The organism is Pantoea sp. SM3640 (assembly GCF_015654165.1).
Taxonomy (GTDB): domain Bacteria; phylum Pseudomonadota; class Gammaproteobacteria; order Enterobacterales; family Enterobacteriaceae; genus Pantoea; species Pantoea vagans.
Genome location: NZ_CP064872.1, coordinates 861,938 through 976,332, shown reverse-complemented (window position 1 = coordinate 976,332; position 114,395 = coordinate 861,938). Strand labels below are relative to the sequence as shown.

The window sequence follows — 114,395 nt, the reverse complement described above, 5'->3', positions numbered from 1 at the left end:
GCAAATCCCAGGTTGATTCCGTGCCTGCGGGCATCAGACAGAAGCGATCCGGTGCGCCACCGTTACGCCAGCCGTGCGCTGTTTTATGCCAGGTATCGTAGCCGCCCGCCACATAAAGACTCAGCGTGTGATGATCGCTCAGGTTGGTAACGCGATCGCCACTATTAAACCAGGCGGCCAGCTGAATGCCATTATTGAGTTGTACCTGATCGCGCAGTTGTGCTTTGTGGCGTTGCAGCATTTCAAAGGTCTGATAGGTACGCATCGGATATATCAGTTCAGATAAACAGAGGGCCAGTTTACGGATTGTGGGGGACAGAAAACAGGTCACATCGGGACGGAGGATAAAAATGCGCAAGATTTTGCAAACCCGGCGCAATCCGCAGCAAGACCCATGCGCGTTACCAGTGCAGACTCGGCGTTTTGTGGTGGAGAACCTGGCAATGAACCTGTTTTTGTATCTCTCTGTCGTGCTCATCTGGGGCACAACCTGGATTGCGATCTATGCACAACAGACTGCTGGCATGGGGGCCGTGACTGTTGCCGTGTTCTGGCGATTTTTACTGGCTTCACTGGTCATGTTATTGCTGCTTAAGCTGATAAAACGACTGCACAGGCTGACGCTGCGCGATCATCTTTTCTGCATGCTGCAAGGCTGCTGCGTCTTTGGCTTCAATTTTGTCTGTTTCTATTACGCTTCAGGCTATATCAGCAGCGGACTGGAGTCGGTCATTTTCTCTATGGCGGTGATGTACAATGCGATAAACAGCTGGATCTTTTTCCATCAGCGCCCTTCCCCGCGTCTGATTCCGGCGATCGTGCTGGGCATGGCAGGCATCGTTGCGCTGTTCTGGCACGATCTGCGCAGCACGCAGGCCTCTGCCGGGCTGATGTGGGGCATTGGTTTAAGTGCGCTGGGCACGCTGGGATTTTCATTTGGCAATATGATCAGTCAGCGGCATCAGCGTCTGCAACGTGACGTACTGACAACTAACAGCTACGGCATGTTGTATGGCGCGCTGATGATGGCACTGGTCTCACTGCTACAGGGTGTTTCACTACAGCCAATATGGAATGTCCAGTGGATTGGCGCATTAACCTATCTGGCTATCGTTGGATCGGTAATGGGTTTCGGTGCCTACTTTACGCTAGTGGGACGTATCGGCGCCAGTCGGGCTGCCTATACAACGGTCCTGTTTCCACTGGTTGCGCTGGCACTCTCGACCCGCTTTGAGGGGTATGAGTGGCATGTCAGCGCCATCCCTGGCCTTGTCATGATTCTGCTGGGCAATATCGTGATGTTTGCCCGCTGGCCGGCAAGCCGTTGCCGTGTAGTCATCTGACGCGGAGGCGGGCTCCGGCCCGCGTCCGAACAGGCATTATGCCCACTGCTGCTGAAGAAGTTTTTGTGGTTGATTGATCGCTTTACGCGCAATCCAGTAGAGCAGAACACGCTCATCGTCACTATCACGATCGGCCATCGACAGCAGTTTTAATGCCAGCGTCGATTTGGTCACAGGCTGCTGTTCTGTACTGAGTTCAATCACCGCCTGACCGATGATGCAGCAAACTTCGTCCTCACTGGTGGTGGATTCATATGTCCGGTCTTTCATATTTCCTCCTGATAAGTGAACTATCAGCCTGGCAAAAGATCCGGAAGGCTGCTCACATAACCGGCTCGCTGAAACATTCTATTACGGGTGGTTACGCTTATTTATTAAGCTGCCGCTTTGGTTACTTTTAACGCAACGCTGCGTTATCGCTGCAGACCTGCGTTGTGTCATTCATACCGCCTGAATGGCATTTCATTCCCTGAGACGTTCCGTTCATACCTTTGTTGCTCACGCGCGCGAACCACTGCTTTATTCTGACCGCAGTTTCCAGATTCCCGAACGGGAGAGATAAATTATGAACCAGACTCAACAGGCGTCTTACCAGCGTTCCCGCTGGCTTACATTGTTCGGAACGGTAATCACTCAGTTTGCGCTAGGGTCAGTTTATACATGGAGTTTGTTCAACGGCCAGTTGTCACAGAAGCTTGATGCACCGATCAGTCAGGTCGCATTTTCCTTTGGCCTGCTGAGTTTAGGTCTGGCTATCGCCTCTTCACTGGCCGGAAAATTACAGGAACGTTTTGGCGTACGCCGCGTCACAATTGGTGCGGGTGTACTGATGGCTTTGGGCTTCTGGCTCACCGCGCACGCAAATAACCTGATGATGCTCTACTTCAGTGCCGGGCTGCTGGTCGGTCTGGCCGATGGTGCCGGTTACCTGATGACGCTGTCAAACTGCGTGAAATGGTTCCCTGAACGTAAGGGGATGATCTCGGCCTGTGCAATTGGCGCTTACGGCCTTGGCAGTCTGGGATTCAAGTTTATCTGCGGAGCACTGCTGGCAACGGTCGGTCTGGAGCAGACCTTTATGATCTGGGGCGTGCTGGCCATGTCGATGATTATTCTCGGTGCGCTGCTGATGCGTGAAGCGCCACTGCAGCAGACCGGGACCACCGCCCAAGGTCAGCAACATGCGCGGGATTACACGCTGGCACAGTCAGTGCGTCTGCCGCAGTACTGGATGCTGGCGCTGATGTTCCTGACCGCCTGTATGAGCGGCCTCTATGTGATAGGGGTTGCCAAAGATATCGGCGAAGGTCTGGTGCATCTCTCCACGCAGACTGCTGCCAGCGCGGTAACGGTAATTGCGATTGCCAATCTGAGTGGTCGTCTGGTGCTGGGTGTGCTCTCAGACAAAATGCTGCGTATCCGGGTCATTTCGCTGGCGCAAATTGTGTCGCTGATCGGGATGAGTGTGCTGCTGTTTACCCGGATGAATGAGGTCACCTTCTTCCTGTCACTCGCCTGTGTGGCCTTTAGCTTTGGCGGGACCATCACGGTGTTCCCATCACTGGTCAGTGACTTTTTCGGCCTCAACAACCTGACAAAAAACTATGGCCTGCTCTACCTGGGCTTTGGTATCGGCAGCGTGCTGGGTTCGCTGGTCGCCTCACTGTTTGGTGGTTTCACTGTCACCTTCAGCCTGATTATGACATTGCTGGTCATCTCCCTGTTCCTGTCGCTCACCATCCGACTGCCACAGAGTTCCGTCACAGCAGAGCCGGTGTTGCAGCGCCACTAACTTCATGGACAACGACCACGGGCCGCCATTGCGCGGCCCGTTAACATTCAGCCGCGGAATAGCGGCTCTGCTATTCCCGCCACCGCGACGTCCACGGCAAAGATATCGCCTGACTGCGGATAGCGTGCCAGTTCCTCTTCCGTGCGATCTTCCCGTGAACTGGTGATAAACAACGTTTTAAGATCGGCACCGCCAAAGGACACCATGGTTGGCCACTTCACCGGCAGCAGGATCTCATCAACGATTTCGCTGCTCTGCGGATCGATACGTACCACGCGTCCGCCATCAAACTGTGCTGACCAGTAAAAACCTTCGCTATCCACCGCGGCACCATCCGGTAAACCCCCTTTCGCGTCAAAACGACGGAACAGCGTGCGCTCACCCGGTTCGCCCTGCTCGCTTAACGGATAACGATAGAGCGCCTCATTCGGCGTATCGCTGTGATACATCCATTGCCGGTCCGGAGAGAATGCCAGTCCGTTGGAAATTTTAATGTCCTGCGCCTTCACTTCCAGCTTCAGGTCAGGCGTCACGCGGCATAACAGACCGCCATTTTTATCCTGCGGTTCCCACAGACTGCCGCACCAGAAGTTACCCCACGGATCCACACGGCCATCATTAAAGCGACTTTGCGCGGCCACACCGGGATTCTCTGCGATCTTTTTCTCTGGTTTACCCTGCGCATCCAGCAGCCAGACACCATTGCGCAATGCGGCTATCAGCCCGCCCTGCTCACGCAGACCGATGCACCCTACCTCTTCCGCCTGCGGGAAGGTCTGCAATTCACCGCTGACCGGATCAAAACGGTGAATGGCCGGTGCCAGAATATCGACGCAATAGAGCACCTGTTCTTCTGATGACCAGAGCGGGCATTCCCCCAGTTCAGCCTGTAACGCCAGAATATTTTTTACGTTATGCGCCATGTTTCTCTCCCATTGAAATGACATGCTAATAATGTAGTGGTAAAAACTTTCAAATGAGAATTATTTTCGCTTGATTTTAAGACTATTCTCTTTGATAGTATTTGTTATTCAGCTCATTCCGATTCCCTTATTTCCTGCCGCGGCGAAATACAGCGCTCTGAAATATTCCGTCATATCTTATTAAATAACTCTACAAAGCCTGCATCTTCACTCCACTTTTCCAGCGTAGTGTCGTAGTCATTGAAAAAGAGGAGAGGCTTCCGATGAAGAGATTAATTAAAGTCACTTCGGTGGTTGCGCTGATGACATTACTAAGCGGTTGTATCATCAGCCCCAGACACGACAATGGCTGGCACCGCGGGGGTGGCGGCGGATATCATGGAGGCTACTATGGAGGTTATCACGGTGGGTATCATGGCGGTCACCATCGCCACTAACGGGCAAAGATGTCACACAGCATAAAATAAAAGCAGTAAACTTTAAGGGCGGGATAATTATCCCGCCCGTTTCATTTAGCTTTTCAGCGCATAATTACACTGGAACCAGACTTTCTTCAGCCCCGGAATATGACTTTCCTGGGCAGGCAGCGCCTCAACTTTATCAAATCCTTTATTACTGCAGTAATTCGCCAGATCGATATCCATTGCATCCCGATTGACCTTTGCCGGGTCAAAACGGTACTGCACGGTATTCGAGCTGGGATCTTCATCAACGCGTTCAAATGCCCCGGGTTTGCTGGCAGTACATCCACTCAGCAGAATCAGCGCCAGTGCGCCGGTAATTAATTTTTTCATTTAGTTATCCTCACGTTGCCGCGCAGTGTATGACGCAGCATGCCACGCATCCATAGGATTAATGCGCGAAAAAACAAAACTTGAGAAGCTTTTACCAATTAATGTAATACGATTAAACGGCTATCACTATCATGTCGGAAGTGACAGGATGTAATCAGACCAAACGAAGACTGCACCACACCAGGAAATGCCAAAAATAAAAATCTGTTCCTCTCTCTTCCCTGCCCGCGCTTAGCGGGCTTTTTTTCGCCCGCTAAACAGGAGTTTACTGACCGGTCAGTGCCACCATTCTACGTAACAGGTTAGCAGCGCGCTTGTCAGGTAATGCCAGAATGGCACTGTAGAGATCTATCGACATGGCACACAGCGAAGAGCGATCCACCGCCGTGTCGGCAGGCATATTCAGCTGCTGCAGTTTGTCGCCCCACTTCAGATAAAGCCGGCCAACAATCTTTTGCAGATCATCCTGCGCCTGCGTCTTATCAAGGGGCTGTTCGGGTGGCGGGCTATTGAGCAGCAGCAGCTCCATGGCATCGGCCTCTTTCTGATTCAGAGACGCTGGGAGTGTGGTCTGCAAATTGATGCCACCACTCACCTGCGGATAGAGATAACGGAAGCAGAGGCCCGGATCGATGTGGTTCAGCGCCCGCATCTCTTCCACCGAGATGCTGATATAGTTAACGACCGCCGCATCGGTTCCGCGCATCAGTCGCTGATTGATCACCTCAATCAGCCAGCCACGCAGTTCACCTGTCGCCCTGTCAGGCTGCTCGCCCGCACGGATCCGCCGGGTCAGCTCCTGAGTCAGCAACAGCCATAACGCCGGTTCCTGCGTCTGCAATACCCGATAGCCAGGCATCTTTGCCAGCTGATTCACCGCCTGCTCATGCTGAGCAGTCTGCTGCTGCTGCGGCGCGACCCAGCTGAACCAGAGCAGATTTGCCAGTATCAGTGGCAGCAGAAAGAGGATCAGCCCCTGCCACAAACGCAGCCGCGTGGTTTTGATCAGCACAATGACGATCAGCGCCAGCAGCGCAAACGCGGCCAGCGTAATAAAAAGCAGAGAATTCATGCTGCGGGATCAATCCTTACGCACATCGATCAGCACAGGGCAGTGAGCACGCTCAATAACTGATGCGCTAACCGAGCCTTTTAATAGCCGATTAAAAGAGGAGAGATGGCGACGTCCCATGATAATCATACTGGCCTTAAGCTGTTGCGACTGGGCAACGATGGTGTCTGCTGCGTCCCCCGCCAGGATCATGCCACGCGCATTAATGCCCGCACGCAATAACGGTGCCAGCGCATGGCGCACCACCATTTCCGCCGTATTCTGCTCATCCTGCGCCGCCACAAAATCGGCCGGATCTTCACCCGCATCGATTTCCATCGGCTGATTACACGAGGAGTAGGCAGGATCCACGCAGCACAGCACCACTACATCAGCGCGATGCGCCAGCGCTTCTTCAATAGTTAAGGCAACCACTTTCTCCGCCACCGGAGAGTGATCAATGGCCATCAGCAGGGTTTTCATCAGATGCTTATCCTTCTATCGCGGCGACTTTGCCGATTTCACGCACCAGCGCCTCTTTGCACTTCAGCATCTCGTCACGAAAACGGGCTTCGTGACGCAGAAAACGTGCAGAGGGCACCAGCAAAGAGACAGAAAAGCGACCAAACAGCGTATCCAGCGCAAACGCCATGGTAGAAATACCTTCCAGCGTTTCACCGCGATCCACGGCGATACCGGTTTCGCGCACTTCCCTGATAAGTTGCAGCAGCTGCGGCAGGGTTTTCACCGTCATATCGGTTAACTCCTGCCAGGCGTCACCGACGATCGTCCGCACATCTTTTTCACACTCCAGCGCCAGCAGTGCCCGTCCACCGGAGGTGCTGTAGAGCGGCAGATTGAGTCCCATATGTGGAACGACCCGCAGCTCCCGCGACGCCACCACGTGATGAATAATCGCCAGCTGGCTGCCGCTGGCACGCGCCAGTGAAACCGTCTCATTGGTGTCGGAAGAGAGTTTTTCCAGCAACGGACTGACCAGATCGACCACATCGGTATGCACGCTGGAAATCAGTTTTAACAGTGCCGGCCCCAGGCGCAGTCCGCCTGCCCCGCTGCTGCGCACCAGCTCGGCGCTGTCGAGCGCGGCAACGATGCGCTGCACCGTTGAACGGGGCAGTTCTACTGCCTGAGCTATCTCGCCGAGGCTCATGCCGCCCGGCTGTTCGCCCAGCGCATTAAGAATTTTTGCCGCACGGGCGATAACCTGAATGCCGCCCGTTTTTTCATCCTCACGGCTGGAGGGTTGATGTGCCATAGCGTCGTCCTGTTTGAGCTGCCTTACTGTAGCGCGAAAGCCGCACTTTTTACAGTCTGTACCACATTGCAATACAGCATACCGGGATGTAATATTACGCCCTGTATCACATCGCAGTACACTGCATCATAATAACGAGATCGCCTGCAATGAACGCTAAGCCTGCCGCCGCGCCGGCCCCTCATCCTTTTACACTGCGACTGGCGCTTGGCCTGGTCGGCGTGCTCATTGCTGCCCTGACCTCCGGGCTGAACGATCGCGTCAGTGATATCGCGCTGGCAGATATCCGGGCTGCTATAGGCATCGGTTACGATCAGGGTAGCTGGATTATTTCCGGTTATCAGGCGGCAGAAGTCGCTGCCATGATGATCGCGCCCTGGTTTGCCGTCACTCTGTCGCTGCGGCGTTTCACACTGGGCGTATCGGCAGGATTTATGCTGACCGGCATTCTGCTGCCGCTGGTGCCGGATCCGACGCTTTTTATCAGCCTGCGCGTACTGCAGGGTCTGTTCGGTGGTGCACTGCCGCCAATGCTGATGACCGTCGCCCTGCGCTTCCTGCCGCCGCCTTTTAAGCTGTTTGGCCTGGCGGGCTATGCCCTGACCGCGACGTTTGGCCCCAATATGGCGGCCTCACTGGCGTCGTTATGGACCGATCATGTCAGCTGGATGATGGTGTTCTGGCAGGTCGTGCCATTCATGCTCATTGCCATGGTGCTGATTAGCTGGGGGATACCGCAGGACCCGCTGCGTCCGGAACGCTTTCAGCAGATCGATCTGTTTGGCATGGTGACCGGCTGCAGCGCGGTTGCGCTGCTGGTTCTGGTGCTGACTCAGGGTGAGCGTCTCGACTGGCTGAACTCGCCATTGATCGCCGGTATGCTGCTGACCGCGCTGCCGCTGCTGCTGGTTTTCCTGATTAATGAGTGGTTTCACCCGCTGCCCCTGTTTAAATTGCAGATGCTGCGGCGGCCCAATCTGGCGCACGGCTTGCTGGGACTGGCCTGCGTGCTCATCCTTGGTCTGTCAGGCTCCGCCCTGCCGTCGGCCTATTTTGCGCAGGTCAGCGGCTTTCGTACCCTGGAGTTTGCCCCGCTGGCGCTGACGGTCGGCCTGCCGCAACTGCTGATCGCACCGCTGATTGCGGCCCTGCTGAATATTCGCTGGATTGACTGCCGCTGGATGCTGACGGCGGGCGTCGGCCTGCTGGTAACGTCCTGTCTGCTGGGCTCGCAAATCACCAGTGAGTGGGCGCGCCAGAACTTCTGGCTGCTGCAGATTCTTCAGGCGTTCGGGCAACCGATGATTATTCTGCCGATACTGATGAGCGCCACCAGCGTGGTAGCCCCGCCAGAAGGCCCGTTTGCCTCGGCGATGTTCAATACGGTACGCGGCTTCTCCAGCATTACCGCCTCCACGCTGGTTGAGGTTTTCCTCTCCCATCGTGAGCAGTTTCACTCCAGTGTTCTGATTGATCAGGCCGCCAGCCGCAGCTGGCTGATGACCGCGCCAGCGGCCGATCAGGCCAGTCGCAGCCTGCCGCTGTTGCCGGATGGCAGCATCAGCGCCAGCGATAATCTCAGCGGATTTGCCACGCTGGTTCGTCATCAGGCCACAGTACTGAGTCTGAGCGACAGCTGGCTGATGCTGACCGGTTTTGCCGCCTGCCTGTTACTGCTTACCGCCATCCTGCCAAAACGGGTCTGGCCGCCTCAAACTTTGCTTCAAAACCCCTCCCGGAATAACTGAATATGCGTGCTTTCGAAATGAAAAGAACTCTGGTGCTCACACTGCTGCTGCTGGTGTTACTGGCCATCGCTTTTGCAGTCTGGTCACTGATGAGCGGCAACGATCACCGCACCAACGACGCTTACGTCAATGCGGATTACACTCTGGTCGCGCCAAAAGTCTCCGGCTACATCAGCAATGTGCAGGTGCAGGATAATCAGCAGGTCAAAGCCGGTCAGCTGCTGGCAACGCTGGACGACCGTGACTATCGTGTGGCACTGGAGAGTGCCGAGGCTGACCTGCAGGTGAGTCAGGCGAAACTGCTGAGCAGCCAGGCCCAGCTGGAACAGCAGCAGTCGGTGATTGATCAGCAGAAAGCCAGCGTCGCGGCCAGCCAGGCGTCCGCGCAGTATGCCGGTCAGAGCGCGGATCGCTACAACCGACTTTATAAAAGCGGTACCGTAGCCGCCGACGATCAGCAGAAATCCAGCGCTAACCAGCGCTCGGCGCTGGCAGCGGTGCATCAGAGTCAGGCTGCGCTGGCGTCGGCAGTGAAACAGGTCGGCGTATTACAGGCTGCGGTACGTTCAGCGGAAGCGGATGTCGCAGCGGCTAAAGCCAGCGTCGATCAGGCCAGGCTGAACCTTTCCTACACGCGAATCACGGCGCCCGTTGACGGCATGGTCGGTCAGCGCTCAGTGCGGATCGGCGCTTATGTGTCAGCCGGAACCCGTCTGCTGGCGGTAGTGCCCCTGCAGCAGACCTACATTACGGCTAACTACCTTGAGACGCAGTTAAGCGATGTGCGTCCGGGTCAGCGGGTGCAAATCCGCATCGATGCCCTGCCAGGCAAGACCTTTACCGGCCATGTGGACAGTATTGCACCGGCCACCGGCGCAACTTTTTCCGCAATTGCTCCCGATAACGCCACCGGCAACTACACTAAAGTCGTTCAACGTCTGCCGGTTAAAATTGTGCTGGATAGTGACCAACAGCATCTGGCTCAGTTACGTGTCGGCATGTCGGCGATCCCGGAAATCCAGGTGCCGTAAAATTGTGAGCAATATCTCAGAACGGACCTATTTCATTTAGGCAGGATTACGCGTAAATTAGCGCCTGATCCTGTTCTGAGTTATTCAGATCGACCCGGAAATGAGCAGACCATTACTGAAATGGCGATCTCTTTTCCACAGCTGTTCGCGTTGCACTGGTTTGGGATCGCCATCATCGTAACCGCTCAGAGGAGTTGCTTTGTGAAATATGCCTTGATGGGAATATCTTTTTTCGCGTTACTTTGGTTCGGAACCTTTGTTCTGCTGCTGAAGTAATGGCGTGACAGTGCCGCCACGGGGCGACCATTGCGTCGCCCCTGCTGGCTGTCAGTGCTCTTCTTCTGTTTTCATGCTGCCTGGCAATACGCCATCGGCGCGAAACATCGCTTTAATTCCCCGTACCGCCTGACGAATGCGATCGCTGTTTTCAATCAGTGCAAAACGCACGTGCGTATCACCATAGTCGCCAAACCCGATACCGGGCGAAACACAGACTTTCGCCTCCTGCAGCATATGTTTGGCAAACTCCAGCGACCCCAGATGTGCATAGTGGTCCGGAATTTTTGCCCAGACGTACATCGAGGCTTTCGGGTTATCCACCATCCAGCCCGCTTCATGCAATCCCTTGACCAGCACATCACGACGGCGTTTGTACTGCTCTGCAATGTCGCGGACACACTGCTGATCCCCTTCCAGGGCTGCAATTGCCGCCACCTGCAGCGGCGTAAAGGTACCATAGTCATGGTAACTTTTGATCCGTGCCAGCGCGGCGACCAGCTCTTTGTTGCCCACCATAAAACCGATGCGCCAGCCCGCCATGTTGTAGCTTTTTGACAGGGTGAAGAACTCGACGGCGACATCACGCGCACCTGGCACCTGCATAATCGACGGCGCTTTCCAGCCATCGTAGACGATGTCGGCATAGGCCAGATCGTGGATCACCAGCACGTTGTATTGTTTTGCCAGCGCAATCACCCGCTCGAAGAAGTCGAGTTCCACACACTGTGCGGTGGGATTGGATGGGAAGCCAAGGATCATCATTTTTGGCTTGGGGTAGCTCTCACGAATGGCGCGTTCCAGCTCATTGAAGAAGTCGACACCCGCCACCAGCGGCACTGAGCGCACCTGCGCTCCAGCGATTACCGCACCGTAGATATGAATCGGATAGCTGGGGTTCGGTACCAGCACGGTATCACCATGATCCAGCGTCGCCAGCATCAGGTGCGCCAGTCCCTCTTTGGAGCCGATAGTGACAATCGCCTCAGATTCAGGATCGATCTCCACCTGGTAACGATCGGCGTACCAGCGCGAGATCGCCCGGCGCAGACGCGGAATGCCGCGTGAGGTGGAATAACCGTGGGTGTCGTCGCGCTGCGCTACCTGGCATAACTTTTCGACGATGTGCGGCGGGGTCGGGCCATCAGGATTCCCCATTGAAAAGTCGATGATATCTTCACCGCGCCGGCGCGCAGCCATCTTCAGTTCAGCAGTAATGTTGAAAACGTAAGGGGGTAAACGTTCAATACGTGAGAAACGACGGGGTGTGCTGTTATCAGCCATGATGTCCTCTGGATTACGTAAGCGCCCGGACCGTCCGAGCGACGCGGGTCACTGCGGTGACCCGTTACGAACATAACGCGGTGAGGATCATTTTGTCGAGGGGGCAGAAAATATTTTTATTTTTGCGGATTCAGTCGTCCCAGCAGCCAATCGTTCACCCAGCAGCCGTTCAGCAGATAATTATCCCGTAGCGTGCCCTCCAGCTGGAAGCCGTTTTTCTCCAGAATCCGGCGTGACGCCCAGTTACCTTCAACCACCATCGCCTTGAGTTTATGGAAGTCGGCTTCGAGCAGAAACTGACACAGCGCCGCCAGCGCCTCGCTGCCATAGCCCTGTCCGCAGTGGCGATGCAGCAGCATATAACCCACCTCGGCCTGACGGTGTGGCTCCCATTCCGGGCTGCAGCCAAACAGGCCAATCGGCTCACCGCTGTCGCGTCGTCGTGCCACCAGGCAGAGCATATGAAAACTGCCTGGCTGCCACGGAGCCAGACGCTCGGTGAAGCGCTGGCGAATATCCGCTTCATCAGGGATCTCGCTCACCCAGGTCATGGTGTCACGATCTTCATGGACGGCACGAAACAGTTGCCAGTCTTCTGGCTGTAATTTATTCAGGGTTAATCTGGCGGTGACAAGTTGCATCTGCTGCTCCCGATGGGCGCGGTTTTCCAGCGGTCGCTGGCGCGCGTCATCGCGCAACATAGCAAAACGGCATCACAGCGACCAGCACTGGCAGGATGAAAAACTGTTCCCCTTTATTGTGCTCAACCTTTCCTCTTTTTATGCCCAGGCCATAAAAATTGATCTGAAACACGAAGTCCCGGCGTGATTGTGCGGGGCGCTAGCGGTTCGCGATCACATTTTTTATCATAGAGACACTTTCCATTGCCGACGAGCCGCCTGTGTCCTCCCACTTCACGATGTTACTGGCAGTATTTGACCGCGCCGCCCTGATGTTGATCTGCCTGTTCTTCCTGACGCGCACCCGCCCGTTTCGTCAGCTGCTGCAAAAAGATGAACACACCCGCGCGGAGAAAGTGGCGGTAACGGCCATCTTTTCCCTGTTTGCGCTGTTCAGTACCTGGTCGGGCGTTAATGTCGACGGTTCGCTGCTGAATGTGCGGGTGATTGCCGTGATGGCGGGCGGCATTCTGTTTGGTCCCTGGGTTGGCATCGCCACCGGTGTGATTGCGGGGCTGCACCGTTTTCTGATCGATATTCACGGCGTGACCTCGGTGCCCTGTCTGATTACCAGCATCATCGCCGGTATCGTCGCGGGCGGCATTAATCGCCGGGTGCTGAAAGAGCATCGCTGGCGTGCCGGTATCGTCGGCGGCATGCTGTGTGAAGCCCTGACGATGGTGCTGATCGTCCTGTGGGCGCGCCCAACTTCACTCGGGCTGGCGATTGTGTCGGAGATTGCGCTGCCGATGATCCTCGGTGCCTCCAGCATCGGTATCATTGTGTTGCTGGTGCAGAGCGTCGAGGGAGAGAAAGAGGCAATTGCCGCCCGTCAGGCCAAGCTGGCGCTGGAGATCGCCAACAAAACCCTGCCGCTGTTTCGTCAGGTAAACAGCGACTCGCTGCGCAACATCTGTGACATTATCCGGCGGGAGATCAAAGCCGATGCGGTGGCGATGACCGACAAAAAACAGATTCTGGCCTACGTCGGCTATGGCGAACATAACTATCAACATGGGGATGATGGCATCAGCCCCACCACGGCGCAGTCGATCGCCAGCGGTAAAATTATCATTAAAAACAACGACGAAGCGCACCGCACCAAAGATATCCATTCGATGATCGTCATCCCGCTGTGGGAAAAAGGCAAAGTCACCGGCACGCTGAAAATCTACTATCGCCGCGCGCACCGTATCACCGGCTCGCTGAAGGAGATGGCCATCGGCCTGTCGCAAATCATCTCTACCCAGCTTGAAGTGTCGCGCGCCGAGCAGCTACGTGAGATGGCCAATAAAGCGGAACTGCGCGCGCTGCAAAGTAAAATAAATCCCCATTTTCTGTTCAACGCCCTGAATGCCATTTCCTCTTCTATCCGGCTTAATCCCGATACCGCCCGCCAGCTGGTGATTAACCTGTCACGCTACCTGCGCTACAACCTGGAGCTAAACGATGATGAGCTAATCGATATCCGTAAGGAGCTATGGCAGGTCAAAGATTACATCGCCATTGAGCAGGCGCGGTTTGGCGATAAGCTGACGATGATCTATGACGTCGACGAAGATCTGCATTTTCTGCTGCCAAGTCTGCTGATCCAGCCGCTGGTGGAGAATGCGATTGTGCATGGCATCCAGCCCTGTAAAGGTAAAGGCGTGGTGACGCTGAGCGTGCGGGATCTGGGCGATCGGGTGCGGGTTTCAGTTCGGGATACCGGCCAGGGCATCAGTGACCAGGTGATGGAGCGAGTAGCACGCAATGAGATGCCCGGTAACAAAATTGGCCTGCTCAATGTGCATCATCGGGTAAAACTTCTGTCGGGTCAGGGACTGAACATCGTGCGGCACCAGCCGGGCACCGAGATTTCCTTTACGCTGAGTAAGAATGGCCAGCGCCTGGCGGAGAATCTGTTATGAAAGCCATTATTGTGGAAGATGAATTCCTGGCGCAGCAGGAGCTGAGCTGGATGATTCAGCATCACAGCAAAATCGAGATTGAAGCCTGCTTTGACGATGGCCTCGACGTGCTGAAGTATCTGCAACAGCATCGGGTCGATGTAATTTTTCTCGACATCAACATTCCTTCGCTGGATGGCATGCTGCTGGCACAGAATATCCATCAGTTTGCGCACAAGCCGCTGATTGTCTTTATCACCGCGTGGAAAGAGCATGCGGTAGAGGCGTTTGAGCTGGAGGCATTTGACTACATTCTCAAGCCTTATCAGGAGTCGCGGATTGTCACCATGCTGAACAAGCTGGAAGCCACGGCGCAGGCGCAGCAGGCGGTCAGCCATCTCAGCGCCACGCCAGCCCCGCAGACGGTCAACCTGATTAAAGATGAGCGCATTATCGTCACGGACGTGAATGACATTTACTACGTAGAAGCCCATGAAAAGCTGACGTTTGTGTACACGCGGCGCGAGTCTTACGTGATGTCGATGAATATTACCGAATTCTGTTCACGTCTGCCGGAGCAGCAGTTCTTCCGCTGCCACCGCTCTTACTGCGTCAGCCTCAGCAAGATCCGCGAAATTGAGCCGTGGTTTAACAACACCTATCTGCTGAAGCTGCGCGATCTGGAGTTTCAGGTGCCGGTGAGCCGCAGCAAGGTGAAGCAGTTTCGGCAACTGATGCGCCTGTAGCGCTGGAGTGGTGAATGTTTCAGGAGAACGTGTGGTGAAGCCGAGGATGATTTCCCGAACCCGCCCAGCTGAAGCAGGCAGGCCAGGAAAATCAAACGCGCGCAAAGTGGACGTGCGTGCGAGGTGTAACTGAATCAGATAATGCGACCCAGCGTCTGACGCAGATGCGCGCCCGCGCCCAGCAGGCCAGGCTGATCGTGCGTGATCATATAGACCGGTATGCTGGCAACATAGTCACGAAAGCGGCCTTTGTCTTCGAAAGCGGCACGGAAACCTGACGCCTTAAAGAACTCCAGGAAACGTGGCACGATGCCACCCGCAATGTAGACGCCACCAAAAGTGCCGAGGTTCAATGCCAGATTGCCACCGAAACGGCCCATGATGACGCAGAACATCGACAGCGCACGACGGCAGTCGATGCAGCTATCATCCAGCGCACGCTGGCTGACATCTTTTGGCTTCAGGTTTTCCGGCACACGATTATCGACTTTAACAATCGCACGATAGAGGTTAACCAGACCGGCACCGGACAGGATACGTTCTGCTGAAACATGGCCCAGCTCCTCACGCAGCACTTCCAGAATCTGATCTTCTTCTTCGCTGTTAGCGGCGAAATCGACATGACCGCCCTCACCTGGCAGGCTGACCCAGCGTTTGTCCACGTGCACCAGATGGCTGACGCCTAATCCGGTACCGGCACCATAAATCGCGATAGGCTTGTCTTTAACCGGGGCTGTGCCGCCAAACTGAATCACGTTGTCGGCGGTCAGCATCGGAATCGCCATGGATACCGCAGTGAAGTCGTTAATGATTTCCAGGTGTTCAAAACCGATGTTCTCTTTGAGCTTGCGCGTAGAAAACGCCCAGTCATGGTTGGTCATTTCAACCCAGTCATCGGTAATCGGGCAGGCGATAGCGATACAGCCATCTTTAACATCCTGCTGTTGTTCATCAAGATAGTGGCGGATGACGGCTTCGAGGCTGTCGTATTCTGATGTTGAGAATGTTTTGGCCTGGGTGATGCTGCCGCTTTCCACCTCACACAGGGCGAGGCGTGCGTTAGTACCGCCGACATCGCCGACCAAGGCATAGGTTGTCATTCTTCTGTTGCTCCGCTTGGGGTCTTAAGAGTTGGAGGACACTATAAATTTCTGCCCATAAAACAACAACGCTCACCGGTGCGATTGGTGAGCGTCTTACTCAGGTGTGCTACAGCCTAACCGCGATAGTCCACCCTGCACAGCGGCAACTATCTGAATCTTAGCCGCCGTTGCGTTGATTCAGGCAGGCGGTGACTTTTCGTAACAGTGGCGGCAAATCCTCTTTCTGCATGACCACCTCAACCAGCGACAGCCATTGAGGTGCGGAAAGTCGCGCCATCACCTCGTCTAACTGCACCGTTTCACTGATGCGCCAGCTCTGCGCCTGGCCCTGCAGACTCAGTGCGTGCGGTAAGGCCGTCCAGTTCCACTGAGCAATATCATTATAACGCTGTGTTGCGCCATGAATGGCCCGTTCGACGGTATAGCCTTCATTATTCAGCAAAAAGAGTGTCAGTCGCTGCTCATCCCGCAGCATTGAACCCAGTTCCTGAATCGTCAGCTGTGCCGAACCGTCGCCGATAATCAGGATAACCCGGCGATCGGGGTCAGCGGTCTGTGCGCCAAACGCTGCCGGAAGAGTATAGCCGATTGATCCCCATAATGGCTGAACCACCAGTTGCGCCTGCGAGGGCAGTCGCAACGCAGCGGCACCAAAAGCGGCTGTCCCCTGCTCCGCCAGAATCAGGTCACCGGGTTGCAGAAAAGCCTGCATCGCCTGCCAGAAAGCCTGCTGACTGATCACGGCGGCCGGTGCAGCCGGTTGCACGGCAGACGGTGCTATGGCGGGCTGCCACTGCTGGCCGTAGTGTTCAAACAGCGGTTGCAGCTCGCTCAGCGCATCCGCCATCGACAGCGGAGCAAAATGCTCACCGCCCACGCTAGCGCTGAAGGGTTGCAGATCGATCAGTCGCTCAGGCGCAAACTGCTGCGTAAATCCTGCTGTAATCGTGTCAGTGAAACGCACCCCGACGCAGATCGCCACATCCACCAGCTCAATCTGTCCGCACACCTGACTCGCACTGGCTTCACCAGCATAAGTCCCCACATAACCCGGCTGCTGCTCGTCCAGTACGCCTTTGCCCATCAGCAGGCTGGCGCAGGGAATCGCACTCTTTTCACGCAGCGCGGCCAGGGCAGATTGCTGCTGCCAGCGCAGCGCCAGAAAATCGGCCAGCAGTGAAACGCGCTCTGCCGGTGCCAGCAATTGCTCCGCCGCGTCGCGGAAAGCCCGGCGCGCAGCGGGCGAAGAGGATTGATGACGGTTCAAGGGCTGAACAGGTGGCTGCACCTCAATGGCTGCCACGTCAACGGCCAGCGACAGATAGCCGGGACGACGGGCCTGTAACGCGTGCTCTATTACCCTGTCAATTTCAGCAGTGGCATTGTCGGCAGTAAGTTGCGCCGTTGCGGCACTGACTTCGGCAGCCATGCGTATGAAATGCCGGAAATCGCCATCGCCCAGCGAATGGTGGACACAGTCACCCTGTAATTGCGCTGAAGTCGCTGGCGCGCCAACGATATGGATCACCGGCAGATACTCGGCAAAACTGCCTGCAATGCCATTAATCGCACTGAGTTCGCCAACACCAAAAGTCGTTAACAGCGCGCCAGCACCGTTGCAGCGTGCGTAACCGTCCGTCGCATAAGCGGCATTAAGCTCATTGGCACAGCCCACCCAGCTGATTTCCGGATGGTCGATAACGCAGTCAAGAAACTGCAGGTTATAGTCGCCCGGCACGCCAAACAGATGCTTTATACCCATCTCCTGCAGACGGGTCAGCAGGTAGTCTCCAACAGTGAATGTGGACATTGCGCAATCCTTTCAGGGAAGAGTTGGGTTAAGTATCTGACAGCCGATGAAATTAGCGAGGAGTGCCACGCTTTCCGCCAGCCACAATGGCTGGAAAGCCGGCGTTACGCTGGCGGAATATTCTGTAAAAACGCGAACTGCTACGCGCTGTCACTGAGTGTAACCGTATACACTGATAGACTTTTGGCACATATCCCCGTTTTTACTCAGGAGCGCTGAATGTCCTCTTTCCCCCATCCCGATCGCTATCAACAGATGGAATACCGCCGCAGCGGCCGCAGCGGCATTAAACTGCCCGCCATTTCGCTGGGACTGTGGCACAACTTTGGTGACAGTACCCGGGTCGATAACAGTCGCGAGCTGCTGCGTCATGCGTTTGACCTCGGCATCACCCACTTCGACTTAGCGAATAACTACGGCCCGCCTCCTGGCTCAGCGGAGGAGAATTTCGGGCGTATTCTGCGGGAAGATTTACGTGCCCATCGTGATGAGCTGATTATCTCCACTAAAGCGGGCTATACCATGTGGCAGGGGCCGTATGGCGACTGGGGTTCGCGTAAGTATCTGGTCGCCAGCCTGGATCAGAGCCTGAAGCGCATGGGGCTGGAGTATGTGGATATTTTCTATCATCACCGCCCCGATCCGGAAACACCGCTGGAAGAAACCATGCGCGCGCTGGATCATGTGGTGCGCCAGGGCAAAGCGCTTTACGCTGCCCTTTCTAACTATCCGGCCGATCTTGCTGCCAGGGCGATTGCTATCCTGCGCGATCTCGGCACGCCTTGTCTGATCCACCAGCCGCGCTATTCGATGTTTGAACGAACGCCTGAGCAGGGATTGATTCAGACGCTGGGTAATGAGGGCGTCGGCTGTATTGCCTTCTCGCCGCTGGCGGGCGGCGTGCTCACCGATCGCTATCTGCAGGGCATCCCGGAAGATTCGCGTGCGGCCAGCGGCAGCAAATTCCTGACGGAGAATCAGTTGACGGATGAGAAGATGGAGAAGGTCCGTAAGCTGAACGTGATTGCCCAGCAGCGCGAGCAGAAGCTGGCGCAGATGGCGCTGGCGTGGGTGCTGCGCGATGATCGCGTCACCTCCGTGCTGATAGGGGCCAGTAAAACGGCCCAGATCGATGACGCGGTGGCCATGCTCGCCCGACGTCAGTTCAGCGACACGGAGTTAGCGGCGATTGACGCGGCCCTGCTGTAATTTTTCCCCGCCCGGCGCAGGTCGGGTGTTTTCTCGCCAGAATAGTCTCAATCCCCTCTCTCTCCCCAATTTCCTCACAATCTTCCGACACAATGATGCGGTAACGACAGCATTACGCAGGCATAATCACTGCGCCGCAACAGCATCAGACTGTTGATGAGGAGAATATAATGAAAAGAGCTCTTATTTTTGCTGCCCTGCTGGCGGTGTTGTCGCCGCTGGCAAACCACACAGCTGAGGCCTCCAGTGCCTCTATTACTCTGGCCCCCGGCGTTACGCTGAATCTGGGTGATCGCGACAATCGTGGTTATTACTGGGATGGCAGTCGCTGGCGTGAACCGCGCTGGTGGAATGATCGTTATTCCTATAACGAACGCCGCTGGTGGCGACACGAAGAGTGGCGTCGTCAGCAGCAGTGGGAGCGTGAACGTCGCTGGCATGAGCGCGACCGTGAGCGCCGCTGGGAACATCAGCATCGCCGCGATCGTGACTGGGATCGTCATGACCGTCGCGGGCCAGGCCCGCGTGGTTTTGGGCCTGGTGGTCCCGATCATCACGGACACGATCGCCACTAACAAAAAACGCCCGGCAAATGCCGGGCGTTTTTTTGTTTCCAGGACCCTTACAGCCCCAGCGCTTCGCCCACCAGCAGATAAAGATTCAGCGCAATCACCAGCAACACGATCAGTCGTCCGGTGTTCTGCATCAGGCGCGAGTTCACCATATCATCGCCCATCAGCTCGCGGTTGCCGGTAAAGGAGAGCAGCGGAATCAGCGCCAGCGCAATACCGAAGCTCAGCAGCACCTGACTCATCACCAGCACCTTTGTTGGATCCCATCCTGCCCAGATAACAATAAAGGAAGGCAGCATGGTGACAGTTCGCCGCACCCAGAGCGGAATATGGAAACGGATAAAGCCCTGCATCACCACCTGTCCCGCCAGCGTGCCGACCACCGTTGAGGAGAGTCCGGCAGCCACCAGGCTCAGACCAAATACCGTCGCCGCCGCCTGACCTAACAACGGCTGCAGCGTCAGATAGGCCTGGTCAAGCTCAGCGATTTTGCTGTGGCCGCTGAAGTGGAAGGCCGCCGCCGCGGTAGCCATCATCGCCAGGTTAACGAATCCGGCGATGGTCATGGCAATCGCCACATCCAGTTTGGTTGAAGAGTAACGCTGGCCTTTGCTGTCCTCACTTTTGCCCTGCGTCAGTGCGGAGTGCAGATAGATTACGTGCGGCATAATGGTCGCGCCCAGCACACCGGCTGCCAGGAAAACGGCATCCGACGTCGGTAGCGCGGGCAGCGCCATGCCGACCACCAGCTCTTTGACATTGGGCTGAGAAAAGAAGAGTTCGACGATATAGGCCGCCGCCACAAACAGTAGCAGTCCGCCAATTACCAGCTCCAGCGGTTTCTGACCGCGGCTCTGTAACATCAATATCAGGAACGTGGCGATGCCGGTCAGCACCGCGCCCTGCATCAGTGAGATACCGAGCAACAGCTTGAAGCCCAGCGCCGCGCCGATAAACTCCGCAAGGTCGGTGGCCATCGCAATAATTTCTGCCTGCACCCAGTAAAACCAGACGGCGGGACGAGGAAAGCGATCGCGGATATGCTCGGCGAGATTTTTGCCGGTGGCGATACCCAGCTTAGCGGACATCAGCTGGATCAGCATGGCCATGATGTTGGCCCACACCACCACCCACAGCAATTTGTAGCCGTAAGCAGCGCCCGCCTGAATGTTGGTCGCAAAGTTGCCCGGATCGATATAGCCGATAGCGGCAATAAAGGCGGGGCCCAGCAGTGCGAGTTTGACTTTTCTGACTCCGCGAGCGGCGCGCTCGGCGGTACGACTTTCAAACATATCCGGTACCCTGTCTGAACATTTGCCTGCCCCGCCAGCTTAGGGGTTAGCATGTGCAAGTGAAATTCGTTTATTGTTATCGGTGTAATAGATGCTGCTATAAAGTATAGCCATTGCTATATCTTACAGTAAAGGAGGTGATTGCTAAAAATGTGAGCAATAGTGTCACTCTACGCCCCGTGTAAAATATAGACAATAATTATGTGGTTATCTGGCGTGAATAATTTGTAAACAGGACGTGATCTCTGGAACTTTTCTGGAAAATATAGCGATAGCGAATACTTATATTGTGGTTCAGATCTCGTTTTTAAGTAACGCGTTACATAGAATACGCAACAAAATACAACCCTCCTCAAATTTGGAGCAACCATGTCCCATATTTTGCAATTTCTTTTAGCACTGGTGGTGGTCGGGATACTCTCCTTGCTGGTCAGTCACGATCGTAAAAGCATTCGCATTCGCTACATTATACAGCTACTGGTGATTGAAATTGTGCTCGCCTGGTTCTTCCTGAACTCAGAAGCGGGACTGGGTTTCGTCAAAGGCTTCGCGGGCTTCTTCGATCATCTGTTGAAGTATGCGGCTCAGGGAACCAACTTTGTCTTCGGCAACATGAGCGACAAAGGTCTGGCCTTCTTCTTCCTCAACGTACTGTGCCCAATCGTCTTTATCTCTGCCCTGATCGGTATTCTGCAGCACTTCCGTATCCTGCCGTGGGTGATCCGCGGTATCGGTACCGTGCTGTCGAAAGTGAATGGCATGGGAAAACTGGAATCTTTCAACGCCGTGAGTTCTCTGATACTGGGGCAGTCAGAAAACTTCATCGCCTATAAAGATATCCTGGGCAAGATGTCACAGCGCCGCATGTACACCATGGCCGCTACCGCAATGTCCACCGTTTCGATGTCTATCGTCGGCGCCTACATGACGATGCTGCAGCCAAAATATGTGGTCGCTGCACTGGTGCTCAACATGTTCAGTACCTTTATCGTGCTGTCGCTGATCAACCCGTACCGCGTTGAGAACGAAGAAGATCTGCAGCTGCAGGATCTGCATAAAGGTCAGAGCTTCTTCGAGATGCTGGGCGAATATATCCTGGCCGGTTTCCGCGTCGCGATTATTGTCGCCGCCATGCTGATTGGCTTTATCGCGCTGATTTCAGGCCTGAATGCGCTGTTTGATCTGATCTTCGGCATCAGCTTCCAGGGCGTTCTCGGCTTTGTCTTCTATCCGTTTGCCTGGATGATGGGTGTGCCTTCTGGCGAAGCGCTGCAGGTCGGCAGCATTATGGCGACCAAGCTGGTGTCGAATGAGTTTGTAGCCATGATGGATCTGCAGAAAATCGCGGGTCAGTTGTCGCCAAATTCAGAAGGTATTCTGTCCGTGTTCCTGGTGTCATTCGCCAACTTCTCTTCAATCGGCATCGTGGCCGGTGCGATTAAAGGTCTGAACGAAGAACAGGGTAACGTGGTTTCCCGCTTTGGCCTGAAGCTGCTGTACGGCTCTACGCTGGTCAGCGTGCTCTCCGCCGCTATCGCCGGTCTGGTTCTGGCGTTCTGATACGATTGTGAACATCAAAGGGCGAGCCTGGCTCGCCCTTTTCATTTTGCGCCATCCCTGCTCAGCTTCCGCTGATTCACCCTTTCCGCGTTGCCTCTTCTTTTACATACCTGCTTCCACTGCACACCCTAGTCACGTCTGGAGTTAACCCATGCGCGACAGACAGCACAATGTCCCGCCAGGGGTGCTGGAGGCGTCGCAGAAAGTATTGCCAGTAAATAGCGTACGCAGCAGCATAATGTAAATCGCAATGAATATAGATTCGCAGGAAAAGGCGAGTGAAAGAGAAATTGGAAAGGATTTTGACAACAACGTGTCAGAAAGTGGTGGAGATAAGCGGGATCGAACCGCTGACCTCTTGCATGCCATGCAAGCGCTCTCCCAGCTGAGCTATACCCCCACATCTGGAATCGTTTTTCAGTGCCAAACTTTTGGGAAGAAGTTTGGTGGAGCTAAGCGGGATCGAACCGCTGACCTCCTGCATGCCATGCAGGCGCTCTCCCAGCTGAGCTATAGCCCCGAACCGAAAAACTGTCGCGTTAAGCGACGGACGGCATAATATGAAACCGCCTCCAGGGTGTCAACGGCAAAATGACATTCTCTGTTTGATCGCTGAAAAAGGCGGCAACCTGCGAAGTTTCAGCAGCATGCCACAGCTGAAAATCATGTCTGTTCCGGCAGGGCCGTTTTTTAACTGTTATTCAGTCTGCCGACAGGTTAATTCCCGGTTAAATATGTTATAGGAATTTTCTTGTCTTCGTCTTTTTCGCGTGCAAAACTTAGCCCGCTAATTTAGTGGTCACCGGGACCCTCTCCCGCACACCACGCGTCCACCAGGCGTTATCGTCCCATTAATCATAAAAAAACTATTGAGATACTATGTCGCTGCATACACCTAAAGAAATCGCACAACTGGCGATCCAGTCAGGCGTGGCAAAAAGCCGTGCGCCTGTCAGCATCCTTCTGATTCTCGGCTTCATGGCGGGCGCATTTATTGCGACCGGCTTCCTGCTGGATCTTCACGTGATAAACACCCTGCCCGCTGAGTGGGGCTCGTTTGGTGGCCTGTTAGGTGCCGCTGTCTTCCCGGTAGGTATCATCATGACCGTGCTGGCAGGGGGTGAGCTGCTGACCGGTAATATGATGACCCTGCCGGTAGCCTGGTTCGCCCGCCGCATCAGCTTTATGAGCGTGGCGCGGAACTGGTTCTGGGTGACTCTGGCGAACTTCCTCGGCAGCGTGGCTGTCGCCTGGTTCTTTGGCCATATGCTGGGCATGACCGAAGGCGATTACCTGAAAAAGACCGTTGCGATTGCCTCTGCAAAAGTCCATGCCGATTTCCTGCACGCCTTTATTTCAGGCATTGGCTGTAACTGGCTGGTGTGCCTGGCAGTGTGGCTGGCGTTTGCCAGTAAAGATGTGGTTGGCAAGATCTTCGGCATGTGGTTCCCGGTGATGGCGTTTGTTGCCATTGGCTTCCAGCACGTTGTCGCCAACATGTTTATCATCCCGGCCGCCATTTTTGCCGGTCAGATGAGCTGGGCAGAGTATCTGCCTAACTTTGTTGCCGTCTTCCTGGGCAATGCCGTAGGCGGTGCCGTCTTCGTTGGCCTGGCCTACTTCCTTGCCTTCCGCCCTGCCGCAGAACCTGCCAGCAACCCGCAGTAATCCTGTTTTGCCTTTTGTCAAAAGACAAAAGGCAATTTCAGCTTCAGTTACTTTCCCCCGTTACGTTTTGCTGTAATATGTACCGCTAATGTATTTAACAGGGATAGCATCGTGAAAAAGGAATGGCTTACTCCCGAAGAGCTGGCTGCAGAAACGGGTTACAGTCGGCAAACGGTGAATAAATGGATCAAGCGAGAGAACTGGACAACCACGCCAAAGCCCGGTGTACAAGGCGGTAAGGCGCGTCTGATTCATATTGATGAACGCGTAAAAAGTTTTATTCAGTCGACACGCAATCTCAACGAGCCCGCAGCGACCTATGGTGCAGTGGCGAATTCTTTACCTGCGTTATTGATAAGTTCCATCCAGCAAATGAGTCAGGATGAACAGGATCAGTTCACCGCGTTAATCTTACGTGAAGGGATTAAGGGCGTAATGCAGCGTCTGGGAATTGGTGAAGAGTAAAGAAACCGGAAGCGTGACGCTTCCGGCTAAGTTTATTAAGCCTGTGCTTCCCGCTCACTGATAAAGGCCAGAGCCTGCTCAATACGTGCCACACTGCGGCTGCGGCCAATCGCTTCAACAGTGACGTCCAGACCCGGTGACTGACCGGCGCCGGTCACCGCTACACGCAGCGGCATGCCGACTTTACCCATCCCCACTTCCAGCTCATCGGCGGTGCTCTGAATCGCCTGATGAACGTTTTCAGCGTTCCACTCAGTGATTGCGGCCAGCTTATCGCGCACCACTTCCAGCGGCTGACGCGCCACCGGACGAAGATGTTTCTTCGCGGCATCGGCATCAAACTCTGCAAAGTCTTCATAGAAGTAGCGACAGGACGCCGCCATCTCTTTCAGCGTTTTGCAGCGCTCGCCCAGCAGGCTAACCAGTTTCGCCAGTTCCGGCCCGGTGCGGGTGTCAATTTTCTGCTCTTCAATATGCCACTGCAGATGCGTCGCCACATATTCTGGCGGCAGCGTATTAATGTAGTGATGGTTCAGCCACTGCAGCTTCTCGGTGTTGAACGCACTGGCAGACTTGCTGACGGCATCCAGAGTAAACAGCTCAGTCATTTCAGGCACGCTGAAAATTTCCTGATCGCCATGTGACCAGCCCAGACGAACCAGGTAGTTGAGCAACGCTTCTGGCAGATAGCCATCATCACGATACTGCATTACCCCTACCGCGCCATGACGCTTGGAGAGCTTTTTGCCATCATCGCCCAGGATCATCGAAACATGGGCATAGACCGGAACCTGTGCGCCAATGGCTTTGAGAATGTTGATCTGACGCGGTGTGTTGTTGATGTGGTCTTCACCGCGAATAACGTGCGTGATGCCCATATCCCAGTCATCCACCACGACGCAGAAGTTATAGGTTGGCGAACCATCGGTACGGCGGATAATCAGATCATCCAGTTCCTGGTTGCTGAACTCAATCGGACCTCGGATCTGGTCGTCGAAGATGACCGATCCTTCCTGCGGGTTGCGGAAGCGCACCACACACGGCTCGTCATCGGCATGATGTTCATGGCTGTCACGGCAGCGGCCGTCGTAACGCGGCTTTTCGTTGTTGGCCATCTGCTCTTCACGCAGGGCTTCCAGACGCTCTTTAGAGCAGTAGCATTTGTAAGCCGTGCCTGCTTCCAGCATTTCATCAATGACCGCGTTGTAGCGATCAAAACGTTTAGTCTGGTAGTAAGGGCCTTCGTTCCAGTCCAGACTGAGCCAGTTCATGCCATCCATGATGGCTTCGATAGCTTCCGGCGTGGAGCGTTCCAGATCGGTATCTTCAATACGCAGCACAAACTCGCCCTGGTTATGACGGGCAAAGAGCCAGGAGTAAAGTGCGGTACGGGCGCCACCGACATGCAGATAGCCGGTCGGGCTGGGCGCGAAGCGTGTTTTGATTTTCATTGAGTATTGCCTTAGATGCGCGGGTTCTCTGTCTGGATGACAAAAAACAGGTTAGACGCGAAAAAACAGTGGGCACATTCTAGCATCTGACGGTGAATCCTCAATGCATGCCCGCCGGTTGCCCTCCGGGAAAAGGGGCTTTTCTGTCAGTAAAACCAGCACATTGACTAAAAGCGCGACAGGATGTTTAAAAATAAACCGAACGCACATTTATGTTTTAAAAAGCGTTGACTCAAAATCAACTATCCCTATAATGCGACTCCACACAGCGGGGGTGATTAGCTCAGTTGGTAGAGCATCTCCCTTACAAGGAGGGGGTCGGCGGTTCGAACCCGTCATCACCCACCACTCTTAACAGGGTGCCCGCAGTGAACAGGTATGAAGATATGGGTGATTAGCTCAGTTGGTAGAGCATCTCCCTTACAAGGAGGGGGTCGGCGGTTCGAACCCGTCATCACCCACCATATCTTGCCTGTTAGCAGTATCGAAGTACGAAGTGGGTGATTAGCTCAGTTGGTAGAGCATCTCCCTTACAAGGAGGGGGTCGGCGGTTCGAACCCGTCATCACCCACCACTTCGGGTCGTTAGCTCAGTTGGTAGAGCAGTTGACTTTTAATCAATTGGTCGCAGGTTCGAATCCTGCACGACCCACCAATTCAGAATAAAGCGCCTTTGGGGCGCTTTTTTCGTTTCAGGGGCACGGACTCTACCGTGCAGGATGAGAACCTGCTGCAGGTTCGACTGAATCGCCCGGTGATTCAGGCTGATGCGACAGCATCACCCGGAGGGCGAGGCCCAGGATGGGCCGAGGCTATCCTGCACGACCCACCCATTCAGAATAAAGCGCCTTTGGGGCGCTTTTTTCGTTTCTGCTGCACTGACATTGGCTTCTTAAATAAGCGCCTGCCTTTTCGAAACCTTAACAATCTACGCTCTCAAGTCGTTTCGCAGCGTGCCGATAACGTATGTGACCACTTACAGGGAGAAAATGATGTCTTCAATTTCCGGAATTTTAAGCAGTGCGGTCAGTAGCGGTGACAGCGGCGGCGGCAGTGTGGCCTCGCAGGTTGCGGCGCTGAATAAACAGATTCAGGGTGTGTTAACGCAGGTTAAGGAGCTGGCTGACAATAAAGAACTGACTGACGAACAGAAGTCTGAGATGCAGCAGATGTACCAGTCACAAATCACCATGCTGCAGGCACAGATTGCACAGCTGGAACAGAAACAGGCTGAGCAGGATCAGCCAAAAAGTGACAGTTCGCCCGTAAGTGAGATCAAAGCGGACGGGATTAACCGCCCAACCGATACTAACAAAGTTGACGTTTATATCTAAAACGCCGGTTTAACCGCGCGTTGTTGCGCCAGCAGCATCGCCTGCTGGCGTACCTCCTGCCAGATCGCTTCGGCAGCCGGGGTCAGCGAGCGGTTTTTACGTTTAATTAGCGTCAGGCTACGATTAATTTCCGGATAGAGGCGCCGCACCGTGAGGGCGCGATCCGCTGGTAAGGGTAACGCGAGCGCAGGCAGAATACTGATGCCGATTCCCACCTGTACCATCGGGAACAGCGTGGCGGGATGACCAATCTCCTGCACGACTTCAGCCCTGATATTCTGCTGCTGCATTGCCGCATCAATCAAAACCCGACTGCCTGAAGCGTAATCCTGCAATACCATCGTGCGACCATCGAGCATCGCCCATTCAGCCCTTTCCACTTTCGCCAGCGGATCATCTTCGCGACATAACAGCAGGAAAGGCTCATCCAGAATCGCGATGCTATCGAAATCGCTGTCGCTGAGCGGCCCAATCACGATGCCGAAATCGACTTCGGCGTTACGCACACTTTGCAGCACCCATTGCTGGGCGCGATCGTGAAGAATCACTTTGATATCGGGAAAATGGTGCTGGCTGGCGGCCAGACATTGCGGCATCAGATGCGCGGAAATGGTCTGGCTGGCTGCCACTCTGACCGTACCACTGCGCTGCTCGCCAAAACTTCGGATGTCCAGTAGCGTGGTATGAATCTCCTCCAGCAGGCGCTCCATGCGTGACGCCAGCTGTTTTCCCGCCTCTGTCAGCATCACCTCCCGGGTGGTTCTGTCCAGCAACCGCACGCCGGTTTCGGCTTCCAGCTCTTTAATACTGTGGCTGACTGCCGACTGGCTCAGGCCTATCGCCTGCCCTGCCTGACTGAAGCCACCATAGTGGGCCACGGCAATAAACGTTCGCAGCTGACGCAGGGTATAATTCATCGATTGCGCTCATAGATTAATTCAATAAATCAATTTTATTTCTAAAACTACTTGCCGCACAATCGCGCTATTGAATAATTTACCGGAATTTAGCAATGGGCTTTCTAAAACTCGATCCGATGATGGTTAAACTGATCATCACCGTGCTGCTGGCCTCTTTCCTGCCAGCAAAAGGGATCTACGTTGATATCTTCAGTTACCTCGCGACGGCAGCGATAGCGCTGCTGTTCTTTATGCACGGTGCCAAACTTTCGCGTGAAAAGATCATCGCAGGCAGCAGTCACTGGCAGTTGCATCTGTGGATCATGTTCAGCACCTTTGTGCTGTTTCCGGCACTGGGTCTGCTGCTGGTCTGGTGGCATCCGGTTGATGTCGGTCCGGAAATTTACACTGGTTTTATCTACCTCTGTATCCTGCCGGCTACCGTCCAGTCTGCCATCGCCTTTACCTCAATGGCGGGCGGGAATGTCGCGGCAGCGGTGTGCAGCGCCTCGGCATCGAGCCTGCTGGGTGTGTTTATTTCACCGTTGCTGGTGAATCTGGTTATGGATATCCACAGCAGCGCGCCGAGTGATGGTCTGGAGCAAATCGGTAAGATTATGCTGCAACTGATGGTGCCTTTCATTCTGGGTCACCTCTCACGTCGCTGGATCGGTGGCTGGATTGAGAAACACCGTAGCCTGATTGGCAAAACTGACCAGACTTCGATTCTGCTGGTAGTCTATTCCGCCTTCAGTGAAGCCGTGGTGAACGGCATCTGGCATCGCGTTGGATTAATGACGCTGGTGTGGATTGTGGCCGGTTCCATTATTCTGCTGACCGCCGTGCTGCTCATCAATCTGCTGGCTTCGCGTCTGTTCCGCTTTAAGCGCGCCGATGAAATCGTGGTGTTGTTTTGTGGCTCGAAGAAGAGTCTGGCGAATGGCGTGCCGATGGCGAATATTCTGTTCCCGGCCAGTACGGTGGGGATTATTGTGCTGCCGCTGATGATTTTCCATCAGGTACAACTGATGGTCTGCTCGTTTATCGCCGGACGCTACAAGAAGACCAATGAGAAACAGCAGGCTCTGCAGGTGAAAGATTCAGTGATGGAGTCTCAGAAGTAAAACCGTTGCCCGCCTGTGCGGGCACGATTATGTGCGGGTCTGGAGCGGCTTAACTAATCCCTCCAGGCCCTCTGTTTTTATGGTCAGGGTCAGTTGCATAAGATCACCAAGCTGACCAGACGGAAAGTCGCCACTGCGGGCAAACCAGAGCAGATAAGGCTCTGGCAGATCGATCAGCATCCGCCCTTTGTATTTGCCAAACGGCATAGGCGTATTGGCTATCGCCACCAGCTGATGCTCATCCATTTCAGGCACCCAGCAGGCGGATCATTTCCGCTTCATCAATCACTTCAATGCCCAGCTCCTGTGCTTTCGCCAGCTTTGAACCGGCCGCTTCACCGGCAATCAGCAGATCGGTTTTCTTCGATACGCTGCCGCTGACTTTTGCCCCCAGCGCGATAAGCTGCGCTTTGGCATCATCGCGGTTCATCTGCGACAGCGAACCGGTCAGCACCACCGTTTTACCGGCAAATGGACTGTCGATCTCTTCGGCTTTCACCACGACCACCTGCGGCCAGTGAATGCCGATGTCGTCTGTCAGCTGGCGGATAACCTCACGGTTGCTCTCCTCCTCCATGAAGTTGCGCACGTGTGCGGCAACGACTTTGCCGACATCCGGCACGGCAATCAGCGCCTCAAGATCGGCATCCATCACCTTTTGCAATTCACCAAAATGGTTAGCCAGATTGGCGGCAGTAGCCTCACCCACTTCGCGAATGCCCAGCGCATAAAGGAAACGCGCCAGCGTGGTCGACTTCGCTTTCTCCAGCGCGTCGACGATATTCTGCGCCGATTTCGGGCCCATACGATCCAGGCCTGTCAGCTTGCCGGCCGTGAGACGGAACAAATCGGCAGGCGTATCGACGTACTCTTTTTCCACCAGCTGATCGATAATCTTATCGCCCATACCGTCCACATCCAGCGCCCGACGCGAGACAAAGTGCTTCAGTGCCTCTTTACGTTGCGCACCGCAGATCAGACCGCCAGTGCAGCGCGTGACTGACTCGCCTTCGACCCGCTCCACCTCGGAACCACAGACCGGGCAATGGGCAGGAAAGACTACTTCACGCGTCTCTTCAGGGCGTTCAGCGATCACTACGTTGACCACCTGCGGGATCACATCACCGGCACGGCGAATCACCACACGGTCGCCAATGCGTAATCCCAGCCGCTCGATTTCATCCGCATTATGCAGCGTGGCATTGCTGACGATGACGCCTGCCACCTGCACCGGCTCAAGACGAGCCACCGGCGTGATAGCGCCCGTGCGGCCAACCTGGAATTCGACGTCACGTACCCAGGTCAGCTGTTCCTGTGCCGGGAATTTGAAGGCAATCGCCCAGCGCGGTGCGCGCGCCACAAAGCCCAGTTGCTCCTGTAATGCCTGTGAATCGACCTTGATCACCACGCCATCAATATCGAAACCCAGGTTCGGACGCTGTTGCTCAATATCCCGATAGAAGGCCAGGGCTTCTTCGGCGTTATGCACCAGCTTAATGCGGTCGCTGACCGGCAGGCCCCAGGCTTTGAACTGTTGCAGGCGCCCCATGTGACTGTGCGGCATCTCCCCGCCTTCCAGCAGGCCAAAACCGTAGCAGAAGAAGGTCAGCGGACGTTTAGCGGTAATGCGCGGATCAAGCTGACGCAAAGAACCCGCAGCTGCGTTGCGCGGGTTAGCAAAGACTTTGCCGTCAGTGCGTCGCGCTTCCTCATTCAGCTTTTCGAAGCCGCGCTGCGTCATAAATATTTCGCCACGTACTTCCAGCCGGGCCGGGATATTGTCCCCTTTTAGCCGCAGCGGAATCGCGCGAATGGTACGAACGTTGGCGGTAATGTTCTCGCCGGTAGTACCGTCACCGCGCGTCGCGGCCCGGACCAGCAGGCCATTTTCATACATCAGGCTGACTGCAGCCCCATCGAGCTTGAGTTCACAGCAGTAGGTAATGTCGTCACTGCTTTTCAGCCGATCCTGCACGCGCTTGTTGAAAGCCATGAACGTGGCTTCATCAAAGGCGTTGTCCAGCGACAGCATCGGGACTTCGTGGCGGACCTGCTCAAATACCGTTAGCGGCGCAGCACCTACGCGTTGCGTCGGCGAGTCCGGGGTAATGAGATCGGGGTGTTCCTCTTCCAGCTGACGCAGTTCACGCATCAGACGATCGTATTCGGCATCCGGCACTTCCGGCGCATCCATGACGTGATAGAGATATTCGTGATGGCGCAACGTGGTGCGCAGTTCGGTGATGTGATCCTGGACGGATTTCATATAGCCCCATCAGATAAAAAACCCCCGACAGGCGGGGGTTTATTTTAACAATTCAGATAGCGGTCAGCGCAGGTCTCAGACGCCAACCACATCGCGGATACGCGCTTTGTAGGTTTCCAGCTTCTGCGGCGTCATCATGCGACGCTCATCATCCAGCACGACACCGCCAACGTCATCAGCGATACGCTGTGCCGACTGCAGCATCAGCTTGAAGTTCTGATTCGCGTCACCATAAGAAGGCACCATCATAAAGATAGAGATGCCTGGCGTGCTGAAATCGGTCATCAGGTCCGGGTTGAACGAGCCTGGCTTAACCATGTTAGCCAGACTGAACAGGACCGGACCGCTGCCTGCAGGACTGAGATGACGATGGAAAATATTCATTTCACCAAACTGGAAGCCCGCCTGCAGAATCCCCTGCAACAATGCCTCACCGTTCAGCTCACCGCCCGAATGGGCGGCAACATGCAGCACCAGTACCGCTTCTTTCGGTTTTTCCGCTGGCGCTTTCGCTGCAGGCTGTGAAGGCGCGGGAGCCGGCGTTACTTCAGGCTGTGGCTCAGGTTCTGCCTGGTACTGCGGAGCGGGCTGGACAGATTCCAGCGGATCGAGATCCAGCAGCGGGTCAGCCTGAACGGGCGGCGCAACAAATGTCGGTGCAGGCTGCTGACGAACCGGTTCTGGGCGCGGCTGCGGAGCAGGCTTCGGCGCCGTGTTGAAAAGCGGATCGCTTTCTGGTTCAGGTTGCGGTGCGGGTCGTGGCGCAGGCTGACGCACAGGCTCAGCAGGCGCTTGCTTACGCGGCGCTTCTGGCTGTGGCTCACGAATCTCATCGAAACGCGGTTCCTGGTGTGTGCTGCGATCGGAACGAACGCGAACCTCGCCGACGCCGTCATCTTCGTCGTCAATCAGGTCCTGCTCATCATGTTCTTCACGTTGTTTCAGACGTTTGTGCGGGCGATCGCGGAACACTGACGAACGCTCTTTACGGCTGGTCCACAGCCCGTGAAGAAGGAGCGCTATAATGGCGATCGCGCCAACAACGATTAATATCAGACGCAAATCCTGCATCATTGTATTCTCTGTTGTTCCAATACCTTGCCACCGCGGCAAACTTTATCCTCTAACTGTATTTGCCCTGCTACACAAGTGCAAGTCTGTGCACTATTTTCTGACAAATAAGATAGGCAACCCACGCTTTTTCGCTGTTTTTTTACCCAAACGGCACCTGGCCTGGAGAAAAAGCCAGGTTATAGTGGGCACGCCTCAACACTTTCAGGAGAAATGGCTTTATGGCCCGTGAGAATTCGGTCTCAGATTTTAACGGCACGCACTACTTTAGCCAGGGCTGGAAACTGGTCCGTCTGCCTGGTATTCGCCGCTTTGTGGTGATGCCGCTGCTGATTAACATTATTATGCTCGGTGGCGCATTCATCTGGCTGTTCTATCGTCTCGGTGACTGGATCCCGCGCCTGATGGACCATATTCCGGACTGGCTGCAGTGGCTGAGCTATCTGTTATGGCCGCTGTCGGTGATTGCGATTGTGCTGGTGTTCAGCTACTTCTTCTCGACGCTGGCAAACCTGATTGCCGCTCCTTTCTGCGGCCTGCTGGCCGAACAGCTGGAAGGCCGTCTGACCGGCAAGCCCCTGCCTGACAGCGGCTGGGCAGGAATGATCAAAGATGTGCCGCGCATCATGAAGCGCGAGTTGCAGAAGCTGGGCTATTACCTGCCCCGTGCGCTGGGACTGCTGCTGCTCTACTTTATTCCTGGCTTTGGTCAGACGGTTGCGCCCGTTCTGTGGTTCCTGTTCAGTGCCTGGATGTTATCCATTCAGTATTGCGACTATCCGTTCGACAACCATAAAGTGCCGTTTCAGCAGATGCGGAACGCCCTGCGTCGCCACAAAACCGCGAATATGCAGTTCGGCGCACTCACCAGCCTGTTCACTATGATTCCGATCCTGAACCTCGTGATTATGCCGGTTGCCGTTTGCGGTGCCACCGCCATGTGGGTCGATCGCTATCGGCCGCAGCTGGCACGCAATGAGGTGCGCTAGACTCATCAGCGCGCCTTATGCTCTTTTTCGCAGGGCTTATTGCCGGGGGACATATAGATATACGATTTCTTTCCTTCCGCCCCCAGGCAGAACAGGTATGCTCATAGGGTTCCCAATAATTCATACAGTTAAGGGCAGGCTATGAGTAAGATCTATGAAGACAACTCTTTGACAATTGGTCATACGCCGCTGGTTCGACTGAACCGCATCGGTAACGGCCGCATTCTTGCGAAAGTTGAATCCCGTAACCCGAGCTTCAGCATTAAATGCCGTATCGGTGCCAATATGATTTGGGACGCAGAGAAACGCGGTATTCTGAAACCCGGCATTGAGCTGGTGGAACCGACCAGCGGTAACACCGGTATTGCGCTGGCCTACGTGGCTGCTGCGCGTGGTTACAAACTCACGCTGACCATGCCGGAAACCATGTCGGTGGAACGTCGTAAGCTGCTGAAGGCGCTGGGCGCGAAGCTGGTTCTGACCGAAGGTGCTAAAGGCATGAAGGGCGCCATTGGCAAAGCGGAAGAGATTGTCGCCAGCGACCCGGACAAATATGTGCTGCTGCAGCAGTTCAGCAACCCGGCTAACCCGGAAATCCACGAAAAGACCACCGGCCCGGAAATCTGGGAAGACACCGATGGCGAAGTGGATGTCTTTATTGCCGGTGTCGGCACCGGCGGTACGCTGACCGGCGTGAGTCGCTACATCAAAAACACCAAAGGCAAAAAAGAACTGATTACTGTCGCGGTTGAGCCGACCGATTCACCGGTGATTGCGCAGGCGCTGGCAGGTGAAGAGATTAAACCCGGCCCGCACAAAATTCAGGGTATTGGTGCCGGCTTTATTCCGGGTAACCTTGAGCTGAACCTGGTTGACCGCGTAGTGGCCATTACCAATGAAGAAGCGATCAGTACGGCGCGCAGGCTGATGGAAGAAGAAGGTATCCTCGCCGGTATCTCTTCCGGTGCTGCCGTCGCCGCCGCGCTGAAGCTGCAGGAAGACGAAACCTTCGCAAATAAAAACATCGTGGTGATTCTGCCCTCCTCTGGCGAACGCTATCTGAGTACCGCGCTGTTCGCCGATCTCTTCACTGAGAAAGAGCTGCAGTAGCCGGAGCCGATAGTCTGAAAATGTCGAAAAAAGCACCCATTCGGGTGCTTTTTTGTGGTGCAGATCTCACTTTCGCCACCCGGCAGATTGATTTCAGTGATGCCGATCTGGTATTCAGACTGCCAATTATTTCGATGCCTGAAATTAATCCGCATTTGAAGTGGATCAAGCTGAATCGATTTACGGATTCAGTGAAACGGCGAATCACGGCATAATTAACCGGTGACGTGTAGAATCGGTTTTGAGACGCAACGGATTGTAGATTTGACGCATGCGCGTCTTTGGTCAGCATGAAGCTATACCCGCGCACCTACACAGGCTAAAGTGAAGGCTCCAGGCTAGACTTTAGATCCATAACACTCATCCTGATAACGTTGGGGAAATAGAATGTTCCAGCAAGAAGTTACCATTACTGCACCAAACGGTCTGCATACTCGCCCAGCTGCGCAATTCGTTAAAGAAGCTAAAGCTTTCCAGTCAGAAATCACCGTGACCTCTAACGGCAAATCAGCGAGCGCGAAAAGCCTGTTCAAACTGCAGACGCTGGGTTTAACCCAGGGAACGGTTGTGACCCTTTCCGCGGAAGGTGAAGACGAGCAGAAAGCAGTTGAGCATCTGGTCAAACTGATGGCTGAACTGGAGTAACCTCCGCTCAGCTCTCCAGCCAATAGACTCCTCTGCGCCATTGAGTGCAAACATCTTGATCGCGGACAACCTGTCCGCGTTATTGCTTTCGTAGAGTACGTGTCCCGCGACAATGGCACCGCAAAGAGTCCCATCAGCCATCGTGATTAAAAGGTAGCGTTATGATTTCAGGCATTTTAGCATCACCAGGTATCGCTTTCGGCAAAGCACTGCTGCTGAAAGAAGACGAGATCGTCATCAACCGCAAGAAAATTTCTGATGACCAGGTTGAGCAGGAAGTTCAGCGCTTCCTCGATGGCCGCAGCAAAGCGGCATTACAACTGGAAGCGATTCGCGTCAAAGCGGGTGAAACCCTCGGTGAAGAGAAAGCAGCCATCTTCGAAGGCCACATCATGTTGCTGGAAGATGAAGAGCTGGAGCAGGAAATCATCGACCTGATCAAAAAAGATCACGCGACTGCCGATGCTGCTGCTTATTCGGTCATTGATGGCCAGGCGAAAGCACTGGAAGAGTTAGATGACGAATACCTGAAAGAGCGTGCGGCTGACGTGCGTGACATCGGTAAGCGTCTGCTGCAAAACATCCTCGGTCTGCACATCGTTGACCTGAGCGCGATTCCGGACGAATCCATTCTGGTGGCCAAAGATTTAACGCCGTCAGAAACCGCACAGCTGAACCTGAAAAAGGTGCTGGGCTTTATCACCGATCTGGGTGGCCGTACCTCACATACCTCAATCATGGCGCGCTCGCTGGAAATCCCGGCTATTGTCGGCACCGGCAATGTAACCGTCACGGTTAAAAACGGCGATTTCCTGATCCTGGATGGCGTTAACAATGCGATTCACGTCAATCCTTCGGAAGCGATTCAGGAAGAGCTGAAAGCCGTACAGAACCAGTATCTGTCGGAAAAACACGAATTAGCCAAGCTTAAAGATCTGCCAGCCGTGACGCTGGATGGCCATCAGGTTGAAGTCTGTGCCAACATCGGTACTGTGCGTGATATCGCCGGTGCTGAGCGTAACGGCGCGGAAGGCGTTGGCCTCTACCGTACCGAATTCCTGTTCATGGATCGCGACTCTCTGCCAAGTGAAGAAGAGCAGTTCCAGGCGTATAAAGCCGTTGCTGAAGCGATGGGTTCACAGGCCGTTATCGTGCGTACCATGGATATTGGCGGTGACAAAGATCTGCCTTACATGAACCTGCCGAAAGAAGAGAACCCGTTCCTCGGCTGGCGTGCTATCCGTATCGCGATGGACCGTAAAGAGATTCTGCATGCACAGCTGCGTGCCATCCTGCGCGCCTCCTCCTTCGGTAAACTGCGCATCATGTTCCCGATGATCATTTCGGTTGAAGAAGTACGCAGCCTGAAAGCGGAACTGGAACTGCTGAAAGCGCAGTTGCGTGAAGAAGGTAAAGCCTTTGATGAAAGCATCGAAGTCGGCATCATGGTAGAGACCCCGGCTTCAGCCGTCATTGCCCATCACCTGGCGAAGGAAGTCGACTTCTTCAGTATTGGGACAAACGATCTGACGCAGTATACTCTGGCGGTCGATCGTGGTAATGATTTGATCTCGCACCTGTACAACCCAATGACGCCGTCTGTGCTTAACTTAATCAAGCAAGTCATTGATGCATCTCACGCTGAAGGTAAATGGACCGGCATGTGTGGTGAGCTGGCAGGTGATGAACGTGCTACACTACTGTTACTGGGAATGGGGCTGGACGAGTTCAGCATGAGTGCCATTTCTATCCCTGGCATCAAGAAAATCATTCGTAATACTAATTTTGAAGATGCGAAGGCATTGGCAGAGCAGGCACTGGCTCAACCGACAGCGGAAGACTTAATGAGCCTGGTTAACAAGTTCATTAAGGAAAAAACGCTCTGCTAACCTGCATGATGCTGGCCCCAAATTACTGCTTAGGAGAAGATCATGGGTTTGTTTTCTAAACTTTTTGGCGAAAAAACGGATAGCGCTGGGACAATCGACATCGTAGCGCCTCTGTCAGGCGAAATCGTGAACATTGAAGACGTACCAGATGTGGTGTTTGCAGAAAAAATCGTGGGCGACGGTATTGCGATCAAACCCAGCGGCAACAAAATGGTTGCGCCTGTTGATGGCACTATCGGCAAGATTTTTGAAACCAATCACGCTTTTTCGATCGAATCAGACAACGGCATCGAGCTGTTCGTCCACTTCGGTATCGATACGGTTGAACTGAAAGGTGAAGGCTTCAAACGCATTGCTGAAGAAGGCCAGAAGGTCAAAAAAGGCGACGTGGTTATTGAGTTCGATCTGCCGTTGCTGGAAGAGAAAGCAAAATCAACCCTGACACCGGTTGTCATCTCCAACATGGATGAAATCAAGGAATTGATTAAGCTGTCTGGCCAGGTCACCGTCGGCGAAACGCCGGTAATTCGCATCAGGAAGTAAGCATTCGTATATAACATAACGGCACCTGCGGGTGCCGTTATCGTTTCTGCTGTATGAAGTTTTAACCCTGCCAGTGTGGCAGGCGCAGCGTCAGTTCAAGTCCGCCTTCTGGCCGGTTCCGCGCCTCAACTTCACCATGATGCGCCAGGATCACTTTACGCACGATAGCCAGTCCCAGACCATAACCTTTGCCCATCAGCGGCGAATTCACCCGCACAAACGGGTCGAAAATACTGGAGAGTTTCTCCTCATCGACACCCGGCCCCTGATCGCGCACCTGAATCGCCAGCCACTGCTGCTCTGCGCGTAAGTCGACCTCAATCCGCTGCCCAGGCAAAGAGAAGCGCAGCGCATTGCGTAAGACGTTCTCGACACCGCGCCGTATCAACTCCGCATTGCCGCGCACGGTGTAATCGCCCCGCTCGTCAACCTGTAACTCCACCTGCACACCAGGGATCTGTGCTTCATAGCGGACATCGGTGATGACCGCCTCCAGCAATCCGGTCAGGTCAAAATATTGCTCATCCGGGATGCTTTCATGTTCAGCCCGCGACAGCGTTAGCAGTTCACCGATCATTTTGTCCAGACGACGCGCCTCTTCATCAATGCGATCAAGCGAACTGTTTACGCTTTCTGGCGTCTGTCTGGCAAGTCCGGTCGCCAGCTGCAGTCGCGCCAGCGGTGAACGAAGCTCATGTGAGATATCGTGCAGCAGCTCTTCCCGGGCGCGCACCAGGGTATCAAGCCGCTCAACCATGGCATCAAACGCTTCTGCGACATTTGAAATCTCGTCGTGGCGCTTCCGCATAATCGGGAACAGACGCACGCTTAAATCGCCCTCGGCGACGCGGGAAAATCCCTCGCGCAACTGGCGCATGGGCCGCGTCAGATTCCAGGCCAGCAGCAGACTGAACAGCAACCCCACCGAACCAGCGAAGACAAACATCGGCTCGGGAATATTCAGAAATTTTCGCGGCATCATGTTCTGTTTGCTGTTCATGCGCATACCATCCAGGTCGTAGCGCAGCTGATATTCTTTGCCATCCGCACCCTGTACCCAGCGCACCACCTCTTCAGGAAGACGGCCCCTGAAATCCAGGTTGCCGCTGTCCTGGGATTGTGGCGATTTAGTCTGCTGCGTAACGTGAAAGAACTGACGGTCGGTTTCATCCCAGTCAGACAGCATCGCATTCAGCTCATCAGGCCCGCCCCGCTCCAGCACCGATGCAGCAGAGGTCATCTGCAGATCAATGATGCGACGGATAGCCATTATTTCAGGCGGTTCATGCCGTTTACCGGAAAGCGAAAAACCGAGCCAGATAAGCTGGCTCATGATGACAAAAACGACCCAGAAGCCGATAAAGATCTTCCAGAACATGCGACCGCGGTAACCCTGTTTCATCGAATGCGATAACCGATGCTGCGTACGGTTTCGATATTGATGCTATCAGCGGTTAACGCGCTAAGCTTCTGGCGAATGTTGCTGATGTGCACATCAACACTGCGATCGTAGGCTTCACGCGGACGACCCAGCCCCTTTTCAGAGAGTTCATCTTTTGACACGACCCTGTCCGGCGCGCGCAGCAGCAGATCCAGCAGATTAAATTCTGAAGCAGTCAGATCGAAGGTTTTGCCCTGCCATTCACTCATTCGGGTGGCAGGATTAAGCGTCAGGTCTCCCCAGCGCAGCGGCTCTTTAGCATCCGGCTGCGGTACCTGCTCCTCGAAACGGCGCAATACTGCGCGCAGGCGGGCGACCAGTTCACGGGGATAACAGGGTTTAGGCATATAGTCATCCGCCCCCATCTCCAGGCCGATCACGCGATCAATATTATCGCCTTTGGCAGTCAGCATGATCACCGGTATCCGGCTGTTCTGGCGCACCTGACGTAACACATCGATGCCACTCATGTCGGGCAGCATAATATCCAGAATCATGGCAGTGAACTCGCCGGAGAGCGCGCCCTGAATCCCGGCGCTGCCGGTCAGCACCAGCTGGGCATCAAATCCTTCGGCAATAAGGTACTGGCTTAACATCGTGCCTAATTCGACATCATCATCAACAAGCAAAATTTTCATGGTTATCTCTCGACAGAATTGGCGCTATTTTGTCCTGTGCCGGGCATTCGCGCAGCCTGATTTACGCGATCCTTACAGATTCAGTTTATCCGTTATGGGAGTGCTGGCTAAAAAAAAGACCTGTGGGCGTTAAAGGCGCGCACAGGTCTGGTTCCGTATCAGCGGAGATTACTGATGATAGAGTCCGGTCGAGAGATAACGATCGCCACGATCACAGGCGATCGCCACCACGACGCTGCCCGGATTTACCTGCGCAATACGCAGCGCACCCGCCACCGCGCCGCCCGAACTGACGCCACAGAAAATACCTTCACGGCGAGCCAGCGCCCGCATGGTCTCTTCCGCTTCTTTCTGCGTCATATCCATCACATCATCCACTAAGTCGGGGCGGTAGATCCCCGGCAGATAGGCCAGCGGCCAGCGGCGAATGCCCGGAATACTGCTGCCTTCACTCGGCTGCAAACCGATCACCTGCACGCCCGTGTTGTGCTCTTTCAGGAAACGTCCCACGCCGGTGATCGTGCCGGTGGTGCCCATGCTGGAGATAAAATGGGTCATGCGCTGGTTCGACTGCTGCCACAACTCCGGCCCGGTGGTCTGATAGTGACCCAGCGGATTATCGGGATTATTAAACTGATCCAGCACCCGGCCTTCACCACGCGCCGCCATCGCCAGTGCCAGATCGCGTGCGCCCTCCATGCCCTGCTCCCGCGGCACCAGAATCAGCTCTGCGCCATAAGCACGCATCGCATCCTGCCGCTCCTGACTCATGTTGTCCGGCATCAGCAGGCGAAGCCGGTAGCCTTTCATCGCCGCGATCATCGCCAGCGCAATGCCGGTGTTGCCGCTGGTAGCTTCAATCAGCTGATCGCCGGGTGAAATTTCACCGCGCAACTCCGCCTGATTGATCATTGACCAGGCCGCGCGATCTTTTACCGAGCCTGCCGGATTATTGCCTTCCAGCTTGAGCCAGACCTCACTGCCGTTAGCTGGCGTCAGGCGCTGCAGCTTAATCAGCGGGGTATTGCCGATGGTATGTTCAAGAGTCGTCACGGTGCAGTTCCTGGCATCTTACAAACGAGAGGCGAAAAAAAGGCGGGAGTGACACTCCCGCCCGGTGTTGATGAGAAAATATCAGGCGCTTTGTGCAAAGGCAACTGCGCGCAGCGGCGTGTCGCCCTTATAGAGCCGCGCCTGCTGCAAGCCAACAAACAGGCGCTCGCCGCGAATCGGGGCTGTCTGCTCACCTTCAAACACCAGTGAGAACGGCTCGCTCTGCCAGCCAGCAGGCTGAACCACCAGCTGCCAGAAGTGGCCACGCGGGCTGACTTCCAGCACCTGCACCGGCAGCGGGGTTTCTAAACTGCTGCGGCGTGACACGTCGACTTCCCACGGACGCAGGAACAGCTCAACCGCGCCCTGATGAGCTGAGGTATAACCCAGCGGCCAGTGGTGCGCGCCGACATGGAACTGCGATCCCTGAATTTCGCCATCAAAGCGATTCACTTCACCCAGGAACTCCAGCACAAAGCGGGTCGCCGGATCGCGCCATACATCATCTGGCGTGCCGACCTGCTCAATGTTGCCCTGACTCATCACCACCACGCGATCCGCGACTTCCATCGCCTCTTCCTGGTCGTGGGTCACAAACACGCTGGTGAATTTAATCTCTTCATGAAGCTGACGCAGCCAGCGGCGCAGCTCTTTACGCACCTGAGCATCCAGCGCGCCAAAAGGTTCATCCAGCAGCAAAATCTGCGGCTCAACTGCCAACGCACGCGCCAGCGCCACACGCTGCTTCTGGCCGCCTGACAGCTGTGCCGGGAAGCGGTTAGCCAGATGCGCCAGCTGCACCATCTCCAGCAGACGGGTTACACGCTGTTTGATCTCCGCCGCTGAAGGGCGTTCACGACGCGGCAGCACGGTCAGGCCAAAGGCGATGTTGTCGAATACCGTCATATGGCGGAACAGCGCATAGTGCTGGAAGACAAAGCCGACCTGACGATCGCGCGCATGTAGGCGGCTGACATCGTTGCCGTGAAAACGGATCTGACCGCTGTTCTGATGCTCCAGCCCGGCAATAATGCGCAGCAGCGTGGTTTTACCCGAGCCTGACGGGCCAAGCAGCGCCACCATTTCACCTGAGGCAATATCCAGAGAGATATCGTTCAGCACCGAGGTGCGACCAAAGGACTTGTTGATCTTGTTAATCTCAATGCTCATGATTTCCCTCCTGTTGCAGGCGTTTGTGCTGTTGCTCTAAACGCCACTGCACAATACTTTTCAGAAACAGCGTCACAATTGCCATCAGGGTTAACAGGGCGGCGGCAGTAAACGCGCCAACGGTATTGTAGTCCTGATGCAATAATTCAACCTGAAGCGGTAAGGTGTAGGTCTCACCGCGAATCGATCCCGATACCACCGAGACCGCACCAAATTCACCAATCGCACGGGCGTTGGTCAGGACGATGCCATACAGCAGCGCCCAGCGAATGTTCGGCAGCGTCACACGACGGAACATCTGCCAGCCGGACGCGCCTAACAGCACCGCCGCTTCATCTTCATGACTGCCCTGGCTCAGCATCACCGGCACCAGTTCGCGCACGACAAACGGACAGGTCACAAACACCGTCGCCAGCACCATGCCAGGCCAGGCAAACATAATCTGGATGTTATGTGCATCCAGCCAGCCGCCTGCCGGGCCATTCACGCCCCAGAACAGCAGATACATCAGACCAGCTACGACGGGCGACACGGCAAAAGGAATATCAAACAGGGTCAGCAGCAGCTGACGGCCCGGAAAGGTAAAGCGCGTCACCAGCCAGGCGAGCAGCGTGCCGAACACCAGGTTCACCGGAACGGTAATCAGCGCCACCAGCACAGTCAGCCAGATGGCGTGCAGCATGTCCGGATCGGCCAGATTGCTGAGCGCGACAATCAGCCCCTGATTCAGCGCTTCCCAGAAGATGGAGGCCATCGGCACCACCAGCAGCAGAATTGAGATCAGCGCGCCGATACCAATCAGCAGCCATTTGCCCCAGTTCACAGGCTGACGCGCCGCGTGATTGAGCTGTGAAACCTCGGCCATTAGTGACCTCCCAGACGACGGCCAAAGCGGCTCTGCAATGTATTAATCGCGAACAACAGAATTAGCGATGCCGCCAGGATCACCGAGGCGATAGCGCTGGCTGCCGGATAGTCGAACTCCTGCAGCCGGACAAAGATCATCAGCGAGGTGACTTCCGTCTTCCAGGCGATGTTACCGGCAATAAAGATTACCGCACCAAACTCACCCAGGCTGCGGGTAAAGGAGAGCGCCGTACCGGCCAGCAGCGCAGGTGCCACTTCCGGCAGCACGACGCGGCGGAAGCTCTGCCACGGTGTGGCACCCAGCGTTTCGGCCGCTTCTTCATACTCTGGGCCCAACTCTTCCAGCACTGGCTGGACGGTACGCACAACAAACGGAATGCTGGTAAAGGCCATGGCAATGGCGATACCAATCCAGGTGTAAGAAATTTTGATGTCGAACTGGGCGAACCACTGTCCGTACCAGCCGTTGACCGAAAAGAGTCCGGCCAGGGTCAGACCTGCTACCGCAGTTGGCAGTGCAAACGGCAGATCCATCAGGCCATCCAGCAGTGTCCGGCCAGGAAAACGATAACGGGTCAATATCCATGCCATCAGCATGCCGAACACCGCATTAAACAGGGACGCGACACCGGCAGAGAGCAGTGTCACCTTGTAGGCGGCCACCAGCTGAGGGTTGGTCACGACATCCCAGTACTGTTGCAGCGTCATCTGCGACAGCTGCATGATCACGGCGCTAATCGGCAACAGCAGGATCAGACAGGTAAAGAGCAGGCTGGTACCCAGGCTGAGACCGAAGCCGGGCAACACGCGTTTATGGCTGGCTGCAAACATTATCCGCGCCCCGCCGCTAACAATTTGTCGAGCTCACCGCCGCTGACGAAATGCGTCTGCATCACTTTATCCCAGCCGCCAAAGGCATCTTCGACCCGGAACAGGCGGGTCTGCGGGAAGCGATCTTTCTGCTCCGCCATCAGTTGTGGGTTGTTCACACGATAATAGTAGTGAGTAATAATATTCTGCGCTTCTGGCGTGTAGAGATAGTTCAGGTAGGCGCTGGCCGCATCAGCGGTTTTATTAGTGGCGACATTCTTATCCACCCATGCCACCGGAAATTCCGCCAGAATGTTGGTTTTCGGCACCACCACTTCGTATTCATCTTTACCGTACTGGTTGCGGATGTTATTCACCTCCGACTCAAAGCTGATCAGTACGTCGCCCAGGCCGCGCTCAGCAAAGGTGGTGGTTGCGCCGCGACCGCCGGTGTCGAACACTTCCACGTTTTTCAGGAATTGCGTCATAAAGGCACGGGTTTTGGCCTGATCGCCGCCGTCCGCTTTATCTGCTGCGCCCCAGGCGGCCAGGTAGGTATAGCGGCCATTACCCGAGGTTTTCGGGTTCGGGAAAATCAGCTTCACATCGCTGCGGGTCAAATCTGACCAGTCATGAATCTGCTTTGGATTCCCTTTGCGCACCAGAAACGCCATGGTGGAGTAGAAAGGCGAGCTGTTGTTCGGCAGACGGCTTTTCCAGTCTGCGGCAATGAGATTGCCTTTATCGTGCAACACCTGCACATCTGTTACCTGGTTGTACGTGACCACATCTGCGCGCAGTCCCTGCAGGATAGCCAGCGCCTGCTTCGATGAACCGGCGTGCGACATCTTAATGGTCAGGGGATCAGTGGGGTGACTGGCATCCCACTGTTTAACAAACGGAGCATTCAGGGCGACAAACAGCTCCCGCGATACATCGTATGAGCTATTAAGAAGTTCAGTGGCATTGGCTGCGCCGGCCAGGCTCAGCGACAACGCGATACCGCTCACGATTTTTTTCATCGCTTGTAATGTCATTTGGCACCCTGAAAAATTTTGATGCGGATCTCACCCGCTGAGGCATCAGTTTATTTATAACTCAGTGAAAACCAGTAACGGTTTTATATATCGTTTGATGATTTCAAAGTCGAAAAAAGCATAAGACGACGGCAGAGTTTATGCAGAAATCAGCAAAAGCCGTGGAGGAGAGGAACCGCGTGCAGCCCATGCGGGCAGGGGTTTTACGAGGGTTCAGCGACCGCCGGAGGGGCGGCACGCTGAAGAAAAAGATTAACGCTGCCAGACAATCTTGCTGATTTTCCAGTTTTTCAGGGTATCGTCAGAGGGCATCAATCCCTCCGGTCCGTGCCAGTCGCCGTGATAGACATAGGTCAGATGCTGGCTGCCAGGCGCACGGCACGCCACGTCACGCGCATCAGTGCCGCTGGCGAGTGTGCAGTTGTCGAAGGCTTTGCTGAACTTATTACTGAAGGCGTCGCCCACTTTACTGCCGTCACTGCTGGCAATCGCGCTGTCCATCACCTCAATACGTTCGATCTGCGACTGTCCGTAAATCACCAGCTTAACCTTGCCGTCATCCAGCGCCTGCCAGAAAGAGACCACCTGACCGTTCTGACTGCGCATGCCCTGACGCAGGGTATAGTCACCGTTCAGTCCGTCCTTAATCGCGTCCTCTTTCATGGCGGTGGAGGCGGTTAATCCCCCTACACCCTGTTCAGTCGCGGTCAGCGAGGAACCGAACCAGTTCCACGGCAGCGCCGAAGACCAGTGATACGTCAGCGGATTCCACCAGCTTGCCTGCTGGCTGCTGTCAGCGCCGGAACCCGAACTGGCACAGCCGCTCAGTGCAACGGCGGCGATCAGTAGCGTGGAACGAACAGCTTTCATGAGAACTCCTGTAAATGCGATGCCGGAAAGGCGGAACTGATTGGAGTCGCAAAGCGACAAAAAGTTTAGTTGAGATGATGTTCAGGCAGAAAGCAGTCGCGACAGCGACGATTCGATTGCAGCCAGATCAGCGCCAGCAGGTCGAACAGCGTCAGCAGCAACGGCAGCGGCGAACTTAGCAGATCGCCCTGCACAAACTGCCAGCCCTGCCAGAGCAGATTCACCAGCAGCGACAGCGCTAACACGCTGCGCCAGTGCTGCCAGAGGCGCGGCAGCCGCGTGCGATAGCCTGTCAGCAGCAGGCCCGCCAGCGCCGGTAACCCCAGCGCCAGACCGACCCAGAACGCCTGACGATCCGGATAGAACAGTGCCAGCAGGTCGTTGCCCTGCTGCCGTGACGCTCCGGCCATCACCAGCAGCAGCCAGGTCCGCGCCTGAAGTAACAGGATCGGCCAAAAAAGAAACGGCAGCCGCAGCTGCCCTCTGGCGTCATACTCGTCCGGCGAATAGCCAGGCAACGGATTAGTATTCACGATCTTCGATCAGACGTTTACCAAACAGCAGCGCGTCGACCGGCTCATAATCGAGCTTTTCATAGAACGCCACCACCTGATCGTTCTCTTCGCGGATCATCAGATGCAGTTTCGGACAGCCGCGCGCGATGAGTTTCTTCTCCAGACGGTTCATCAGAGCATTGGCAAAGCCGCGTCCCTGATAGTCAGGATGCACCGCCAGATAATACGCCGCGCCGCGATGACCATCGTAACCGCCCATCAGCGTGCCAACGACCACGCCGCCCACTTCAGCGACCAGAAAGAGATCGGGGTCGTGATTCATTTTGCGTTCGATATCCAGCTCGGGATCGTTCCATGGCCGTAACAAATCGCAACGTTCCCATAAGGTGATCACTTCTTCAAAATCTTCCTGGCGGAAGGCGCGGATTTCCATCTTATTTACCTGCAGATAAGCACAATTTGCTGATTATCACGCATTCTCTGCCGCACGCAACCCTCGATGACCGGCGGAAAATAAAAAAGCGCAAATTTTCTGTTCGCGACCTGCAATACAAAGTAATGCCCTGAAATGGTTCTGTGATCGCAGGCAACAGAGCCTTAGGCTATAACACCGGCAAGATTCCTGTTACCGGACCCGTACATGCAGCTGCTTAAACGTTTGATTCATCGTCGTCAGTTACTTCTTTCCGGTCTGGCTCTGGCCATTTTATCGCCGCGTGCGATTCAGGCTAAAGAGCAGTCGGGCCTTACCGGGGCAAATCGCCATACGCGCCCTGCCCCGCCAGCGAAAAACGGTAAACGCATCGTGATGATCGATCCGGGGCACGGTGGCATCGACTCTGGTGCGGTGGGTGAAGAGGGTTCTGAAGAGAAGCATATCGTGCTGGAGATTGCCGGTAACGTGCAGCGGCAGCTTCAGAGCCATCCGCGCATTGAAGTGCGCCTGACCCGCGACAGTGACCACTTTATTCCGCTTTATCAGCGGGTGGAAATCGCCCACCAGCACGGTGCCGATCTCTTTATGTCGATTCATGCCGACGGCTTTACCAGCCCCGATGCCAGCGGTGCCTCGGTGTTTGCGCTCTCTAACCGCGGTGCCAGCAGCTCGATGGCACGTTATCTCTCACAGCGTGAGAACGATGCGGACAAACTGGGCGGCGTAAAGGCACAGCAGCAGGATCACTATCTGCAGCAGATTCTGTTCGATCTGGTACAGACCGATACCATCAAAAACAGCCTGACGCTGGGCAAGCACGTGCTGGATCAGATCCGTCCGGTGCACCATCTGCACAGCCAGCACACCGAGCAGGCGGCCTTCGCGGTACTCAAGTCACCGTCGATTCCCTCGGTGCTGGTCGAAACCTCCTTTATTACCAATCCCCGTGAAGAGCAGCTGCTCGGCACTACCGCGTTTCGCCAGAAAATTGCTTCAGCGATTGCCTGCGGCATCGTCAACTACTTCGATGAGTTTGACCGCCGCAACGCCTGATTCGTCTGGCTGGTTTGCATCGTGCGACGCGCCGCGCTCATGCAAGCGGCGCGGTTTTGCGTATAATCGCGTCAGACTTTGACAAACGATAAGCGAAAAGATGGCTGATATTTCCCGCGTAAAAGCGTTCCTGCTCGCATTGCAGGATGAGATTTGTAACCAGCTGGCGGCTGAAGATGGCGGCGCACAGTTTGCTGAAGATAGCTGGCAGCGCCCTGGCGGCGGCGGCGGTCAGAGCCGCGTCCTGCGCAACGGTGCGGTATTTGAGCAGGCGGGCGTCAACTTTTCGCATGTGCATGGCGATCAGATGCCGGCATCAGCGACCGCGCACCGGCCTGAGCTGGCCGGTCGCAGCTTCGAAGCGATGGGCGTGTCGCTGGTCATCCACCCTAACAACCCTTATGTGCCGACCAGCCACGCCAACGTGCGCTTTTTTATCGCAGAGAAGCCGGGGGCCGAACCGGTCTGGTGGTTTGGCGGTGGCTTTGACCTGACGCCGTTTTATGGTTTTGAAGAAGACGCGCTGCACTGGCATCAGACCGCAGCCAGTCTCTGTCAGCCTTTTGGCGAGGATGTCTATCCGCGCTATAAAAAGTGGTGTGATGATTACTTCTATCTGAAGCATCGTGATGAGCAGCGCGGCATTGGCGGCCTCTTTTTTGACGATCTCAACACGCCCGACTTTGAGCAGAGCTTCAGCTTTATGCAGGCAGTAGGTCGCGGCTTTATGGATGCCTACCGGCCGATTGTGTCGCGCCGTAAAGATCATCCGTGGGGCGATCGTGAGCGCCAGTTCCAGCTCTACCGCCGTGGTCGCTATGTGGAGTTTAATCTGGTGTGGGACCGTGGCACGCTGTTTGGTTTGCAGACCGGCGGCCGTACGGAATCGATTCTGATGTCGATGCCACCACTGGTGCGCTGGGAATATGATTATCAGCCCGATGCCGACTCGCCTGAAGCTGCGCTCTATCGCGATTTCCTGCCGGTAAAAAACTGGCTGAACCTCCCCGTCTGATCGCTTCTCCTGCTGCAGCGCGGCCCGTAATCCGCGCTGCGCTTACCTTTCTCCCGACCGACCCGTTCCGTTTCACAGGGCACAGATTGCTACAGTGTTACCTGCGTCATTCGTCCTGACTGCTATGCTTAAGGATGGAATATGGCGCACCCCACGGTAAAAACCGCATGACGGCTCCTTCGCACCGCCTCGCAGCGCAACAATCAGAGAAACCGCATTTTCATCAGAAAGTCTCTGTTGCAATGTTATGGGTTCGCGTTACCGGTAGCAGAACATGCCACAGACCGGCTGCGAGGCCTGAGGTGCACCCTGTTCGCTTTCATTTTTCTTTTCAAGGAGTTTAGAGATGAACCAGCTAGAAGCCCTAAAACAGTTCACCACCGTGGTGGCGGACAGTGGTGATATCGAATCGATTCGTAATTACCACCCGGAAGACGCCACCACCAACCCTTCACTCATTCTGAAAGCGTCCGGTCTGGAAGGATATAAGCACCTGATGGATGACGCGATTGAGTACGCGAAAAAACAGGGCGGCAGCAAAGAGACGCAGATTATCAACGCCAGCGACAAAGTGGCGATCAACCTCGGTATGGAAATCCTGAAAAGCATACCAGGCCGTGTTTCGACCGAAGTGGATGCGCGCCTCTCCTTCGATCGTGGCATGTGTGTCACCAAAGCAGAAAAACTGATTCGGATGTATGAAGAGCACGGCATCGACCGTTCACGCGTGCTGATCAAGCTGGCCTCAACCTGGGAAGGCATCCGTGCAGCGGAAGAGCTGGAGAAGAACGGCATCCACTGTAACCTGACGCTGCTGTTCTCCTTCGCGCAGGCGCGTGCCTGTGCCGAAGCGGGCGTGTTCCTGATCTCCCCGTTCGTGGGCCGTATCTACGACTGGTACAACTCACGCAAGCCACTGGAACCGTACGTGGCGGATGAAGATCCAGGCGTAAAATCTGTGCGTCGTATCTATGACTACTACAAAAAGCACCGTTACAGCACCATCATCATGGGCGCCAGCTTCCGTAAAGTGGAGCAGATTATCGCGCTGGCCGGCTGCGATCGCCTGACGCTGTCGCCGAACCTGCTGGAAGAGCTGCAGAACAGCGATGCGCCGCTGGAGCGCAAACTGGAACCCTCTACCGAGGGCTTCCATCAGCCGTCGCCGCTCTCCGAGGCGGAGTTCCGCTGGGAACATAACCAGGATCCAATGGCAGTCGAAAAACTCTCTGACGGCATCCGCCAGTTCGCGGTTGACCAGCAGAAGCTGGAAGATGTGCTCGCCGCACGCCTGTAGTCTTTATTTTAATCGGGCGGGACTTTCCCGCCCTGATGCATAACAAGGGAGAACTTTATGTCCTCACGCAGAGAGTTGGCAAACGCGATTCGTGCACTGAGCATGGATGCAGTCCAGAAGGCAAACTCAGGCCACCCCGGTGCGCCGATGGGTATGGCCGATATCGCCGAAGTGTTGTGGCGCGACTTCCTCCAGCACAATCCAACTAATCCCGCCTGGCTTGATCGCGACCGCTTCATCCTCTCCAACGGCCACGGCTCGATGCTGCTTTACAGCCTGCTGCACCTGAGCGGTTATGACCTGCCGATTGAAGAGCTGAAAAATTTCCGTCAGCTGCACTCTAAAACGCCGGGTCACCCGGAAATCGGCTATACCCCAGGCGTTGAAACCACCACCGGCCCACTGGGTCAGGGCCTGGCTAATGCCGTGGGCCTGGCGATTGCTGAGCGCACGCTGGCTGCACAGTTTAACCGTCCGGACCATGAAATCGTCGACCACCATACCTATGTGTTCATGGGCGACGGCTGTCTGATGGAAGGGATCTCGCACGAAGTCTGTTCTCTGGCGGGCACGCTGGGTCTGGGCAAACTGATCGGCTTCTATGACCATAACGGCATCTCCATCGATGGCGAAACCGAGGGCTGGTTTACCGACGATACGCATAAACGTTTTGAGTCCTACAACTGGCATGTGATCGGCGACATCGACGGCCATGACGCTGATGCTATCCGCGAGGCGATCAAAGAAGCGCAGAGCGTCACCGATAAGCCTTCACTGATTATCTGCCGCACCATTATCGGTTTCGGTTCACCGAACAAAGCCGGTAAAGAAGAATCGCACGGCGCAGCGCTGGGCGAGGCCGAAGTGGCGCTGACCCGTAAACAGCTTGGCTGGAACTATCCGGCATTTGAGATCCCGGCTGAAATCTACCAGCAGTGGGATGCCAAAGCAGCGGGTGCGGAACGCGAAAAAGCCTGGGATGCGAAGTTTGCGGCTTATAAAGAGGCCCATCCCGAGCTGGCGAAAGAGTATGAGCGCCGTATGAATGGCGAAATGCCCGCCACATGGGAAACGGAAGCGACCCGTTTCATCCAGGATCTGCAGGCTAATCCGCAGAAAATTGCCAGCCGTAAAGCGTCTCAGAACTCGCTGGAAGCCTACGGCAAAATGCTGCCGGAATTCCTTGGCGGTTCCGCTGACCTGGCACCGAGTAACCTCACCATCTGGTCGGGCTCCAAATCGATAAAAGAGGATCCGGCGGGTAACTACATCCACTACGGCGTGCGTGAATTTGGTATGACGGCAATTGGTAACGGTATCGCGCATCACGGCGGTTTCGTGCCTTACACCGCAACCTTCCTGATGTTTGTCGAATATGCGCGTAACGCCGCGCGTATGGCAGCGCTGATGAAGGCACGCCAGATTCTGGTCTACACCCATGACTCCATCGGTCTGGGCGAAGATGGCCCGACGCACCAGCCGGTAGAGCAGATCGCCAGCCTGCGTCTGACGCCAAACATGAGCGTATGGCGTCCATGCGATCAGGTTGAAACTGCGGTGGCGTGGAAAGCCGCTGTCGAACGCCATCATGGGCCGACTGCCCTGATCCTGTCACGTCAGAATTTACTGCAGCCGGAACGCACACCGGAGCAGATCGAAAACATCAAACGCGGTGGCTACGTGCTGAAGGATTGCGATGGCACGCCAGAAGTCATTCTGATTGCGACCGGTTCAGAGATTGAGATCACCCTGGGTGCAGCTGAGAAGCTCAAATCAGGTGGTCACAAGGTGCGGGTGGTTTCACTGCCTTCTACTGACCTGTTTGATGCGCAGGATGCCGCTTACCGTGAATCCGTGCTGCCGAGCGGCGTGAAAGCGCGTGTGGCGGTAGAAGCGGGTATTGCTGACTACTGGTTTAAGTATGTCGGTCTGGACGGCGCAATTGTGGGCATGACCACCTTTGGTGAATCCGCGCCAGCCAGTCAGCTGTTCCCGGAGTTTGGCTTCACGGTTGAGAACATCGTCAGCCACGCCGAAGCTTTACTCAAGCCGGTTTAATGCATTTGCCCTTCCCGGCCTCATCGGGAAGGGCCATTTTATTTTGCAGCCTCGCAGATAAAAAAATATCCATCCCCCTCTTCCCGCTCCGCGCAAACTGATTACTATAGAGCCGTCATACTTAATGCTGCCTGTGTACGGGCTGACCGTCTTTTCCTGCTGTCATTCTGCCGGGATAACGCGGCTGCGACCTGATGCATCCTGATGAGTGAAGGCAGATTTCCTCCGATTTTTATAGCGAAGCCACTTCCGTTGAACATGCGTACACCCTATTTACTGGCCCTGATGGTTTCACTGCTTCCATTAAAAAGCATGGCGCAGGTTGCGCCCGATCCGCTGCTGGCCTCACAGATTGTTGATCGCTATGCGGAACATATCTTTTATGGCAGCGGCGCAACCGGTATGGCGCTGGTGGCGATTGATGGCAATCAGCGGGTGTTCGCCAGCTTCGGTGAAACCCGCCCCGGCAACAATGTCCGTCCGCAGAAAGATTCGCTGATTCGTATCGCTTCGCTGAGTAAGCTGATGACCAGTGAAGTGATGGTGAAAATGGCTGAGCGCGGACAGATTCGCCTTGACGATCCTCTGAGTAAATATGCGCCTCCGGGTGCACGGGTGCCCACTTACAATGGCCAGCCGATTCGCCTGATTAATCTCTCGACCCACACCAGCGGACTGCCGCGCGAGCAGCCCGGCGGCAAAGCGCAGCGTCCGGTGTTTGTCTGGCCAACGAAGAGCGAACGCTGGGCATGGCTGGCGCGCGCGAACCTCAAAGCGGCACCAGGCAGCAGTGCTGCCTACTCCAACCTGGGCTACGATCTGCTGGGCGATGCGCTGTCGCGTGCCAGCGGAACTCCCTATCCGGCGCTGTTTCAGCAGCTGATTACCCGCCCGCTCGGCATGAAGGACACCACGTTTACGCCGTCGCCTGAGCAGTGCGGACGCCTGATGGTGGCCGAAAAAGGGGCCAGCCCGTGTAATAACACGCTGGCCGCGATTGGCAGCGGCGGGGTTTACTCAACGCCGGATGATATGGGTCGCTGGATGCAGCAGTTCCTGAACTCGTCGGTTAACCATCGCACGCCGCAGATCGATCGCCTGCAGACGCTGATCTATCGCCGCGACCAACTGAACAAAGTAGAAGGCATGGATGTCCCGGGTAAAGCGGATGCGCTGGGCATGGGCTGGGTCTACATGGGACCGAAAAGTGGTCGGCCTGGGATCATTCAGAAAACCGGCGGCGGCGGTGGATTCATCACCTATATGGCGATGGTGCCGCAGCATAACGTGGGGGTTTTTGTGGTGGTGACGCGCTCGCCGCTGACCCGCTTTACGCCGATGAGCGACGGAGTGAATAATATGCTGGCCGAACTGGTCGGCAACCAGCTTGGCTCACCGATGATGGTGCAGGTCATTCGTTAACGCTGCTGAACGCCACCGTCAGACTGGCTGACCCACAGGGTTGGCCAGTCATCACTGCTGTGCCAGGCGTCACAGGTCGACTCTTCCGCATATTCCGCTAACACAAAACGTGTGCCATCAAACTGCCAGCGTGTCGCCCTGCCGCAGTCGCCTAATCCACGGCCCTTACCAAACGTGTAGAGCTGGCCGCTGGCCGCGTCGTATTCGGCGTTAATCAGCTCAAGCTGTCGATCGCTGGCTCCGGGCGGAGTGAACGGCAGAGTCAGGGTGATGCCACGCGCCACATAGGGCGGGCTGCGCGTCACTTCAAACGCCAGATCGATCACGTTATACGCCCCCATTTCACAACTCACCAGCAGCAGCGCGCGCTGGTCGGTAAGCGGCGCCACGCTGACTTCGCGGCGCAGCGGATCGAGTGAGCAGGAGTCGGTGTTAACCCGCCAGGTGCCGTAATCAATCAATCCGCTGGTCTCATCGCGCGTCAGGGCAGCGGGTGACCTGACCGCAGGCGGCAGCGGTGGCAGTGCAGGCGGTGGCGGAACATCCCAGCTGGCTCTGTCGCCACGTTTGATCCACGCGCTCATGCTGTTGACCCGTCCCTGCGTGTCATCCATCAGCAACAGCGCGGCCTTCATGCCGCGCAGAGAGATCAGCGCGTTGGGATCGTAGGTGAGCTGCAGGTTTTTGGCCTCCATCACCAGATCAAAAAATTCATCAATGGCGATAGCATTGCTGGTAGCGAGATGATGCGGCTCTACCGTCCAGTGCTTGAGGTCGGGTTTAAGCCGGCGCTGATCGAGCAGCAGGTTATCCTGTAGCGGGCCACCCGGCAGCGCACCACTGTAGGCGCTGCCGTAGTCGATGCGCAGCAAAGGGCGATCGTTGACACCCGCATGGCGCGAAATCGTCATCACCAGCCCTTTGTCTCCCGGAATATTGCGCGCCACACAAAAGGCTTCATTGTTGCAGGTGATTTGCCAGTCGTTGAATGACTTTTGCAACGGTTCCGCCTGAACAGAGGCAACCCACAGAGACGGCAACAGCCAAAGCGATTTCATCCAATACGACATTAAGAAGATCGATCCCCGAATACCCAGAGTGGAGAGAATAGCGCATCAACGGGCCTGACAGGGTTCGCATTCTGTGAACCTGTGCAAAAAGCGCAGTTAACTGCTTAAAAAGCGTGCATAAAGTGGATTAACGCTCACCACTCTCCCTCAACGCTGTCACGCGGCAACAGGCTTAGTGGCACGGTTTTATGGCGTCAGCCAGCCCGCAATCTGTGCATGCTGAAGCAGCATAATGGTTTTGCCGTCTCGAATGCGACCCTCTGCGACCATTGCCAGCGCATCCGGAAAGCGTAATTCCAGCACGTCGATTGACTCATCTTCGACGCCACCGCCGGCATTGTCGCGCAACGACTCATTATATTCTGCCGCGAAAAAGTGGATAAGCTCAGTCACGCCACCCGGCGACATATAGCAGGCATAAAGTTTTTCCACCTCGCCCACCGCATAACCGGTCTCTTCAATCGCCTCTTTGCGGATGCAATCTTCCGGGGAGTCGTCGTCCAGCAAGCCGGCACAGGCTTCGATTAACATGCCGTCGTCGTTACCGTTGACGTACGTGGCGATACGAAACTGGCGCGTCAGGACCACGCTGTTCTTTTCACGGTTGTAGAGCAGGATGGTTGCCCCATTTCCGCGATCGTAGACTTCGCGTTTATGGCGAATAACCTCGCCACGGCGATCGGTGATGTCATAGGTGTAGTTACGCAGCACAAACCAGTTTTCAGACAGGAGCTTATCTTTGATGATGTTGATCTTAAACGACATGGGGACTCCGCTACCACATAAAGGGAGCCTTTCATCATAGGGGCAAGCTTGCGGGAAAACTATCCTAATTCGCGGCGTGGCGGGGGCGGTTCACGGCAAAAAAAAGCCAGCCCGGAGGCTGGCCTGATTGCTGCAGAATTTATCAGCGTGAAGTGTCGTCAGCCAGTCGGGTCGGCTGAGGCTCTTCTTCGTGATGATCCTGTTCGGTCTGAGCGACGGCGTGAACGCGCTTACGCACGCCAAACCATCCCAGCACCAGCAATACCGCAATCAGCGGAATGGAGGCGATGGTGTACGTCCCGTTCGGGTAGTCAAACGCCATCAGCACCAGCACGCTGAACAGGAACAGCAGCGTCAGCCACGAGGTAAACGGTGCGCCTGGCAGCTTGAAGCTGACATCATCCGCCTTGCCCTCTTTGATCGCTTTGCGCAGACGCAGCTGGCAAACCACGATAAAGGCCCAGGAGGAGATAATGCCCAGCGAGGCCACGTTCAGGACGATCTCAAACACCTGAGAAGGCACATAGTAGTTAAGCACCACACCAATCACATAGACGGCGACGGTCACCAGAATACCGGCATAAGGAACCTGCTGACTGTTCATCTTCGACATGAATTTCGGTGCAGAGCCACCCATCGACATAGAGCGCAGGATACGCCCGGTCGAGTAGAGGCCGGAGTTCAGGCTGGAGAGCGCCGCACTCAATACGACGATATTCATGATGCTGCCAACGTAAGGCACGCCCAGTTTCGAGAAGAAGGTCACGAACGGACTCTGACCCGCCTGATAGGCGTTCCATGGCAGCAGCAGCACCAGCAGCACCACAGAGCCGACATAGAACAGGCCGATACGCCAGATGACGCTGTTGATCGCTTTCGGCAGCATGGTTTTCGGGTCTTTACATTCGCCGGCCGCCGTACCCACCAGTTCGATAGAAGCAAAGGCGAACACCACGCCCTGAATCAGCACCAGCGCAGGCAGTAAACCGTGCGGGAACAGGCCACCGTTATCGGTGATCAGATGGAAACCGGTGCTGTTGCCATCCAGCGGTTTGCCGGTGCCAAGGAACACCACGCCCACCACCAGGAAGATGACAATCGCCAGCACTTTTACCAGCGCGAACCAGAACTCCATCTCGGCAAACCATTTAACCCCGATCATGTTCATGGTGCCGACAATCGCCAGCGCGCCCAGGGCGAACACCCACTGCGGCACATCACCAAACGCGCCCCAGTAGTGCATGTAGAGCGCGACGGCGGTGATATCGACGATGCCGGTCATCGCCCAGTTGACGAAGTACATCCAGCCCGCCACGAAGGAGGCTTTCTCGCCCAGGAATTCACGGGCGTAGGAGACGAAGCTGCCGCTGCTGGGACGGTGTAATACCAGTTCGCCCAGCGCACGCAGAATAAAGAAGGAGAAGATGCCACACACCAGATAGATGATGGCTAATGCGGGGCCCGCAGCCTGCAAACGGCCACCTGCGCCCAGGAACAAACCGGTACCGATGGCACCGCCGATCGCAATCATCTGTACGTGACGGTTACCCATCGCCTTCTGGTAACCAGCATCGTGAGAATTCAGCCAGCGGCGCTTCGCAGCGCGCATCTCACTTGGGGTTTTCTTTTTAGATTTCATAGCATTCCTGTTTGTCCTGACCATCAGTCGTCGTCTCCCCAATGCGGACGTAACGTCCTGCAAAATGGGGGATTTTCCTCTGTGCCTTTGCCCGTGAGTGAGTGCCGGGCAACGCGGGAATTTACGGCGATGAATCCTACCCGTTCTGCAAGAACGAAGCAAAATATACCGGGCAGATGCACAGGCTGATTTGTAAGAATCCATCCTGATGCACAAAAACAAAAAAACCGGCCATTTTCAGGCCGGTAAAAGCTACAGGGATGGAAACAGGAGGGTTGGGTTAGCGATAAATCTCTGCGGTGCCGCTCCACAGGCTGGAGTCGCCTGGGTTATCGATACCAATAACGCGGTAATGGCTGGCGCCCATCTCTTCCGCTTTTTGCGACAGCTGGCGATTAGCATCGTCCAGTGAGCCGCGAACGCCGGAGACGGACACGCTGCCGATGCTCTGCGTATTCTGCGCCTGTGACGGGTCGACCGGCGCAGCAGCGAAAGTGGCAAAGGAAGCGGTAGCCAGTAATGCGCCCGCCAGTACAGCATTCAGTTTTTTCATTGGATGCTCCTTAATCTGCGATCGGGGTTGAGCTGATGACTGGATGAATTATTAGCCTTGCAATGAAAAGCAACATCGGGGCGATGTAAACCTGTTCCTTTTTTAACCACAAAACGGTAGCCCATCCTGGGAACTGTCAGTTGTGGTCATTTTATGTGCGATGTGTAACCGCCTGTGCGATAAACAGGGGATGGATCATTTGCGTTACGTTATTGCGCTCTTATAATTCCCGCACTTTCAACAGGGCCATCCATGTGATTGTTAAACGTTCCGTTACTCAAAGCATCGCTAAGGCGCTCAGCGCCATTGTCCTGCTATCGCTACTTACCACCGGTCTGGCCTTAGTCACGCTGCTCAGCAGTCAGCGCGATGCGGAGGCGATCAATCTGGCGGGATCTCTGCGCATGCAGAGCTATCGCATGGCATGGGATGCCAGCCGTCAGCCACAAAATCTGGTGCATCACCTGACGCTCTATCAGCAAACGCTGGATGCCCCGGTGCTGCAAAAGCTGGATCGGCCCTGGGTACCACGCGAAGTCAGCGCTCGCTATCAGCGACTGCGTGCTGCCTGGCCTTCCCTGCAGCAGCAGTTGCAGCAGGGTGATACCGTGGCATACCAGCAGCAGGTGCCGATCTACGTCGGTGAAATCGATCGCTTTGTACTGGGTCTGCAGCGCTATACCGAGCTGAAAATGCGTCTGGTGGCGGCCAGCAGCCTGGCGGGTGTCATCGCGATTGTCGTGCTGGCCCTGATGACGATTCGCTTTACCCGGCTACACGTGGTGCGGCCCCTCAATGCGCTGGTCACGGCCAGTCGCTACGTTGAAAGCGGTAACTTTGCTTTTCCGCCGCTGCACGTTGAGCAGCAGAATGAACTGCGGGTACTGTCGCACGCCTTCAGCGGCATGGCGGCACGTCTGCATTCGCACTACCAGCTGCTGGAGAGCACGGTACGCGCGAAAACGGAAGACTTAACCCAGGCGAATCGCACGCTGTCATTGCTTTACGACAGCTCGCAGATGCTGACGGCGAGCCCGTTGCACCCGGCACTGTTTGAGTCAGTGTTAACCACTGTACTGACGCGCGAAAAACTGACAGCGATCCGGCTGGACAGCGACCAGTTTCAGTTCTGCGCCGGGGATGCTCAGGCTGACGGTGAGTGGCAACGCCTGCCGTTACAGCAGGACGATCAGCAGATTGGCGAACTGCGCTGGCAGTCGCCTGGCGTCACCCATCCCAATGAGCTGATGCGCAGCCTGGCGGCGATGCTGGGACGGGCAATCTGGATCTGGCAGGCACAGCAGCAGTATCAGCAGATGTTGCTGATTGAAGAGCGCGCCACCATTGCCCGGGAATTACATGACTCGCTGGCCCAGTCGCTCTCGTTTTTACGCATTCAGCTAACCCTGCTGCGCCGCACTGTGGATAAGGATGACAGCGCCGCCCACGCGATTATCGCTGACTTCGATCAGGCGCTGGCCGATGCCTATCGTCAGCTGCGTGAACTGCTGACCACCTTCCGCCTGACCATTGAGCAGGCGGATCTGGTGGCGGCAATGCAGGCGATGATCGCCTCGTTGCAGGAGAAAAGCGGCGCAGAGATACACTTTAACTACCAGACCGGCCTGCAGAGTCTGGAGGCACAACAGCAGGTGCATGTGTTACAGATCGCCCGTGAGGCGCTGCTGAATGCCATTCGTCACGCCAGCGCGCAGGTGATTCGGGTGGATTATCAGCATAGCGAACAAGGTGAGCACTTACTGACAATTACGGATGACGGGGTGGGAATGAACAGCACTGACGAACCCGCGGGCCATTACGGCCTGACGATTATGACAGAGCGTGCCCAGCGCCTGAGTGGCAATCTGACTATCCATACTCAGCAACGCGGCACCCGGGTCGAACTGCGCTTTCCACCGCAGCCGGCGCGCTCACTGACATAAAGCGCCCGGCATGATGTTAACTTATTCAGATAATCAATCGGTCTCAGCATGCAGCCCAGCGGATACGGCGCCATCTGGTACCAGCCCTGCTCTTCTGCCGCCATCTGAAGCCGATGAAATGGAGAACCTATGCAACAGCCCGCATTAACATTGATGATTGTGGATGACCATCCGCTGATGCGCCGTGGTATCCGTCAGCTGCTGGCGCTGGATCCCCGGCTTGAGGTCATCGCAGAAGCCAACAACGGCACGGAAGCGCTGGCCGAGGCCCGCCGTCAGGAACCCGATATCATTCTGCTCGACCTGAATATGAAAGGCATGTCCGGGCTGGATACGCTGAAGGCGTTGCGCCATGAAGGGATCAGTTCACGCATTCTGGTCCTGACAGTCTCCGACGCCCGCAGTGATATCTTCGCCATGGTGGATGCGGGTGCCGATGGCTATCTGCTCAAGGATAGCGAGCCGGAGATCCTGCTGGGGCATATTCTGCAGGCCTCGCAGGGTGAAAAGGTCTTCAGTGAAGGCGTGGCCCGTTATCTGGCTAATCGCCAGCACAGTGCCGATCCCCTGCGTCAGCTCACCGGGCGTGAGTGCGACGTGCTGCAGGAGGTGGCGCGCGGCCTGTCGAATAAAGAGATCGCGGCTAATCTGCATATCTCCGAAGAGACAGTAAAAGTGCATATCCGCAACCTGCTGCGTAAGCTGGATGTCCGCTCACGCGTCGCCGCCACGGTGATGTGGCTTGAAAGCCGCAAATAGCCAACGAATTTACATTTTCTCCTCAATTTCTCCACGATTTCCCCCGCTGCCGCACGTAGAGTAAATGGCGGCGGAAAATCGTGGATAGACCATCCGGTTTGCCCGCCAGTGCGCCCGTTGCCGCTGGGCCTGAACGCTTATAAAAGTCCCTGAGGAGTGTCGATTTAATGTCGAATTTCTTTATCGACCGTCCCATCTTTGCCTGGGTTCTGGCGATTCTGCTGTGCCTGTGCGGCACGCTTTCGATTATTTCGCTGCCTGTTGAACAGTATCCCGATCTGGCACCACCCAACGTGCGCATTACCGCCAACTATCCGGGCGCATCCGCCCAGACGCTGGAGAACACTGTTACCCAGGTCATCGAGCAGAACATGACCGGCATCGATAATCTGATGTATATGTCCTCGAACAGCAGCAATACCGGTCAGGCACAGATCACCCTCACCTTTACCGCCGGAACTAATCCTGATGAAGCCCGTCAGCAGGTTCAGAACCAGTTGCAGTCAGCGCTGCGCAAACTGCCGCAGGCGGTACAGTCGCAGGGCGTGACGGTCAATAAAACCGGTGACAGTAATATTCTGATGGTCGCCTTCGTCTCAACCGACGGCAGTATGGATAAGCAGGATATTTCAGACTATGTCGCCAGTAATATTCAGGACCCGTTAAGCCGTATTGATGGCGTTGGCCAGGTAGACGCTTACGGCTCACAATATGCGATGCGCATCTGGCTCGATCCCAACAAACTGATCGCCTACTCGCTGACCACCGACGATGTGGTCAGTGCAATCCAGTCGCAGAATACTCAGGTTGCCGTGGGTCAGGTCGGTGGTCTGCCATCCGTAGAGAAGCAGGCGCTGAATGCCACGGTGAATGCGCAGTCGATGCTGCAGACCCCCGGGCAGTTCCGGGCCATTACCCTGAAGAACAATCCCGACGGTTCCGTGGTGACGCTGGGTGATGTCGCCACCGTGGCGCTGGGCGCAGAAAAGTATGATTATCTGAGCCGCTACAATGGCCAGCCCGCATCCGGTCTGGGGGTGAAGCTTGCATCCGGTGCCAACGAGATGAACACCGATAAGCTGGTGCGGGCGCGCATTGAGGAGCTGTCGCACTACTTCCCGCACGGGCTGGAAGCAAAAATTGCCTACGAAACCTCCCCTTTCGTTAAAGCGTCGATCACCGATGTGGTGAAGACGCTGCTGGAGGCGATCGTGCTGGTGTTTGGCGTGATGTACCTGTTTATGCAGAACTTCCGCGCCACATTAATCCCGACTATTGCGGTGCCGGTGGTGCTGTTCGGTACCTTCAGCGTGCTCTATGCCTGCGGGTTCAGTATCAATACCCTGACCATGTTTGCCATGGTGCTGGCGATAGGACTGCTGGTGGACGATGCCATCGTGGTGGTGGAAAACGTTGAGCGCATCATGCACGAAGAGGGACTCTCGCCGCGTGCCGCCACGCGAAAATCGATGGGCCAGATTCAGGGCGCGCTGGTCGGGATCGCGCTGGTGCTCTCTGCGGTGTTTGTGCCGATGGCGTTTTTCGGCGGTACCGTCGGCGCGATTTACCGTCAGTTCTCCATCACCATTGTTTCGGCGATGGTGCTGTCGGTGCTGGTCGCGATGATCCTGACACCGGCGCTGTGTGCCACATTGCTGAAACCCGTGGCGAAAGGCGAGCAGCCTGAACGTCGCGGCTTCTTCGGCTGGTTCAATCGTCACTTCAATCGCAATGCTGACCGCTATGAGCGCGGCGTTGCAGGCATTCTGCGCCGGGGCGGTCGCTGGCTGCTGCTCTATCTCGGCATTATCGGCCTGATGGCATTTCTGTTTCTGCGTCTGCCTACCTCGTTTCTGCCGCTGGAAGATCGCGGCGTCTTCCTGACTCAGGTTCAGCTTCCGGCAGGCGCAACGCTTGCGCAAACCGCCAGCGTGGTCGCGAAAGTCGAACACTATTATCTCACCGAGGAAAAGGCCAACGTGCTGTCGGTCTTCTCCACCATCGGTGCCGGCCCGGGTGGCAATGGGCAGAACGTGGCGCGTCTGTTTGTGCGGCTGAAAGACTGGGAAGATCGGCCCGGTGCCGATCGCACCTCATTCGCTATTATTGATCGCGCGACTCAGGCGTTTCAGAAGATTAAAGAGGGACGTGTGATTGCCAGCAGTCCGCCCGCCATTACCGGCATGGGCAGCAGCTCGGGCTTTGACATGCAACTACAGGATCACGCGGGTATCGGTCATACGCAACTGATGGCGATGCGCGACAAACTGCTGGAGATGGCGGGCAACGATAAGTCGCTATCGCGGGTGAGGCACAATGGGCTGGATGACAGCCCGCAGCTGCAGATCGATGTGGATGCCCGTAAAGCGCAGGCGCTGGGCGTGTCGCTGGACACCATTAACGACACCCTGACCACCGCATGGGGCTCCAGCTATGTGAACGACTTCCTGGATCGGGGCCGGGTGAAAAAGGTCTATGTGCAGGCCGCCGCCGAATTCCGCATGCTGCCGGACGACATCAACAAATGGTACGTGCGCAACAGCAGCGGCAAAATGGTGCCCTTCTCCGCGTTTGCCAGCAGCCGCTGGGAGACCGGTTCACCACGCCTTGAACGCTATAACGGCTATTCATCGCTGGAGATTGTCGGCGAAGCGGCGAATGGCGTCAGCAGCGGTACGGCGATGGATGAAATGGAAAAGCTGGTCAATGCCCTGCCGCTGGGCGTCGGGTTCCAGTGGACCGGAGCCTCTTATCAGGAGCGCCTCTCCGGCTCGCAGGCTCCGGCGCTTTATGCAATTTCGCTGCTGGTGGTGTTCCTCTGCCTGGCCGCGCTGTATGAGAGCTGGTCGATCCCGTTCTCGGTAATGCTGGTGGTGCCGCTGGGCGTAGTGGGCGCGCTTATCGCCACCTGGATGCGCGGGCTGGAGAATGATGTCTACTTCCAGGTTGGCCTGCTGACGGTGGTGGGGCTATCCGCCAAAAACGCCATCCTGATTGTTGAGTTTGCTAATGAGATTAACAGCAAAGGCCGTGAACTGGTGGAGTCGACGCTGGAGGCATCGCGTCAGCGTCTGCGGCCGATTCTGATGACCTCGCTGGCCTTTATTTTTGGGGTGCTGCCGATGGCCATCAGTAGCGGTGCAGGTTCCGGCAGCCAGCACGCCGTGGGAACCGGCGTGATGGGCGGGATGATCTCCGCCACGCTGCTGGCAATCTTTTTTGTGCCGCTGTTCTTTGTGCTGGTCCGCCGTCGCTTCCCGCTTAAAGAGAAACCGCACGACTAAAGCTAAATAAAAAGCGGCCACTGAGTTCAGTGGCCGCTTTATTTCTGTGTGTGGTAAGAATTCCAGCAAGTGGGACTGACCTGCTTTAATCTCCACGTGTTACTTATTGCGTAACATCGCTTCGATAAATTCTTTCCAGGTTCCCATTTCAGTGTCAATCATAATGCCCTCTCTTATTGTGCTGGCAATATTACGCGCTTTTTTTAAGCAGGTGAATACGTTTACACCTGTTAACTCTATCGGCAGAGACTATAAAAACATGAATGTTGCTGATTCTGGAAGCTGACGCACATTTCAGCAACCCCTTAACCTGATTGAAGATAATTTATTTTAAGCCCAGCGGTAGACTATTTTATCAACATGGCGAAATTCTTAAGCACGCAGCGATAAGCAGGGTAATAATTGCCTGCGAAATTGATAGCGGTTACCCGCAACGAAATAACGACACGGCGCGCATGATATCCGGACTGATTCCCGCGCCAGCGCGGATGCCGCAACCGATCACACTATGCTAAACTCGCGCTTTGGCTGCTTTTTTCAGCTTTCTCTTTTCACAGGATAATAAGGATCGGGTAATGAGCACGCAGTGGGTGATGTTCGGGATTAAAAATTGCGACACCATAAAAAAAGCCCGGCGCTTTTTGACAGATGCAGGCGTTGATTATCACTTTCACGACTACCGTGCCGATGGCCTGAGCGATGCCCTGCTGCAGGAATTTATCGATGCGCTGGGCTATGAAGCCCTGCTTAACACACGCGGCACGACCTGGCGTAAACTGCCCGAAGCTGATCGTGAAGCGGTTAACGATGCCAGCAGCGCCAAAGCGCTGATGCTGGCGCATCCCGCCATGATTAAGCGTCCGCTGTTGCGTGCTCCGGATGGCTCCCTGCTCGCCGGTTTCAGCGAAGCCACCTATCAGAATGCTATTCAGGAGAAGTCATAATATGTTTTGCCCGGTCATTGAGCTGACGCAGCAGCTTATTCGTCGCCCCTCTCTCAGCCCCGATGATGCCGGATGTCAGGCTCTGCTGATCGCCCGTCTTGAAGCCATTGGCTTTAAGATTGAAACGATGAACATCGACGACACACTGAATTTCTGGGCCACCCGTGGCGAAGGTGAAACGCTGGCGTTTGCCGGTCACACCGATGTGGTGCCGCCTGGCGATGCCAGCCGCTGGATTAACCCGCCCTTTGAACCGACGATCCGCGATGGCATGCTGTTTGGCCGTGGTGCGGCTGACATGAAAGGGTCACTGGCAGCCATGGTGGTGGCCGCCGAACGTTTTGTGGCGGTGCGTCCCAATCACCGGGGCCGCCTCGCCTTTATGATTACCTCTGATGAAGAGGCCAGTGGTACCAACGGCACGGTTAAAGTGGTTGAACGGCTGATGGCGCGCCGTGAAAGGCTTGACTATTGCCTGGTCGGCGAGCCGTCCAGCACGGAAGTCGTCGGTGACGTGGTGAAGAATGGCCGACGCGGCTCAATTACCGCCAACCTGACGGTGCACGGTGTGCAGGGCCACGTCGCCTATCCGCATCTGGCGGATAACCCGGTTCACCGGGCGATGCCTGCGCTGACGGAGCTGGTCGCGACGGAGTGGGATCAGGGAAATGAGTTCTTCCCGGCCACCAGCATGCAGATTGCGAATGTCCAGGCGGGCACCGGCAGCAACAATGTGATCCCCGGCGAGCTGTTTGTGCAGTTCAACTTCCGCTTCAGCACTGAACTCACCGATGAGATGATCCGCCAGCGGGTCGCGGAACTGCTGGATCGTCACCAGCTGCGTTACACCATCGAGTGGAAACTCTCGGGTCAGCCCTTCCTGACCTCGCGCGGTAAGCTGGTGGATGCCGTCGTGAAAGCTGTGGCGCACTATAATGAAATTAAGCCGCAGCTGCTGACTACAGGCGGCACCTCCGATGGCCGGTTTATCGCCCGGATGGGGGCGCAGGTGGTGGAGCTGGGGCCGGTGAATGCCACCATTCACAAAATCAATGAGTGTGTGAAAGCCTCCGACCTGCAGATGCTGAGCCGGATGTACCAGCGCATCATGGAACAACTGATCGCCTGACGGCGATGTTAAGGAGCATCAAATGGAATTTATTAAAGATTACTGGTGGATCCTGGTGATCCTGCTGATGGTTGGCGTGCTGATGAACGTTTATAAAGATCTGAAACGCATCGATCACAAAAAATTTATGGATAACAAACCTGACCTGCCGCCGCATCGTGATTTCAACGATAAGTGGGATGACGACGACAACTGGCCGAAGAAGAAGTAAATGAAAAAGCCCCTGCAATGCAGGGGTTTGAATATGTTGTTAAAGTCCGGCTCGGTGGCGATCAAACCGAGTTGGCACAAGGAACACGGTCAGATCGGAAAGACGCAAAAGCTGTCATCCATGACACGCTCGGCCCGCGCCTTCCATGGCGCGGGACGCTTTCCTCTTCTGACCGTGTTCCCTGCGCTTCGGGTTTATTCGTCGCTGTCAGATTCAACCTGATTTGGTTATGTCATTAGTCAGAAGCCCCTGCTATGCAGGGGCTTTTTTACATCATGGCGATAACGTCATCATCACCCGGTTTTGCGCCGCTTAACGCCTCATCAAAATAGCGTTTTGGCACCGTATAGCGCAGATGATTCAGCGCCAGTTCCATGCTGCGGTGATCGATGGCGTGCGCCAAATCGTCAACGATATCCAGCGTGACGTCGCCACCGCAGGCGGTCAGCCGCTGCTCCGCCTGCTGCGCATGGTACATCGGGATCTGCTCATCATAATCACCGTGGATCAGGTGAATCGTAGTACGGGTGCTCGCTTTCTCTGGCAGGGTAACAAACCGGCCATTAAAGACCACTGCGCGCCCCGCCAGATCCGGATGCGCTTTGACGCCTTCCAGCACCATACTGCCGCCCTGCGAAAAGCCGACTAAGGCTGTCGCTTCGGGCCGCACGCCGCTCTTTTTCTGCCAGTGACGCACCGACTCAAAAAACTGCGGCATTGCCGCATTTACCCGCTGCTGGATAGTCTGATCGTGCAGGTCGGTTTCGCCGAACCACTGACGACCCGCGCCGGGTGAGCCAACGGAGACCACCAGCGCGTCGGGAAAGGTTTTCGCAAACCAGTTGCCAATCTCGCCCATTGAATCCGGATTATCGCCAACGCCATGGTAGAGCAGAAACAGCTGTGCGGTGGTGGCAGGTTGTTGAACGATTACATATTTCAGTGTCATGTTGACCTCCTGTGTTCACTCTACGCCGCCTGGCACAAAATGATATGAGGATAATTTGAGGCAGATGGTCGAATTATTTCAACGGACGGTGCAGCGCGTCCGCAGTAACGCCCAAACTTTCGAGGGCTGAAGCCGCCTGCTGACGTAGCGTAGCTATCAACGCCTTGCGGCCGCTTAAGCCCGTCTGCCGGGCCAGGTCGCTTAGCGCATCAGGTGCAGCAACCGCGGCGGCCAGCAGCGGTACGGAGACGGCACTGGCCTCTGCCAGACGCTGCAACACTGGCAGACTCGACTCCAGTGGCCGCTGCGCCCAGGCAAAACCGACGGCCAGATGGCTATCCTGAGCGGTCAATCCGTCATCTGTGGTCTGATCAAACTGCAGGTCCAGCGCGATATGCTGCCGCAACCGCGACCAGTCACGCGCCAGCTGCTCTGCCGCCCGGCGCGTCAGTGCCTCACCCGCAGCAGAACAGGGCAATATCGCCATCGCTGCGTAGCAGCCGCTGCTGGCTTCGCGCTGACTGCCAATTCTTACCAAGGTAAAACCGCAGGCGCGCCAGAACGCCCAGAGTGATTCAGTGTAGCCGAAGCTGACAGAGAGGTAGTCGTGATCGGCAGCCGCATCAGCCGCCGCCGCAACAAGCTGCTGTCCGGTTCCCCGACGACGGCTCTCCGCCGCCACGGCAATCCGGCTGATGCGCTGTGAGCGCAGGATTGCCGCTTCAGCCAGACCGGCATGCGCTGCCAGCGACTGTGCAACCAGATTGCCACGCGGTCGCCGGGTGCCCGCCCAGACCGCCTGCGCCAGCTCAGGTTCAAGACCGCCCTCCTCAACCAGCCAGAGCGCACCCTGTAAAGTGGTTGTATCTCCCGCCCGCCACAGCTGCATACCGGGTGCATCCAGCAGGCGGCGCAGATCAAGCGGCGACGTGCGGTAGTGCGCGCTAGTGAGCAGACGATAAGCGGCTTCCAGCGCGCTGAAATCATGACGTTCAATACGGTGCGGTGTTGCCGGAGTATCGGGCGCAGCGGCGGTGGCATCGTCAAACAGCAGCGCCTGGTTCAGCCACTGCTCCAGCGGATCGAAACGTGACCAGCGCAACGGCTCATCCAGCGTGAAATAGTGTGCATCTGCAAGCCCGGCGCAGAATTTAAGGATAAAGCCGCGTCCACTCCCTTCGTAGCCCTGTACGGTAGTGGTGAGCAATACGTGGGGATAGCGGCTGACCAGCGCCTGCAGCAGCGGTGCCGGAATCGCCGCGGCTTCATCTACAATCAGCCAGTCCGCCGGTGGCGGCGTCTCCAGCGCCAGCAGCGCATCGGGTGCCATAAAGTGAAAGTGCTCCCCGGCAAAGGTGGCCAGCACCTCTGTTGAGGCTTTGGCCGGTGCCGTTACCAGACAATGTCTGTTCTGCCGGGCCAGCATACCCGCCAGGGCCGATTTACCCCGTCCACGGGCAGCGGTCAGCACAGCGACACCCGAAGACAGCGTCATCAGCTGATCGAGTATCGCCTGCTGCTGTTGCGGAGCCAGACAGTGCCACTGCGGCCAGTCACGCTGTGCCGGAAAACAGCAGGGCTGATGCTGCCGCTCCAGCAGCACCTGGTCATCCGCCAGGATCAGCTGTTGCAGGTGGTGAACGAAATGAGGTGTTGCGATGGGTTCAGCGACATCTGCCCAGCGCAGGCTGTCGCTGTCAGGCTGTTGCGACCACGCTTGCCAGGATGGGACCAGCAGCAGCAGCCAGCTTCCGGCGGTGAGCGTACCGGCCAGCGCCGCGAAAGCCTCCGCATGAAAGCCCTGGCGGGCGTCGAATATCGCATGATGGAATTCGCGTCCCAGCAGCGTGCGTACCGCGCCAGGCTGCCTGTGCAAAGCTGACTCGTCAGAGAATAGCGGCGCCGGACTCAGCGCCAGCCAGTCGCCTGGCAACGCTTCACGCCATGCCGCAGCCCGATCTAAGCACCAGGCCGGGTCGCCGCTGATGACTGCCAGACGACGCACACCGGCCTGTTGCATAAGCTGCGTTGGGATCATCAGTTGCTGGCGAAGGTGTTGCACTGTCCTGGATCGCCACCATCAAACCCGCGCTTAAACCAGGTGTAGCGCTGCTCAGAGGTGCCGTGGGTGAAGCTGTCCGGCACGACGCGGCCCTGGCCTTTCTGCTGCAGACGGTCATCACCAATCGCCTCAGCGGCATTCAGCGCTTCCTGCAGATCGCCCGCTTCAAGGATGTTTTCCTTCTGCATATAGTGTCCCCAGACACCGGCAAAACAGTCCGCCTGCAGTTCCATTTTAACGGAGAGCTGATTCACCTGCTTTTCGCTGGCACCCTGCTGCATTTCACGCACTTTCGGCTCAATGCCCAGCAGTTTCTGTACATGGTGGCCCACTTCATGCGCGACGACGTAGCCCTGAGCGAAGTCACCGCCTGCGCCCAGCTTAGTTTTCATCTCGTCATAGAAAGAGAGGTCAATATAGACAGTCTGGTCAGCAGGACAGTAGAACGGTCCCATCACCGACTGTCCGGTTCCGCAGCCGGTGCGGGTTGCACCGCGATACATCACCAGCTTCGGCGCCACATACTGTTTGTTCATCTGCTGGAACAGCTTGCCCCAGGTGTCTTCCGTGGTGGCCAGAATGACTTTGGTGAATTTCGCGGCCTCGTCATCATTGGCACTGACGCTGCGCTGTTGCTGCTGGCTGGTCGGTGCGACGTCACCCCCCGTCAGCAGTCCGGTCAGGTCATATCCGTAATAACCGGCGACTGCCACCACAATCAGCAATACGATACCGCCTTTGCCACGCGGCAGACGAATCTGGCGGCCTCCGCCACCTAAACCGGACGATTGATCGCGACGGTCCTCTACATTGTCGCTTTCGCGACGCCCTTGCCAGCGCATGCTGTATTCCCTCAGTCATTTTTTCAGATGGCATGATTTTAGTTGCGTGACGGAGCAATCACCAGCTTTACCCTGAAATGAAAAGAGGAGAGCCGGGGCTCTCCTCTTTCTTTGTGCTTTCTTTGTGCGCTAAAGACAAACTCAGTCGAGTTTTACGCCCAATCGCTGTGCCACCGCTTCATAGGCTTCAACCACGCCACCCAGGCTCTGACGGAAACGGTCTTTGTCCATTTTATCCAGCGTCTCTTTGTCCCACAGGCGCGCACCGTCTGGTGAAAACTCATCGCCCAGCGTCACTTCGCCGTTAAACAGACCAAATTCCAGTTTGAAGTCGACCAGAATCAGGCCCGCATCGTCGAACAGTTTGCTCAGCACGTCGTTGGCTTTAAAGGTCAGCTCCTGCATCCGCGCCAGGTTCTGTTTGCTGACCCAGCCAAAGGTTTCGCAGTAGGATTCGTTGACCATCGGGTCGTGCTTTGCATCATCTTTCAGGAAAAGATCAAACAGCGGCGGATTGAGCACAATGCCCTCTTCCACGCCCAGACGCTTTACCAGCGAGCCTGCAGCACGGTTACGCACCACGCACTCGACCGGCACCATCTCCAGCTTCTTCACCAGCGCTTCGGTATCGGACAGCAGCGCTTCCATCTGGGTCGGGATACCTGCTTCCTGCAATTTGGTCATGATGAAGTGGTTAAACTTGTTGTTAACCATTCCCTTGCGATCAAACTGCTCGATTCGGGCGCCATCACCTGCTGACGTATCGTTGCGGAATTCGAGTATCAGCAGATCCGGGTTATCGGTGCTGTATACGGTTTTCGCTTTACCGCGATACAACTCAGCTCGCTTTTGCATCTTGTTCACTCCAGACTTGAAATAACGGGTGTTCAGCGACCAGTGCCGCTGCGGCGATTGCCTTGACGCAATCGTTTACTTCGCCGCGCGCTATTATGCCAAAAACAAAATAAAAAGGCCGGAGAATCTCCGGCCTGAGGCAACTTTATTTGTTCAGCGCCGCCTGGAACACGGCCACCAGCGCATCGTTCTGCGACTGAGTCAGCACATGCCCTTTCGGGTCAATGAATTGCAGACTGGTACGGTTGTCGAGATCGCCGACCTGCACTTTGTAATCACCGTTTGGTAATTCCGGATCTTTTGCACCGACTGCATCCCAGTCGCTGCTGCCCGGTGACTTGTAGGTCACCTTCATGCTGCCGGTTGAGCGGGTGGTATCGGTCACTTCCATCCCGACGCGTTTCATCGCATCTGGCAGACGCTGCCATGCCACGTTGTATGGCGTACGCAGGATCAGCATTGGCAGACCGGTGTCATCTGCGCCGCTCTGCACATCAATAGCGCCACTTACCCGGCCTGATGCCGCGTTTTCACTGGCGGTATCAATTTTGTCCAGACCGGTGCTGATTTCATTCAGCATCTGCGCGGTGTAACGCTGGATCTGCACAGGTGACGTAATGGTTTTACCATCCTGCTGCAGCTCCAGCAGACGCACGGTAAGCTGCTGCTGATAGCTCTGCGACTGCACGCTGATCTGATAGCGGCCACGATACTGCTGATCTTCATCAGCACGGTTCCACTGCACCCAGTCGGTCGTCAGCTGCTGACCGGCATCGTTACGTGAAGCAATCGGGAATTTGTTTGACTCAACGACGTTAACGACCCGTGACCAGACTGAACCGCGGCTGTTATCAATCATCAGCGCACCGGTATTATTGCTGAACTGCGCGCGCGTCCCGTTCATCAGCGCCAGCGGCTGGGCTGGCGGACGAATGTCGAGCTGCTTACCGGTGGGTGCCTGGCTGCTGGTGCGCGGGACATCATAGTCACCACGCTGAACCGGCAGGATCATTCCGGCTGGCGCTTTCAGTTCACTTAACTGGCTGGCTTCAAGATAAGATTCGTCACCGCTGACCTGGCGCTTATAACGCTGATCGCTTGAACAGGCCGACAACAGCATCAGAGTAGAAAGCCCGACTACTGTGGCTACTGTTGACCGCTTTACTGAGTAATTCATTCAAACTCCCTAAATTATCGCAAACCCGCTTTCACCAGCGCCTGCTCCACTTTCGGCTGGCCGGCTGCAGTCAGTGGCGTCATTGGCAGACGCAGCGTGTCGTTAGCGATTAATCCTAGCTGTTTCGCAGCCCATTTCACCGGGATAGGATTGGGTTCACAGAAAAGCGTCTGGTGCAGGTGCATCAGACGCTGATTCAGGCGGCGTGCCTCAACGAAATTGCCCTGCTGTGCGAGTTGACACAGCTCGACCATTTCACGTGCAGCCACATTGGCGGTCACCGAAATGACGCCTTTGCCGCCCAGTTGCATAAAGTCCAGCGCAGTCGCGTCATCGCCACTCACCAGAATAAACTCTTCATTAACCAGCTCTTGGATCTGACTAACCCGCGATAAGTTCCCGGTTGCCTCTTTGATTCCGATAATATTTTTAATTTCGGCCAGGCGGGCAACGGTTTCCGGCAGCATGTCACAACCGGTACGCGAGGGAACGTTATACAGCATCTGCGGCAGGCTGGTGCTATTCGCAATCGCTTTAAAGTGCTGGAACAGCCCTTCCTGCGTCGGACGGTTATAGTAAGGCGTCACAGTCAGACAGCCCACCACGCCGGAATTTTCAAAACGCTTCGTCAGAGAGATGCCTTCAGCGGTGGCATTGGCACCGGTTCCGGCAATCACCGGAATCCGGCCATCGGCCAGTTCCAGGGTCAGCATCACCACATCACCATGTTCTTCATGGCTCAGGGTTGCAGATTCGCCTGTGGTGCCGACGGAAACGATCGCCGCGGTGCCGCTGGCGACGTGATAATCAATCAGTTTTTTCAGACTCGACCGGCAGACATTACCGCTGTCATCCATTGGCGTAACGAGTGCAACAATACTTCCCGTAAACATTGGCGATCCCCTCGACAAACAAGTGCTTCATGGTACGTTTTACACTTAGGGAAAAGCAAGCAAGCCACGCCATTCCCGCGCTTGTCAGCAGTTTTTTTTATGTTTACCTTATGGTTATTAGCGAAAGCAGAGGAAAAGCCATTTTGCCGCAATCTCAGCCCCATCATCTGGTGATCACCGCGCTCGGTGTTGACCGTCCGGGTATCGTCAATACGATTACCCGACACGTCAGCAGCTGCGGTTGCAATATTGAAGATAGCCGTCTTGCCATGCTTGGGGATGAATTCACCTTTATCATGCTGCTGTCAGGCAGCTGGAACGCGATTACGCTGATTGAATCGACGCTGCCGCTGAAAGGCGCAGAGCTGGAGCTGCTGATCGTCATGAAGCGCACCAACGCCGGGGTTCGTCCGCCGATGCCCGATACCGCGTTCATTCAGGTTGAAGTGGCCGACTCGCCGCATATTATTGAACGCTTTACCGATCTTATTGATAAGCATCAGATGAACGTGGCCGAACTGGTGTCGCGCATCACACCCGCGCAACACGATTTGCCACCAACGCTCTATATTCAAATGACCGCCCACAGTCCGACACGAACCAGTGGCACCACTTTTGAGCAGGCTTTTAATAACCTGTGTCAGGAGCTGAATGCCCAGGGAACACTGCGTCTCTACAGTGTGTCTGACGCTGCCAATAGCGAATCAGTCAGCGCGGTACGCTAAGCTTTAGTTAATAAACCGGAGTTATTTCTCCACATGCCTGACGCGTGATCGGCTATGTGGTGAAATACCCCCTGATGGTCATATTCCCTCTGGTCGTTTCGGGCCAGATGGTGTATTACCCACAGCCTGAATAAGAAAATGGAGAGATGTGATGAATCCACTGAAAGCCGGAGATACTGCACCTGCATTTAGCCTGCCCGACCAGGACGGCGAACACGTGAATCTGACCGACTTCCAGGGACAGCGCGTTCTGGTGTACTTCTACCCGAAAGCGATGACGCCAGGCTGCACCGTGCAGGCGTGCGGTCTGCGTGACAACATGGATGAGTTGAAAAAAGCGGGCGTGGAAGTCCTGGGTATCAGCACCGACAAACCGGAAAAACTGTCAAAGTTTGTCGAAAAAGAGCTGCTGAACTTCACGCTGCTGTCAGATGAAAATCATGAAGTCTGCCAGGCGTTTGGCGTCTGGGGTGAAAAAACCTTTATGGGGAAAACCTATGACGGTATTCATCGCATCAGCTTCCTGATCGATGCTGAGGGCAGGATCGAGAAAGTGTTTGATAACTTTAAGACCTCGAATCACCACGACATGGTGCTGGATTACGTTAAGTCAGCCTGATGTTGAGGGGCGCGGTAGCCCGACCGCCGCGCCCTGCTTATCTTCTTTCCCTTCACGCTTGCCTGCCGTAAAAAAACATCTGCTCTTTGTGCGATTAAGTCGTGCGATTAAGCTGTGGCGACGATCACGCAGTTTCGCCCGGCATTTTTCGCCGCGTAGAGCGCGGCATCCGCCTGTTTCAGACTCGTTTCCAGCCCGGCATCCTGGGTGCCGTTCCATGCTGCAACGCCAATAGACAAGGTAATTCGTCCTACATCCGTGAGCCAGGCTTCGGCAATACCCAGCCGTACGCGCTCCGCGATGATCTGTGCCTCATCCAGGGCCGTGCCCGGCAGCAGCATCAGAAATTCCTCTCCGCCGTTGCGACATACCACATCAGACTGACGGGCGCTGGCACGCAGCGTGCTCGCCACCTGCTGAATCACCCGGTCACCGACATCATGACCCCAGCTGTCGTTGACGTTTTTAAAGTGGTCGATATCCAGAGCCAGCACCGAGAAAGGCTGGCGCAGGGTGCGGTAATACTCCAGCACCGCATTCAGACCACGGCGATTCAGCAACTGGGTCAGTGGATCGGTCTGCGCTTCCGAGCTAAGACGGCCAATTTTGTCCTGCACCAGACCAATACCGGTGAGTAGTGCACGTTTGACCTGAGCCGCCTCAAAATACCAAGCGGTGATACCACCAATCTCTTTTGATACCCCCTGCGCATCCATCCGGCTGGCTTTGCGGGCCAGCTGGAAGAGTGGCCGGGCGATCAGCCGCGCCAGCACCACGGCCACCAGCAGAGTCAGCAGCGCGAACGGCACCGAATTTTTCAGGACTTTCATTAACAGGCCCGACAGCGGATCCAGTGTGACGTTAATCGGCTTCAGAGCCACCACCGTCCAGCCGGTAGTCGGCACGATCGCAAAGCCCGCCAGTTGAGCTGACTCACCCGGACCGGCAAGCATCAGCGAGCCATTGCTCTGCTCGTCACGCGGACTGACGATGGCCGGCAGCGTTTTACCCACCAGCTGCCGGTTCTGGTGATACAACACCTCATTATTGCTATCGAGCACATAGACCATGGTGCCATCCCGGTAAAATTGCTCACCCAGCAGCGCATTCAGAATGCTTTTTTTCTTCAGATAGATGGTGCCGCCGATGTAGCCCAGGTAGTCGCCATCGGCACTCCAGACGGGCCAGGAGATAAACACCAGCAGATTGTTGGCGGCAGAGAGCGTGGGTTTACTGATGCTCGGCTGCCGCAGGGTCAGCGCTTCCCGTGAGGCGTCGCTGGTCAGGTGCATGCCTTTCAGGGTCAGCGACTCAGGCGAAATCGCCTTGATCACGCCCTGCGCATCCACTATCGCCACTGAGTTGAAACTGCTGGTCTGCTCGCGCAGGCGGCTGACTTCGCTTTCCAGCAGCGCCTCATTATTAAAGTCGCGGCTGAGCTGATTAGCGCTGTAGTGCAGCTGTGACTGCGCCAGCTGAAAGAAAATCTCACTGGTTGAGGCCAGTTTGGCGGCGTAGGCGCGATTGGCCTCAAGCGTGGTGTCAATCAGCACCTGGCGCTGAACCCGCCAGGTGGCGTAAAGCGTATTCGCGAGCGTGATAACAATGCTGACAATCACCAGCAGGGCGATCAGATTGCGCAAATCGGCCTTGGGCCGAAAGAGCTTTAACATGGCGTCGCCGCCGCGGAGATAAATGTCATGTCGTCAATGCCTGATTATTTTTTTAATGTGTGCCAGAAGCCCTGATATCCGGGCTTAAGTCTACACGGTGTCGGCATTTTTGAGCAGCATTAAGACAAATTTCACGCCTGAGAATCCAGATTAGACCGGCACTAATCGATTAATCCCTGACTATCGTAAAAAGGCCAGGGTCCCGAAAAGCGGCCAATCGCACACTGATGCGAGACCATTCCCTGCCCGGGTTGCCAGCAATGCAGCAAAAAGCCGGGCGGCTCCAGAATAAAGTGAGCCGGCCCGTCGGGATGCAGATCCAGCGCCACCTGATGCGACACGCCTGGCGCAACACAGGCCAGCGTGCCGGCAAAGCGGGCCTGCAGACTGCGATGCAGATGACCGCAGAGCACCCGCTCAACCTGCGGATGACGGGCGATGATCGCCTCAAGGGCCTCCGGATGACGTAATCGTTGCCGGTCCATATGGGCAATGCCACAGGCAAAAGGAGGATGATGCAGCATCACCAGCGTGGGCTGATCGGCAGCCGCGCTCAGTGCCTGATCCAGCCATTGCAGCTGGTGTTCGTCCAGCTCTCCCCACGGCTGTTGCGGTACGCTGGAATCCAGCGCCAGCAGCCTGACGTCGCCGACGCGAAGCTGCCAGTTCAGGGTAGACCCCGCCTGCAGATAGGCGTGATCCGGGAAAGCGGCACGCAGCGCCTCGCGGTCGTCGTGATTGCCCGCCATCAGGTAAAACGGCAGCTGCAGGCGCTGCAGGGCTTCCCGCAGCGTCTGGTACTCTTCAGGCCGGCCAAAATCGACCAGGTCGCCGGTAATCACCACCACATCGGGCCGCGGCTGCAGCGCATTAAGGGTATCGATAACCTGCAGTAATGCCGCATAGGTATCGACCTGTTTGTAAGAGAGGCGGCCATGGGCCTTGATATGCAGATCGCTGATTTGCGCAATCATCATAGGTTGAACAGACACAACAGACTCCTTAGCAACTGAATTCCAGCGCGGCCTGACTGGTCAGCGACCAGCTGATGCGCTGCCCGGCCTGCCAGATTTCGCGTGCATGACGCTCTACCTGAATGGGGCTATCCAGTCCAATATCGATCAGTAAGCGCTGCGAAGCGCCGAGGAAGGTGCTGCCCACCACCACGCCGCGCTGGGGATAGCGCATATCGTCGGCCAGCAGCACATCTTCCGGGCGGCAAAAACGCAGGGGCTGACCAAGGAGATCGTGCGCAATGCAGTTAATGGCACCCACAAAGTCGGCCACAAAACGGGAGGCCGGGCGCTGATAGATGCCCTGCGGCGTATCGAGCTGCACCAGACGGCCCTGCTCCATCACCGCGATGCGATCGCCCAGCGCCATCGCCTCCTGCTGATCGTGCGTGACGTAAACGGCAGTGATCGCCAGCCGCTTGAGCAGTGCGCCGATCTCCAGCCGCAGTCGATCACGCAGTCTGGCATCAAGCGCCGCCAGCGGCTCATCAAACAGCAGCACTTTAGGCCGGGCGGCCAGCGCGCGAGCCAGTGCCACCCGCTGCTTCTGCCCGCCGGACAATTTATCTATCGCGCGATGTGACAGATGCGTCAGATCCACCAGCGCCAGCATTTCTGCCACCCGCGCCTCACGTTCGGCTCGCGGCACGCCCTGCACCTTCAGGCCATAGGCGACGTTCTGCGCCACGTTGAGCGTCGGGAACAGCGCGTAGTTCTGGAACACCATGCCAACGCTGCGTTTCTCAATCGGCAGCGCGGTAACGTTCCGCTGATCAAACCAGACTTCCCCTGGCGCATCGCTGCTTTCCAGACCGCTAATGATACGCAACAGTGTGGTTTTTCCGCAGCCGGATGGCCCCAGCAGCACCAGCGTTTCTCCGGCGTGGACCCGCAGATCGAGCGGATGCAGCGCGACCTGCTGATTGAAGCGACGCGAGCAGTGGCGCAGCGTCACGTTGACGGCCTCTTTCATAGAGTTTCCTCTCTCTGCTGCCGCCCTGATTGCCGTTCCAGCCAGTGATTACAGGCGTTGAGCAATAGCAGCAGCGGTAAAATCATCATGATAAAAATCAGGGTGTAGGCGGATCCGACTTCCAGCCGCATCGAGGTGTAGCTGTCGGCCAGCCCGACAGGCAGGGTTTTGGTCAGGGGCGTGTGCAGCATCCAGGTGATGTTGAACTCCCCTACCGACAGCGTAATCACCATAAACGCACCCGCCAGAATGCCATTGCGACAGTTCGGGACGACCACGGTAAAGAAGCGACGCCAGAAGCTCGCCCCCAGGCTCGCGGCGGCCTCTTCCAGCCGCGGCAGATCAATCGCCTGCATTACCGACAGCACCGGTCGGATCATAAAGGGCAGCGTAAAAAGCACATGGCCGATCAGGATGAAGAGCCAGCTGTCGCGCAGTGCGCTGAACTGACCATAAAGCAGAATGATACCCAGCGCGGTTGCGAGGCCCGGCAACGCAACCGGCAGCATCAGGCACTCCTCAATGCGTGAGGCCCAGCGTGACGGTGACTTCAGTAAGCCCCAGGCGGCGGGCACACCCACGATGACCGTCACCGCCAGACAGCTCAGGGCGATCAGCAGCGACAGCCAGAAGGTGTCGGCATACATCTGCCATACCTGCTCCACCCACTTCAGCGTCAGCCCGCTGCGCAGGCCCGCGAAGTAGTTCTGCGTGACGCCCGCCAGCATTGAGAGCACCACCGGCACGATCATAAACAGCGCGGTGAGGCTGGTGATCGCCACCTGCAGCCAGAACAGACCCCGGCGCTTCATGATGAACGCGCCTTCCGGCATGCAAGCCCATTAGCCAGCATCAGCGCCAGCCAGGCCACCGCGCCCATCACCACCGAGAGTGCCGCCGCGGTGGCAAAGTTGGCGTAATTAGTGAACTCGCCGTAAATGGTCAGCGGCAGCACGGCCAGCTCTGTGCCCAGGGTAAAGGCGGTGCCAAAAGCCCCCATGCTGGTGGCGAAACAGAGCGCGCCACAGGAGAGCAGCGCTGGTTTCAGCCCCGGAATGATCACGTCGATGATGATGCGCCACTGGCTGGCTCCCAGCGAACGGGCCGCCTCCTCCAGCGATCGATCCAGCTTCTCACTCGCCGCCACCAATGTCACGATGGCGCGCGGCAGCGAAAAATAGAGATAGCCAATGAATAAGCCGCTGAGCGAATAGGCGAAAACCCAGCGCTCATGAAACAGGCTGAGGCTGAGTTGCGCCAGCACACCCTGACGCCCCGCCAGCATCACCATCAGAAATCCCACCACCACGCCCGGAAAAGCCAGCGGGAAAGTCAGCAGTGCCAGCAGCGTGCCGCGCCCGGTAAAGCGCTGCCGCGCCAGAAAGCAGCCGACTACCGCCGAAATCAGCAACGTCACCAGCGTGACCGCCGCCGAGAGCAGCACGGTGTTCAGCAGGCTTTGCAGATACTGCGGCTGACTGATAACTGTCCAGTAGCCGCTGTGGTGCGTGGTACGATCCTCCGTCATGCCGATCTGCAACAGGCGGGCAAACGGCAGTAGCCAGAAGGCCGCAAAGAAGAGCAGCGCAGGCAGCAGCATCCACGGCCAGTTCGCCCCCAGCGGCCGGAGCCGCTGGCGAACCGGCCCGCCAGCGGCAGACAGGTTGATTTCTGACAGTGACATCAGCGAATCTCACTCAGATAACGCGCGGAGAAGCCCTTCTGCGCATCGGCCATCTGCTGATAATCGACCGTGTGGGCGCGCGCATAATCGCTATCAGGCAGGAAATATTTTTTCGCCTCGGGTGACATCGCTCCCGCCCGCACCGGACGCAGCCAGGCATTGGCCCAGATAGCCTGACCGGCATATGACAGCACGAAATCAATCACTTTCTTACCGTTGGCCGGATGCGGCGCATTCTTCACCAGGCTGATGACGTACGGCACCGTGACTGTTCCCTCGCTCGGGATCACAAACTCAACGTTGGCGTGATCTTTGTAGCGGGCGCGATAGGCGTTGAAGTCATAGTCGATCAGAATCGGGATTTCGCCCGAAATCAGACGCGCATAGGCGGTCTGCTTAGGCACAATTGGCTGGTTGCGCTGCAGCGCCTTAAACCAGTTAATCGCCGGGGTGAAATCATGCAGGCTGCCGCCTTTGGCCTGATTCACCGCGACCGCTGCGACATAGCCTACAAAGGCGCTGGCCGGATCGAGATAGCCCACCATGCCTTTATATTCCGGCTTCAGCAGATCATCCCAGGCGCGCGGCACCGGCGCGCCACCCAGCGCATCGACATTAACCATAAAGCCCATGGTCCCGGAGTGCAACGCCACCCACTTGCCATTGGGATCTTTCATGTCTGCCGGAATCTCATCCCAGTTAGCCGGTTTATAAGCGCTGACCACGTCGGCACTGACGGCCTGAATACCAAAGCTGACGCCGTAATAGACCACGTCGGCGACCGGATTGTTTTTCTCCGCCACCAGCTGCGCCAGTGCCTGACCTGAGTTTTTATTATCCTGCGGCACATGGATGCCGGTCGCTTTTTCAATCGCCTGAAGCTGCGTGGCCCAGTCGGCCCACTCTGGCGGGCAGTTATAGCAGATGGCATTTTCCGCCGCCTGCGCCCACGAACTGGTAAGCGAGCATCCGGCCAGCAGCGCAGCGCTGGCGACCTGTCTGATATTAAGGTTGAGTGACATGATGTTTCCCTGAAATAGAACCATGAAATGCCGGGGCGATACTCTCCCCGAGCCGTAAATGATGGGCCAGCAAGTGGGTTTTGCCGCCCGGATTCAGAAGCAGATCGATGGCGCGCGTGCCCATCAGCGCAATCGGCTGCACCACGCTGGCCAGTGACGGTGAAAGCTGTTCACCCAGCTCAATGCCGTCGAAGCCGATGACTGACAATTGATTGGGTACGCTGATACCGGCACGCGCAGCCGCCCCCAGCAGGCTGATAGCCAGCAGATCATTACTGCAAATCACGGCGGTCAGCGGCGAAGGGGCATTCATCAGGGGCAGCAGCAGCCGGAAGTCGGACTGAATATGGCTGGGCATCTCAATCATCGCCCGCGGCTGGAGACCGGCCTGCTGCATCGCCTCGCAGTAGCCAAGGTAGCGCAGACGCGCACGGTCAGATTGCTGCATAGGTCCAGCAGCCATCACGATGTGGCGGTGGCCGAGAGTGATAAGATGGGCAGTCGCTTCCGCCATCGCTTTACGGTTGTCGACGCACAGCGCGGGCCAGTCGTGCTGTTGCGGCACGTTGTGGGTCAGCACGAAGGGCATCTTAGCTGCCGCCAGCGTCGGCAGCAGCGCACTGCGGTCGGCGTCTGCCACCGTCAGAACCAGACCGGCGACACGCTGGTGCAGCATATGTTCGACAATGGCCGCTTCCCGCTCAGCCTGATAATCACTGGTTGCCACCAGCAGCGCATACCCAGCCTGACGGGCCTGCTGCTCCATCGCCTGCAGTTGCAGGGCAAAAACCGGATTAAGCAGCGAAGGCAGCAGTACGCCAAGCGTGGTGGAGTGTTGAGTGCGGAGCTGACGGGCAATATGATTCGGGCGAAAACCGATCTGTTCAGAGGCGGCAAGCACCTTTTGCAGCGTGCCTGGTTTCAGCAGATGAGGATCAGAGAAGGCGCGCGCGGCGGTTGCGCGGGAGACCCCTGCCAGTCGGGCTACGCTGATTAAATCTGTCATCACTGCCTCGTTTATCGTCGATGAGATCGATCTCATTGCGACGTAAACTAGCGGCGTTATATGACAGGCGCATCACGGTAACATGACCGGCAGGTGACAGCGGCAGTGACGCCGCTGCGGGGAATTAAAGCATCAGGAAGGCGTAACCGCTGTTTTCCAGCGTGGCAACGGTGGTGCCGCTGGAGATAGTGTGGGTGACCATCGGATCGATCCAGTTGCGATCGAGCTGATGAAACGCCACAGATTGATCACAGATAGTGACCTGAACGCCCGCTTTTTTCAGTTCGCTGATCAGCTTCAGGTTCGGGTTATCCACGCCGTAGGCTTTGCTGAACTGGTCGTTATTCAGCGCTGACGACACCGCGTCGCCGTTGATCGACACCACAAATTTCAGCTGGTCGAGCGGCACACCCGCCGCATAATAGAGGTTGGTGACACGTGCCACACGCTCCAGGCCCAGATTCGGCTTACGAATATCGCCGTCATTGTGGTTAATCTGGAAAACAATTTTATTACTCAGACCCGCAGTGGTGCCGGGTTTAAATGCCGGCGTATCGACATAATGTATTTTGCCGTAGCCTTCAATCGCAGGCGTACTCCAGAAATCAGCGGGCTCAGATTTATTATCTGCCATTTTTCCGCTGACCTTATCGAATAATTCCGGCAACTGTAAAACATTGCCGCCAATAAATCCTGCTACGGCTGCCATCACTACTAACGCTGCTGGACGCATTCACTCTTCTCCCGGTCGTTTAAAACATCAATTACATTGCCAGCCACGCGTACCCCTGGTTTTGCAGGGTTGATACCGTGGTTGGACTGGAAAGCGCATGGATGACTGATTTATCAATCCAGTTATTCGGATAGTGATGGAATGCCACGGACTGATCGCAGACCGAGACTTTCACTCCCGCCTGATTCAGCTCATTAATCAGCTTCAGGTTGGGATTTTCGATGCCATAAAACTGTTTGAAATGGGCGTTATCCAGCATGGCAGGCGTTGCGTCACCGGTGACCGAAACCACAAACTTCAGCTGGTCGGCCGGCACGCCAGAGGCGATATACAAATTCACCACGCGCGCCACACGCTCCAGTCCCAGATTCGGTGCGGTCATCGCGCCGTCGCTGCGGGTAATCTGGAAAACAATTTTGTTGCTCAGGCCCGCCACCGGTTTAAACGCAGCGTCAGGCTCGTAATGAATTTTGCCGTAGCCTTCAATCGCCGGGGTACTCCAGAATCCAGGCGCTTCCTGTGGCTCGGTTGCAAAATGACGTGTCACTTTGTCGTAAATATCGCCACTCTGTGTGACAGCCGCGCCAACGACGCCGCCAATAATGGCGATTAACGCGTATGAAACAACTGAACGCATAACACTTCTCTCCGGCAAATAATGTCTGTCAGATTCAGGGCTGAATCAGGTCGGCTATCTATACCACAGCGCAGGTTTAATTCTCGCTTCTGTAAATTCAGGTCAACGCGCTATTGATAACCGATGAAATTATTCACTCAGAGAATTAATCGAAGATTTTCATCATGCAGAAAAAAGGGTCTTAGCCGCAGTGGATCTGACTATCACGAATTTAATCTCTTTCTGTTAAGTTGCTGCGAGAAAATAACAGCCAGGCATAGCTGGAATCAGGAAGAGTGTTGCAGGCGATACGATTTAATTAATCAATGGTGCAGAAACATTTTGCGGCTCAGCGCGGGCTGTTTTTTCAGAGTAGACCTGGAAAAATGCGTGCCATATTCAGTTTTTCTGATTGAATTTACATAACTTTAAAAAAAGAACGATTACACTTCCGGATGTCTGTCAGCAGATTCTGCTTTATTCGGTCGAAGCACGACGGGAATAAACAGATAAGTGGCAAATTAGCGGCTCAGGACCCCGGTAAAACCTCGCCGGATTTTTTTCGTTTAACTGCGGTTTAAGTTGGCAGGATGTTCAGTTTTTTTCGTCAAAATCTGCAAACTTGCACAAATTACACCAGGCACTGGCCAGAAAACGACATTTCTTTCTTTTGATGCTCTGGTTAAGATAGTCCCGAACCGCTGTTATCTGCGAAAAATGGAACATTCCCGCTGCGCACCTGTCCATTTTCAGGGCCTCTCTACAGGATTAAGGCATGTTGAACCGGTTAAAGAAAACGCTGATCGCCGCGCTCCTGCCGACGCTCATTTTCACCACTCTGACACCTGCCAGGGCCGATGTCAGTGATTCACTTCCCGATATTGGTACCACGGCCGGTTCGACGCTGTCGATTAATCAGGAACTGCAGATGGGCGACTTCTATGTGCGCCAGCTGCGTGCCAGTGCGCCGCTGATCAACGATCCGCTGCTTAATCAGTATATTAATCAGCTGGGGCAGCGGCTGGTCTCGCATGCTGACTCCGTCAAAACCCCGTTCCACTTCTTTCTGATTCAGAACGATGAGCTCAACGCCTTTGCCTTCTTCGGTGGCAATGTGGTGCTCCACTCCGCGCTGTTCCGCTTTACCGAAAATGAAAGTCAGCTGGCATCCGTGATGGCGCATGAGATATCACACGTCACCCAGCGCCATCTGGCGCGCGCCATGGAAGATCAGAAGCGTAATGCCCCACTCACCTGGGTCGGTGCGCTGGGCTCGATACTGCTGGCGATGGCGAGTCCGCAGGCGGGTATGGCCGCACTGACCGGCACCCTGGCGGGTACGCAGCAGGGGATTATCAGCTTTACGCAGGGCAATGAGCAGGAAGCTGACCGCATCGGCATTCAGGTGCTGCAGCGCGCCGGGTTCGATCCCCAGGCGATGCCGAACTTTCTGCAGAAGCTGGCCGATCAGAGCCGCTTCTCCTCCAAGCCACCTGAAATTCTGCTGACGCACCCCCTGCCCGACAGCCGTCTGGCGGATGCCCGCAACCGGGCTAACCAGATGCGCCCGGTCGTCGTGCAGTCCACTGAAGATTTTTACCTGGCGAAGGTACGTGCGCTGGGGATGTACGCCACCGGGCGTAATCAGCTTACCGATGAACTGCTGAGTCAGTATGCCAGCGGCAATGCCCGTGAACAGCTGGCGTCACAATATGGCAAGGCCATACAGTTTTTACAGGCCAAGAGCTATGCCGATGCGAAGCGGATTATGACGCCACTGCTGGCGAAACAGCCCAGTAACGTCTGGTTCCTGGATATCATGTCGGACATCGATATCGGCCTGAACCAGCCACAGCAGGCGATCGCCCTGCTCACCGCCGCAACCGGTGCCAAAAACAGCCCGGTGGTGCAGCTCAACCTGGCGAACGCCTACGTGGAAGCGAAGCAGTATGCCAGTGCCAGCCGTATTCTGAACCGCTATACCTGGGCCAATAAAGACGATCCCAACGGCTGGGATTTACTGGCGCAGGCCTCTGCACAGCAGGGACTGAATGATGAAGAGTTGTCGGCACGGGCAGAGAGCCTGGCGCTGAATGGCCAGCTTGATCAGGCCATCACCGCGTTAGGCAGCGCCAGCGCACAGGTGCCACTCGGCAGCCTGAAGCAGGCGCGCTACGATGCCCGTATCGATCAGCTGCGCCAGTTGCAGCAGCGCTTTAAGCAATATCAGAAAGGCTGAGAAACGACGTAGCTGACATGCCAAAAAATAAAAGGAGAGTCTTAAATGGTGACGATTTACCACAACCCGCGCTGCAGCAAGAGCCGCGAAACGCTGGCGCTGCTGAACGTCCGCGGCATTGAGCCGGAAGTGGTGCTCTATCTGCAGACGCCGCCCGATCGCGAGACGCTGCAAATTCTGCTACAGAAACTGGGGATGCAGAGTGCACGAGAGTTGATGCGTACCAAAGAGGCGATCTACAGCGAGCTGGCACTCGGCGACAAAAACGAAAGTGCGCTGCTGGATGCGCTGGTAGAAAACCCGGTGCTGATTGAAAGGCCGATTGTGATCAATGGCGATAAAGCGCGGATCGGACGTCCGCCAGAAGCGGTGCTCGACATTATTTAAAGGCCGAGCGTCTCTTTAACGAAGGGAATAGTGAGTTTACGCTGCGCGCTGATCGAGGCGCGATCAAGCCGATCCAGCGTATCAAACAGCGTGCGCATTTCACGATCCAGTCGCTTCAGCAGGAAGCGACCCACATCTTCCGGCAGCTCAAAACCACGTAACCCGGCACGTAGTTGCAGCGCCTGCAGTTTGTCTTCGTCGGAGAGCGGCTGCAGTCGATAGATCTGCCCCCAGTCCAGCCGCGAGGCGAGATCGGGCAGCTGCAGATTCAGCTGACGTGGCGGACGATCGCCGGTAATAAACAGGCGCGTATTGCCGGTTTCCAGAATGCGGTTATAGAGATCGAAGATCGCCATCTCCCACTCCGGTTCGCCTGCAATGCACTCGATGTTATCGATGCAGACCAGTGACAGCTGCTCCATTCCTTCCAGCACTTCCGGCACAAACCAGGTGCGTTTATCCAGCGGAACGTAACCGACCGCTTCGCTGCGCGCGGACATTTCAGCGCACGCGGCGTGCAGCAGATGGCTCCGCCCACCGCCTTCGCGTGACCAGAAGTAGAGATAGCTGCCATGTTGTTGGTTGAGAGCGCCTTTGAGTGCGGCAATCAGCGACGTGTTTTCCCCCGGCCAGAAGCTGGAGAAGGTTTCATCATCGGGTAAATAGAGTGGCAATGACAATTGTGCCGGCGTGTTCAGAAGCACCTCAGCAAGAGAACAAGCAAAAAATCGGGGGAAGTCTAACACAGTTTTCAGAAAGAGATGAATGGGGCGTCCCTGCCCCGATCCTGTCAGGCGCGCTGCGATCAATGTTCGCGCGGTTCTTCAGCCTCCAGCACCACTTCTTCCGGACGCAACAGCGAGATCACGCGGAAGATCAGCGCCAGGCCAACACCCACGATCGTCGCCAGCGCCATGCCTTTCAGCTCTGCCGCACCGATATGTACCTTCGCCCCGCTGACGCCGATGATCAGGATCACCGAGGTCAGGATCAGATTCTGCGCTTTGTTGTAATCGACTTTTGATTCGATCAACACGCGGATACCGGATGTGCCAATCACGCCATACAGCAGCAGCGACACGCCGCCCATCACCGGCACCGGGATCGCCTGGATCACCGCCGCCAGTTTGCCGACGCAGGAGAGCAGAATCGCCAGAATCGCCGCACCGCCAATCACCCAGGTGCTATAGACGCGGGTAATCGCCATCACGCCGATGTTTTCACCGTAGGTCGTATTCGGCGTCGAACCAAAGAAGCCAGAAATAACGGTGGATAAGCCGTTGGCGAACATCGAACGATGCAGGCCAGGGTCGCGAATCAGATCTTTCTTCACGATGTTGGCCGTAACCACCAGATGACCGATATGCTCGGCAATGACCACCAGCGCCGCAGGCAGGATCGTCAGCATTGCCACCCACTCGAAACGCGGTGTATAGAAGGTTGGCAGGGCAAACCACGGGGCTTTCACCACGCCACTCCAGTCAACGATGCCCATAAAGGCAGAGAGCAGATAGCCTGCCACCACACCGACCAGAATCGGGATAATCGCCAGGAAGCCACGGAACAGTACCGAACCGAAGACCGTTACCGCCAGTGTGACCAGCGAAATCAGCACGGTTTTGCTGTCGGGCGCACTGCTTTCAGCGGGCAGCAGGCCAGCCATATTGGCGGCGACACCCGCCAGCTCCAGACCGATGACGGCGACAATCGCGCCCATCGCTGCCGGAGGGAACATTACGTCGAGCCAGCCGGTGCCCGCGCGTTTCACAATCAGCGCCACGATACAGAACAGCACGCCGCACAGGATAAATCCGCCCAGCGCGACCTCGTAACCCAGCGGCAACAGCAGCAGCACCGGCGAGATAAAGGCAAAACTGGAACCGAGGTAGGCGGGAATTTTGCCTTTACAGATAAAGAGATAAATCAGTGTGCCGACGCCGTTAAACAACAGCACCGTCGCCGGGTTGATATGGAACAGAATCGGCACCAGTACCGTGGCACCAAACATGGCAAACAGGTGTTGCAGGCTGAGTGGAATGGTTTGCAGTAACGGCGGCCGTTCACTGACGCCAATGGCGCGACGAGTCATCATTTATCCCCTTATGTTTTGTATCCCCGTGGGTTCGCGCCTCTGGCACAGCAGCAGGCACGCCGGTGCGCCTTGCGGCAGACCGAATCCGTTCGGGGCATTATTTTTGTCAAAAAAAAGCCGACTCTCTGGTCGGCTGTGCGATTTATTTGGTTCCGAAAATCTTGTCCCCGGCATCGCCGAGCCCGGGAATGATGTAACCCTTTTCGTTCAGTCCCTGATCCACTGACGCAGTGTAAAGCTCGACGTCAGGATGCGCTTTCTCCAGCGCGGCAATCCCCTCTGGCGCGGCAACCAGAACCAGCACTTTGATGCTGGTGCAGCCCGCTTTCTTCAGCAGGTCGATAGTAGCAATCATGGAGCCACCGGTCGCCAGCATCGGGTCGACCACCAGCGCCAGGCGCTCTTCGATGTTAGAGACCAGCTTCTGGAAATAGGGAACCGGCTCCAGCGTCTCTTCATCACGGTAAACACCCACCACGCTGATACGCGCGCTGGGAACGTGTTCCAGCACCCCTTCCATCATGCCCAGGCCGGCACGCAGAATCGGGACCACTGTGATTTTTTTGCCTTTGATCTGATCGATCTCTACCGGGCCGTTCCAGCCCTCAATGGTGACGCGCTCTGTTTCCAGATCGGCGGTCGCTTCGTAGGTCAGCAGGCTGCCCACTTCAGAGGCCAGCTCGCGAAAACGCTTTGTACTGATATCATGCTCACGCATCAGGCCCAGTTTATGTTTGACCAGCGGGTGTCTGACTTCCACGATCTTCATTGGTGTTCTCCCGGAATGAGTTGAGCTAAAAAAAATCGCGGGATTATACCGCCTTTTACGCGCTGCGCCACCTGGTCTTGCGCAAAGCCGCGGCTTTTACCGGGACAAATAGAGGATTAATGAAAATCGCCCGATGCGCAATGCCGGACTCGCAAACGTTTGCCTGCACTGATAGAATTGCCGCGCTTTATTTTAAACCACCAACCGCAACTCGCGTGGGGACCTCGCAGTGACCGACAAAACCTCTCTCAGTTACAAAGACGCCGGTGTTGATATTGATGCTGGTAACGCTCTGGTTGACCGTATTAAAGGCGTAGTGAAAAAGACGCGTCGCCCGGAAGTGATGGGTGGACTGGGCGGTTTTGGTGCGCTTTGCGCGCTGCCGCAAAAATACCGTGAACCCGTGCTGGTCTCCGGCACCGATGGCGTGGGCACCAAGCTGCGTCTGGCGATGGATCTCAAACGTCACGATGCCATTGGTGTTGACCTGGTCGCGATGTGCGTCAATGACCTGGTGGTTCAGGGCGCTGAGCCGCTCTTCTTCCTCGACTACTACGCCACCGGCAAACTGGATGTGGATACCGCCTCTGCGGTGATCACCGGCATCGCCGAAGGGTGTCTGCAGTCAGGTTGTGCGCTGGTGGGCGGTGAAACCGCTGAGATGCCAGGCATGTATCACGGCGAAGATTACGACGTGGCCGGTTTCTGTGTCGGCGTGGTGGAAAAGTCAGAAATTATCGACGGCAGTAAGGTGCAGGATGGCGACGTACTGATCGCCCTCGGCTCCAGCGGCCCGCACTCCAACGGCTATTCGCTGGTGCGCAAGATTCTGGAAGTCAGCAACACCGATCCGCTGGCTGAACAGCTGGAAGGCAAACCGCTGGCCGATCATCTGCTGGAACCGACCCGCATCTACGTGAAAAATATCCTGAGCCTGATTGAGCAGGTCGATGTGCACGCTATCGCGCACCTGACCGGCGGCGGCTTCTGGGAAAATATCCCGCGCGTCCTGCCCGACAACACCCAGGCTGTCATCGACGAGAAGAGCTGGCAGTGGCCGGCGGTCTTCAGCTGGTTACAGCAGGCGGGCAACGTCACCCGTTTCGAGATGTATCGTACCTTTAACTGTGGCGTCGGCATGATCATCGCACTGAGCCCGGCAGACGCAGACAATGCCATTGCGCTGATGCAGGCCGCAGGTGAGAAAGCCTGGAAGCTCGGCGTGATTAAAGCGTCGGATGCCGAAGAGCGTGTGGTCATCAACGGATGAAGAAGCTGGTTGTACTGATTTCCGGCAACGGAAGTAACCTTCAGTCCATCCTTGACGCCTGTGAAAGCGGGCGGATTCACGGCAGCGTCGCTGCCGTGTTCAGCAACCGTGCCGCCGCGTATGGCCTGACGCGGGCGCAGGAGGCGGGGATCCCCGCCCACGCGCTTGCCGCCAGCGACTTCGCTGACCGCGACGCCTTTGATCGTCAGCTCATTGCTGAAATCGAAGCCTACCGTCCGGATTTGATTGTGCTGGCAGGTTATATGCGCATTCTCAGCAGCGCGTTCGTGGCGCATTTCCACGATCGCCTGCTGAATATCCACCCTTCCCTGCTGCCGAAATATCCAGGACTGCATACGCATCGTCAGGCGCTGGAAAATGGCGACAGCGAACATGGTACTTCCGTGCATTTCGTGACGGATGAACTGGATGGCGGTCCGGTAATCCTGCAGGCTAAAGTCCCGGTCTTTCCTGACGATAGCGAAGCGGAGATTACCGAGCGGGTGCAGCACCAGGAACACGCGATCTATCCGCTGGTGATTGGCTGGTTTGTTGAAGGCCGGCTATTGATGCGTGACGGTAAAGCCTGGCTGGATGGCGAAGCGCTGCCACCACAAGGCTATGCTAACGACTGATGCACCGGAAGCCAGAGCTTCTTATGAAGTACTGGCAGAGTAAAGGCTCAGGGAGCCTATGCCCTCCGTAAAGACGCAAAAAATGCCATCCATGGCAGCTCAGCGCGGGCCATCCATGGCCCGCGATGCTTTACTACGGGCATAGGCTCCCATCGCTTTAAGCATATGAGCCGTCTGACACAAAAACCTGTTCTGCTCCCGATGCTGGCTCAGCCGTAGCGTCCCGTAATGTAATCTTCGGTCCGTCGCTGTTTCGGCGCGGTAAAGATCCGGTCAGTCTCATCAAACTCCACTAACGCGCCCTGATGCATAAACGCGGTGTAATCTGACACGCGCGAGGCCTGCTGCATGTTGTGCGTCACCAGCACCAGCGTGAAGTGCTGCTTCAGCGTGGTCATCAGCTCTTCAATCACCAGCGTGGAGATCGGATCCAGCGCGGAGGTCGGCTCATCCAGCAGCAGCACTTCCGGCTCAATAGCAATGGCGCGGGCAATCACCAGCCGCTGCTGCTGTCCGGTCGAGAGCGTCAGCGCATTCTGTGACAACTGATCTTTCACCTCACCCCACAGCGCCGCCGCACGCAGCGCACGCTCACACGCCTCGTTCAGTACCCGCCGATCGCGTACACCCTGTAAACGCAGCCCGTAGACCACATTTTCATAAATCGATTTTGGAAAAGGATTAGGCCGCTGAAACACCATGCCGACCCGACGGCGCAGCGCGGAGAGATCCTGTTCGGGGCGCAGGATCGGCTGCGATCCCAGCAACACTTCACCCTCTACCCGGCAGTGATCAATCACGTCGTTCATGCGATTAAAGCAGCGCAGCAGCGTCGACTTGCCGCAGCCCGAGGGGCCAATCAGCGCAGTAATCCTGTTTTTCGGCACCTGCAAAGAAATATCCTGCAGCGCCTGGCGCTCGCCATACCACAGCGACAGATGGTTAACGGTCAGCGCGATATCCGTGTCGGACGTCATAGTCATAGCCTGTTATTGAGTCATAAGGCGATAGCGTTCACGCAGACGGTGACGCAGGCCCATCGCCAGCAGATTAAGCGACAGAATAATCAGCACCAGCAGCAGCGCGGTGGCGAACACCAGCGGCCGATCAGCTTCAATATTCGGACTCTGAAACGCCAGATCGTAAATCTGGAAGCCCAGATGCATAAACTTGCGATCCAGATGCAGATAAGGGAACACCGCGTCGACCGGCAGTTCCGGCACCATTTTCACCACGCCCACCAGCATCAGCGGCGCGGTTTCACCTGCTGCACGCGCCACCGCCAGAATCAGGCCGGTCAGCATGGCCGGCACTGCCATTGGCAGCACCACATTCCACAGCGTTTCCGCCTGGTTCGCGCCCAGCGCCAGCGAACCCTGCCGCAGGCTGTTGGGAATACGCGATAAGCCCTCTTCGGTCGCCACAATTACTACCGGCAGCGTCAGTAACGCCAGGGTCAGCGACGCCCAGAGTAAACCTGGCGTGCCGAAGGTGGGATTAGGCAGTGCGCTGGCAAAAAAGAGCTGATCAATCGTACCGCCCACCAGCCAGACAAAGAAGCCCAGACCAAACACCCCATAAACAATGGAAGGAACGCCGGCCAGATTGACTACCGCGATGCGCACCAGCCTTGTCAGTGCATTCCGTCCGGCATATTCATGCAGCCAGATAGCGGCGACGACACCCAGCGGCATCACCACCACCGACATCAGCAGCACCATCAGCACGGTACCAAAGATCGCCGGAAACGCGCCGGATTCACTTTCGCCCCCGGCAGGTGAATCACTGACGAAACGCCACAGCTGATGCAGAAAATGTCCGGTTTTGCCGGTCAGCGTCATCGCGTTCGGCTTCCAGCTGTCGACGATTTCGGTCAGCGGAATCGCATGTTCATTGCCCTGCCCATCCCGCAGGATTAACAGATCGCGCTGACTCTGCTGTTGCAGAGAAGCCAGTGTCTCACTCAGCTGATTAAAGCGGCGCTGCAGTGCGGCCTGATTCGCCTGATATTCTGACTCTGCCTGCAGATCAAAGCGTCCGGCAGCCCGGTTTGTGGCCGCCTGCTCATCAAGCTCTTCACGCTGGCTGTTGAGTCGCGCCATATCCACCCGGCGAATCTGGTTAGCCTGCCGCACCAGCATCTGTACCTGACCGAGCCGCTGATGCAGCAGCGCATCGGGATTCTGTGCAGTTAACTCTTCGTTATCTTCACGCAGGCCGACAAACCAGCCATAGGCCTGACCGTGGCTGCGCCGCTGCAGCACCATGACGTCCGGCGGCTGACTGATTTTTGCCGCTGTACGGCTGTAGACCACGCGGAAATCGGGAGCGTCCCAGTCGCGGTTACCGGTTTTAATCAGATAGCGATTCACCTGACCACCGCTGTTGCCCTGCTCATCAGCCGGCGCTGGAAAGTGCCGCTGATGTTCCAGGGTTTCACCCAGCAGGCGCGTTTCACCGCCTTCAGGCTGGCTGAAGGTATAGAGATCCACGCGTTGCGGCCAGAAAGCACGGACGCCCTGCCACGCCAGTAGCCCAATCAGCAGCGTAAAGGCCAGCAGGCAGACGGCGACGGCACCCGCGGTTAACCAGCGCCAGCGATCGTTCTGTCGCATCGCCTTCATGCCTGCTCCTCCTGCTGGCTGTAACGCTGACGCAGCCGCTGGCGGATGAGTTCGGCAACCGTGTTAATCACCAGCGTAAACAGCAACAGCATCAGGGCGCTGAGAAACAGCACGCGATAGTGCGCACTGCCCGCTGCCGCTTCCGGCATCTCAATGGCGATGTTGGCGGACAGTGCGCGAAGACCGCTGAACAGGCCACCTTCACTTTGCGGCGTGTTGCCGGTCGCCATCAGCAAAATCATGGTTTCTCCCACGGCGCGTCCCAGACCGATCATCAGCGCGGCAAAAATCCCGGCGGAGGCGCCCGGCAGTACGACGCGGGTCAGGGTTTGCCATGGCGTTGCGCCCAGTGCCAGCGAACCCTGGCCCAGCGCCGCAGGTACGCTGAACAGCGCATCTTCAGAGAGGGTGAAGATCAGCGGCACCAGCGCAAAGCCCATCGCCAGCGCGGCCACCAGCAGATTGCGCTGCTCGTAATGCGGCAGCCAGTCGCCCGCATCCGGTATAAAAAGCGTGGGCAGCCACAGTGTCAGCAGTGTAACCAGCAGCAACAGCGGCAGCAGAATCACTACTTCCCGGCCCGGCTGACGCCAGCGCGGCGGTAAACGCGCGCTGAATACGCCACACAGCAGCAGCGCGCCTGCCAGCGTCAGGGGCAGCAGCAGTACCCCCACCAGCGCCTGACCAATATGCGGCGCGAGCCAGATCCCGGCAATCAGCCCCACCACTACGCTTGGCAGCGCGCCCATCATCTCAATGGCTGGTTTAACCCAGCGCCGCAGCCCCGGAGCCATGAACCATGCGGTGTACATCGCCGCGGCCAGCGCCAGCGGCGTGGCAAACAGCAGCGCTAAACTGGCCGCTTTCAGCGTTCCCGTGACCATCGGCATCAGGCTGAACTTGGCCTGATAGCTGTCACCGGCCGCAGTGGATTGCCAGACCCAGTCGGGTCCGGGGTAGTTTTCATACCATATTTTCTGCCAGAAATTACGCCAGGTCACATCCGGCCACGGATTATCGAGCCGCAGGGTTTGCCAGCTTCCCGCCCGCTCAATCAGCAGGCTGTCGCCATGGGGTGAAAACTGCGCCTGCACGATGCCGGGTTCAAGCTGACGCTGCAGTATCGGGCCAGTCTGCTTGCTGGCGAACAGTCGCAGCATTCCCTGTTTACTGAGCGTCGCAAACACGCGACGCTGTGATTCTGTTACCAGAATCGTCTCGCCATCGCTGTGCGCAAAGGTCCGGATACGCTGCAGGCGCGGCCCCTGATCGCTGGCGATAGCAAACCATTGGGTGACACCGCTGCGATCCTGAATCAGCAGGCTTTTGCCGCCCACCAGCAGATGCAGACTTTGTGGGGGCTGCGACAGAGTATGCGTTTCGCGCAGCAGGGCACGGTCATCGTCGAGCTGCCAGACCCGCAGCAGCGTGCCTTCGGTGGTGTAGAGCAGATCGCCGGAGGGCGAGAGCGCCAGCAGATCCAGCTGGCGTTGCGGCAGCGGGATAACCGACGCCTGACGATCGGTGCCCAGCGTCAGCACCCGCAGTCCGGCCTCAGTGAGAGCAGCGATGCGCCACTGCCCTGCATGACGCGTCGCCAGCGCCATCTTTGTCACTGCGCCATCAGGCAGATGAAAGGGTTTGTCGCCCAGCGGGAAGCGCCACTGCTGGTCGGTCGCAGGCTGCATCAGCGTCAGCGCGCCCTGCATATTCAGTAGCAGCGTCTGCCCATCGGCACTCTGCACCACCTCATCAGGCGCCGGGGTCAGCGCCAGCGCCGGTTCCGCAGGCTGACCATCCAGCGGAATAAAACGTGCTGCACCGTGCGCGCTGATACGCCAGCCAATGTTGCCCTGATTGCCTATTGCTAAAGCGGGCGTACGATCCCAGAGTTGCTGGCTGGCCGCGATTTGCAGGCCCGGCGCATTAAACAGCGGTAATACCACGCCAATCAGCCAGCAGAACAGCAGCAGCATCAGTAGCAGGATCGCGACGCCACAGCAGGTGATCAGCCGCCGCGTCAGACGATCAACGGCACGACGCTTGCGATCGCTGAATTGGACAGGAATGTGGTTTGCGCTCATGCGGTTCCGGTAGCAGGCCAAAATAAGCCGCTATGTTGCCCGTAGCCGATTGATAAGACAACTCCTGGCGTTGGACAACGCTGCCATACTCTCGCCATAATGTTGGTGGATACTGGATCTTCAGTCCTGCAACCGCTAAATGGAGTGAGAATGGGTCAGGTAAAGCTTTATATAGAAAAAGAATTAAGCTGGTTATCCTTTAATGAACGGGTTTTGCAGGAAGCAGCAGACAAAAGCAATCCACTGATTGAGCGGATGCGCTTTCTGGGCATCTACTCCAACAATCTCGACGAATTCTATAAAGTGCGTTTCGCCGACCTCAAACGCCGCATTCTGATTGGTGAAGAGCAGGGTTCCGCCAGTACGCCACGCCATCTGTTTAAGAAAATTCAGCAGCGGGTGATGAAGTCCGATCAGGAGTTCGACGCACTTTATAACGACCTGCTGCTTGAGATGGCACGTAACCAGATCTTCCTGATCAATGAACGCCAGCTGTCGCCCAACCAGCAGGCGTGGCTGCGCCACTACTTCAAACATGAACTGCGTCAGCATATCTCCCCGATTCTGATCACCCATGAAACTGACCTGACCGAATTCCTTAAAGATGATTACACCTACCTGGCGGTAGAGATTATCCGTGGTGACGATATTCGTTATGCACTGCTGGAGATCCCGTCCGACAAGGTGCCGCGCTTCATCAATTTACCGGCAGAGCCACCGCGCCGTCGCAAGCCAATGATCCTGCTGGACAACATCTTACGTTACTGCCTGGATGATATTTTCAAAGGCTTCTATGACTACGACGCGCTTAACGCCTATTCAATGAAAATGACGCGTGACGCCGAGTACGATCTGGTGACGGAGATGGAGTCGAGCCTGCTGGAGCTGATGTCCTCCAGCCTGAAGCAGCGACTGACAGCGGAGCCGGTGCGGTTTGTCTATCAGCGTGACATGCCAGAGGCGATGGTTGAGCTGCTGTGCCACAAGCTCTCGATTTCCAACTTTGACTCAATACTGCCGGGTGGCCGCTATCACAACTTCAAAGACTTTATCGGCTTCCCGAACGTAGGTAAAAACAACCTGGTCAACCGCCCGCTGCCGCAGATTCGCCACATCGGTTTTGATGGCTTCCGCAACGGCTTTGATGCGATCCGCGACCGCGACGTACTGCTCTACTATCCGTACCACACCTTTGAGCACGTGCTGGAACTGCTGCGTCAGGCGTCGTTTGACCCCAGCGTGCTGGCGATCAAAATCAACATCTACCGCGTCGCTAAACACTCCCGCATCATGGATGCGATGATCCATGCCGCCTATAACGGTAAAAAAGTCACGGTGGTCGTTGAGCTGCAGGCACGCTTTGATGAAGAAGCCAATATTTACTGGGCGAAACGCCTGACCGAAGCAGGCGTGCATGTCATTTTCTCCGCACCCGGCCTGAAGATCCACGCCAAGCTGTTCCTGATCTCACGCCGCGAAGGCGAAGAGATTGTGCGCTACGCGCATATCGGCACCGGCAACTTTAATGAGAAGACCGCGCGGCTTTATACCGACTACTCGTTGCTGACCGCGGATGCGCGCATCACCAATGAAGTACGCCGGGTGTTCAACTTTATTGAGAATCCTTACCGGCCCGTGACGTTCGATCACCTGATGGTGTCGCCACAGAACTCGCGCCGGATGCTGTATGAACTGATCGACACCGAAATTGCCCATGCACAGCAGAATAAGCCCTGCGGCATTACTCTGAAAATCAACAATCTGGTGGACAAAGGTCTGGTAGATCGGCTTTATACAGCCTCCAGCGTAGGGGTGAAGGTTAATCTTCTGGTGCGCGGCATGTGCTCATTAATCCCGGACCTGCCGGGGATCAGTGAAAATATTCGTGTCATCAGTATTGTTGACCGTTATCTGGAACACGATCGCGTCTATATTTTTGAGAATGGCGGCGATAAGAAGGTGTTCCTCTCCTCCGCTGACTGGATGACACGTAACATCGATTACCGCATCGAAGTGGCCGTGGCGATCCTCGATCCCCACATCCGGCAGCGCATACTCGACATTATTGCTATTCAGTTGAGTGATACGGTGAAAGCCCGCATCGTCGATAAAGAGTTGAGTAACCATTACGTCCAGCGCGGCAACCGTCGTAAAGTGCGCTCGCAGCTGGCCATCTATGATTACATCAAGAAACTGGAACAACCTGAATAAATCCTATGCCAATTTCTCATAAAAGTACGCCAAAACCCCAGGAGTTTGCGGCGATTGACCTGGGCTCGAACAGTTTCCATATGGTGATTGCGCGGGTCGTCGATGGTGCGATGCAGGTACTGGGCCGCCTTAAACAGCGCGTCCATCTGGCTGACGGGCTGGATGCTCAACACAACCTCAGCGAAGAGGCAATGGAGCGGGGATTAGCCTGTCTGGCTCTGTTCGCCGAGCGCCTGCAGGGGTTCAGTCCCAGCAACGTGACGATTGTCGGCACCCATACGCTGCGCGAGGCGGTCAACGCCGAAACCTTCCTGCAACGGGCTGCTGAGGTGATCCCCTATCCGATCGAAGTGATTTCAGGCCATGAAGAGGCGCGTCTGATCTTTATGGGTGTTGAACACACGCAGCCGGAGAAAGGTCGCAAGCTGGTGATCGACATCGGCGGCGGCTCCACCGAGCTGGTGATTGGCGAGGATTTTGAACCGCAACTGGTTGAGAGCCGACGCATGGGTTGCGTCAGTTTCGCCCAGCTCTATTTCCCGAAAGGCGAAATCAGTCGTGAAAACTTCCGTCGCGCCCGCTTAGCGGCTGCGCAGAAGCTGGAAACGCTGGCGTGGCAATACCGTCTGCATGGCTGGCAATATGCGCTGGGTGCGTCCGGCACCATCAAGGCCGCCTGCGAAGTGCTGCAGGCGATGGATGAGAAAGAGAAGCTGATTACGCCTGAGCGCCTCGACAAGCTCTACGACGAGGTGATGAAGCATAAATCCTTTGCGGCCCTCAGCCTGCCGGGCCTGTCGGAAGAACGCAAAGGGGTGTTTGTGCCCGGACTGGCGATTCTGTGTGGCGTGTTTGATGCGCTGGCGATTCGCGAGCTGCGTCTTTCTGACGGTGCGCTGCGTGAAGGCGTGCTCTATGAGATGGAGGGCCGTTTCCGCCATCAGGATATTCGCAGCCGTACGGCACAAAGTCTGGCGAATCATTACGCCATTGACAGCGATCAGGCGCGCCGCGTGCTGGAAACCACCGAGCAGCTTTATCTGCAGTGGAGCGAGCAGAACCCGAAACTGGCCAATCCGCAGCTGGCCGCCCTGCTGAAGTGGGCGGCGATGCTGCACGAAGTGGGTCTGACGATTAATCACAGCGCCCTGCAACGTCATTCCGCCTATATCCTGCAAAATACCAACCTGCCGGGCTTCAATCAGGATCAGCAGATGCTGCTGGCGGCGCTGGTCAGATTCCACCGCAAAGCGGTGAAGCTCGACGAGTTGCCGCGCGTCACGCTGTTCAAGAAAAAGCAGTTTGTGCCGCTGATTTTCCTGCTGCGCCTGGGTACCCTGCTGAACAATCAGCGCCAGGCCACTACGCGTCCGGATGCATTAACCCTTAAATGCGATGACGGCCACTGGACGCTGATTTTCCCGGCGGGCTACTTCAACCAGAACAACCTGGTTCAGCTCGATCTGGAACGTGAGCAGGTTTACTGGAACGACGTTACAGGATGGAAGCTGATCCTCGAAGAAGAAGCCTGACAACCCGGGCGCCTGGCGCCCGTTTAACTGAATTGATGAATATGACACAACCAACTGCACCACTTTCAGGCGAAAACTATTTTGCCGAAACCTATGGCCTGACGCCGCCCCACTCCGAAGTGGTTGCGGCTCTGCCTCATCTCAACGTCGGCAAGGCGCTGGATCTGGGCTGTGGCGTGGGACGCAATACGCTGTTTCTGAACCAGCACGGCTTTGACGTCACGGCATGGGACCATAATCCGCAAAGCCTGGCCCGCCTGCAGGATATTATTGCCCGGGAAAACCTCAGCGGAATTCACACCGGGGAGCGCGACCTGAACAACACGCGCTTCAATGGCGGCTTCAACTTTGTGCTGTCGACCGTGGTGATGATGTTTTTGCAGCCGCAGACCATTCCACAGCTGATTGCTGACATGCAGGCCTGTACGGTCAGGGATGGTTTCAACCTGATTGTGGCGGCGATGAATACGGAAGATATGCCCTGCCCGGCTGATTTCTCCTTTGCTTTCAAGTCGGGCGAATTGAGCCACTACTACCGTAACTGGCACATCGTGAAGTACAACGAGCATCCCGGCCAGTTGCATCGCAAAGATGAAAATGGCAATCGCATTACCTGCCGCTTTGCTACGCTGCTGGCACAAAAAGCGAGTTACTGATCTTTATCTGCTGTTTTTTTCAACAGTGATTGATTTCATCAGGCGACTGTGACTAAATATTGCAGTCGCCCCTGATGGGGTCATTACAGGAACCACCCTGCGTGAACAGCGCTATTTCTCCCCGAAGACGTCAAAAAACCGGCACCATGACCCGTATTGTGTTGCTGATCAGTTTTATCATTCTCTTTAGTCGCCTGATATTTATCCTGCCCGCTGCCTTCGAGCATCACCAGCAACAGAAAGCGATTCCTGAACCGGTTACCGTTACATCAGGTGATACGCGCTAACGAATACTGACTTTTCGCCTGAAAGACTTCTTAAAAGTAAATGTTATCCAGACAACTGGACTCTTTTTTGCATCCCTTTTTCAGGCGAAACGCTACACTTCGTGCTGGTGCTTTCAGACTAAAGGGATCTCATTGTGTCTGCCTCTCACTCTCAACGTTTAAGTGAAATACGTCATCGCATTCTGACGCTGCTGCTCAACGAGCACGATCTGGTTGATGCTCTGCTGGAGAAATCCGGCGATCTCAATCCTGAACAGCAACGTGAAAATGCGGCCCAGCGTGATGCGCTGGAACAGGACATTCTGCAACTGCATGCCGCTGACCTCGCGGATATTCTCGAAGCCCTGCCCGAAGAGGAGCGTCAGGCGCTGTGGCGGCTGGTGCCAAATGAGCGGCGCGGCCATGTACTGGTTGAAGCCTCTGAAACGGTCTGGGCCAGCCTCACCGAGGAGATGAGCGATCGCGATATTCTGCGAGCTATCCAGCCGCTGGATATCGACGACCAGGTCTGGCTGGCGCGTTATCTGCCGCGTGACCTGACCGGACGCCTGCTGGCAACCGTGGAGCCTGCTCTACGCGCCCGCATGCTCGATATGGTGCAGCTCGACCGCGATCGCGTGGGCCGGGTGATGGATTTCAATATCCTGACGGTGCGCGACGATGTCACGCTGGCAACGGTGCAGCGTTTTCTGCGTAAGCGTAAAGACATGCCAGGCGGCACGGATAAGCTGTTTATCACCAATAAAGACAATCAGCTGCTGGGCGAGCTGATGCTGACAGATATCCTGCTTAACAAACCTAAAACCCTGGTGAGCGACGTCATGAATGCGCGCCCGACCACCTTCCAGCTCAACGATAAGGCCGAAGACGCCGCCAGCGCCTTTGAGCGTTATAACCTGATCTCTGCCGCCGTCACTGACGCAAAAGGAAAACTGATTGGCCGTGTCACCATTGAAGACATCATCGACCTGGTCAACGCCGAAAACGAAAGCAACATCCGTAAAATGGGCGGTATCAGTCAGGAAGAGGATGTTTTCGCGCCGGTGCGTAAATCGGTGCGTAAACGCTGGGCCTGGCTGGCGATTAATCTCTGTACCGCTTTTGTCGCCTCGCGCGTTATCGGGCTGTTTGAAGGGACGATTTCGCAGATCGTCGCGCTGGCAACCCTGATGCCCATTGTCGCGGGTATCGGCGGCAACACCGGTAACCAGACCATCACCATGATTGTGCGGGCGCTAGCCTTACATCAGGTTGAACCGGGAAATTTCTCTTTCCTGATCGTCCGTGAGCTTGGCGTGGCGCTGATCAACGGCCTGTTCTGGGGCGGCATCATGGGCGGCATTACCTGGCTCATGTATGACAATATGGCACTGGGCGGCGTCATGATGCTGGCCATGGCGCTGAACCTGCTGCTGGCCGCGCTGATGGGCGTGCTGGTGCCGCTGGTGATGACCAAAATGAAGCGCGATCCGGCCGTGGGTTCCAGCGTGTTGATCACCGCGCTGACCGATACCGGCGGCTTCTTTATCTTCCTGGGATTGGCAACGATCTTCCTGCTGCCGCACTGATTAGCTGCGAAGGCCGTAACGTTGCAGCGACCCGTTAAGATTGCGCTGTCGCGTCACCTGTGCCAGCTCACGGGTGGCCGCAGGCAGCGTATAATTACCGCGCTGGCTCAGCCACTCCAGTACATCCGACAGGTGCCAGATGGCGGTTTTACCATCATGCACCGGCAGCGGAAATGGCGGGCGGTGGCTGAGCATCAGCTTACGCATATTCTGTCGCGTCATGCCGATGATCTCCGCCACATCTGTCAGGCCCACAAAATCGGGGGCTGCTTCCACCAGCGTGGCGCCCGGTATCGCGCGCATTACATCCTCTTCCGCCTGCCTTAATACGTCCGTTGCAGAGTCAGACTCCCTGGTGAACTCCAGTGCAATTCGTCCAGGCATCCCCAGACCGATCAGCGCATCGTCACAGCCTGCTGCTGCCAGCGTTTCCAGCATCTCATCCACCGGCGCATGCCCTTCCGGCAGGCTGAACCGTAGCGTAAAACAATATTCCATATGCCTCTCCTTGTGCTGTCTCAGGACTTCAGATTGTGACAGTTATCGACCACGCGCCGCAGCGCACGGGCATGATGATGTACGTTTTTTGGTGTGCTCCAGATACAGGTCAGACAGAACTCCCCGCATCGGCACATCAACAGATTTTTCGGGCAGTACATTTTGCCCCAGGCATGATGGCCTCAGGTAACCACCAGCCAGCCGTGGGATTCGGCGTAACGTAACGCCATCTCTATCTCTTTACCGGGATGCCGCTTCCTTGCCATATGTGCCCCTATGCTGACGCCGAATGAATGAGTTGTCAACTGACAACTAAATGAATATTTCTTAATATGGCTCAGCATGCGGAGACTTTTTCTCGCAGTAAAACAGTCAGGGTATAAACTGGAAAACGTCACGCAAAAAACGATCGGCAGCAGTAACGATAATTATTGGAGGCAATATGTTTAAAGCAGAGGATTTTGTTCAGTCGAAAACCGGCGGCCCTAAAATGCAGGTGCTCCGCGTAGAAGGCGACACCCTGTGGTGCGCGCGCATTGATGATGCGGCGAAGAAAGAGATTGAAGTGAAGGCAGAGAGCGTCAACCTCTATCATGAAGAAGGTGACTTTGGCGTGTGCTGAGGCAAAACGGCCCCTGACGGGGCCATATTGTCAGGGCTTGTCCTGCTGAAGATTGTCGTTGCCCAGACCGCCAATAAACGGCAGCCGCAGCCGGAATGGCGAAAAATCGAGTCCCATGTTCAGACCCAGCAGGTTCATTTCAAATCCCTCTTCTGCACCCAGTGTCACGCCCGCCACGCCCAGAATCGACACCTGCACACCGCGCCCGGATGGCGGCAGCCCGACAGGACGCCACAGTGGCCGGTAATCTTTGCCCAGCGCATTGGCGGGGAGATCCAGCCTCAGAGCGGGCACTTCACGGCCAATGTGTGCCAGGAAGGTGTTGCTGTTCGGTCCAGGCCACGCACGATAGGTTGTCGGCCACGGATACGATTTAATGGCGGCTTCTATCTGTGGGATCATCGCCTCGGCTTCCGGTCCGCGATGCTCCACCAGCAGCCGCGGTTTTGCGCCATACCAGTAACCATCCGGCAGGTTGCTGTTGCGGCGGACCTTATCACCACTGCCCCAGCTAATCACTTCATAGCGCGTGTAGCGTGTTTCACCCGCACGCTTGAAGATGATCCACGGATGCACCGCCACCCGCCCTTTCCAGCCATAGGTCGGCGCGGCATAGACCTGCACGATAGCCAGGCTATATAAAGCGCGCGGATCGGGCGCTATGCCAGCCGAATCACGCCGGGCAGTCGCCCAGCCACCTGACTCTGAACTTTCGCCGTGACGCGTTGCCTGCGCAATGCTGGCTCCGAGCGATAACAGCAGTACGGCAACAAAAAACAGGCTGAACACTTTCAGTGAGAGCATGACAACATTCCTGGTGACGTAAGAATCACGAAATGCCTGATCAGCAGGCGGTTTCAGTAAGTGGTGGCATTGGGATAGATCGGTGAAAGCGGGACACAGCTGAAGTGAAGTGCAGCTTTTACTGCATGGAGGATAGCGTAATTCCCGGCAATGTGAACAGAAAACCGCCAGATGGCTATCCGGATGTGCCGAAAGGTTAAAGCGGGGAGTCTGCGTGTGTTTCAGGCAATAAAAAACCCGCTGGAAGCGGGTTTTTTAGGCATCAGGGTTTAATCGGCGCGAACCGGTTTATTCCCACTCAATCGTCGCCGGTGGCTTACCGCTGATGTCATACACTACACGGGAAATACCGTCGACTTCATTGATGATGCGGTTAGAGACGCGGCCCAGGAAATCATACGGCAGGTGCGCCCAGTGTGCGGTCATAAAGTCGATGGTTTCTACCGCGCGGAGCGAGACAACCCAGTCATATTTACGGCCATCACCCATCACGCCGACCGAACGAACCGGCAGGAAGACGGTGAATGCCTGGCTGACTTTGTTGTAGAGATCCGCTTTGTGCAGCTCTTCGATGAAGATAGCATCGGCACGACGCAGCAGGTCGCAATACTCTTTCTTCACTTCGCCCAGTACGCGCACGCCCAGACCCGGACCCGGGAACGGATGGCGGAACAGCATGTCGTATGGCAGGCCCAGCTCCAGACCAATCTTACGCACTTCGTCTTTGAACAGCTCTTTCAGCGGCTCAACCAGGCCCATCTTCATCTCTTTCGGCAGACCACCCACGTTGTGGTGCGACTTGATGACGTGCGCTTTACCGGTGGCAGACGCCGCCGATTCAATCACGTCCGGATAGATGGTGCCCTGCGCCAGCCACTTCACGTCCTGCAGCTTCAGCGCTTCTTCGTCGAACACTTCCACAAAGACGCGACCAATGGTTTTACGCTTGGCTTCAGGTTCATCAATACCCGCCAGCGCATCCAGGAAGCGCATTTCAGCCGGTATATGGATGATGTTCAGACCAAAGTGGTCGCCAAACATATCCATCACCTGCTGTGCTTCGTTCAGACGCAGCAGGCCGTTATCCACAAACACGCAGGTCAGGCGGTCACCAATGGCGCGATGCAGCAGCATTGCGGTCACAGAGGAGTCCACGCCACCTGACAGACCGAGGATCACTTTGTCGTTACCCACCTGCTCACGCAGGCGCTCAACGGCATCTTCAATGATTTTGGCAGGGGTCCACAGGGCTTCACATTCACAGATGTCGATGATGAAGCGCTCGAGCATCCGCAGACCCTGGCGGGTGTGGGTCACTTCCGGGTGGAACTGCACGCCGTAGAAACGCTTCTCTTCGTTGGCCATGATAGCGAACGGACAGCTTTCTGTGCTGGCAACGGTCACGAAGTCAGCCGGGATCGCCGTGACTTTGTCGCCGTGGCTCATCCAGACATCCAGCAGCGGTTTACCCGCAGCGCTAATCGCATCTTCGATGTCGCGAACCAGCGCGCTTGGCGTGGTGACTTCGACCTGCGCATAACCAAATTCGCGCTCATTTGATCCTGAAACGGTGCCGCCCAGCTGCATCGCCATGGTCTGCATACCGTAGCAGACACCCAGCACCGGCACGCCAGCGCTGAAGACATATTCAGGTGCACGCGGGCTGTTCAGCTCGGTGGTGCTTTCCGGGCCGCCGGAAAGGATGATGCCGCTTGGGTTGAACTGGCGGATCTGCTCTTCGGTGACATCCCATGCCCAGAGTTCACAGTAAACGCCGAGTTCGCGCACGCGGCGGGCAACCAGCTGAGTATATTGTGAGCCGAAATCGAGAATCAGAATGCGGTGCTTATGGATATTTTCCGTCGTCATTGAGGGGTTTCCAGAACGGTGACTTGATCAATAAAAGCGCCCGGCTGAAGCCGGGCGGGAAATCGGGATTATGAACCCATGCGGTAGTTCGGTGACTCTTTGGTGATGGTCACATCATGCACGTGGCTCTCATTGATGCCTGCGCCGCTGATGCGGACAAATTCCGCTTTGGTGCGCAGGTCGTCAATGGTCGGGCAACCGGTCAGGCCCATGCACGAACGCAGGCCACCCATCTGCTGATGTACGATCTCTTTCAGACGACCTTTATAGGCAACGCGGCCTTCGATGCCTTCCGGCACCAGTTTGTCAGCGGCATTATCGGTCTGGAAGTAACGGTCAGAAGAGCCTTTGGACATCGCGCCCAGTGAACCCATACCGCGATAGGATTTGAACGAACGGCCCTGATAGAGTTCGATCTCGCCCGGTGACTCTTCGGTCCCCGCCAGCATCGAACCGACCATCACACAGGAAGCACCGGCGGCGATCGCTTTCGCAATGTCACCAGAGAAACGGATGCCGCCATCGGCGATAACCGGAATACCGGTGCCTTCCAGCGCGGTCACAGCGTCAGAGACGGCAGTGATCTGCGGAACGCCCACGCCGGTTACGATACGGGTCGTACAGATAGAGCCAGGACCGATACCCACTTTAACAGCGCTGACGCCTGCCGCGACCAGCGCCAGAGCGCCAGCGCCGGTAGCGACGTTGCCGCCGACGATTTCAAGGTCAGGATATTTGGCACGGGTTTCACGGATACGTGACAGGACACCTTCAGAGTGGCCGTGTGAAGAGTCGATCAGCAGCACGTCAACGCCCGCAGCGACCAGCGCATCGATACGCTCTTCGTTACCGGCACCCGCGCCTACTGCCGCACCCACACGCAGACGACCCTGCGCATCTTTACAGGCGTTAGGTTTACGTTCGGCTTTCTGGAAGTCTTTAACAGTGATCATGCCCAGCAAATGGAAGCTGTCATCCACCACCAGCGCTTTCTCAACGCGCTTCTCATGCATTTTCTGCAGCACGACGTCGCGTGCTTCGCCCTCTTTCACCGTCACCAGACGATCTTTCGGGGTCATAACCGCAGAGACCGGCTGAGAAAGGTCCGTTACAAAGCGGACGTCACGACCGGTGATGATACCGACCAGTTCGTTGTCGAGGTTAACAACCGGATAGCCCGCAAAGCCGTTGCGCTCGGTCAGCGCTTTAACGTCAGCCAGTGGCGTGGTTGGCAGCACGGTCTGCGGATCGGTAACCACGCCGCTCTCATGTTTCTTCACCTTGCGCACTTCATCCGCCTGGCGTTCAATCGACATGTTTTTGTGGATGAAGCCAAGGCCGCCTTCCTGTGCCAGCGCAATCGCCAGACCCGCTTCGGTCACGGTATCCATGGCAGCGGAGAGCATAGGAATATTCAAACGGATATTTTTGGTCAGCTGAGTGCTGAGATCGGCCGTATTAGGCAGGACGGTGGAGTGAGCAGGAACGAGCAGAACGTCGTCAAAAGTGAGTGCTTCTTTAGCGATTCTTAACATGGCAATACTCCACCTCGGGTGATTGAGATTAGATAAAATATTGCCGCGGCATTATACAGGCCGTAATCGATTGCCTCCAGCATTATTTACGAAAAACTCTTGATCCGCACTGACAGCCCTGTAGTATCGATGAATTAACCTGCTGATTTGGAATTTGATCTTCGTCACATGTCGCTGCCATCTACCGCCAATATTTTTACCGTCAGCCGTCTCAATACGACAGTGCGTCAGCTGCTGGAGAAAGAGATGGGCCTGGTCTGGATCAGCGCCGAGATCTCCAACTTCACGCAACCGGCCTCCGGTCACTGGTACTTCACGCTGAAAGATGATGGCGCTCAGGTTCGCTGTGCCATGTTCCGCAACAGCAACCGTCGCGTCACCTTTCGGCCGCAGCATGGTCAGCAGGTACTGGTTCGCGCCAACATCACGCTCTATGAACCTCGCGGTGACTATCAGCTGATTGCTGAAAGCATGCATCCGGCGGGTGAAGGCCTGCTGCAACAGCAGTTTGAACTGCTGAAAGCAAAGCTGGCGAGCGAAGGCTTGTTTGAGCCGCAGCATAAGCAACCGCTGCCGGAACCGGCGCGTCAGGTCGGGGTGATCACCTCCTCCACCGGCGCAGCGCTGCACGATGTGTTACGCGTGCTGCATCGCCGTGATCCCTCCCTGCCTGTAGTCATCTACCCGACTGTGGTACAGGGCGTCGATGCGCCAGCCGCTATCGTCCGGGCGATTGAAATTGCCAACCTGCGCAATGAGTGCGATGTGTTAATCGTCGGGCGCGGCGGCGGTTCGCTGGAAGATTTATGGAGCTTTAACGACGAACGCGTGGCGCGTGCCATTTTTGCCAGCCGCATTCCTGTCGTCAGCGCCGTCGGTCATGAAACGGATGTCACCATCGCGGACTTCGTCGCCGATTTACGCGCCCCTACCCCTTCAGCAGCCGCAGAAATCGTCAGCCGGAACCAGCTGGAGCTGCTGCGCCAGTTGCAATCGCAGCAACAGCGGCTGGAGATGGCGATGGATTACTATCTGGCGCGCCAGCAGCGGCTTTACACGCGTCTTGAACATCGCCTGCAGCAGCAGCATCCACAGCTGCGTCTGGCCCGTCAGCAGACCGCCCTGTTCCGCCTGCAGCAGCGTCTGGGTGAAGCGATGGAAACCCGCCTGCGTCAGGCCACACGTCAGCAGGATCGCCTGGCGCATCGGCTCAACGCTCAACAGCCGCAGCAGCGTCTGTTCCAGGCGCAAAAACAGCTGCAAAGCTGGCACTATCGCCTGCAGCAGAGCATGGCAACACAGCTGAGCAATAATAAACAGCAGTTTGGTCAGTTGGTCGCACAGCTCGAAGGTGTCAGCCCGCTGGCGACGCTCGCGCGTGGTTTTAGCGTGACCACCGACACCGCCGGTCAGGTGGTGAAGAAAACCGCACAGCTGCAGAGCGGCGACCTGCTGCGCACCCGTCTGGATGATGGCTGGGTTGAAAGCCAGGTGACACAGCTGTTACCTGAGAAAAAGCGCCGCCGTAAAACCGCTTCCTGACGCTCTCCGCCAGCTCACACTTCTCCACTTAACGCTGGCCTCATTCATGAGTTCTGTACAGCCTGATCGATTGTTTTTAGGGCTGATTTTTGCTGCCAAAAATTCTCATAGAACCCGTGAGAATGGTTGTCTGAAAAATAAGCGCCATCTCCAATCCGCCCCTGACACTGACTTTGCGCGCCACCTCACATTTTTCCATTTACCGCTGGCCTCGCTAATGAGGTCTAACCAGCCAGACGGGTCTATACTTTTGACTCATTCCTTTTTGCCAAGGAGTCTTACATGGCTTACTGCGTTATTCCTCCCTATATCCTTCGCAAGATCATCGCTCACAGTTCCGGCCACCAGCAGGAGCAGGCGCGCCGCACCCTGACGCACGTCCAGCACCTGATGGCGGAACACTGGCAAAAACCGACCGGCGTGAAAACAGCGGCGGGCGGTCATGTTGATCGTGAAATTTATGATGCGCAAAACCAGGAAACCCTGCCGGGTAAGCTGATTCGTCAGGAGGGCCAGCCGGGTAATGATGATGTCGCGGCTGAAGAAGCCTGGGACTACCTTGGCGTCACCTATGACTTCTTCTGGCAGGCGTATCAGCGTAATTCGCTGGATGGTCAGGGCCTGAAGTTGCTGGGTACCGTGCATTATGGTGAGAAATACCAGAACGCCTTCTGGAACGGTCAGCAGATGGTATTTGGCGATGGTGACGGCGAAATCTTTAATCGCTTTACCATTGCGATTGACGTTGTGGCCCACGAACTGGCACATGGCGTCACGGAAAACGAAGCCGGATTAATCTATTTTGAGCAGGCTGGCGCACTGAATGAGTCGCTGTCGGATGTCTTTGGCTCGCTGGTAAAACAGTTCAGCAAAAAGCAGCGTGCGGATGAAGCAGACTGGATTATTGGTGAAGGGCTGCTGGCGAAGGGTATTAACGGGCGTGGTCTGCGGTCGATGTCCGAACCCGGCACCGCCTACGACGACCCGCTGTTGGGCAAAGACCCGCAACCGGCCCACATGGATCACTATGTGAAAACCCGCGAAGACAATGGCGGCGTGCATATCAACTCCGGCATTCCTAACCGGGCTTTTTATCTGGCGGCCAAAGCGCTGGGTGGTCATGCGTGGGAACAGGCGGGATATGCCTGGTATGACACGGTGTGTGACGACGAACTGCCACAGGATGCAGATTTTAAAACCTTTGCTCGCTTCACCATTAAGCATGGCGAAAAGCGGTTTAACCCGTCAGTGAGCAGTGCCATTGAACAGGCGTGGAAGGAGGTTGGCGTGCTATGAGTGACCTGCCCGAACTCACCGATGATGCGACCATTGTCGTCGCGCGTGAAGGCGGCATGGCCTTTATTCCGGGGCTGCGTGCCGAACGTCGTTTTATGCTGGGCGAACTGCCACCCCCTGAAAAACAGCGCGTCTGCCACGCGCTTGAGCAGGCGATGCCGCTGGGCGAACCCGAGGAGAAAGCCGCACAGGTGGGCAGTGGCGACCAGCGTTATTTTCGCATCCAGATTCAGTATGCCACCCGCCGTGAGGCGGGCACCATTGTGCTGCTGATTCCGGAACAGATAGCCCCGCCTGAGCTAAAGGCGCTGTGGCACGACGGAAAATAAGCAAATAAAAAGGGCCGACAATGTCGGCCCGGAGACAGCTGATAATCTGATGTGAATTTAGCTGCAACGAATGAGCCTAAAGCGAAGGTAACACGGTCAGAGGAGGAAAGCGTCCCGCGCCATGGACGGCGCGGGCCGAGCAGTCATGGATGACGATTTTGCGACTTTCCGATCTGACCGTTTTCCCTGAGCATGCTCGGTTTTACAGCAAATGGGGTAAGACTTTTTCAAAAAAAGGGCCGACATTGTCGGCCCTTTTCTTTATGCGTTGTTACTTGCTGTCTGGCAGCGCGTAAGCAATCACGTAATCACCGCGGTCCGGTGACTGACGTGCGCCACCTGCCGAGATCAGGATGTACTGCTTACCATCTTTCGGTGAAACGTAGCTCATCGGGCCACCCTGACTGCCGACCGGCAGGCGTGCTTTCCACACCTCTTTACCGGTTGAAGAGTCAAAGGCGCGCAGATAGTAATCCTGCGTACCGGCGATGAACACCAGGCCGCCCTGTGTTGCCAGCGTACCGCCCAGCGTTGGCATGCCAACCGGCATTTTCACACGCATTTTGATGCCAAACGGACCGGTATCCTGCACAGTGCCGACCGGCACCTGCCAGACGATTTTCTGGGTTTTCAGATCAATCGCCGACAGCGTACCAAATGGCGGCTTCTGACAAGGAATGCCCAGCGGCGACATAAAGCGGTTTTTGTTCACAGCATATGGCGTGCCTTTCAGCGGAACGGCACCCATACCGGTGTTGATCGCTTCGCCGCCGTTGCTGCCACGGGCAATGTTGCTGGTATCCGCCGGGATCATCTGAACCCACAGGCCCAGACGCATGTCATTGACGAACAGCAGATGGTTATTCGGATCGATCGACATGCTGCCCCAGTTCATCCCGCCCAGCGAACCCGGGAAGCTCAGCGACTTGTCGGTGTCCGGCACGGTGAACAGGCCGTCGTAGCGCATCGATTTGAAGGCAACACGGCAGGCCAGCTGATCGAACGGCGTTGCACCCCACATGTCAGACTCTTTCAGCGTCTGGTTGCCAATCTGCGGCATACCGGTCGAGTGTGGCTGTGTTTTCGTGTACTGCTCGTTCGGGATATGACCCTGCGGCATCGGCAGTTCTTCGACTTTGGTCAGCGGCTTGCCGGTCATACGGTCAAGCACGAAGATCATGCCGGTTTTACCACCAATCACCACCGCTGGCGTGGTGCTGCCATCTTTCTGCGGGAAGTCGATCAGGCTTGGCTGCATCGGCAGGTCGAAGTCCCACAGATCGTTATGTACGGTCTGATAGACCCACTTCTCTTTACCGGTAGTCGCATCCAGTGCCAGCACTGAAGCACCGTATTTGTGATCCAGTTCGGTACGGTTCGCACCCCAGAGGTCAACCGAGGAACTACCCATCGGGATGAACACCGTGTTCATTGCCGGGTCGTACGACATCGGCGCCCAGGAGTTTGGCGTACTGCGGGTATAATCTTTACCCGGCATCAGAATCGCATTCGGGTCTACATTGCCTGGGTCAAACGCCCAGCGCATTTTACCGGTGATAACGTCAAAGCCACGCAGCACACCACCTGGCATATCGGTCTGCACGTTATCTGCGACACGACCACCCACCACGACGGTAGTGCCCGCCAGCGTTGGCGCTGACGTCAGCTGATACTGTGGATCCGGTGCCTGGCCCAGTCCCGCTTTAAGATCAACGATGCCGTGATCGCCGAAGTTTTCACAGAACTCACCGTTGTCGGCGTTAATCGCAATCAGACGCGCGTCGATGGTGTTCATCAGAATTCGACGCTGGCAGCTGTCACCGGCTGGCAGCACAGCAGCAGGTACAGGTGAAGAGCCCGGCTTATCCGGCTGTTGCAGCGGTTTGGTTGCGTCAAAATAAGCCAGACCACGGCAGCGTGGCCAGACTTCTGCTTTGGCATTGATTTCACGTTTCCAGATCTGCTTACCGCTGTTGGCTTCAACCGCGATGACGTTGTTGTGCGGCGTACAGAGGTAAAGGGTATTGCCAATCTGCAACGGTGTCTGCTGATCTTCCGCACCGTTACCGGTCGGGCTGACAGGCGTATCACCGGTGTGGAAGGTCCAGGCGACCTGCAGATCTTTCACGTTGTCGCGGGTGATTTGGTCCAGCGCCACAAAGCGGCTGCCCTGCGGGGTATTACCGTAGTTATCCCAGTCTTTCTGCTGTTTCGCTTTATCAACCGGGATCAGTGGCAGCTCTTCGCCGGTCGCTGCAACGGTAGGATGTGGCTGGAACATCTGCACCAGCGTCACCACCATGCCTGCCGCCAGCAGCGCAGAGAAGGCGTATGAAGGTTTTGCCAGTGAGTGCTTACCTTCGTGCTTACGCAGTGAAGGCCAGATCAGGAAGGCCAGCAGCATCAGTCCGGCTGGTACCATCAGGCGCGAAATCAGTGGCCAGAACTCCAGACCCGCATCGAACAGCGACCAGATCAGGGTGCCGACAAAGACCAGCAGGAACAGAACCACTGCCGATGATTTGCGACGGAAGAATTGAATTGCGGAGAGTACAGTGACGATACCCGCAATTAAGAAGTACCAGCTACCGCCAAGGGCTACCAGTTTGCCGCCGCCAATGGCAAAAAACAGACCGGTGGCAAGTAGCACCAGTCCGAGCAGCACAGATGCGATTCCCAGCCCCTTTCCGGAGCGGGAGGATGTTTCAGCCATAACACTTACTCTCCTGAATAAACAGAGCATCCGGACAGATGCCATCCGGACTCTGGCGCGTTATGCACGTCCGCGCAGAGCATTGCTCTGTTTCAAATCGAATATAAACAGACCCGCGTCCGTGAGAATCTGTGGGCCGGAAGAGCACGGATGTGGCTGACCCCTCCCACGACGCGGCAGGATTGTACCACCTGGTACATTACAGAGTGAACATATACAACGCGTTTGTTACGGCGTAATAGCATTTTTGCTACAAAAAAGGGCCAGGGGTCACGCTGCGTTATCTGACATTTTAAGCGTAGCTGAAAGCGAGGTCAGTGATCGGGTGGCTGGAAAAGTACGCGCTTGCGGGAGATCAGACCATGTCCGTTGCGGCAAAAATAGTCCACTGCGCCGCAGGCTTTCAGCACCTCAAGTGGCTGATGACACTCAGGACAGCAGGAATGCGTCGGGTAATGCGCTCCGCAGGCTGTGCAGGTAAATTCACCGTCGCTGAGCGACAGCGGTTGCTGACATTTTTCACAAAGTACACGCATTGTGTTCTCCCCTCACTGCGTTATTCAGCGCAAAAAAAAGAGGGCCAGATGGCCCTCATTTTATTAACGCTTATTCTTTTTCATATGCGCCATCAGACGCTTACGTTTACGCTGCTGCGTTGGCGTCAGCAGGTTACGTTTGCCTTCATAAGGGTTATCACCCTCTTTGAACTGAATGCGAATTGGCGTTCCCATCACGTTAAGTGATTTACGGAAATAGTTCATCAGGTAGCGTTTATAAGAATCTGGCAGATCCTTAACCTGGTTACCATGGATCACCACGATAGGCGGGTTATAGCCACCAGCATGCGCGTATTTAAGCTTAACGCGACGACCGCGTACCAGCGGCGGCTGGTGATCGTCTGCCGCCATGTTCATGATGCGGGTCAGCAGCGAGGTGTTAACGCGTCGGGTCGAACAGTCATAGGCTTCTGTGATCGACTCAAACAGATTACCCACGCCGCTGCCGTGTAGCGCAGAGATAAAGTGGATGCGGGCGAAATCGATAAAGCCCAGACGGAAATCCAGCGTCTCTTTCACTTCATCACGCACTTCCTGCGACAGGCCATCCCATTTGTTGACCACAATCACCAGCGAGCGACCACTGTTAAGAATGAAGCCCAGCAGCGAGAGATCCTGATCGGAAATACCGGCATGGGCATCAATCACCAGCATCACGACGTTGGCATCTTCAATCGCCTGCAGTGTCTTGATTACCGAGAATTTCTCAACGGTGTCAGAGATTTTGGCACGCTTACGCACGCCTGCGGTGTCGATCAGAACGTATTCACGTCCATCACGCTCCATCGGAATATAGATACTGTCGCGCGTGGTACCCGGCATATCGTAGACCACCACACGATCTTCGCCCAGGATGCGGTTAGTAAGCGTTGACTTACCTACGTTAGGACGGCCAACGATCGCCAGTTTGATTGGCAAGCCAGTCGGGTCGAAGTTTTCCTCTTCCTCTGCGGCTTCCTGCTCAGCAATCTCGTCAGCTTCAAGCGCAGCCCAGTAAGCCTGGTTCTCTTCTTCTTCAGTGAGCTCGACCGTCTCAGCTTCTTCCATCCACGGCAGCAGTGCCTCTTCTATCAGGCTGCTCACACCACGACCATGCGAGGCCGCAATGGCATGAATCTCACCCAGGCCCAGTGAATAGAAGTCGACAACCGCCTGATCCGGATCGAGTCCGTCAGTTTTGTTCGCCACCAGGAAAGTGGCTTTCTGACGCGAGCGGAGATGCTTAGCGATCTGCTGATCGGCGGCCATCATGCCCGCACGTGCATCGACCATAAACAGCACGACATCGGCTTCTTCAATCGCCAGCAGTGACTGCTCGGCCATCCGCGTTTCAACACCTTCTTCGGTGCCGTCGATACCACCGGTATCAATAACAATAAATTCGCGCCCTTCCACTTCGGCGCGACCATATTTGCGATCGCGAGTCAGTCCAGGAAAATCCGCTACCAGCGCATCACGTGTGCGGGTTAAGCGGTTAAATAGCGTAGATTTTCCCACATTGGGACGCCCAACCAGCGCGACCACAGGTACCATAACAAAATGCCTCAATAAATAATGAATCGCCCGAATGGCGTGATTATAACGGCTCTGGCCGCTAAGTTCAGGCTTAAGGCGCAAAGAATA

105 protein-coding genes, 6 tRNA genes, 1 other RNA gene and 1 pseudogene (1 of these 113 cut by a window edge) are annotated in these 114,395 nt (G+C 56.1%); 51 read left to right on the top strand and 62 right to left on the bottom strand.

Annotated features, from left to right (window positions below; translation table 11 throughout):
- Window positions 1–265, bottom strand: the beginning of a protein-coding gene (locus tag IV493_RS04625; RefSeq protein WP_195857802.1) for a helix-turn-helix domain-containing protein. Its footprint begins 605 nt before the window's first position; 265 of the gene's 870 nt are visible here — the first part of the coding sequence; it begins with the start codon at window positions 263–265; its stop codon lies beyond the left edge, outside the window.
- A 178-nt stretch (window positions 266–443) separates the two neighbouring features.
- Here IV493_RS04625 and IV493_RS04620 point away from each other — a divergent pair, with 178 nt between their 5' ends.
- The gene (locus tag IV493_RS04620) at window positions 444–1,343 is read left to right on the top strand and encodes a DMT family transporter (RefSeq protein WP_195857801.1); all 900 of its coding nucleotides are present in this window, start codon (window positions 444–446) and stop codon (window positions 1,341–1,343) included.
- Between the two features lie 36 nt (window positions 1,344–1,379).
- Here the strand turns inward: IV493_RS04620 and IV493_RS04615 are convergent, their stop codons facing one another.
- Window positions 1,380–1,613 (bottom strand): hypothetical protein, encoded by a 234-nt coding sequence (locus IV493_RS04615; RefSeq protein WP_033733431.1) that lies wholly within the window; start codon window positions 1,611–1,613, stop codon window positions 1,380–1,382.
- A 295-nt stretch (window positions 1,614–1,908) separates the two neighbouring features.
- On the opposite strand from IV493_RS04615, the gene IV493_RS04610 reads away from it, so the two are divergent.
- On the top strand, window positions 1,909–3,135 hold the full coding sequence (locus tag IV493_RS04610) for an MFS transporter (protein WP_013358631.1): 1,227 nt from the start codon (window positions 1,909–1,911) through the stop codon (window positions 3,133–3,135).
- Window positions 3,136–3,182: 47 nt separating this feature from the next.
- Here IV493_RS04610 and IV493_RS04605 read toward each other — a convergent pair whose 3' ends face one another.
- The 5 genes from IV493_RS04605 to IV493_RS04585 form a co-directional block, all read right to left on the bottom strand.
- Window positions 3,183–4,058, bottom strand: a complete 876-nt coding sequence (locus IV493_RS04605; RefSeq protein ID WP_195857800.1) for an SMP-30/gluconolactonase/LRE family protein — start codon at window positions 4,056–4,058, stop codon at window positions 3,183–3,185.
- A gap of 512 nt (window positions 4,059–4,570) precedes the next feature.
- Complete coding sequence (locus tag IV493_RS04600) at window positions 4,571–4,852, bottom strand: lipoprotein (protein WP_013358633.1); 282 nt, start codon at window positions 4,850–4,852, stop codon at window positions 4,571–4,573.
- Window positions 4,853–5,117: 265 nt separating this feature from the next.
- A complete protein-coding gene (locus IV493_RS04595) occupies window positions 5,118–5,924 on the bottom strand; it encodes a hypothetical protein (protein ID WP_195857799.1) in 807 nt (268 codons plus the stop codon).
- A 9-nt stretch (window positions 5,925–5,933) separates the two neighbouring features.
- Entirely contained in the window at window positions 5,934–6,386 is a 453-nt protein-coding gene (locus IV493_RS04590) for a universal stress protein (protein WP_013358635.1), read from the bottom strand.
- A gap of 7 nt (window positions 6,387–6,393) precedes the next feature.
- Window positions 6,394–7,179 (bottom strand): IclR family transcriptional regulator, encoded by a 786-nt coding sequence (locus tag IV493_RS04585; RefSeq protein ID WP_010257875.1) that lies wholly within the window; start codon window positions 7,177–7,179, stop codon window positions 6,394–6,396.
- 149 nt (window positions 7,180–7,328) lie between these two features.
- Between IV493_RS04585 and IV493_RS04580 the strand changes: the two genes are divergently transcribed.
- From IV493_RS04580 to ypdK, 3 genes are all read left to right on the top strand, one after another.
- On the top strand, window positions 7,329–8,927 hold the full coding sequence (locus tag IV493_RS04580) for an MFS transporter (protein ID WP_195857798.1): 1,599 nt from the start codon (window positions 7,329–7,331) through the stop codon (window positions 8,925–8,927).
- A 2-nt stretch (window positions 8,928–8,929) separates the two neighbouring features.
- Complete coding sequence (locus IV493_RS04575) at window positions 8,930–9,958, top strand: HlyD family secretion protein (protein WP_107319993.1); 1,029 nt, start codon at window positions 8,930–8,932, stop codon at window positions 9,956–9,958.
- Between the two features lie 201 nt (window positions 9,959–10,159).
- Window positions 10,160–10,234, top strand: coding sequence for a membrane protein YpdK (gene ypdK / locus IV493_RS04570; protein ID WP_099257831.1), 75 nt, complete (start codon window positions 10,160–10,162; stop codon window positions 10,232–10,234).
- A gap of 51 nt (window positions 10,235–10,285) precedes the next feature.
- Here ypdK and alaC read toward each other — a convergent pair whose 3' ends face one another.
- On the bottom strand, window positions 10,286–11,518 hold the full coding sequence (gene alaC, locus IV493_RS04565; RefSeq protein WP_013358638.1) for an alanine transaminase: 1,233 nt from the start codon (window positions 11,516–11,518) through the stop codon (window positions 10,286–10,288).
- 116 nt (window positions 11,519–11,634) lie between these two features.
- Window positions 11,635–12,159 carry a GNAT family N-acetyltransferase gene (locus IV493_RS04560; protein ID WP_033733799.1) on the bottom strand — a complete coding sequence of 175 codons (525 nt, stop codon included), beginning with the start codon at window positions 12,157–12,159 and terminating at the stop codon, window positions 11,635–11,637.
- Window positions 12,160–12,437: 278 nt separating this feature from the next.
- Between IV493_RS04560 and IV493_RS04555 the strand changes: the two genes are divergently transcribed.
- Both IV493_RS04555 and IV493_RS04550 read left to right on the top strand, forming a co-directional pair.
- Window positions 12,438–14,108, top strand: a complete 1,671-nt coding sequence (locus tag IV493_RS04555) for a sensor histidine kinase (protein ID WP_013358640.1) — start codon at window positions 12,438–12,440, stop codon at window positions 14,106–14,108.
- Entirely contained in the window at window positions 14,105–14,833 is a 729-nt protein-coding gene (locus IV493_RS04550) for a LytTR family DNA-binding domain-containing protein (RefSeq protein ID WP_003848909.1), read from the top strand. The genes IV493_RS04555 and IV493_RS04550 overlap by 4 nt, the downstream gene beginning before the upstream one ends.
- A 134-nt stretch (window positions 14,834–14,967) precedes the next feature.
- Here the strand turns inward: IV493_RS04550 and glk are convergent, their stop codons facing one another.
- Window positions 14,968–15,933 (bottom strand): glucokinase, encoded by a 966-nt coding sequence (gene glk / locus IV493_RS04545; protein ID WP_013358641.1) that lies wholly within the window; start codon window positions 15,931–15,933, stop codon window positions 14,968–14,970.
- A 160-nt stretch (window positions 15,934–16,093) separates the two neighbouring features.
- Window positions 16,094–17,746, bottom strand: coding sequence for an indolepyruvate decarboxylase (gene ipdC / locus IV493_RS04540; protein WP_195857797.1), 1,653 nt, complete (start codon window positions 17,744–17,746; stop codon window positions 16,094–16,096).
- 219 nt (window positions 17,747–17,965) lie between these two features.
- On the opposite strand from ipdC, the gene mgrA reads away from it, so the two are divergent.
- Window positions 17,966–18,955, top strand: a complete 990-nt coding sequence (gene mgrA / locus IV493_RS04535; RefSeq protein ID WP_195857796.1) for an L-glyceraldehyde 3-phosphate reductase — start codon at window positions 17,966–17,968, stop codon at window positions 18,953–18,955.
- Between the two features lie 170 nt (window positions 18,956–19,125).
- Window positions 19,126–19,530, top strand: a complete 405-nt coding sequence (locus tag IV493_RS04530) for a DUF2502 domain-containing protein (RefSeq protein WP_195857795.1) — start codon at window positions 19,126–19,128, stop codon at window positions 19,528–19,530.
- 47 nt (window positions 19,531–19,577) lie between these two features.
- Here the strand turns inward: IV493_RS04530 and IV493_RS04525 are convergent, their stop codons facing one another.
- Window positions 19,578–20,819: an Nramp family divalent metal transporter gene (locus IV493_RS04525; RefSeq protein ID WP_013358645.1), complete on the bottom strand. Its 1,242-nt coding sequence runs from the start codon at window positions 20,817–20,819 to the stop codon at window positions 19,578–19,580.
- Between the two features lie 369 nt (window positions 20,820–21,188).
- Here IV493_RS04525 and IV493_RS04520 point away from each other — a divergent pair, with 369 nt between their 5' ends.
- Complete coding sequence (locus IV493_RS04520) at window positions 21,189–22,379, top strand: NupC/NupG family nucleoside CNT transporter (RefSeq protein WP_013358646.1); 1,191 nt, start codon at window positions 21,189–21,191, stop codon at window positions 22,377–22,379.
- A gap of 324 nt (window positions 22,380–22,703) precedes the next feature.
- Here the strand turns inward: IV493_RS04520 and IV493_RS04515 are convergent.
- Window positions 22,704–22,779 (bottom strand) — tRNA-Ala (locus IV493_RS04515).
- 44 nt (window positions 22,780–22,823) lie between these two features.
- Window positions 22,824–22,899, bottom strand: a tRNA-Ala gene (locus IV493_RS04510).
- A gap of 359 nt (window positions 22,900–23,258) precedes the next feature.
- On the opposite strand from IV493_RS04510, the gene IV493_RS04505 reads away from it, so the two are divergent.
- Window positions 23,259–24,047 (top strand): formate/nitrite transporter family protein, encoded by a 789-nt coding sequence (locus tag IV493_RS04505; RefSeq protein ID WP_013358647.1) that lies wholly within the window; start codon window positions 23,259–23,261, stop codon window positions 24,045–24,047.
- Between the two features lie 111 nt (window positions 24,048–24,158).
- On the top strand, window positions 24,159–24,512 hold the full coding sequence (locus tag IV493_RS04500; protein WP_013358648.1) for a YfeC-like transcriptional regulator: 354 nt from the start codon (window positions 24,159–24,161) through the stop codon (window positions 24,510–24,512).
- A 35-nt stretch (window positions 24,513–24,547) separates the two neighbouring features.
- On the opposite strand, the gene gltX is transcribed toward IV493_RS04500, so the two are convergent.
- Window positions 24,548–25,963, bottom strand: coding sequence for a glutamate--tRNA ligase (gene gltX, locus IV493_RS04495; RefSeq protein WP_013358649.1), 1,416 nt, complete (start codon window positions 25,961–25,963; stop codon window positions 24,548–24,550).
- 272 nt (window positions 25,964–26,235) lie between these two features.
- On the opposite strand from gltX, the gene IV493_RS04490 reads away from it, so the two are divergent.
- The 6 genes from IV493_RS04490 (at window position 26,236) to IV493_RS04465 (ending at window position 27,296) form a co-directional block, all read left to right on the top strand.
- Window positions 26,236–26,311, top strand: a tRNA-Val gene (locus IV493_RS04490).
- A 40-nt stretch (window positions 26,312–26,351) separates the two neighbouring features.
- Window positions 26,352–26,427, top strand: a tRNA-Val gene (locus tag IV493_RS04485).
- Window positions 26,428–26,461: 34 nt separating this feature from the next.
- Window positions 26,462–26,537 (top strand) — tRNA-Val (locus tag IV493_RS04480).
- 4 nt (window positions 26,538–26,541) lie between these two features.
- Window positions 26,542–26,617, top strand: a tRNA-Lys gene (locus IV493_RS04475).
- A 43-nt stretch (window positions 26,618–26,660) separates the two neighbouring features.
- A non-coding RNA gene (locus tag IV493_RS04470) (RtT sRNA) lies at window positions 26,661–26,794 on the top strand.
- Window positions 26,795–26,954: 160 nt separating this feature from the next.
- Entirely contained in the window at window positions 26,955–27,296 is a 342-nt protein-coding gene (locus IV493_RS04465; RefSeq protein WP_013358650.1) for a FlxA-like family protein, read from the top strand.
- Here IV493_RS04465 and IV493_RS04460 read toward each other — a convergent pair.
- Window positions 27,293–28,213, bottom strand: coding sequence for a LysR family transcriptional regulator (locus IV493_RS04460; protein ID WP_013358651.1), 921 nt, complete (start codon window positions 28,211–28,213; stop codon window positions 27,293–27,295). The two genes, IV493_RS04465 and IV493_RS04460, sit on opposite strands and share 4 nt — an antisense overlap.
- A 95-nt stretch (window positions 28,214–28,308) precedes the next feature.
- On the opposite strand from IV493_RS04460, the gene IV493_RS04455 reads away from it, so the two are divergent.
- Window positions 28,309–29,319, top strand: a complete 1,011-nt coding sequence (locus tag IV493_RS04455) for a bile acid:sodium symporter family protein (RefSeq protein WP_013358652.1) — start codon at window positions 28,309–28,311, stop codon at window positions 29,317–29,319.
- Between the two features lie 27 nt (window positions 29,320–29,346).
- On the opposite strand, the gene IV493_RS04450 is transcribed toward IV493_RS04455, so the two are convergent.
- The 3 genes from IV493_RS04450 to zipA all read right to left on the bottom strand — a co-directional run bounded on the left by IV493_RS04450 (window position 29,347) and on the right by zipA (window position 32,659).
- Complete coding sequence (locus tag IV493_RS04450) at window positions 29,347–29,565, bottom strand: DUF3820 family protein (RefSeq protein WP_041457009.1); 219 nt, start codon at window positions 29,563–29,565, stop codon at window positions 29,347–29,349.
- Between the two features lies 1 nt (window position 29,566).
- Window positions 29,567–31,585, bottom strand: coding sequence for an NAD-dependent DNA ligase LigA (gene ligA / locus IV493_RS04445; protein WP_147789505.1), 2,019 nt, complete (start codon window positions 31,583–31,585; stop codon window positions 29,567–29,569).
- Window positions 31,586–31,660: 75 nt separating this feature from the next.
- Window positions 31,661–32,659, bottom strand: a complete 999-nt coding sequence (gene zipA, locus IV493_RS04440; protein WP_033783817.1) for a cell division protein ZipA — start codon at window positions 32,657–32,659, stop codon at window positions 31,661–31,663.
- 218 nt (window positions 32,660–32,877) lie between these two features.
- Here zipA and cysZ point away from each other — a divergent pair, with 218 nt between their 5' ends.
- From cysZ to crr, 5 genes are all read left to right on the top strand, one after another.
- Complete coding sequence (cysZ, locus tag IV493_RS04435) at window positions 32,878–33,645, top strand: sulfate transporter CysZ (protein WP_195857794.1); 768 nt, start codon at window positions 32,878–32,880, stop codon at window positions 33,643–33,645.
- A gap of 141 nt (window positions 33,646–33,786) precedes the next feature.
- On the top strand, window positions 33,787–34,755 hold the full coding sequence (gene cysK / locus IV493_RS04430; RefSeq protein WP_013358657.1) for a cysteine synthase A: 969 nt from the start codon (window positions 33,787–33,789) through the stop codon (window positions 34,753–34,755).
- A gap of 387 nt (window positions 34,756–35,142) precedes the next feature.
- Window positions 35,143–35,400: a phosphocarrier protein Hpr gene (gene ptsH, locus IV493_RS04425; protein WP_003848868.1), complete on the top strand. Its 258-nt coding sequence runs from the start codon at window positions 35,143–35,145 to the stop codon at window positions 35,398–35,400.
- A gap of 161 nt (window positions 35,401–35,561) precedes the next feature.
- Window positions 35,562–37,289 carry a phosphoenolpyruvate-protein phosphotransferase PtsI gene (gene ptsI, locus IV493_RS04420; RefSeq protein ID WP_013358659.1) on the top strand — a complete coding sequence of 576 codons (1,728 nt, stop codon included), beginning with the start codon at window positions 35,562–35,564 and terminating at the stop codon, window positions 37,287–37,289.
- Window positions 37,290–37,331: 42 nt separating this feature from the next.
- The gene (gene crr, locus IV493_RS04415; RefSeq protein ID WP_008926530.1) at window positions 37,332–37,832 is read left to right on the top strand and encodes a PTS glucose transporter subunit IIA; all 501 of its coding nucleotides are present in this window, start codon (window positions 37,332–37,334) and stop codon (window positions 37,830–37,832) included.
- 61 nt (window positions 37,833–37,893) lie between these two features.
- Here crr and IV493_RS04410 read toward each other — a convergent pair whose 3' ends face one another.
- From IV493_RS04410 to IV493_RS04365, 10 genes are all read right to left on the bottom strand, one after another.
- Window positions 37,894–39,234 (bottom strand): ATP-binding protein, encoded by a 1,341-nt coding sequence (locus tag IV493_RS04410; protein WP_195857793.1) that lies wholly within the window; start codon window positions 39,232–39,234, stop codon window positions 37,894–37,896.
- Window positions 39,231–39,911, bottom strand: coding sequence for a response regulator transcription factor (locus IV493_RS04405; protein ID WP_013358661.1), 681 nt, complete (start codon window positions 39,909–39,911; stop codon window positions 39,231–39,233). Before IV493_RS04405 ends, IV493_RS04410 begins: the two co-directional genes overlap by 4 nt.
- 168 nt (window positions 39,912–40,079) lie before the next feature.
- Window positions 40,080–40,964 carry a cysteine synthase CysM gene (gene cysM, locus IV493_RS04400; protein ID WP_195857792.1) on the bottom strand — a complete coding sequence of 295 codons (885 nt, stop codon included), beginning with the start codon at window positions 40,962–40,964 and terminating at the stop codon, window positions 40,080–40,082.
- A gap of 81 nt (window positions 40,965–41,045) precedes the next feature.
- Window positions 41,046–42,134 (bottom strand): sulfate/thiosulfate ABC transporter ATP-binding protein CysA, encoded by a 1,089-nt coding sequence (gene cysA, locus IV493_RS04395; RefSeq protein WP_013358663.1) that lies wholly within the window; start codon window positions 42,132–42,134, stop codon window positions 41,046–41,048.
- On the bottom strand, window positions 42,124–42,999 hold the full coding sequence (cysW, locus tag IV493_RS04390) for a sulfate/thiosulfate ABC transporter permease CysW (RefSeq protein ID WP_013358664.1): 876 nt from the start codon (window positions 42,997–42,999) through the stop codon (window positions 42,124–42,126). Before cysW ends, cysA begins: the two co-directional genes overlap by 11 nt.
- Window positions 42,999–43,832, bottom strand: a complete 834-nt coding sequence (cysT, locus tag IV493_RS04385) for a sulfate/thiosulfate ABC transporter permease CysT (RefSeq protein WP_013358665.1) — start codon at window positions 43,830–43,832, stop codon at window positions 42,999–43,001. The genes cysW and cysT overlap by 1 nt, the downstream gene beginning before the upstream one ends.
- A complete protein-coding gene (locus IV493_RS04380) occupies window positions 43,832–44,848 on the bottom strand; it encodes a sulfate ABC transporter substrate-binding protein (RefSeq protein ID WP_095706821.1) in 1,017 nt (338 codons plus the stop codon). Before IV493_RS04380 ends, cysT begins: the two co-directional genes overlap by 1 nt.
- A gap of 252 nt (window positions 44,849–45,100) precedes the next feature.
- Complete coding sequence (locus IV493_RS04375; RefSeq protein WP_095706820.1) at window positions 45,101–45,718, bottom strand: RpoE-regulated lipoprotein; 618 nt, start codon at window positions 45,716–45,718, stop codon at window positions 45,101–45,103.
- 65 nt (window positions 45,719–45,783) lie between these two features.
- The gene (locus IV493_RS04370; protein ID WP_013358668.1) at window positions 45,784–46,251 is read right to left on the bottom strand and encodes a DUF2919 family protein; all 468 of its coding nucleotides are present in this window, start codon (window positions 46,249–46,251) and stop codon (window positions 45,784–45,786) included.
- Window positions 46,241–46,666 (bottom strand): GNAT family acetyltransferase, encoded by a 426-nt coding sequence (locus tag IV493_RS04365; protein WP_003848834.1) that lies wholly within the window; start codon window positions 46,664–46,666, stop codon window positions 46,241–46,243. Before IV493_RS04365 ends, IV493_RS04370 begins: the two co-directional genes overlap by 11 nt.
- A gap of 207 nt (window positions 46,667–46,873) precedes the next feature.
- Between IV493_RS04365 and amiA the strand changes: the two genes are divergently transcribed.
- The 5 genes from amiA to ampH all read left to right on the top strand — a co-directional run bounded on the left by amiA (window position 46,874) and on the right by ampH (window position 53,514).
- Entirely contained in the window at window positions 46,874–47,722 is an 849-nt protein-coding gene (gene amiA, locus IV493_RS04360; RefSeq protein WP_195857791.1) for an N-acetylmuramoyl-L-alanine amidase AmiA, read from the top strand.
- A 100-nt stretch (window positions 47,723–47,822) separates the two neighbouring features.
- Window positions 47,823–48,737 carry an oxygen-dependent coproporphyrinogen oxidase gene (gene hemF / locus IV493_RS04355; RefSeq protein ID WP_033783833.1) on the top strand — a complete coding sequence of 305 codons (915 nt, stop codon included), beginning with the start codon at window positions 47,823–47,825 and terminating at the stop codon, window positions 48,735–48,737.
- 346 nt (window positions 48,738–49,083) lie between these two features.
- On the top strand, window positions 49,084–50,034 hold the full coding sequence (gene tal, locus IV493_RS04350; protein WP_013358671.1) for a transaldolase: 951 nt from the start codon (window positions 49,084–49,086) through the stop codon (window positions 50,032–50,034).
- A 57-nt stretch (window positions 50,035–50,091) separates the two neighbouring features.
- On the top strand, window positions 50,092–52,092 hold the full coding sequence (gene tkt / locus IV493_RS04345) for a transketolase (RefSeq protein ID WP_013358672.1): 2,001 nt from the start codon (window positions 50,092–50,094) through the stop codon (window positions 52,090–52,092).
- Window positions 52,093–52,350: 258 nt separating this feature from the next.
- Window positions 52,351–53,514: a D-alanyl-D-alanine-carboxypeptidase/endopeptidase AmpH gene (gene ampH / locus IV493_RS04340; RefSeq protein WP_033783837.1), complete on the top strand. Its 1,164-nt coding sequence runs from the start codon at window positions 52,351–52,353 to the stop codon at window positions 53,512–53,514.
- Here the strand turns inward: ampH and IV493_RS04335 are convergent.
- From IV493_RS04335 to IV493_RS04320, 4 genes are all read right to left on the bottom strand, one after another.
- Window positions 53,511–54,584, bottom strand: a complete 1,074-nt coding sequence (locus tag IV493_RS04335) for a DUF1176 domain-containing protein (RefSeq protein WP_033783839.1) — start codon at window positions 54,582–54,584, stop codon at window positions 53,511–53,513. The two genes, ampH and IV493_RS04335, sit on opposite strands and share 4 nt — an antisense overlap.
- Window positions 54,585–54,770: 186 nt before the next feature.
- Window positions 54,771–55,349, bottom strand: a complete 579-nt coding sequence (gene nudK / locus IV493_RS04330) for a GDP-mannose pyrophosphatase NudK (RefSeq protein WP_033733476.1) — start codon at window positions 55,347–55,349, stop codon at window positions 54,771–54,773.
- A 142-nt stretch (window positions 55,350–55,491) separates the two neighbouring features.
- Complete coding sequence (ansP, locus tag IV493_RS04325) at window positions 55,492–56,988, bottom strand: L-asparagine permease (protein WP_033783842.1); 1,497 nt, start codon at window positions 56,986–56,988, stop codon at window positions 55,492–55,494.
- 280 nt (window positions 56,989–57,268) lie between these two features.
- Window positions 57,269–57,541 carry a DUF1471 domain-containing protein gene (locus IV493_RS04320; protein ID WP_195857790.1) on the bottom strand — a complete coding sequence of 91 codons (273 nt, stop codon included), beginning with the start codon at window positions 57,539–57,541 and terminating at the stop codon, window positions 57,269–57,271.
- Between the two features lie 254 nt (window positions 57,542–57,795).
- Here IV493_RS04320 and narQ point away from each other — a divergent pair, with 254 nt between their 5' ends.
- The 7 genes from narQ (at window position 57,796) to IV493_RS04285 (ending at window position 66,033) form a co-directional block, all read left to right on the top strand.
- Window positions 57,796–59,484 carry a nitrate/nitrite two-component system sensor histidine kinase NarQ gene (gene narQ / locus IV493_RS04315; protein ID WP_110330714.1) on the top strand — a complete coding sequence of 563 codons (1,689 nt, stop codon included), beginning with the start codon at window positions 57,796–57,798 and terminating at the stop codon, window positions 59,482–59,484.
- Window positions 59,485–59,613: 129 nt separating this feature from the next.
- Window positions 59,614–60,243: a response regulator gene (locus tag IV493_RS04310; protein WP_013358679.1), complete on the top strand. Its 630-nt coding sequence runs from the start codon at window positions 59,614–59,616 to the stop codon at window positions 60,241–60,243.
- Between the two features lie 167 nt (window positions 60,244–60,410).
- Window positions 60,411–63,527, top strand: coding sequence for a multidrug efflux RND transporter permease AcrD (gene acrD, locus IV493_RS04305; RefSeq protein WP_195857789.1), 3,117 nt, complete (start codon window positions 60,411–60,413; stop codon window positions 63,525–63,527).
- 575 nt (window positions 63,528–64,102) lie between these two features.
- Entirely contained in the window at window positions 64,103–64,471 is a 369-nt protein-coding gene (locus IV493_RS04300; protein ID WP_033733485.1) for an ArsC family reductase, read from the top strand.
- A gap of 1 nt (window position 64,472) precedes the next feature.
- The gene (gene dapE, locus IV493_RS04295; protein WP_013358682.1) at window positions 64,473–65,600 is read left to right on the top strand and encodes a succinyl-diaminopimelate desuccinylase; all 1,128 of its coding nucleotides are present in this window, start codon (window positions 64,473–64,475) and stop codon (window positions 65,598–65,600) included.
- 22 nt (window positions 65,601–65,622) lie between these two features.
- Window positions 65,623–65,811, top strand: coding sequence for a YpfN family protein (locus IV493_RS04290; protein ID WP_003848800.1), 189 nt, complete (start codon window positions 65,623–65,625; stop codon window positions 65,809–65,811).
- Window positions 65,812–66,033, top strand: a complete 222-nt coding sequence (locus IV493_RS04285; protein WP_098052656.1) for a hypothetical protein — start codon at window positions 65,812–65,814, stop codon at window positions 66,031–66,033.
- 46 nt (window positions 66,034–66,079) lie between these two features.
- Here IV493_RS04285 and ypfH read toward each other — a convergent pair whose 3' ends face one another.
- From ypfH to dapA, 6 genes are all read right to left on the bottom strand, one after another.
- Window positions 66,080–66,760: an esterase gene (gene ypfH / locus IV493_RS04280; RefSeq protein WP_195857788.1), complete on the bottom strand. Its 681-nt coding sequence runs from the start codon at window positions 66,758–66,760 to the stop codon at window positions 66,080–66,082.
- 73 nt (window positions 66,761–66,833) lie between these two features.
- On the bottom strand, window positions 66,834–68,798 hold the full coding sequence (locus IV493_RS04275) for a tRNA(Met) cytidine acetyltransferase TmcA (protein ID WP_195858151.1): 1,965 nt from the start codon (window positions 68,796–68,798) through the stop codon (window positions 66,834–66,836).
- A complete protein-coding gene (locus tag IV493_RS04270) occupies window positions 68,798–69,664 on the bottom strand; it encodes a neutral zinc metallopeptidase (protein ID WP_033733490.1) in 867 nt (288 codons plus the stop codon). Before IV493_RS04270 ends, IV493_RS04275 begins: the two co-directional genes overlap by 1 nt.
- 141 nt (window positions 69,665–69,805) lie before the next feature.
- Window positions 69,806–70,519 (bottom strand): phosphoribosylaminoimidazolesuccinocarboxamide synthase, encoded by a 714-nt coding sequence (gene purC, locus IV493_RS04265; protein WP_013358686.1) that lies wholly within the window; start codon window positions 70,517–70,519, stop codon window positions 69,806–69,808.
- 145 nt (window positions 70,520–70,664) lie between these two features.
- Window positions 70,665–71,696 (bottom strand): outer membrane protein assembly factor BamC, encoded by a 1,032-nt coding sequence (gene bamC, locus IV493_RS04260; RefSeq protein ID WP_195857787.1) that lies wholly within the window; start codon window positions 71,694–71,696, stop codon window positions 70,665–70,667.
- Window positions 71,697–71,710: 14 nt separating this feature from the next.
- Window positions 71,711–72,589 (bottom strand): 4-hydroxy-tetrahydrodipicolinate synthase, encoded by an 879-nt coding sequence (gene dapA, locus IV493_RS04255; protein WP_195857786.1) that lies wholly within the window; start codon window positions 72,587–72,589, stop codon window positions 71,711–71,713.
- Between the two features lie 143 nt (window positions 72,590–72,732).
- Here dapA and IV493_RS04250 point away from each other — a divergent pair, with 143 nt between their 5' ends.
- On the top strand, window positions 72,733–73,314 hold the full coding sequence (locus tag IV493_RS04250) for a glycine cleavage system transcriptional repressor (protein WP_041457018.1): 582 nt from the start codon (window positions 72,733–72,735) through the stop codon (window positions 73,312–73,314).
- 151 nt (window positions 73,315–73,465) lie between these two features.
- A complete protein-coding gene (gene bcp, locus IV493_RS04245) occupies window positions 73,466–73,933 on the top strand; it encodes a thioredoxin-dependent thiol peroxidase (RefSeq protein WP_010260016.1) in 468 nt (155 codons plus the stop codon).
- Window positions 73,934–74,040: 107 nt separating this feature from the next.
- Here the strand turns inward: bcp and IV493_RS04240 are convergent, their stop codons facing one another.
- The 9 genes from IV493_RS04240 to IV493_RS04200 all read right to left on the bottom strand — a co-directional run bounded on the left by IV493_RS04240 (window position 74,041) and on the right by IV493_RS04200 (window position 82,674).
- Window positions 74,041–75,606: a sensor domain-containing diguanylate cyclase gene (locus IV493_RS04240; protein WP_195857785.1), complete on the bottom strand. Its 1,566-nt coding sequence runs from the start codon at window positions 75,604–75,606 to the stop codon at window positions 74,041–74,043.
- A 161-nt stretch (window positions 75,607–75,767) separates the two neighbouring features.
- Window positions 75,768–76,598, bottom strand: coding sequence for a phosphodiesterase (locus IV493_RS04235; RefSeq protein WP_195857784.1), 831 nt, complete (start codon window positions 76,596–76,598; stop codon window positions 75,768–75,770).
- Between the two features lie 10 nt (window positions 76,599–76,608).
- Window positions 76,609–77,592 (bottom strand): ABC transporter ATP-binding protein, encoded by a 984-nt coding sequence (locus tag IV493_RS04230; protein WP_195857783.1) that lies wholly within the window; start codon window positions 77,590–77,592, stop codon window positions 76,609–76,611.
- Entirely contained in the window at window positions 77,589–78,404 is an 816-nt protein-coding gene (locus tag IV493_RS04225) for an ABC transporter permease (RefSeq protein ID WP_041457249.1), read from the bottom strand. The genes IV493_RS04230 and IV493_RS04225 overlap by 4 nt, the downstream gene beginning before the upstream one ends.
- A complete protein-coding gene (locus IV493_RS04220) occupies window positions 78,401–79,276 on the bottom strand; it encodes an ABC transporter permease (protein ID WP_195857782.1) in 876 nt (291 codons plus the stop codon). Before IV493_RS04220 ends, IV493_RS04225 begins: the two co-directional genes overlap by 4 nt.
- Complete coding sequence (locus IV493_RS04215; RefSeq protein WP_195857781.1) at window positions 79,276–80,298, bottom strand: ABC transporter substrate-binding protein; 1,023 nt, start codon at window positions 80,296–80,298, stop codon at window positions 79,276–79,278. Before IV493_RS04215 ends, IV493_RS04220 begins: the two co-directional genes overlap by 1 nt.
- On the bottom strand, window positions 80,282–81,304 hold the full coding sequence (locus IV493_RS04210) for a LacI family DNA-binding transcriptional regulator (RefSeq protein ID WP_195857780.1): 1,023 nt from the start codon (window positions 81,302–81,304) through the stop codon (window positions 80,282–80,284). The genes IV493_RS04215 and IV493_RS04210 overlap by 17 nt, the downstream gene beginning before the upstream one ends.
- 124 nt (window positions 81,305–81,428) lie before the next feature.
- Window positions 81,429–82,037 (bottom strand): DsrE family protein, encoded by a 609-nt coding sequence (locus IV493_RS04205; RefSeq protein WP_033733500.1) that lies wholly within the window; start codon window positions 82,035–82,037, stop codon window positions 81,429–81,431.
- A gap of 31 nt (window positions 82,038–82,068) precedes the next feature.
- The gene (locus IV493_RS04200) at window positions 82,069–82,674 is read right to left on the bottom strand and encodes a DsrE family protein (RefSeq protein ID WP_013358697.1); all 606 of its coding nucleotides are present in this window, start codon (window positions 82,672–82,674) and stop codon (window positions 82,069–82,071) included.
- A 754-nt stretch (window positions 82,675–83,428) separates the two neighbouring features.
- Between IV493_RS04200 and IV493_RS04195 the strand changes: the two genes are divergently transcribed.
- Together IV493_RS04195 and arsC are read left to right on the top strand one after the other, a co-directional pair.
- Window positions 83,429–84,892, top strand: a complete 1,464-nt coding sequence (locus IV493_RS04195) for a M48 family metallopeptidase (protein ID WP_195857779.1) — start codon at window positions 83,429–83,431, stop codon at window positions 84,890–84,892.
- Between the two features lie 45 nt (window positions 84,893–84,937).
- Window positions 84,938–85,279: an arsenate reductase (glutaredoxin) gene (arsC, locus tag IV493_RS04190; protein ID WP_095706808.1), complete on the top strand. Its 342-nt coding sequence runs from the start codon at window positions 84,938–84,940 to the stop codon at window positions 85,277–85,279.
- On the opposite strand, the gene hda is transcribed toward arsC, so the two are convergent.
- The 3 genes from hda to upp all read right to left on the bottom strand — a co-directional run bounded on the left by hda (window position 85,276) and on the right by upp (window position 88,140).
- Window positions 85,276–85,977 carry a DnaA inactivator Hda gene (gene hda / locus IV493_RS04185; RefSeq protein WP_218832236.1) on the bottom strand — a complete coding sequence of 234 codons (702 nt, stop codon included), beginning with the start codon at window positions 85,975–85,977 and terminating at the stop codon, window positions 85,276–85,278. The genes arsC and hda overlap by 4 nt on opposite strands.
- A 107-nt stretch (window positions 85,978–86,084) precedes the next feature.
- Window positions 86,085–87,368 (bottom strand): uracil permease, encoded by a 1,284-nt coding sequence (uraA, locus tag IV493_RS04180; protein ID WP_195858150.1) that lies wholly within the window; start codon window positions 87,366–87,368, stop codon window positions 86,085–86,087.
- 145 nt (window positions 87,369–87,513) lie between these two features.
- Window positions 87,514–88,140 (bottom strand): uracil phosphoribosyltransferase, encoded by a 627-nt coding sequence (gene upp, locus IV493_RS04175; protein WP_009088774.1) that lies wholly within the window; start codon window positions 88,138–88,140, stop codon window positions 87,514–87,516.
- A 229-nt stretch (window positions 88,141–88,369) separates the two neighbouring features.
- On the opposite strand from upp, the gene purM reads away from it, so the two are divergent.
- Together purM and purN are read left to right on the top strand one after the other, a co-directional pair.
- Entirely contained in the window at window positions 88,370–89,410 is a 1,041-nt protein-coding gene (gene purM, locus IV493_RS04170; protein WP_195857778.1) for a phosphoribosylformylglycinamidine cyclo-ligase, read from the top strand.
- Window positions 89,407–90,045 carry a phosphoribosylglycinamide formyltransferase gene (purN, locus tag IV493_RS04165; protein WP_095706807.1) on the top strand — a complete coding sequence of 213 codons (639 nt, stop codon included), beginning with the start codon at window positions 89,407–89,409 and terminating at the stop codon, window positions 90,043–90,045. The genes purM and purN overlap by 4 nt, the downstream gene beginning before the upstream one ends.
- Before the next feature lie 209 nt (window positions 90,046–90,254).
- Here purN and pstB read toward each other — a convergent pair whose 3' ends face one another.
- The 3 genes from pstB to IV493_RS04150 are packed head-to-tail and all read right to left on the bottom strand — an operon-like array spanning window position 90,255 to window position 94,753.
- Window positions 90,255–91,022: a phosphate ABC transporter ATP-binding protein PstB gene (gene pstB, locus IV493_RS04160; protein WP_135907875.1), complete on the bottom strand. Its 768-nt coding sequence runs from the start codon at window positions 91,020–91,022 to the stop codon at window positions 90,255–90,257.
- A 12-nt stretch (window positions 91,023–91,034) separates the two neighbouring features.
- The gene (gene pstA / locus IV493_RS04155; protein ID WP_195857777.1) at window positions 91,035–92,669 is read right to left on the bottom strand and encodes a phosphate ABC transporter permease PstA; all 1,635 of its coding nucleotides are present in this window, start codon (window positions 92,667–92,669) and stop codon (window positions 91,035–91,037) included.
- Window positions 92,666–94,753 (bottom strand): ABC transporter permease subunit, encoded by a 2,088-nt coding sequence (locus tag IV493_RS04150; RefSeq protein WP_195857776.1) that lies wholly within the window; start codon window positions 94,751–94,753, stop codon window positions 92,666–92,668. The genes pstA and IV493_RS04150 overlap by 4 nt, the downstream gene beginning before the upstream one ends.
- Window positions 94,754–94,903: 150 nt before the next feature.
- Here IV493_RS04150 and ppk1 point away from each other — a divergent pair, with 150 nt between their 5' ends.
- The 5 genes from ppk1 (at window position 94,904) to mgtE (ending at window position 101,007) form a co-directional block, all read left to right on the top strand.
- Complete coding sequence (gene ppk1, locus IV493_RS04145; RefSeq protein ID WP_195857775.1) at window positions 94,904–96,964, top strand: polyphosphate kinase 1; 2,061 nt, start codon at window positions 94,904–94,906, stop codon at window positions 96,962–96,964.
- Between the two features lie 5 nt (window positions 96,965–96,969).
- Window positions 96,970–98,496 carry an exopolyphosphatase gene (ppx, locus tag IV493_RS04140; protein ID WP_033783870.1) on the top strand — a complete coding sequence of 509 codons (1,527 nt, stop codon included), beginning with the start codon at window positions 96,970–96,972 and terminating at the stop codon, window positions 98,494–98,496.
- A gap of 41 nt (window positions 98,497–98,537) precedes the next feature.
- The gene (gene tehB / locus IV493_RS04135; protein WP_195857774.1) at window positions 98,538–99,152 is read left to right on the top strand and encodes a tellurite resistance methyltransferase TehB; all 615 of its coding nucleotides are present in this window, start codon (window positions 98,538–98,540) and stop codon (window positions 99,150–99,152) included.
- Window positions 99,153–99,253: 101 nt separating this feature from the next.
- Entirely contained in the window at window positions 99,254–99,439 is a 186-nt protein-coding gene (locus tag IV493_RS04130; RefSeq protein ID WP_013358709.1) for a YfgG family protein, read from the top strand.
- Window positions 99,440–99,573: 134 nt separating this feature from the next.
- Window positions 99,574–101,007 (top strand): magnesium transporter, encoded by a 1,434-nt coding sequence (gene mgtE, locus IV493_RS04125; RefSeq protein ID WP_195857773.1) that lies wholly within the window; start codon window positions 99,574–99,576, stop codon window positions 101,005–101,007.
- Here mgtE and IV493_RS04120 read toward each other — a convergent pair whose 3' ends face one another.
- Together IV493_RS04120 and IV493_RS18520 are read right to left on the bottom strand one after the other, a co-directional pair.
- Complete coding sequence (locus IV493_RS04120) at window positions 101,008–101,505, bottom strand: AlpA family transcriptional regulator (protein WP_195857772.1); 498 nt, start codon at window positions 101,503–101,505, stop codon at window positions 101,008–101,010.
- 20 nt (window positions 101,506–101,525) lie between these two features.
- Window positions 101,526–101,771, bottom strand: a pseudogene (locus IV493_RS18520) (hypothetical protein).
- A 176-nt stretch (window positions 101,772–101,947) separates the two neighbouring features.
- On the opposite strand from IV493_RS18520, the gene IV493_RS04115 reads away from it, so the two are divergent.
- A complete protein-coding gene (locus tag IV493_RS04115) occupies window positions 101,948–102,127 on the top strand; it encodes a hypothetical protein (protein WP_013358712.1) in 180 nt (59 codons plus the stop codon).
- 30 nt (window positions 102,128–102,157) lie between these two features.
- On the opposite strand, the gene IV493_RS04110 is transcribed toward IV493_RS04115, so the two are convergent.
- The 3 genes from IV493_RS04110 to guaB all read right to left on the bottom strand — a co-directional run bounded on the left by IV493_RS04110 (window position 102,158) and on the right by guaB (window position 106,335).
- Window positions 102,158–102,931, bottom strand: a complete 774-nt coding sequence (locus tag IV493_RS04110) for a DUF3750 domain-containing protein (protein ID WP_013358713.1) — start codon at window positions 102,929–102,931, stop codon at window positions 102,158–102,160.
- Between the two features lie 288 nt (window positions 102,932–103,219).
- Window positions 103,220–104,800, bottom strand: coding sequence for a glutamine-hydrolyzing GMP synthase (guaA, locus tag IV493_RS04105; RefSeq protein ID WP_095706801.1), 1,581 nt, complete (start codon window positions 104,798–104,800; stop codon window positions 103,220–103,222).
- 68 nt (window positions 104,801–104,868) lie between these two features.
- The gene (gene guaB, locus IV493_RS04100) at window positions 104,869–106,335 is read right to left on the bottom strand and encodes an IMP dehydrogenase (RefSeq protein ID WP_013358717.1); all 1,467 of its coding nucleotides are present in this window, start codon (window positions 106,333–106,335) and stop codon (window positions 104,869–104,871) included.
- A 168-nt stretch (window positions 106,336–106,503) separates the two neighbouring features.
- Between guaB and xseA the strand changes: the two genes are divergently transcribed.
- The 3 genes from xseA to IV493_RS04085 all read left to right on the top strand — a co-directional run bounded on the left by xseA (window position 106,504) and on the right by IV493_RS04085 (window position 109,502).
- The gene (xseA, locus tag IV493_RS04095; RefSeq protein ID WP_147789565.1) at window positions 106,504–107,877 is read left to right on the top strand and encodes an exodeoxyribonuclease VII large subunit; all 1,374 of its coding nucleotides are present in this window, start codon (window positions 106,504–106,506) and stop codon (window positions 107,875–107,877) included.
- Between the two features lie 282 nt (window positions 107,878–108,159).
- On the top strand, window positions 108,160–109,173 hold the full coding sequence (locus tag IV493_RS04090; protein WP_033733519.1) for a M4 family metallopeptidase: 1,014 nt from the start codon (window positions 108,160–108,162) through the stop codon (window positions 109,171–109,173).
- The gene (locus IV493_RS04085; RefSeq protein ID WP_033733520.1) at window positions 109,170–109,502 is read left to right on the top strand and encodes a protealysin inhibitor emfourin; all 333 of its coding nucleotides are present in this window, start codon (window positions 109,170–109,172) and stop codon (window positions 109,500–109,502) included. Before IV493_RS04090 ends, IV493_RS04085 begins: the two co-directional genes overlap by 4 nt.
- A gap of 271 nt (window positions 109,503–109,773) precedes the next feature.
- Here the strand turns inward: IV493_RS04085 and IV493_RS04080 are convergent, their stop codons facing one another.
- The 3 genes from IV493_RS04080 to der all read right to left on the bottom strand — a co-directional run bounded on the left by IV493_RS04080 (window position 109,774) and on the right by der (window position 114,305).
- Window positions 109,774–112,215, bottom strand: coding sequence for a glucose/quinate/shikimate family membrane-bound PQQ-dependent dehydrogenase (locus IV493_RS04080; protein ID WP_013358721.1), 2,442 nt, complete (start codon window positions 112,213–112,215; stop codon window positions 109,774–109,776).
- Window positions 112,216–112,529: 314 nt separating this feature from the next.
- Window positions 112,530–112,751 carry a zinc ribbon domain-containing protein gene (locus IV493_RS04075; RefSeq protein ID WP_195857771.1) on the bottom strand — a complete coding sequence of 74 codons (222 nt, stop codon included), beginning with the start codon at window positions 112,749–112,751 and terminating at the stop codon, window positions 112,530–112,532.
- 63 nt (window positions 112,752–112,814) lie between these two features.
- On the bottom strand, window positions 112,815–114,305 hold the full coding sequence (gene der / locus IV493_RS04070; protein ID WP_013358723.1) for a ribosome biogenesis GTPase Der: 1,491 nt from the start codon (window positions 114,303–114,305) through the stop codon (window positions 112,815–112,817).
- Between the last annotated feature and the right edge of the window lie 90 nt (window positions 114,306–114,395).

What these genes read in the sequence shown, in the direction of transcription:
- IV493_RS04405 (WP_013358661.1), bottom strand. Translation starts at nt 39,911, where the DNA reads ATGAAAATTTTGCTTGTTGATGATGATGTCGAATTAGGCACGATGTTA.
- tal (WP_013358671.1), top strand. Translation starts at nt 49,084, where the DNA reads ATGAACCAGCTAGAAGCCCTAAAACAGTTCACCACCGTGGTGGCGGAC.
- glk (WP_013358641.1), bottom strand. Translation starts at nt 15,933, where the DNA reads ATGACAACCTATGCCTTGGTCGGCGATGTCGGCGGTACTAACGCACGC.
- IV493_RS04530 (WP_195857795.1), top strand. Translation starts at nt 19,126, where the DNA reads ATGAAAAGAGCTCTTATTTTTGCTGCCCTGCTGGCGGTGTTGTCGCCG.
- IV493_RS04215 (WP_195857781.1), bottom strand. Translation starts at nt 80,298, where the DNA reads ATGTCACTCAACCTTAATATCAGACAGGTCGCCAGCGCTGCGCTGCTG.
- cysW (WP_013358664.1), bottom strand. Translation starts at nt 42,999, where the DNA reads ATGGCCGAGGTTTCACAGCTCAATCACGCGGCGCGTCAGCCTGTGAAC.
- IV493_RS04275 (WP_195858151.1), bottom strand. Translation starts at nt 68,798, where the DNA reads ATGATCCCAACGCAGCTTATGCAACAGGCCGGTGTGCGTCGTCTGGCA.
- IV493_RS04585 (WP_010257875.1), bottom strand. Translation starts at nt 7,179, where the DNA reads ATGGCACATCAACCCTCCAGCCGTGAGGATGAAAAAACGGGCGGCATT.
- IV493_RS04620 (WP_195857801.1), top strand. Translation starts at nt 444, where the DNA reads ATGAACCTGTTTTTGTATCTCTCTGTCGTGCTCATCTGGGGCACAACC.
- IV493_RS04270 (WP_033733490.1), bottom strand. Translation starts at nt 69,664, where the DNA reads ATGCGCTGGCAAGGGCGTCGCGAAAGCGACAATGTAGAGGACCGTCGC.
- IV493_RS04600 (WP_013358633.1), bottom strand. Translation starts at nt 4,852, where the DNA reads ATGAAAAAATTAATTACCGGCGCACTGGCGCTGATTCTGCTGAGTGGA.
- uraA (WP_195858150.1), bottom strand. Translation starts at nt 87,368, where the DNA reads ATGACTCGTCGCGCCATTGGCGTCAGTGAACGGCCGCCGTTACTGCAA.
- ppx (WP_033783870.1), top strand. Translation starts at nt 96,970, where the DNA reads ATGCCAATTTCTCATAAAAGTACGCCAAAACCCCAGGAGTTTGCGGCG.
- der (WP_013358723.1), bottom strand. Translation starts at nt 114,305, where the DNA reads ATGGTACCTGTGGTCGCGCTGGTTGGGCGTCCCAATGTGGGAAAATCT.
- acrD (WP_195857789.1), top strand. Translation starts at nt 60,411, where the DNA reads ATGTCGAATTTCTTTATCGACCGTCCCATCTTTGCCTGGGTTCTGGCG.
- cysK (WP_013358657.1), top strand. Translation starts at nt 33,787, where the DNA reads ATGAGTAAGATCTATGAAGACAACTCTTTGACAATTGGTCATACGCCG.
- IV493_RS04410 (WP_195857793.1), bottom strand. Translation starts at nt 39,234, where the DNA reads ATGAAACAGGGTTACCGCGGTCGCATGTTCTGGAAGATCTTTATCGGC.
- IV493_RS04075 (WP_195857771.1), bottom strand. Translation starts at nt 112,751, where the DNA reads ATGCGTGTACTTTGTGAAAAATGTCAGCAACCGCTGTCGCTCAGCGAC.
- IV493_RS04240 (WP_195857785.1), bottom strand. Translation starts at nt 75,606, where the DNA reads ATGTTAAAGCTCTTTCGGCCCAAGGCCGATTTGCGCAATCTGATCGCC.
- IV493_RS04605 (WP_195857800.1), bottom strand. Translation starts at nt 4,058, where the DNA reads ATGGCGCATAACGTAAAAAATATTCTGGCGTTACAGGCTGAACTGGGG.
- mgrA (WP_195857796.1), top strand. Translation starts at nt 17,966, where the DNA reads ATGTCCTCTTTCCCCCATCCCGATCGCTATCAACAGATGGAATACCGC.
- IV493_RS04090 (WP_033733519.1), top strand. Translation starts at nt 108,160, where the DNA reads ATGGCTTACTGCGTTATTCCTCCCTATATCCTTCGCAAGATCATCGCT.
- zipA (WP_033783817.1), bottom strand. Translation starts at nt 32,659, where the DNA reads ATGATGCAGGATTTGCGTCTGATATTAATCGTTGTTGGCGCGATCGCC.
- ligA (WP_147789505.1), bottom strand. Translation starts at nt 31,585, where the DNA reads ATGAAATCCGTCCAGGATCACATCACCGAACTGCGCACCACGTTGCGC.
- IV493_RS04615 (WP_033733431.1), bottom strand. Translation starts at nt 1,613, where the DNA reads ATGAAAGACCGGACATATGAATCCACCACCAGTGAGGACGAAGTTTGC.
- IV493_RS04550 (WP_003848909.1), top strand. Translation starts at nt 14,105, where the DNA reads ATGAAAGCCATTATTGTGGAAGATGAATTCCTGGCGCAGCAGGAGCTG.
- ansP (WP_033783842.1), bottom strand. Translation starts at nt 56,988, where the DNA reads ATGAAATCTAAAAAGAAAACCCCAAGTGAGATGCGCGCTGCGAAGCGC.
- IV493_RS04290 (WP_003848800.1), top strand. Translation starts at nt 65,623, where the DNA reads ATGGAATTTATTAAAGATTACTGGTGGATCCTGGTGATCCTGCTGATG.
- IV493_RS04115 (WP_013358712.1), top strand. Translation starts at nt 101,948, where the DNA reads ATGTTTAAAGCAGAGGATTTTGTTCAGTCGAAAACCGGCGGCCCTAAA.
- IV493_RS04225 (WP_041457249.1), bottom strand. Translation starts at nt 78,404, where the DNA reads ATGAAGCGCCGGGGTCTGTTCTGGCTGCAGGTGGCGATCACCAGCCTC.
- ptsH (WP_003848868.1), top strand. Translation starts at nt 35,143, where the DNA reads ATGTTCCAGCAAGAAGTTACCATTACTGCACCAAACGGTCTGCATACT.
- IV493_RS04310 (WP_013358679.1), top strand. Translation starts at nt 59,614, where the DNA reads ATGCAACAGCCCGCATTAACATTGATGATTGTGGATGACCATCCGCTG.
- IV493_RS04210 (WP_195857780.1), bottom strand. Translation starts at nt 81,304, where the DNA reads ATGACAGATTTAATCAGCGTAGCCCGACTGGCAGGGGTCTCCCGCGCA.
- IV493_RS04320 (WP_195857790.1), bottom strand. Translation starts at nt 57,541, where the DNA reads ATGAAAAAACTGAATGCTGTACTGGCGGGCGCATTACTGGCTACCGCT.
- IV493_RS04110 (WP_013358713.1), bottom strand. Translation starts at nt 102,931, where the DNA reads ATGCTCTCACTGAAAGTGTTCAGCCTGTTTTTTGTTGCCGTACTGCTG.
- bcp (WP_010260016.1), top strand. Translation starts at nt 73,466, where the DNA reads ATGAATCCACTGAAAGCCGGAGATACTGCACCTGCATTTAGCCTGCCC.
- xseA (WP_147789565.1), top strand. Translation starts at nt 106,504, where the DNA reads ATGTCGCTGCCATCTACCGCCAATATTTTTACCGTCAGCCGTCTCAAT.
- IV493_RS04230 (WP_195857783.1), bottom strand. Translation starts at nt 77,592, where the DNA reads ATGAAAGAGGCCGTCAACGTGACGCTGCGCCACTGCTCGCGTCGCTTC.
- IV493_RS04455 (WP_013358652.1), top strand. Translation starts at nt 28,309, where the DNA reads ATGGGCTTTCTAAAACTCGATCCGATGATGGTTAAACTGATCATCACC.
- IV493_RS04575 (WP_107319993.1), top strand. Translation starts at nt 8,930, where the DNA reads ATGCGTGCTTTCGAAATGAAAAGAACTCTGGTGCTCACACTGCTGCTG.
- IV493_RS04365 (WP_003848834.1), bottom strand. Translation starts at nt 46,666, where the DNA reads ATGGAAATCCGCGCCTTCCGCCAGGAAGATTTTGAAGAAGTGATCACC.
- gltX (WP_013358649.1), bottom strand. Translation starts at nt 25,963, where the DNA reads ATGAAAATCAAAACACGCTTCGCGCCCAGCCCGACCGGCTATCTGCAT.
- IV493_RS04595 (WP_195857799.1), bottom strand. Translation starts at nt 5,924, where the DNA reads ATGAATTCTCTGCTTTTTATTACGCTGGCCGCGTTTGCGCTGCTGGCG.
- IV493_RS04285 (WP_098052656.1), top strand. Translation starts at nt 65,812, where the DNA reads ATGAAAAAGCCCCTGCAATGCAGGGGTTTGAATATGTTGTTAAAGTCC.
- IV493_RS04380 (WP_095706821.1), bottom strand. Translation starts at nt 44,848, where the DNA reads ATGACATTACAAGCGATGAAAAAAATCGTGAGCGGTATCGCGTTGTCG.
- ampH (WP_033783837.1), top strand. Translation starts at nt 52,351, where the DNA reads ATGCGTACACCCTATTTACTGGCCCTGATGGTTTCACTGCTTCCATTA.
- IV493_RS04505 (WP_013358647.1), top strand. Translation starts at nt 23,259, where the DNA reads ATGTCGCTGCATACACCTAAAGAAATCGCACAACTGGCGATCCAGTCA.
- cysT (WP_013358665.1), bottom strand. Translation starts at nt 43,832, where the DNA reads ATGTTTGCAGCCAGCCATAAACGCGTGTTGCCCGGCTTCGGTCTCAGC.
- IV493_RS04205 (WP_033733500.1), bottom strand. Translation starts at nt 82,037, where the DNA reads ATGCGTCCAGCAGCGTTAGTAGTGATGGCAGCCGTAGCAGGATTTATT.
- upp (WP_009088774.1), bottom strand. Translation starts at nt 88,140, where the DNA reads ATGAAGATCGTGGAAGTCAGACACCCGCTGGTCAAACATAAACTGGGC.
- guaA (WP_095706801.1), bottom strand. Translation starts at nt 104,800, where the DNA reads ATGACGACGGAAAATATCCATAAGCACCGCATTCTGATTCTCGATTTC.
- IV493_RS04335 (WP_033783839.1), bottom strand. Translation starts at nt 54,584, where the DNA reads ATGTCGTATTGGATGAAATCGCTTTGGCTGTTGCCGTCTCTGTGGGTT.
- cysZ (WP_195857794.1), top strand. Translation starts at nt 32,878, where the DNA reads ATGGCCCGTGAGAATTCGGTCTCAGATTTTAACGGCACGCACTACTTT.
- IV493_RS04375 (WP_095706820.1), bottom strand. Translation starts at nt 45,718, where the DNA reads ATGAAAGCTGTTCGTTCCACGCTACTGATCGCCGCCGTTGCACTGAGC.
- guaB (WP_013358717.1), bottom strand. Translation starts at nt 106,335, where the DNA reads ATGTTAAGAATCGCTAAAGAAGCACTCACTTTTGACGACGTTCTGCTC.
- IV493_RS04580 (WP_195857798.1), top strand. Translation starts at nt 7,329, where the DNA reads ATGAACGCTAAGCCTGCCGCCGCGCCGGCCCCTCATCCTTTTACACTG.
- tehB (WP_195857774.1), top strand. Translation starts at nt 98,538, where the DNA reads ATGACACAACCAACTGCACCACTTTCAGGCGAAAACTATTTTGCCGAA.
- ipdC (WP_195857797.1), bottom strand. Translation starts at nt 17,746, where the DNA reads ATGTCCACATTCACTGTTGGAGACTACCTGCTGACCCGTCTGCAGGAG.
- pstB (WP_135907875.1), bottom strand. Translation starts at nt 91,022, where the DNA reads ATGACGTCCGACACGGATATCGCGCTGACCGTTAACCATCTGTCGCTG.
- dapA (WP_195857786.1), bottom strand. Translation starts at nt 72,589, where the DNA reads ATGTTTACGGGAAGTATTGTTGCACTCGTTACGCCAATGGATGACAGC.
- tkt (WP_013358672.1), top strand. Translation starts at nt 50,092, where the DNA reads ATGTCCTCACGCAGAGAGTTGGCAAACGCGATTCGTGCACTGAGCATG.
- IV493_RS04610 (WP_013358631.1), top strand. Translation starts at nt 1,909, where the DNA reads ATGAACCAGACTCAACAGGCGTCTTACCAGCGTTCCCGCTGGCTTACA.
- IV493_RS04450 (WP_041457009.1), bottom strand. Translation starts at nt 29,565, where the DNA reads ATGGATGAGCATCAGCTGGTGGCGATAGCCAATACGCCTATGCCGTTT.
- ppk1 (WP_195857775.1), top strand. Translation starts at nt 94,904, where the DNA reads ATGGGTCAGGTAAAGCTTTATATAGAAAAAGAATTAAGCTGGTTATCC.
- pstA (WP_195857777.1), bottom strand. Translation starts at nt 92,669, where the DNA reads ATGAAGGCGATGCGACAGAACGATCGCTGGCGCTGGTTAACCGCGGGT.
- IV493_RS04525 (WP_013358645.1), bottom strand. Translation starts at nt 20,819, where the DNA reads ATGTTTGAAAGTCGTACCGCCGAGCGCGCCGCTCGCGGAGTCAGAAAA.
- IV493_RS04590 (WP_013358635.1), bottom strand. Translation starts at nt 6,386, where the DNA reads ATGAAAACCCTGCTGATGGCCATTGATCACTCTCCGGTGGCGGAGAAA.
- IV493_RS04120 (WP_195857772.1), bottom strand. Translation starts at nt 101,505, where the DNA reads ATGGAATATTGTTTTACGCTACGGTTCAGCCTGCCGGAAGGGCATGCG.
- bamC (WP_195857787.1), bottom strand. Translation starts at nt 71,696, where the DNA reads ATGAATTACTCAGTAAAGCGGTCAACAGTAGCCACAGTAGTCGGGCTT.
- amiA (WP_195857791.1), top strand. Translation starts at nt 46,874, where the DNA reads ATGCAGCTGCTTAAACGTTTGATTCATCGTCGTCAGTTACTTCTTTCC.
- dapE (WP_013358682.1), top strand. Translation starts at nt 64,473, where the DNA reads ATGTTTTGCCCGGTCATTGAGCTGACGCAGCAGCTTATTCGTCGCCCC.
- arsC (WP_095706808.1), top strand. Translation starts at nt 84,938, where the DNA reads ATGGTGACGATTTACCACAACCCGCGCTGCAGCAAGAGCCGCGAAACG.
- IV493_RS04195 (WP_195857779.1), top strand. Translation starts at nt 83,429, where the DNA reads ATGTTGAACCGGTTAAAGAAAACGCTGATCGCCGCGCTCCTGCCGACG.
- hemF (WP_033783833.1), top strand. Translation starts at nt 47,823, where the DNA reads ATGGCTGATATTTCCCGCGTAAAAGCGTTCCTGCTCGCATTGCAGGAT.
- IV493_RS04465 (WP_013358650.1), top strand. Translation starts at nt 26,955, where the DNA reads ATGTCTTCAATTTCCGGAATTTTAAGCAGTGCGGTCAGTAGCGGTGAC.
- IV493_RS04080 (WP_013358721.1), bottom strand. Translation starts at nt 112,215, where the DNA reads ATGGCTGAAACATCCTCCCGCTCCGGAAAGGGGCTGGGAATCGCATCT.
- IV493_RS04555 (WP_013358640.1), top strand. Translation starts at nt 12,438, where the DNA reads ATGTTACTGGCAGTATTTGACCGCGCCGCCCTGATGTTGATCTGCCTG.
- nudK (WP_033733476.1), bottom strand. Translation starts at nt 55,349, where the DNA reads ATGTCGTTTAAGATCAACATCATCAAAGATAAGCTCCTGTCTGAAAAC.
- purN (WP_095706807.1), top strand. Translation starts at nt 89,407, where the DNA reads ATGAAGAAGCTGGTTGTACTGATTTCCGGCAACGGAAGTAACCTTCAG.
- IV493_RS04300 (WP_033733485.1), top strand. Translation starts at nt 64,103, where the DNA reads ATGAGCACGCAGTGGGTGATGTTCGGGATTAAAAATTGCGACACCATA.
- ptsI (WP_013358659.1), top strand. Translation starts at nt 35,562, where the DNA reads ATGATTTCAGGCATTTTAGCATCACCAGGTATCGCTTTCGGCAAAGCA.
- crr (WP_008926530.1), top strand. Translation starts at nt 37,332, where the DNA reads ATGGGTTTGTTTTCTAAACTTTTTGGCGAAAAAACGGATAGCGCTGGG.
- cysA (WP_013358663.1), bottom strand. Translation starts at nt 42,134, where the DNA reads ATGAGCATTGAGATTAACAAGATCAACAAGTCCTTTGGTCGCACCTCG.
- IV493_RS04560 (WP_033733799.1), bottom strand. Translation starts at nt 12,159, where the DNA reads ATGCAACTTGTCACCGCCAGATTAACCCTGAATAAATTACAGCCAGAA.
- ypfH (WP_195857788.1), bottom strand. Translation starts at nt 66,760, where the DNA reads ATGACACTGAAATATGTAATCGTTCAACAACCTGCCACCACCGCACAG.
- IV493_RS04220 (WP_195857782.1), bottom strand. Translation starts at nt 79,276, where the DNA reads ATGTCACTGTCAGAAATCAACCTGTCTGCCGCTGGCGGGCCGGTTCGC.
- IV493_RS04460 (WP_013358651.1), bottom strand. Translation starts at nt 28,213, where the DNA reads ATGAATTATACCCTGCGTCAGCTGCGAACGTTTATTGCCGTGGCCCAC.
- IV493_RS04150 (WP_195857776.1), bottom strand. Translation starts at nt 94,753, where the DNA reads ATGAGCGCAAACCACATTCCTGTCCAATTCAGCGATCGCAAGCGTCGT.
- IV493_RS04520 (WP_013358646.1), top strand. Translation starts at nt 21,189, where the DNA reads ATGTCCCATATTTTGCAATTTCTTTTAGCACTGGTGGTGGTCGGGATA.
- alaC (WP_013358638.1), bottom strand. Translation starts at nt 11,518, where the DNA reads ATGGCTGATAACAGCACACCCCGTCGTTTCTCACGTATTGAACGTTTA.
- IV493_RS04085 (WP_033733520.1), top strand. Translation starts at nt 109,170, where the DNA reads ATGAGTGACCTGCCCGAACTCACCGATGATGCGACCATTGTCGTCGCG.
- purC (WP_013358686.1), bottom strand. Translation starts at nt 70,519, where the DNA reads ATGCAAAAGCGAGCTGAGTTGTATCGCGGTAAAGCGAAAACCGTATAC.
- IV493_RS04200 (WP_013358697.1), bottom strand. Translation starts at nt 82,674, where the DNA reads ATGCGTTCAGTTGTTTCATACGCGTTAATCGCCATTATTGGCGGCGTC.